Source organism: Pseudomonas psychrophila HA-4 (genome assembly GCF_000282975.1).
GTDB lineage: Bacteria > Pseudomonadota > Gammaproteobacteria > Pseudomonadales > Pseudomonadaceae > Aquipseudomonas > Aquipseudomonas psychrophila_A.
The window spans coordinates 1-84,370 of record NZ_ALJC01000066.1 but is presented as its reverse complement, the minus strand read 5'-3'; the positions used below and the strand labels follow the sequence as shown (position 1 = coordinate 84,370).

The window sequence follows — 84,370 nt, the reverse complement described above, 5'->3', positions numbered from 1 at the left end:
GCCCACCCGCCCAGTGAAGCTTTCCGATGCTCGAACAGTACGTTAAGAAGATACTCACCTCGCGCGTTTACGACGTTGCCGTAGAAACCCCATTGCAAACTGCCAATCAGCTGTCTCAGCGTCTGGGCAACCAGATTTTGCTGAAACGCGAAGACTTGCAGCCGGTGTACTCGTTCAAGATTCGTGGTGCTTACAACAAGCTCACACAATTGACCGACGCCGAGCGCGCCTGCGGCGTAGTGACTGCATCGGCAGGCAACCATGCTCAGGGCCTGGCGCTGGCCGCCAAGGTACTGGGGGTTAAAGCGACTATTGTCATGCCAAAAACCACGCCCGAGATCAAGATTGAAGGCGTGCGTTCGCGTGGCGGCATTGTGGTGCTGCATGGTGACTCCTTCCCGGAAGCCTTGGCTTACTCGCTGCAATTGGTCGAGCAAAAAGGCTACGTTTACGTCCACCCGTACGATGACCCGCACACCATCGCCGGGCAGGGCACCGTGGCGATGGAAATTTTGCGCCAACACCCGGCACCCCTGGATGCGATCTTCGTGCCGGTGGGCGGTGGCGGACTGATTGCGGGTATTGCCGCGTACGTGAAGTACCTGCGACCAGACATTAAAATCATTGGCGTCGAGCCCGATGATTCCAACTGCCTGCAAGCAGCGATGGCTGCGGGCGAGCGCGTGGTCTTGCCGACTGTCGGCATCTTCGCCGATGGCGTGGCGGTGGCGCAGATTGGCCAGCACACGTTTGATATCTGCAAAGACTATGTCGATGAAGTGATCACCGTCAGCACCGATGAAATCTGTGCGGCCATCAAAGACATTTTCGATGACACCCGCTCGATCACCGAGCCTGCGGGCGCGCTGGGTGTGGCCGGGATCAAAAAATACGTGGAGCAGCGTGGTGCGCGCGGCCAAACACTGGTTGCCATCGACTCGGGTGCCAATGTCAACTTCGACCGTTTGCGCCATGTGGCCGAGCGTGCCGAGCTGGGCGAAGGCCGTGAAGCGATCATCGCTGTGACCATCCCGGAAGTGCCCGGCAGCTTCAAGGCGTTCTGCCAGGCTATCGGCAAGCGCCAGATTACCGAGTTCAACTACCGCTACCACACCGGCAGCGAGGCTCACATATTTGTCGGTGTGCAGACGCACCCCGAGAACGACCCGCGCAGCGGCTTACTGGCCAGCCTGACTGAGCAAGGCTTTCCGGTTGTCGACCTGACCGAAAACGAATTGGCCAAGCTGCATATCCGCCACATGGTCGGTGGGCACGCGGTAAAAGTCAGCGATGAGTTGCTGTTTCGCTTCGAGTTTCCGGAGCGGCCAGGTGCGTTGTTTAACTTCCTCAACAAACTGGGTGGTCGCTGGAACATCTCGATGTTCCATTACCGCAACCATGGCGCGGCCGATGGCCGTGTGATGGCGGGGCTGCAAGTGCCGGCTGAAGAGCGTCATCTGGTGCCCGCGGCGCTGGCTGAAATTGGCTACCCGTATTGGGATGAAAGTGATAACCCGGCGTATCAACTGTTTCTTGGCTGATTGCCGCTACGCTGATTGAACGGCTCAAGAGATAACTGAAATGGAAACGTTCAGCGCGTTAAAACTGCTGCATGGCGTGTCGACACTGTTGCTGTTTGTCAGTGCGCTCGCATTGCTGGTTGTCGTGATTCGCCGTTGGCGTGCGGGCGATACATTTTTGGCGGGCGGCCTGGTGCGGCGCCCGTGGTCGTTTGTTTGGGTGCTGATGGGCTTGTGCCTGCTGGCGTTGCCGGTGAGCGGCTGGTTTTTGGTGCACCTGGCGGGTTGGCCGCTGGGCCAGATGTGGTTGCTGGGCGGGAGCAGTGTGTACCTGCTGGGCGGCTTGAGCTGGTTGTGGCTCGTGGTGCGGCTCAATCGCCTGCGGCTGGGGCGAATGGCCAAACACCCGGGTTTTACCGTGGTATTGGCGGTTTTTTGTGCCCTTTGCTTTATCGCCATTGCGGCCATGATGGGTGCCAAACCGGTTTAAACAACCCCCGTAGGAGCAGCGGGTCGACGCTCCTACAGGGGTGATCAATCAATCGCGCAACGAAATCACTGGCCAGCCACGTGTAATGGCTTCTGCCCGCAGCTTGTCATCCGGGTCGACCGCCACTGCATGCGTCACTTGCTCGAGCAGCGGTAAATCGTTCATCGAATCGCTGTAGAAGTAGCTGTCTTCGAGGTTGTGACTGTTTTCTGCCATCCAGTGGTTCAGGCGTGTCACTTTGCCTTCACGGAAGCACGGCACGTCGATGCTGCGGCCGGTGTAGCGACCATCAACGATTTCGCATTCGGTGGCAATCAAGTGTTCCACGCCCAGACGCTGGGCAATGGGAGCGGTGACAAAGCGGTTGGTCGCGGTAATGATAACCAGCGTGTCGCCTGCGTCGCGGTGCTTTGTCAGCAGCGCCTGAGCCTTTGGCAGCATCAGCGGGTCAATGCAGTCGCGCATGAATTCGCGGTGCCATTGATCCAGTTGAACCACGTCATGGCGGCCAAAGATTTCCATGCTGAAATTAAGATAGGCGGCGTTATCCAGCTTGCCTGCCAGGTAATCTTGGTAAAACTCGTCGTTACGGGCCTTGTACGCGTCACCGTCGAGAATGCCGCGCTGGCACAGGTAGTCGCCCCACGCGTGATCGCTGTCACCGCCTAAAAGGGTGTTATCCAAGTCGAATAAAGCCAGACGCATTGAAGTTACTCGCTGAAATGTCTATTTGAAGGCCACAAGAATACGGTCTTTTCAGAAGAGTGCACATAAGGCAGGAAGGCGCGTTGCTGCTTTCACAACCTTTGTGGAACAATGCGGCGACATGCGTTTGCGAGGTTGTTGCCGTGATCGACCCCGATGGTTTCCGTCCTAATGTCGGGATTATTCTGACAAATGATGCCGGACAGGTACTGTGGGCTCGCCGTATCAATCAAGACGCGTGGCAGTTTCCACAGGGCGGAATCAACCCTGATGAGACGCCGGAAGACGCCTTGTACCGCGAGCTGAACGAAGAAGTTGGCCTGGAACGCGAAGATGTAGAAATACTCGCCTGCACGCGAGGCTGGTTGCGTTATCGTTTGCCGCAACGTCTGGTCCGTACCCACAGCCAACCGCTGTGTATCGGTCAGAAGCAAAAGTGGTTTTTGCTGCGCCTGGTCTCGAATGAGCAGCGGGTGCGGATGGATTTAACCGGTAAACCGGAATTCGATGGCTGGCGTTGGGTCAGCTATTGGTATCCGTTGGGCCAGGTGGTGACATTCAAGCGCGAGGTCTATCGTCGCGCTCTCAAAGAGCTTGCCCCGCGCGTATTGACGCGCGCCTGACACGGAGTTCGACCCCGAACCATGCTCAATACGCTGCGCAAGATCGTCCAGGAAGTTAACGCCGCCAAAGATCTCAGGGCGGCGTTGGGGATTATTGTGTTGCGCGTCAAAGAGGCCATGGGCAGTCAGGTCTGCTCGGTCTATTTGCTTGATCCAGAGACCAACCGTTTCGTGCTGATGGCCACCGAGGGCTTGAACAAGCGTTCGATCGGCAAAGTTAGCATGGCGCCCAACGAAGGCCTGGTTGGTTTGGTGGGCACCCGCGAAGAACCTCTGAACCTCGAAAACGCCGCCGATCACCCGCGCTACCGTTACTTTGCCGAAACCGGCGAAGAACGCTATGCCTCCTTTCTCGGCGCGCCGATCATCCACCACCGCCGTGTGGTTGGGGTGTTGGTCATTCAGCAAAAAGAACGCCGTCAGTTCGATGAGGGCGAAGAAGCCTTCCTCGTGACCATGAGCGCGCAATTGGCCGGGGTTATCGCCCACGCCGAGGCCACGGGCTCGATTCGCGGCCTGGGGCGTCAGGGTAAAGGCATCCAGGAAGCCAAGTTCGTGGGCGTGCCTGGTTCGCCCGGTGCCGCGGTCGGTACAGCGGTGGTCATGCTGCCCCCGGCCGACCTGGACGTGGTGCCGGATAAAACCATCACCGACATTCCGGCCGAAATTGCCTTGTTCAAAACCGCGCTCGAAGGCGTGCGTAACGACATGCGTGCGGTGTCTAAAAAGCTCGCCACTCAACTGCGGCCTGAAGAGCAGGCGCTGTTTGATGTGTACCTGATGATGCTCGATGACGCATCGCTGGGCAGTGAAGTAAAAAATATTATTAAGACCGGTCAGTGGGCTCAAGGCGCGTTGCGTCAGGTGGTGACTGATCACGTCAACCGTTTTGAACTGATGGACGACGACTACCTGCGTGAGCGGGCGTCGGACGTGCGTGACCTTGGGCGCCGTCTGTTGGCCTATTTGCAGCACGACCGCCAGCAAACCATGGTCTACCCCGACAACACCATTCTGGTCAGTGAAGAACTGACCGCGACCATGCTCGGCGAAGTGCCGGAAGGCAAATTGGTCGGTCTGGTGTCGGTATTGGGTTCGGGCAACTCCCACGTGGCGATTCTGGCCCGTGCCATGGGTATTCCGACCGTGATGGGCCTGGTCGACCTGCCGTACTCCAAGGTTGACGGCATTCAGATGATCGTCGACGGTTACCACGGCGAGGTCTATACCAACCCCAGCGACGTGCTGCGCAAGCAATATGCCGATGTCGTCGAAGAAGAGCGCCAACTGTCCCAAGGCCTCGACGCCCTGCGTGAACTGCCGTGCATCACCCCAGACGGCCACCGCATGCCGCTGTGGGTCAACACCGGTCTGCTGGCCGATGTGGCGCGCGCGCAACAGCGTGGCGCAGAAGGCGTAGGTCTGTACCGCACCGAAGTGCCGTTCATGATCAACCAGCGCTTTCCGAGCGAAAAGGAGCAACTGGCGATTTATCGCGAGCAACTCGCCGCCTTCCATCCGCAACCGGTGACCATGCGCAGCCTGGACATTGGCGGCGACAAGTCACTGTCGTACTTCCCGATCAAAGAAGACAACCCGTTCCTGGGCTGGCGCGGGATCCGTGTGACCCTCGACCACCCTGAAATCTTTCTGGTTCAGGCCCGGGCCATGCTCAAGGCCAGCGAAGGCCTGAACAACTTGCGTATCTTGCTGCCGATGATCTCTGGCACCCACGAACTCGAAGAAGCCCTGCACCTCCTGCACCGCGCTTGGGGTGAAGTGCGTGACGAAGGCACCGACGTGCCGATGCCGCCAATTGGCGTGATGATCGAAATCCCGGCGGCGGTGTACCAGACCAAAGAACTGGCGCGCCAGGTGGACTTCCTCTCGGTAGGTTCTAACGACCTGACTCAGTACTTATTGGCAGTAGACCGTAACAACCCGCGTGTGGCCGATTTGTACGACTACCTGCACCCGGCGGTGCTGCAAGCCCTGCAATCGGTGGTGCGTGATGCCCATGCCGAAGGCAAGCCGGCGAGTATTTGCGGCGAAATGGCCGGTGATCCGGCTGCGGCGATTTTGTTGATGGCGATGGGTTTTGACAGCTTGTCGATGAACGCCACCAACTTGCCGAAAGTGAAGTGGATGCTGCGTCAGGTCAGCCTGAGCCGGGCCAAGGAACTGCTGGCGGAAGTGATGACTATCGATAACCCGCAAGTCATTCGCAGCACCATCCAGTTGGCCCTGAAAAACATGGGCCTGACGCGCATGATGAACCCGGCGGCGATCAAGCCTTACTAGCTTTAGTGGGGGAGACCGCCAGCCGGATCCGTAGCAGTTGCCGCAGGCTACGTCCGGCGACGCAGTCGTCGTAAAATCGGCTATCGCGATCTTTCAGATAGATCGTGTTCTTAGCATTTACGATCGCTTCGCAATCGGACGCAGCCTCGCTGAACTCGGCAACTGCTACGGGATACACGCCACTTTCAATTCTCTAGCTTCACCTCACCCAAACGCCCACCCAGCGGCCCGAAGCTGTGTTCCACCATTACCCGTGAACCATCGGCGTTGACGATCAGCGCCGTGCTGGCGCGCGTGCCGTAACTGGGGCTGGCGATAAACACACTCGACAACAAATGTTCGGTGGCCAGCCCGACGCCGGTGTCTGGCAGCTCGCTGAACGGCGCTGTTTGCGGGTCTTTGAGCAGCGCCAGCAAGGCTTGCGGGTGCGGATCGCTCAACACCTCGGCCAACGCGGCCTTAGCCTTGAGTAGCTTGGGCCACGGCGTGTCCAACCCGGCATTCGACAGGCCGTAAATTCCGGCGCTCAGTGGCTGCGGCGCCAAGTCTCTCGAGTTGAAGTGCCACAACTGATCGCGATTACCCAGCAACAGGTTAAAGCCCGCATATTCCACGGTTCGTCGGCCAATGTCGGCGAAATACTCGCCAATGGATTGGTTTCCGTTTAAAAAATCAGACACTAATTCGCCCCGTGAACGCCGGGCCGGCGGCCGGCGGGGTTCGCGAATATTGGTCAGCGCAGCAAAACGGCCGTTGGCCCCCACGCCCAGCCAGGTGCCACCCGCTTCGAGGTCGCGACCGGCAAATACCTGGGGCGCTTCAACCCACTGGGCTAAGGGTTTGCTGGGGCGGGCATAAAACTCATCACGGTTGGCCGCAACGACCAGAGGCTGTGCGTGGCCGGGGCGCCAAGCGAAGACAATGAGGCACATGGGGCAGTCCTTAATGTTTTTTTAATCACTCTACTTATAGATTGCTCAGGCGTGTTGCGCCATGCAGTGGAGCCCAAGCCCTTGCTCCGTTACCATGCGGATCAAAAATTGGGGGGCGAGTCATGGAATTTCTGCTCTATTTGGTGTTGGGGGGCTTTGCGGGCGTACTGGCCGGGCTGTTTGGAGTCGGTGGCGGACTGATCATCGTGCCGGTGCTGGTGTTCAGTTTCACCTTGCAAGGCTTTAGCCACGAGGTGTTGACCCATTTGGCCGTCGGCACGTCATTGGCCACCATTATTTTTACTTCGATCAACTCGGTGATTGCGCACAACCGCAAAGGCGCGGTGCTGTGGCCTCTGTTTGCGTGGATGAGCGTGGGTATTCTGGTCGGGGCCGGGATTGGCGCGTTGACCGCCGAAGCGATCTCGGGTCCGCACTTGCAGAAAATCATTGGCGTGTTTGCCGTGATCATCGCCCTGCAAATGGCCCTTGATCTAAAACCCAAGGCCAGCCGAACGGTACCGGGCAAGTTGGGTCTGAGCTTGGCTGGCAGTGTAATTGGCTGGGCTTCAGCGATTTTCGGGATCGGTGGCGGCTCGCTGACGGTGCCGTTTTTGACTTGGCGCGGCGTGACCATGCAGCAAGCTGTGGCCACCTCGTCGGCCTGCGGACTGCCGATTGCGTTGGCAGGTGCTCTAAGTTTCATGATGATTGGCTGGCACAACCCGGACTTGCCCGCGCATAGTCTCGGTTTTGTTTACTTGCCGGCGCTGCTCGGGATCGCCCTGACTAGTATGTTTTTTGCCCGTTTTGGTGCGCGTTTGGCTCACAAACTGTCGCCGCGCCTGCTGAAACGGCTGTTTGCCGCACTGTTGTTCTGTGTCGGTTTGAGTTTCCTGATCTAACAAGGAGTCGCAATGCTGCCTTACCCGCAGATTGACCCGGTGGCATTGGCCATCGGACCGCTGAAAATCCATTGGTATGGCTTGATGTACCTGATCGGCATTGGTGCAGCTTGGCTGATCCTGTCGCGACGCCTCCATCGTTTCGATCCGACCTGGACCAAAGAGAAGCTCTCAGACCTAGTGTTTTGGGTGGCCATGGGCGTGATTGTCGGCGGCCGTCTAGGTTATGTGCTGTTCTACGACCTGAGCGCCTACATCGCCAACCCCTTGCTGATTTTCGAAGTGTGGAAAGGCGGCATGGCGTTCCACGGCGGACTGATCGGCGTCATGCTGGCCACTTGGTGGTTCGGCAAGCGCAACGGCAAGTCGTTTTTCCAGATCCTGGATTTCATCGCACCCGTGGTGCCGATTGGTCTGGGGGCAGGACGCATTGGTAACTTCATCAATGCCGAACTGTGGGGCAAAGCCAGCGACGTGCCGTGGGCGATGATCTTTCCGACCGACCCACAGCAATTGGCGCGCCATCCGTCGCAGCTTTACCAGTTTGCGCTGGAAGGTGTGGCACTGTTCCTCGTTCTTTGGCTGTACTCGCGTAAACCCCGTCCTACGATGGCCGTTTCCGGGATGTTCGCCCTGTTCTACGGGATCTTCCGTTTCATCGTCGAATTCGTCCGCGTACCCGATGCTCAACTGGGCTATTTGGCGTTCGGCTGGGTCACGATGGGGCAAATCCTCTGCCTTCCGATGATCGCGGGCGGTCTGTTCCTGATCTGGCTGGCTTACAAGCGAGATCCAGCGGCTCAAAAGGCTGCGCATTAAAGTCGAATCGCGGGGCCGAGTGGCCCTGCATTCAAACGCTAGGAAAACCATGAAGCAATATCTCGAACTCGTTGCCAACGTCATTAAAAATGGCACCTTGCAAGCCAACCGCACCGGCGTGAAGACCATCAGTCTGCCCGGCGCCATGTTGCGCTATGACCTCAAAGAAGGCTTCCCTGCCATCACCACTCGGCGTATGGCGTTCAAATCGGCGATTGGCGAGATGTGCGGCTTCTTGCGCCCGGTGAACAGCGCGGCAGATTTTCGTGCACTGGGTTGCAAGGTATGGGACCAGAACGCCAACGAAAACGCGCAGTGGCTGGCCAATCCGTTCCGTCAGGGCGAAGACGACCTGGGCGAAATCTACGGCGTGCAATGGCGCAAGTGGCCTGCCTATAAGCAAGTGGCCCGCAGCAACCAGGCAGCCATCGAACTGTGCCTGAGCCAAGGCTATCGTCAGATTGCTGAAGGCGAAGAAGACGGCCAAGCCTACGTGGTGCTGTACAAAGCCATCGACCAAGTGCGCCAGTGCGTGGACACGATCATCAATGATCCGGGCAGCCGCCGTATCTTGTTCCACGGCTGGAACTGCGCCCAGCTCGACGAAATGGCCCTGCCGCCGTGCCACTTGTTGTACCAGTTCCATCCGAACGTCGAGACCAAGGAAATCTCCCTGACCCTCTACATTCGTTCCAACGACTTGGGCCTGGGCACACCGTTTAACCTGACCGAAGGCGCAGCCTTGCTTAGCCTGATTGGCCGCCTAACGGGCTACACGCCGCGTTGGTTCACGTACTTCATTGGCGATGCCCACGTGTATGAAAACCACCTGGACATGCTCAACGAACAGATGACCCGCGAGCCATTTCCGATGCCAAAACTGGTGATCTCGGACCGCGTGCCGGAATTCGCCAAAACGGGCGTGTATCAGCCGGAGTGGTTGGAGCTGATCGAGCCGAGTGACTTCAGCCTCGAAGGCTACCAGCACCACGCGCCAATGACCGCGCCAATGGCGGTGTAACCTATCCCCTCGCTTACCTCCTGTGGGGGAGTGAGGGTGTTTTCAGATTCAATGCCCGTGGCTTCTGCCCACATGGCTTGGCTCGCCTTCTGGCGCCGTCACTGAGCCGCTGATTTCCAGACGCTGCAAAATCCCACAATGTTGGTTGCCCGGCCCTTCGCCACAGCGTTGGCGCAGGTCGAGTAGTTGCACCTGCAACGCCTGTAAGCCATCAATGCGTGCTTTGACGTGGTGGATGTGTTCGTCGATCAGCGCATTCACGCTTTCGCATTGGTCCTGCGGGCTGTCGCGCAGATTGAGCAAGCTGCGGATCTCTTCCAAGGTCATGTCGAGGCTGCGGCAATTGCGGATAAACGTCAGCCGCTCAACGTGCGCCTGGGTGTACAAACGGTAATTACCCTCGCTGCGCGCCGGTTCTGGCAGCAGCCCTTCGCGCTCGTAGTAACGGATGGTTTCGACCTGGCAGTCGGTCAATTTCGACAGTTCACCAATTTTCATCACGCTTATCTCCGAAAGGATGCTTGACCCTATAGTGGCTACAGGGTCTTTACTTGGCAACAGGCACCTTTCTTGGACGCAACCTGATGAGCGACTCCATTCACACTCCGCACAAACCACACGCTGGTCATGACCATGACCATGATCACGGTCATGAAGAAAAGCATGACCCTGCAGCCAGTTGCTGCTCCAGCAGCGCTGCGCCAAGCGTCATCAAGCTGAGCGCCGAGGCGACAGCGGGCGCTCGCGTCAGCAGCTTTCGTATTGAGGCCATGGACTGCCCGACCGAGCAGACCCTCATTCAGAACAAACTGGGCAAGCTGGCCGGTGTGAAGCAGTTAGAGTTCAACCTGATTAATCGGGTGCTGGGCGTCACCCACGACTTGCCGACCACTGAGCCGATTGTTGCGGCCATCAAATCTCTCGGCATGCAGGCCGATCCGCTGGAGTCGGACACCGACACTGCGCCAGCCCCGGTTGCCAAAAAGCACTGGTGGCCGCTGGCTGTGTCGGGTGTTGGCGCATTGGCCGCCGAAGTGCTGCATTTCACCGACGCGGCTCCAACGTGGGTGATTGCCTTGGTGGCGCTGGTGTCGATTTTCAGCGGCGGCCTGACCACCTACAAAAAGGGCTGGATTGCCCTGAAAAACCTCAACCTGAACATCAACGCCCTGATGAGCATCGCCGTGACCGGTGCGGTGCTGATTGGTCAATGGCCAGAAGCGGCGATGGTGATGTTCCTGTTTACCGTGGCTGAGCTGATCGAAGCCAAATCCTTGGACCGCGCGCGCAATGCCATCAGCGGCCTGATGCAAATGGCACCCGACAAAGCCACCGTGCAGCAAGCGGACGGCACTTGGCAGGAGCGTGAGGTAAAAGACGTCGAACTGGGCGCCATCGTGCGGGTAAAACCCGGCGAGCGTATTGGTCTAGATGGCGAAATCGTGGCCGGTAACTCGACCATCGACCAAGCGCCCATTACAGGCGAAAGCTTGCCGATTGAAAAAACCGTTGGCGATAAAGTCTTCGCGGGCACCATCAATCAGGCCGGTGCCCTGGAGTATCGGGTCACGGCAGCCGCCAACAACTCGACCCTGGCGCGCATCATCAATGCCGTCGAACAAGCGCAAGGTGCGCGTGCGCCAACCCAGCGGTTTGTCGACAGCTTTGCCAAAATCTACACCCCGGTGGTGTTCTTGCTTGCCTTGGCCGTGGCGGTTATCCCGCCGTTGTTGATGGGCGGCGTGTGGTTTGATTGGGTTTACCGTGCTCTGGTATTGCTGGTGGTAGCGTGCCCTTGTGCGTTGGTGATCTCGACCCCGGTGACTATCGTCAGCGGTCTGGCGGCGGCTGCGCGCAAAGGCATTCTGGTCAAAGGCGGGGTATACCTCGAAAGCGGCCACAAGCTGGACTTTTTGGCGCTGGATAAAACCGGCACCATCACCCACGGTAAGCCGGTGCTTACCGATTACCTGCCGCTTGATCCGGTGTACGCCGAGAGTGCGCACTTATTAGCGGCAAGCCTGGCTTCGCGTTCCGACCACCCGGTTTCTCTGGCCGTCGCCAATGCGGCTGTGGATAAAAACCTGTCGTTGCGTGCTGTGGATAACTTCACTGCCCTGACAGGGCGTGGCGTGCGCGGCGAAATCGAGGGCAAGGTTTACCACTTGGGCAACCACCGCCTGATTGAAGAATTGGGCCTGTGCTCACCTGCACTTGAAGAGAAACTCTTCGCGCTTGAACAACAGGGCAAAACGGTGATTCTGCTCATCGACAGCGTTGGTCCATTGGCCCTGTTCGCAGTGGCCGATACGGTCAAGGAATCGAGCCGCGAAGCGATTCGCGAGTTGCACGAGTTGGGGGTTAAAACCCTGATGCTGACTGGCGACAACCCGCACACCGCCAACGCCATTGCCGCACAAGTGGGCATCGACGAAGCGCAGGGCAACTTGCTGCCGGAAGACAAACTCAAGGCCATTGAAGCCCTTTACGCCAAGGGTCATAACGTAGGCATGGTCGGTGACGGCATCAACGACGCCCCGGCGCTGGCCCGAGCCGAGATCGGTTTTGCCATGGCGGCGGCGGGTACGGACACGGCGATTGAAACCGCTGATGTCGCCTTGATGGACGACGATCTACGCAAAATCCCAGCATTCATTCGCTTGTCGCGCAGCACCTCGAGCATTCTGAAACAGAACATCGCGTTGGCATTGGTCATCAAGGCCATCTTTCTCACGGTAACCTTCCTCGGCTTAGCCACCATGTGGATGGCCGTTTTTGCCGACATGGGCGTGAGCCTCTTGGTGGTGTTTAATGGTTTGCGTCTGTTGCGCAAATAGATCAAGAGAGGGCCGCAGTGCTGAGTGCCGAGCTGAAAGCGTTTTACCGGGTGGCCCAGTTGGGCAGTATTACTCAGGCTGCGAAAAAGCTCGGTTTGAGCCAGCCGACCGTGACCACCCAGATTCGCCAGCTTGAAAGCCATTACGGCGTGGAGTTGTTTTACCGGGGCGGGCGGCGCCTGACGCTCAGCGATGACGGCGTGCGTTTGCTGCCCATGGTCAAAACGTTGTTGCAGCATGAGGCCGACATTGAGTTCTTCTTGCGCAACTGCGGGCATGGCACCGGCACCCTGCGCATCGCTGCTACCGCGCCGTACTACATCCTCGATCTGGTCAAAGCGTTCCGTGAACGCTTGCCGCAGATGGTGGTGTCGGTAGACATTGGCAACTCGCAGCAAGTGCTCGAAGCGCTGGACGAATACCGGGTCGACCTTGCGGCCTCATCACAGTTGCTTGAAGACCCTAGGCTGATTCGCCGCGTGCTCGGCTCCGACCCGCTGGTGGTGGCGGTGCACCGCAATCATCCGTTGGCCAAGCTCGATCACGTGCCGCTGAGTGCCTTGGCCGGGCATTGCTTGCTGATGCGCGAGCAGGGCTCGACCACGCGCAAACTGACCGAAGAACTGCTCAACAGCGCCGGGGTTGGCTTTGGCCCGCTGCTGGAAATTGGCAGCCGTGAGTCGATACGCGAAGCGGTACTGCGCAACATCGGGATAAGCATCATTGCCCGCCAAGAAGTCCCCCACGACCCGCAACTTAAGGTACTGAGCCTTGAAGGCGCGCCGTTGATCTCTGAATACTTGTACTGCCTCAAAGAGCGAAAGTCAGCGCGCTTGCCTGCGGCTTTTCTGGGCCTGGCGCAGGAAATGGCAGGCTGCTGAAAAAGCCCTTACCCCAATCCTCTCTCAGAGTGAGAGGGCTAGGCTGAGGGCGTTTTTGATCGACCCCAAAATCCACCAATACCTCTATCGGAAGCTTTTGCGTTACTGCCACATCGTGTACGCATAGCGCCTCTAGGATGACCCCATCTGCTTGATGAGGTGCATCCATGAACAGCACGAACACCGCCACGTTGACCCAACCCGGCGTCCCGATGAGGGTGCGCAATGTCAGTAAACGCTTTGGCGCCTTTAAGGCGCTAGATAACGTCTCGCTGGAGGTGGCCGCAGGCGAATTGGTGTGCCTGCTCGGGCCTTCTGGCTGCGGCAAAACCACCCTGCTGCGGTGCATCGCCGGGCTGGAGCGTCAGGACGATGGCCACCTATACCTCGGTGATCGCGACGTCTCTGAGCTCGCCCCGCAAGCACGGGACTACGGAATTCTGTTTCAGTCCTACGCCTTGTTTCCCAACCTGACGGTCGAAGCCAACATCGCCTACGGCCTAGCGGGTAGGAACCGCGATGGGGCGCGTAAGCGCGTTGTGCAGATGCTCGAACTGGTAGGCCTCACCGACAGCGAGAAGAAGTTCCCCGGCCAACTGTCCGGCGGCCAGCAGCAACGTGTTGCACTGGCCCGCGCCTTGGCGCCAGCCCCGTCGCTGCTGTTGCTCGATGAACCGATGTCGGCGCTGGACGCCCGCGTGCGTGAACATTTGTGTACCCATTTGCGCCAACTGCAACGCAGCTTGGGTATCACCACCTTGATGGTGACGCACAACCAGGATGAAGCCATGCTGATGGCCGACCGCATCGCCGTGATGAACAACGGCAAGGTCGAGCAATACGCCACCCCGCAAGACATCTACGACAAACCCGCCACGCCGTTTGTCGCCGAATTTGTCGGGCAAGGTAACTGGTTGCCGTTTCAGCGCAACAGCGACAGCCACGCGCAAGTGGGCGGCCTGAGTATTCGCCTGGCTGCGGACGCTGGCCGGGCTGCATCGGGCCGACTGTTTTGCAGGCCCGAAGCGATCAGCGTGAACCCTGTGCTGCACCAGGAAAACCTGTTTGCGGCCCGCGTGCGGGAAATCACCTTCCTCGGCAATCGTTGCCGCATGCGTTTTGAACTCAACCAGTTGCCGGGCCACGCGCTTACCGCAGAGGTCGGCACCCACGAGCTGCCGCGCCTCGGCGCCCAAGACATCTTCGTCGCCTTGCCACCGAGCAGCTTGCAGGTGTTTGCCTAAGATGGCTGCGCACATGGCCTTGCCGCTGACGGGCAAACAGAGTGCTCAGGTACCACTGGGTGACCGCATTTTTGTGCTCGGCGGTAAGCTGTTTTTACTGTTGCTGTTGGGCGTAGCAGTGCTAATGCCCTTGCTGGCGATTTTCTGGCGTGGTTTCAGTGCCGAAGGCGGTCAGGGCGGCGGATGGGTCGCGGCGCGAGAGCTGGTCACCAGCGACAATTTTCATTGGCTGGTGGGCAATAGCCTCAACGTGTCACTCAGCGTGGCAGCGATTGTGGTGCCGCTGGCGTACCTGTTTGCCTACGCCCTGCAACGCACCCTGATCCCCGGCAAGCGCATTTGGCGCGGGCTGTCACTGCTGCCGCTGATGGCGCCGTCGATGTTGCCGGGTATTGCGCTGGTGTACCTGTTCGGCAATCAGGGTGTGTTGCGCGGGCTGGTCGCAGACAACATTTACGGCTTCTGGGGCATCGTGCTCGGCGAAGCGATCTACACCTTTCCTCACGCATTGATGATTCTGCTCTCGGCGCTGTCGCTGGCCGATGCGCGCTTGTTTGATGCTGCATCGAGCATGGGCGCGAGCCCTTTCAAAGCCTTTCGCAGCATCACGTGGCCCGGCACTCGCCAAGCAGTGTTCGCCGCCTTCTGTCTTGTTTTCACCCTGACCATCACTGATTTCGGCGTGCCAGTGGTGGTGGGCGGCGACTACCAAGTGCTAGCGCTGGAAGCCTACAAAGCCGTGGTCGGCCAGCAGCAGTTTGGACGTGGCGCCCTGATCGGCATGGTCTTGCTGCTGCCCGCATTATTCAGTTTTGGCGTCGATGCCTGGTTGCGCCGTCAGCATGGCGACGCCATGAGCGGCCGCGCTCAGGTGTTCAAACCGTTGTCATCCAAAGGACGCGACGGCTGCTACCTGGCCATCGTGCTGCTGATTTGCGCGGCCCTGTTGCTGGTGTTCGGGATGGCGGTGTACTCGTCGCTGGTCAAATTCTGGCCGTACAACCTGTCGCTTTCACTCAACCATTACCAGTTCAGCGACACCGCTGGCGGCGGCTGGCTGGCCTACCGCAATAGCGTGACCATGGCGCTGTGCACGGCGCTGATCGGTAGCGCGGTGATCTTCACCGGCGCCTACCTGATGGAAAAAACCAACGGTCAAAAACGCCTGAATCTGGCCCTGCGTATGCTCAGCTTTGTGCCGATGGCGGTACCGGGCTTGGTGCTGGGTTTGGGCTACGTGTTCTTTTTCAACCTGCCGGGCAACCCGCTGCACGTGTTCTACGGGACCATGACGCTGTTGGTGGTGTGCACAATTGCTCACTATTTGACCACCGCACACATGACCGCGACCACCGCGTTGCGTCAACTCGACAGCGAGTTCGAAGCGGCGGCGCTGTCACTCAAGGCGCCGCTGTACCGCCACTACTGGCGCGTCACCTTACCGATCTGTCTGCCTGCGTTGCTGGACATCGTGCGTTACCTGTTCGTGTCTGCAATGACCACGGTCTCGGCGGCGATCTTTCTCTACAGCCCCGACACTATCCTGGCTGCGGTGGCGGTGTTGAACATGGACGATGCCGGCAACGTAGGCGGCGCGGCGGCCATGTCGACCCTAATTCTGTTTACCTCGGCGGGCGTGTCCCTGCTGCTGGCCTGGGCCTCACGCGGCGTGCTGCGTCGCTCGCAGGCCTGGCGTCAAGGTGCTCCCGCTCAATAACCCGTCCACCTCAAGGAACCGCACCATGTTCAAGCCTCTTGCTCTTGTCGCTGCTGTCCTCACCGCTTTCAGTGTTAATGCGTTTGCTGCCAAAACCGAGCTGACGGTTTACACCGCCCTCGAAGCCGAGCAACTGAAGAGCTACAAGCAGGCGTTCGAAAAGGCCAACCCAGACGTGGAAATCAAATGGGTACGTGATTCCACCGGCATCATCACCGCCAAACTGCTGGCCGAAAAAGCCCGTCCGCAAGCCGATGCTGTCTGGGGCCTGGCAGCCTCCAGCCTGGCGATCCTCGACCAGCAAGGCATGCTGCAAAGCTATGCCCCTCAAGATTTGGCCAAGATCGGCCCCAACTACCGCGATGCGGCCAACCCGCCCGCGTGGGTCGGGATGGACGTATGGGCCGCGACCATTTGCTTTAACACCCTCGAAGCTGAAAAACAGGGCCTGACCAAGCCGGTGAGTTGGCAAGACCTGACCAAGCCTGAGTACAAGGGCAAGATCGTGATGCCGAACCCGGCGTCGTCCGGCACCGGCTTTTTGGACGTGAGTGCGTGGCTGCAAACGTTTGGCGAGAAGCAAGGGTGGGCGTATATGGACGCCCTGCACCAGAACATCGGTCAGTACGTGCACTCCGGCTCCAAGCCGTGCAAGTTGGCGGCGGCAGGCGAGTTCCCGATTGGCATCCCGTTTGAATACCCGGCCGTGCAACTCAAGCGCCAGGGCGCACCATTGGACATCATCCTGCCTAAAGAAGGCCTGGGCTGGGAAATCGAAGCCACGGCGGTGATCAAAGGTACGCCGCATGAAGCAGCCGCCAAAAAACTGGCTGACTTCTCGGCCAGCCCGGCGGCGATGGAGCTTTATAAAGAGAACTTCGCCGTGCTCGCGCAGCCTGGCATTGCCAAGCCGCAGACCGAACTGCCAGCGGACTACGAGCAGCGCCTGATCAAAAACGACTTCGCCTGGGCCTCGAAAAACCGCGACGCCATCTTGACCGAATGGCGCAAGCGCTATGACGGCAAGTCCGAGAAAGTGGCGCAGTAAAAGCCCCTCACCCCAACCATTTGCCGGAGGGAGAGGGGGCTTTATTGGGGGGGTTCCCGATTGTGTGTACGACTCAAATCTGCTCCCTCTCCCTCTGGGAGTGTATGGACCGGGGTGAGGGTTGCTGTCTTCAAAGGATTTAAAAATGTCACCATCCAACTCAGTGCTTATCGTCGGCGCTGGCATTCTGGGTTTGTCCCATGCCTACGCGGCCGCCAAGCGTGGGCTTAAGGTCCATGTATTCGAACGTACACACACGCCATTGGGTGCTTCGGTGCGCAACTTTGGCCAGGCGCTGGTCACCGGCCAGCCGCCGGGTGTGATGCTCGATCTAGCCCAGGCCAGCCGAGGCATCTGGGGTGATTGGGCGCAGCACGCGGGCTTTAATCTCAAGCGCAACGGCTCATACCTGTTTGCCCGCACCGAGGCTGAAGAACAGCTGCTGGAGGCCTTTTGCCAAGGCCGTGCCCGTGAACACGGCTACCGCGTCGAACTGCTGCGCGGTGCTCAAAAGGACGCGCTGTACGATGGCCAGTTCAGCCACCATCGCGCTGCGTTACATGGGCTGGACGATCAGCAGGTGTATTCGCGTGAGGCCATTGTGGCTCTGGTGCAGTACCTGCAGCGCGACCTCGGCGTCGAGTTTCACTTCTCAACCCTGGTGCGCGACGTCGAGCCGGGGCGGGTTCACACCACGGCGGGCAGCTTTAAAGGCGCGCAGGTGATTGTCTGTTCAGGGCACGACTATCAAACCCTGCTGGCCGAGCCATTGGCGACGCTCAACCCGCAAATCTGCCGCCTGCAAATGCTGCGGGTGCGGCCAACAATCGACTTGCAGCTGCAACACGCCCTGCTCACCGGCCTGAGCTGCGTGCATTACGGCGCTTTTGCCGATTTGCCGGAAGCGGAGGGGGTGCAGGCCGAGATCCTGCGCGACAGCCCGTACCTGGACGAACACGGTATTCACTTGTTGATCAGTCCGACACCCTACGGCGAGTTGATCGTCGGTGATTCACACCATTACGGCAGCGATCCATCGCCGTTTAACGCCGAACAGGTCGATAACTGGATGTTGCAGCTGTGCGAAGACACTTTGGGCTGTGAGGTGCAGGTAATGGAGCGCTGGCAGGGCGTTTATGGCGCGCGCGGGGCCAAGCCGTTTACCTGGCTGCCTGTGGCGCTTGGTCTGAGTGCCGCCTTGATGCAGACCGGCGTGGGCATGAGCGTTGGCCCGGCAATGGCCGAGCGCAACATTGCCCGTTTGCTGGGAGAGGCGTGATGACCTTGGCGCAACAGGTGGTCGAGAACATGTCTTTATGCGCGCCGTGCAGGCTTTAGCGAGCGGGTGGCCGCAGAGGAGGTGTCGATTCAGATTTGCTCAGCCAGCACCTCGATTTGCTCCTGACGCTCGCCTTGGCTCAATTTGGGATGCGGGTTGAGCGATGACCATTGCGGGTGTGCACGGGCTTTGTTCAGCGCTTCGGGTAGCTTGCCCTCGCGCCAGGTTTTGTCTTGTGGGGTGGCCACCTTGATGCTGTCCACCGCCGCATGCCCACGTGCATTCAGCGCGTGCAGCAACTGACGCTGACGCAAGGCGAGCAAGCGCAGCACGCTGTCATCCACGGTCAGTTCACGTTGGCCCTTGAACTTGCCCAATAACCGGCTGCCGTAGCTGCGTGCCGTTTGCAGCGCGCCGCCAGCAATGGCCCCTGCCAATGCGGCGGCGCCCAGCGTCAGCCCGCCGACCATCAAGTCCACCCCGGCACCCGCCGCCGCGCCTGCCGCGATGCCGCTGCCTACGCGTACGCCCAGTTGTTTAAGGGTTTCGGGGTTGAACAAGTCATCGCCCCAACGCCCGTCCATCAGCGGCAAGTCGCTGGCCGCCGCGTCATTGGGGCGAAAGCCGTACAGCTTGAGCAGCGCCTCAACGCAGCGTTGCTCGCGTTGGCGAACGGCTTCGCGCAATTGATTGACGGCCTGTTGTTCGACGGTTTTTTCGCTGGCCACACTACGGCGGCAGGCGGCGCAGTCGATCAGCAGTTCGGCGATCAAGCGCAATGCGCTGTGTTTGCGCGCTTCACGCTGGGCTTGCTGATCGGTAATCAAACGTTGCAGCGCCCCGCGTGAATGCTCCAGCAGCAAGGCCAGGCTTTCATACAGGCGGCGCTCGCCATCTTCAGGCGGGGCCACGCTGTCAAACCGTACCAACGCATGCAGGCCAAGTCGGGCCAGCGCTTCGCGCCATTCTGGCTCGCGGTGTTGCGGGCTGCTGACAAAATTCAGCACCGGCAGCAGCGGTTTACCGCAACTGGCCAGCACGCTGAGTTCGTCGCGGTACTTGGCCAGCACCGGCTCACGGGCGTCGATCACGTACAGCCCGGCGTCGGAGGCCAGCAGTTGGCGCAACACTTTGGCTTCTTGCTCGAAACGCTGGCGCGCTTCGCTGCCGTCGAGAAAACGCGCGACCCGCGCCGGGCCGTCCAGACGCTCGCCGGGGCGGTCGAGGCGCTCAAGGTAGTCGAGCAGAGCGATGGCGTCTTCCAGCCCCGGCGTGTCGTACAGCTCCAGCAATGGCTCGCCGTCCACCGACAGCCGTGCGCCTTCGACATGCCGGGTGGTGCTGGGGCGATGGGACACCTCGCCAAAGCCGACGTCGCGGGTGAGGGTGCGCAGCAATGAGGTCTTGCCCACATTGGTGTGGCCGACCACGGCCAGCGTTAGAGGCTTAGTCATGGCCTGTCTCCAGCCAGTTGATCGGCGCGTGGGTAGCGAAGGGCAGCCCCAGTTGCTCAAGGGCGTGGTGCCAGTCGCTCAGGCGGTCGGCGTCCAGCGCCTGGCCGGGTGGTGCTTGCAGCAACCAGACGCGGGTCTCGGCGGCGCTGCGCGCCAGTTCGCCGATTAAGGCGAGGCTGCCGCGATCGGGCGAGCGCCGTGGGTCGCAGGCGATGGCTAAGCGTGCGGGTGGGAAGCGGGTCATTTGTTCCAGCAGCTTCTGCCGCGACTCGCGGCTGTCGAGGATGCCTGCATCTTTGACTGAGTCGGGCAGCTTGGGTGGCCACAGATGCTGGTCGTCCAGTTCAATGGCCACGATCAGTGCGCCGTCGGTCTGTAGATCGGTGTGCCCGGCGAGCACATTGTGCAGGTGGTCGGGGGCGATGTCGTTGACCCCTAGGCGCTCGCTGCTCGGCATCAGGCGCTCACGCAGTTGGCTGTAGCCGGGCAGGTTGAGGTCGAGTTGCAACGCGTTGCGCCCGCGCTTCCAACGCCACAGGCAAAAAACCGCTAGCAGCAGACGCGGAATCACCCCGTAAACCAAGACCACACCGACTAACCACACGGCCCAGGTCTGGCGCACCAGCTCGCTGCTGTAGGCGGTATCGGTGCTGGCGCGGATCATCTCTTCGGTCGGGCCATTGAGCCCCAGCCAGCCGGGCAGGGCGCCGAGTGCGCGGGTGGCGCTGACAAACACATCGGCGCCCAGAATCGTGGTTTCCCAGATAAAGCCATAACGGCGGGTGGCCATTAGCAAGAGCATCAACGTCAGCGCGCTGAGCATCGCCAACAACCATAGGCCATTGACCAACGTGCCGAGCGCCCAGCGGTTGAGCTTTTGGCGTTGCAGTAACAGCAGTAAGGCCGGGGCTAATTGCGCGGCCTTGGCGTCGCGGGCAAATTTGTCGCTGAGCCACAGCCATAAACGCCCGAGGCTGGCGCCGTGTTCACCGGCAAACAGCAGGCCCAGCGCCCAACTGAGCAGAAGAATCAGGTTGAGCCCGAGCAGGCTGCCGAGCGCCCAAAACACATTGACCGGGTTTTGCCCGTCACCCAGTGCGGCAAAGGCCAGCCCGGCGCCGCTGATGATCGCCAGCACGGCGAGGCCCAGCAGCGCCAAGCGCGCACCTTGCAGCCAATGTTTAAGGGCGGTGACCAGCCCATCGCGTTCGGCCAACCACAGGGCACGGTTTTGCAAGCGTGTGGCTAAATCGCCACCGTCGCTGCGGGCGCGGCGGTTGGCCTCCAGGTCGTCCAGCGGGCCTGCGTGTTCTTCGCGCAGGCGCACGGTTTCGGTCAGCCAGAGGCGTTGCAGATGGGAAAGTTGAGTCACGCGACATTCCATTCAAGTGAGCCATGAGCATAACCGCTGTTACGCAAGTCGGGGTACTGCACCAAGGCGCGGGCGGCTCTGGTATCCTCGCCGGCATGAAAAAAACACTCCCCCTCAGCCTGATCGCGGCCCTCGGTGAAAACCGCGTGATCGGTGTCGATAACAGCATGCCGTGGCATTTGCCGGCGGATTTCAAATATTTCAAGGCCACCACCTTGGGCAAGCCGATCATCATGGGTCGTAAAACCTGGGATTCGCTGGGTCGCCCATTGCCGGGTCGTTTGAACCTGGTGGTCAGTCGTCAGACCGACTTGCAGCTCGAAGGTGCCGAAGTGTTCGCCTCCCTTAAGGCCGCTGTCGAGCGCGCCGAAGAATGGGCCAATGAGCAGGGCGTGAGCGAAGTGATGCTGATTGGCGGCGCGCAGTTGTACACCCAGGGGCTGGCGGATGCCGACCGGTTGTACCTGACGCGCGTGGGTTTGAGCCCGGAAGGGGATGCGTGGTTTCCTGAGTTCGATCAGACGCAGTGGACGCTGGTGTCAGAAGACAAGCATGCCGCCGCAGAGGGCAAACCGGCGTTCAGCTTTGAAGTGTGGGAAAGGACTTAAATAATGTGTAGGAGCTGGCGCAGGCTGCGATCGTTTTTAACGATCAAAAGATCGCAGCCTGCGGCAGCTCCTACAAGGATTCCTACGTTACGTATGCGCCAAATCCCCATGATCGTCTTCAGCCAATATGGCCTTGTCGGTCTGGTGCAGAATCTGGCTGGTCACGGTACCGGCGACCATCGAGCCACTGACGTTCAACGCCGTACGGCCCATGTCGATCAACGGCTCGACCGAGATCAGCAACGCCACCAATGACACCGGCAGGCCCATCGCCGGAAGCACGATCAGGGCCGCGAAGGTTGCACCGCCGCCCACGCCCGCAACGCCCACCGAACTGATGGTCACAATGGCCACCAACGAAGCGATCCACACCGGGTCCAGCGGGTTGATGCCGACCGTGGGGGCAACCATCACCGCCAGCATGGCCGGGTACAGACCGGCACAGCCGTTTTGTCCGATAGTCGCGCCAAACGATGCCGCGAAGCTGGCGATTGAGGACGGAATACCCAAGCGGCGGGTTTGCGCTTCGATGCTCAGCGGGATGCTCGCCGCGCTCGAACGGCTGGTGAAGGCGAAGGTCAGCACTGGCCACACCTTACGGAAGAAGCGCAGCGGGTTAACCCCCGACACCGACAAGATCACCCCGTGAATCACGAACATCAACGCGAGGCCGATGTAGGACACCACCACAAAGCTGCCGAGCTTGAGGATGTCTTGCAGGTTGGACATGGCGACCACTTTGGTCATCAAGGCCAGCACGCCATACGGAGTCAGTTTCATGACCAGGCGCACCAGACGCATCACCCAAGCTTGCAGGGTGTCGATGGCGTTGAGCACTTTGCCGCCTTTTTCCGGCTCGTCCTTGAACAGTTGCAGGGCGGCAACTCCCAGGAATGCCGCAAAAATCACCACGCTGATGATTGATGTCGGCTTGGCACGGGCGAGGTCGGCAAACGGGTTTTGCGGGATAAACGACAGCAGCAACTGCGGCACGTTAAGGTCCGAGACCTTGCCCACGTAATCGCTCTGGATGATTTGCAGGCGGCTCATTTCAGCCACGCCTGCGACCAAGCCGTCAGCGGTCAGGCCGAACAGGTTGGTCAGACCGATGCCGACCAGCGCCGCGATCATGGTGGTGAACAGCAGCGTGCCGATGGTCAAGAAGCTGATTTTGCCCAGCGACGATGCGTTGTGCAGGCGCGCCACGGCGCTCAGGATCGAGGCAAATACCAACGGAATCACGATCATTTGCAGCAGTTGCACGTAGCCACTGCCGACCAGATCGAACCAGCCGATTGAGGTTTTGAGGGTTGGGCTGTCCGTGCCGTATACCAGGTGTAAGCCCAAGCCGAAGAGCACGCCGATAACCAGCGCCAGCAGGACTTTTTTTGCCAGGCTCCACGCGGTGTGGCGGGTCAGCGACAAGCCGAACAGCAACGCGAGGAACACCAGCAGATTGAGGATCAGCGGGACATTCATGAAAGCTCCGAGGGGACGACTTGAACCAGTCTTTTAGCGATAAAAATTTCCAACCGGAAATGCTAACAGGTTGATATAGCTCGAAATATATCGTTCTGGAATGACCACCTTTGTTTTTGGAATAAGGCGGTGGCGCTTTCAGGATGTTAGAGGTCGTATCTACGCTAAAACTGTCATATAGGTTTGCTAGCGTCGACGCCTTTACGAGGAGCATTGCTGATGAATCTGACCGCGAAGTGGATAGCTGCAACCCTATGTTTTAGCTTGGCTGGACACGTATTGGCGACTGAGTTGGAACACTGGCCAGCGGATCAGGCCCAGCAATTGAACGCCATGATTGCGGCCAACGCGAACAAGGGTAACTTCGCGGTTTTTGACATGGACAACACCAGCTATCGCAACGACCTCGAAGAGGCGCTGTTGCCGTATATGGAAAACCTGGGTCTGATCACCCGTGACAGTCTTGATCCGTCGCTCAAGCTGATGCCGTTCAAAGACACGGCAGATCACCAGGAAAGCTTGTTCAGCTATTACTACCGTTTGTGTGAAGTCGACGACATGGTCTGTTACCCATGGGTCGCCCAGGTGTTTTCTGGTTTTACCCTGCAACAGCTCAAAGGCTATGTGGACGAGTTGATGGCGTCCGGGCAGCCCATTCCTGTGACGTATTTTGAAGGCGATGCGCTTAAGACGACTGAGATCCAGCCGCCCAAGATATTTGCGGGTCAGGTTGAGCTGTTTAACAAGCTGATGGAAAACGGCATCGACGTGTACGTGATGACCGCAGCCTCTGAAGAACTGGTGCGCATGGTCGCGGCAGATCCCAAGTACGGCTACAACGTCAAACCGCAGAACGTGATTGGTGTGAGCACGTTGCTCAAAAACCGTGACACCGGCGAGTTGACCACGGCACGCAAGCAGATCAGCGCGGGCACCTACAGCGAACAAGCCAACATGGGGCTTGAACTCACGCCTTACCTATGGACCCCGGCTACCTGGATGGCGGGCAAGCAGGCGGCGATTCTGACGTACATCGATCAATGGAAAAAACCGGTGCTGGTGGCAGGCGATACGCCATCGAGTGACGGCTACATGTTGTTCCACAGCGTTGACGTGAACAAAGGCGGGATTCACCTGTGGATTAACCGCAAAGACAAATACATGACGCAGCTGCAAGGCATGATGGCCAAAAACGCCGCAGCACAGGCCAAAGAAGGCTTAGCGGTGACGGCAGACAAAAACTGGGTGATCGTCAAACCTGACGAGATTCAGTGAGGCAGCTACAAGCTTTAAGCTACAAGCCGCAAGTAAGAGCAGTAGCAACACCGCGCACTGCTCTTCACTTGTAGCTTGCCGCTAGAAGCTTATAGCTGCTTCTAGATACTAGTTCTTTAAGGAACTAGCTTATCTAGAAGCGCCTTATCACGCACCGCGCCTTTGTCGGCGCTGGTGGCCAGCAAGGCGTAGGCCTTGAGCGCCGTGGTGACTTTACGCGGACGCACTTCAACCGGCTTCCAGCCTTTCTTGTCTTGCTCAAAACGGCGTGCGGCCAGTTCTTCGTCGCTGACCAACAGGTTGATCGAGCGGTTCGGAATGTCGATCAGCACTTTGTCGCCGTCTTGCACCAGACCAATCGCGCCACCGGCAGCAGCTTCTGGCGAAGCGTGGCCGATGGACAAGCCCGAGGTGCCGCCCGAGAAACGGCCGTCGGTTAGCAAGGCACAGGCTTTGCCCAGGCCTTTGGACTTCAGGTAAGAGGTTGGGTAGAGCATTTCTTGCATGCCCGGGCCTCCTTTCGGGCCTTCGTAACGGATGATTACGATGTCACCGGCCTGCACTTCGTCAGCCAGAATCCCGCGCACGGCGCTGTCTTGGCTTTCGAAGATTTTGGCGTTGCCTTTGAACACGTGGATTGACTCGTCGACACCGGCGGTTTTGACCACGCAGCCATTGAGCGCGATGTTGCCGTACAGCACCGCTAGGCCACCTTCTTGCGAGTAGGCGTGTTCGACACTGCGGATGCAGCCGTTTTCACGGTCGTCATCCAAGGTGTCCCAGCGGGTCGACTGGCTGAACGCGGTCTGCGTCGGGATGCCAGCTGGGCCTGCACGGAAGAACGTATGCACGGCTTCGTCGTCAGTTTGGGTAATGTCCCACTTGGCGATGCCTTCGGCCATGGTCTTGCTGTGCACAGTCGGCAGTTCGGTGTGCAGCAGGCCGCCACGGGCCAGCGAGCCGAGGATGGAGAAAATGCCGCCAGCGCGGTGCACGTCTTCCATGTGGTACTTCTGGATGTTCGGCGCCACTTTGCACAGCTGCGGCACATGGCGCGACAGGCGGTCGATGTCTTTGAGGTCGAAGTCGATCTCGGCCTCTTGGGCAGCAGCCAGCAAGTGCAGGATGGTGTTGGTGGAACCGCCCATGGCGATGTCCAGCGTCATGGCGTTTTCGAACGCCTTGAAGTTGGCGATGTTGCGCGGCAGAACTGAGTCGTCGTTTTCGACGTAGTACTGGCGGCACAGGTCGACGATGGTACGACCGGCTTGCAGGAACAGTTGCTCACGATCGCTGTGGGTCGCCAGGGTAGAACCGTTGCCCGGTAAGGCCAGGCCCAGGGCTTCAGTCAGGCAGTTCATTGAGTTGGCGGTGAACATGCCGGAACACGAACCGCACGTTGGGCAAGCGCTGCGCTCGTACTCGGCAACCTTCTCGTCAGAAGCGCTGGAGTCGGCGGCGATGACCATGGCGTCAACCAGGTCGAGACCGTGGCTGGCGAGCTTGGTTTTGCCCGCTTCCATCGGCCCGCCCGAAACGAAAATCACCGGGATGTTGAGGCGCAATGCAGCCATCAACATGCCAGGGGTGATTTTGTCGCAGTTGGAAATGCACACGATAGCGTCGGCGCAGTGGGCGTTGACCATGTACTCGACGGAGTCAGCGATGATCTCGCGGCTCGGCAGCGAATACAGCATGCCGTCGTGGCCCATGGCAATGCCGTCATCGACTGCAATGGTGTTGAATTCTTTGGCAACGCCGCCAACGCGCTCGATCTCGCGGGCCACCAGTTGCCCCATGTCCTTTAGGTGGACGTGGCCGGGTACGAACTGGGTAAAGGAGTTGGCAATAGCGATGATCGGCTTCTTGAAGTCGGCATCTTTCATCCCCGTGGCGCGCCACAAAGCGCGGGCACCGGCCATATTGCGGCCGTGGGTGGAGGTTTTCGAACGATAGTCAGGCATGGAGCAACTCCGGGCGGCTAATCAGGTAACAAACAGGGAAGTGAGCTTCTAATGACTGGCGGATCACACAGAAAATGACTACGTATCCGCGAGTTGCCGTGAACGCTGCGGGATCGCCGCGCGCTTGGGCTTGAGCTCATAAACCCGCCGGGGATGATTGGCGATGAATGCGTCGATTCTACACGGCTGGCGTCGAGAGGGAATGGCCCAGACGTTGCTCGCGCAAAACCTGCCTGTGGGTTTTGCTGCCTTCGTAGAGCGGTATTTCGACGTTTGCCCATTCAAGGGATACAGTGGGGAATCATTTTGCAGCAGGGATTCTGAATGCTCACCCTCAACCGATCCGTTTATACGTGTCTGGCCATTGGCCTGGTCCAAGGGCTTTTACTGTGGCTGGCAAGCCATGTTGCTGGGTCGAGTCTTAAGCATGCGTTGGTCGCCTTCACCTTGGTGGGTGGTATCAATTTGATATTGCTGGGCGACAGTGCGCGCCAGCGGGGCACGATTTGGCTGGTGGCGGTTTTTACCCTTTTGATGACGGCGATCAGCGCCTGGGTGTTCCATGAGAGTGGAGATCTGTGGCGCTCTGATAACTGGCTCGAAGGCAGTTGGCTGTTTTTTTCGGTGGTCATTACCTACATCGTGACGGCGTTTATTCTTAGTTGGCCGACCCGCGAAGGGCGTTTTGCGCGCTACGAAGACTTGTTTCGCCATGCTTGGGACACGGTTTTTATCGTGTTGCTGGGCTTGCTGCTGAATGCGGTGTTTTGGGCGCTACTGCTGTTGTGGGGCAGCTTGTTCAAGATGCTCGGAATGGTGGCGCTGAATACGCTGTTCTCCACCACCGGGTTTATCTGCGTCAGTTCGATGATGGTGTTCGCGCTGGGTCTGCACATGGGCCGTGAGAATGATCGGGTGATTGGCCTATTGCGCGGAATTCTGCTCACGCTGTGCCGCTTTCTGCTGCCGCTGAGTTCGATGATTGCGATTGTGTTCACGTTTGCGCTGCCTTTTAGCGGACTAGCGCCGATTTGGGATACGGGCTATTCGACGCCAATCATGCTGTGTCTGGTGGCGGTCAATCTGTTCTTTCTCAATGGCGTGTTTCAGGACGGGCACTCGAACAGTGGTTACCCGGTGTGGCTGGTACGCATGGTTGATTTGTGCCTGTTGTGCTTGCCGGTACTCGTGGTGTTGGCGGGGTATTCGAGCTGGTTGCGAATTGAACAATACGGCCTGACCCCTAGCCGTCTGTTGGCGATGCTGCTGGTGCTGGTGGTCTTTGCCCACAGCGTGGCGGCGGTTTGGGCCGTGTTTGCGTCGGGCTCCAATTGGCTGGGCAGTTTGCGTGTCAGCAATCCATGGATTGCACTGGTTTGTGTGGTGTTGCTGCTGGCGATCCATACGCCTTGGTTCAGCCCGCTACAGATCAGTGCGAAGAATCAGGTGCAGCGCTTGCTGAGTGGTAAAACAGCGGTTGATACGTTCGATGCGCAAACGTTGCGCTATCAACTGGGCTTGCCGGGCCAACTGGCGTATGAGGCTTTATTGGCGCACGTCGAGCAAGGCAAGGTGCTGGCCGAGCCTGAAAGGCAGGTGTTGTTGAAGCGACTCAAGGACGCGGACAAAGGTCAGGGCGCGCATGCGTCAGCCGACAGGTTGCTGGAGTGGATCGGGCCAGCCGTTGATGGCAGTGAGCAGTTCGAGGCGCTGGGAATGCCTGGCCATCTGTGCCGGTATCCAGGGTGTGCGATGTGGGCAGTCGATCTGGATCAGGATGGACAAAACGAAGTGTTGCAAGTGTCTAAGCTGAAATGGTCTGGCCCGTTGTACTTCTTTAAGCGCGATGCACAGGGCAAATGGCAGCGTGCGGGCATGTTTGATATCGACGACAACCCGTTGGAGCTGATTGAGCTGATTCGGGAAGGAAAAGCGAAGGTGGTGAAACCAAGTTTCCAATCGTTGGAGATCGGTGGCGTAGAGCTGAGCCCTAGGGCGGATAAACCTTCAGAGCCTTGATGGCAAACGCATGGGAGCGAGCAAGCTCGCTCCCAAGGCGACTTAGCTGTTAGGCAGCAAGCGGCAGGTGATGCTCTTGATGTAGCGCGTTTCGACGATGGCTGGGTGAACCGGGTGATCCGGGCCTTGGCCGCCGCGTTCCAGCAGCTGGATGTTGCGATCCAGGTGGCGGGCGCTGGTCAGCAGGATGTTTTGCAGGTCGTCTTCGGGCAAGTGCATCGAGCACGAAGCGCTGACCAGAATCCCGTCTTTGGTGAGCAGGCGCATGGCTTGCTCGTTCAGGCGGCGGTAAGCACCTTCGCCGTTTTTCAGGTCTTTTTTGCGTTTGATGAAGGCGGGCGGATCCGCCACGATCACGTCGAAACGCTCTTCGTTGGCTTTCAGCTCTTTGAGCGCCTCAAACACGTCGCCTTCCATGCAGGTGACGCGCTCGGCAAAGCCGTTCAGCGCGGCGTTGCGTTCTACACCGTCAAGGGCGAACGAGGAGGCGTCGACACAGGTCACTTCACTGGCGCCAAACGCAGCGGCTTGTACGCCCCAGCCGCCGATGTAGCTGAACAGGTCCAGTACCTTCTTGCCTTTGACGTATGGCGCCAGACGGGCGCGGTTCATGCGGTGGTCGTAGAACCAGCCGGTTTTCTGGCCCGCCATGACCGGCGCTTCGAACTTCACGCCGTTTTCTTCCAGGGCAACCCACTCTGGCACCAGGCCGAAGACGGTTTCAACGTAACGTTCAAGGCCTTCGGCATCGCGGGCCGCCGAGTCGTTCTTGAACAGAATGCCGCTTGGCTTGATCACTTGCACCAAGGCGGCGATCACGTCGTCCTTGTGCTGTTCCATGGTTGCCGACGCCAGCTGAACCACCAGAATGTCGCCGAAACGGTCCACGACCAAACCTGGTAGCAGGTCAGAATCTCCGAACACCAAACGGTAGTAAGGCTTGTCGAACAGGCGCTCGCGCAGAGACAACGCCATGTTCAGGCGGTGCACCAACAGCGACTTGTCCAACGGCAGCTTGATGTCACGCGACAGCAAGCGAGCGCAGATCAGGTTGTTCGGGCTCATGGCCACGATGCCCAGCGGTTTGCCGGTGGCTGTTTCGAGCACGGCTTGGTCGCCAGCCTTGAAGCCGTTAAGAGGGGTGGTAGCTACATCAATCTCGTTGCTGTAGATCCACAGGTGGCCGGCGCGCAGGCGTCGATCGGCATTGGCTTTAAGGCGCAGGCTTGGCAGGGACATGACGTCGCTCCGGGTATTGAAAAGGGCGCGATTATAGCCTTAGACGCAGCCTTCAAGCTTGGTAGATTCGCGGTATTGCGTCGGATCACGCGCCCATCCGGTCATATATTTCCGATAGAATCGCGGCCTAATCCAGAGTAAGTCGACATGCCCCCAGAGCTTTCATCCGAGCAGATCAGCCAAGCACTGCAAGGCATCAGTGTGCCGCCTCAACCGCAGATCATGGTTGATTTGCAGATGGAGCAATACATGCCTGAGCCGGACCTGGAAGTGATCGCTCGTTTGATCTCCCAAGACCCCGGTTTGTCCGGCGCACTGATGAAAATCGTCAATTCGCCGTATTACGGCCTGACTAACAAAATAGCCTCAATCCGCCGCGCGGTGACGCTGCTCGGCAGTCGCACCGTTATCAACTTGATCAACGCGCAGTCGATCAAGGGTGAAATGACGGACGACACCATCGTGACCCTCAACCGTTTTTGGGACACCGCCCAAGACGTTGCCATGACCAGCCTGACACTGTCCAAACGCACCGGCACTCTGGCCGCTGATGAAGCTTATGCGCTGGGGTTGTTTCACGATTGCGGCATTCCGCTGATGCTCAAGCGCTTCCCGCAGTACATGCATGTACTGGAACAGGGCTACGCTAATGCCGGACCGGGCAGCCGGGTGGTCGACACAGAAAATAGGCATTTCAACACCAACCATGCAGTGGTCGGCTATTACACGGCCAAATCCTGGCGCTTACCCGGTCATCTGACCGAAGCGATTGCGAACCACCACAATGCGCTGGCGATTTTCAGCGATGACTCGTCGCGCAACAGCCAGCTTAAAAACCTGCTGGCGATCCTCAAGATGGCCGAGCACATCTGCGCGTCATACAAAGTGTTGGGCAACCAGCGTGAAGACCATGAGTGGAACAGCGTCGGCCCTCTGGTGCTGGATTACGTCGGCCTGTCTGATTATGACTTTGAGAACTTGAAAGAAAGCATCCGCGAGCTGGGTGCTCACTAGTGAGAGCCTCTGATGCCTGAATTACCTGAAGTCGAAACAACCCGCCGGGGTATCGCCCCGCACCTTGAAGGGCAGCGGGTTAGCCGAGTAATTGTGCGCGACCGGCGCCTGCGCTGGCCGATCCCTGAAGACCTCGACATACGTTTATCGGGGCAGAAAATCGTGCGGGTCGAGCGCCGCGCCAAATACCTGCTGATCAACGCTGAAGTCGGGACGTTGATCAGCCATTTGGGCATGTCGGGTAATTTGCGTCTGGTTGAAGCCGGGTTGCCAGCGCTCAAGCATGAGCACGTGGACATTGAGCTGGAGTCCGGGCTGGCCTTGCGCTACACCGACCCGCGTCGTTTTGGTGCAATGCTCTGGAGCCTTGATCCGCTGAACCACGAACTGCTGCTCAAACTGGGGCCGGAGCCGCTGACCGACCTGTTCGATGGTGATCGACTGTTCCAACTGTCGCGCAAGCGTTCGATGGCAGTGAAGCCGTTCATCATGGATAACGCGGTCGTGGTCGGTGTGGGCAATATTTACGCGACCGAAGCGTTGTTCGCCGCAGGCATTGATCCGCGTCGCGAAGCCAAGAGCATTTCGCGGGCGCGCTATTTAAAGCTGGCGATTGAGATCAAGCGGATATTGGCCGCCGCTATTGAGCGCGGCGGCACCACATTGCGCGACTTTATCGGGGGGGATGGTCAGCCGGGTTACTTCCAGCAAGAGCTGTTCGTGTATGGCCGTGCGTACGAAGCGTGCAAGGTCTGTGGCACCGAACTGCGTGACGTCAAACTGGGCCAGCGCGCCAGCGTATTCTGCCCGCGCTGCCAGACGTAACCCTCACGCCTTACCCGTGATTTTCCGGTATTTTTCCATCAGTTCGTCTTCGGTTTCCGGGTGCGCTTCATCCAGCGGGATGCAGTCCACCGGGCAAACCTGCTGGCATTGCGGCTCATCGTAATGACCAATGCACTGAGTGCACAGGTTAGGGTCGATCACGTAGATCTCTTCACCCTGTGAAATAGCAGCGTTCGGACACTCGGGTTCGCAGACGTCGCAGTTAATGCAATCGTCGGTGATGATCAGGGACATGGGTACTCCGGCCGGGGCGATTTGCCCGGGCAACTGAAATCGAATGCGGCAATTGTGCCGCATTGACGCCCGCAGTGCACGCGGGCGCCGCTTCAGCGGTTACTTCTTGCGAAACCGCTCGGTCAAGGCATCGGCCACAACCGGGTGCACGAACTTGCTGATATCGCCGCCTAAAGCTGCTATTTCACGCACCAATGTCGACGAAATAAACGAATAACGCTCTGACGGCGTCAGAAACAGGCTTTCGACATCGGGAGCCAGTTGGCGATTCATGTTCGCCAGCTGAAACTCGTATTCGAAGTCCGACACGGCACGCAGGCCACGCAGAAAGACATTGGCGTTCTGTTCTTTGGCGAAGTGCGCAAGCAGTGTCGAGAAGCCGACTACCTCAACATTGGGCAGGTGCTTGGTGACTTCACGCGCCAGCTCAACACGCTGTTCCAAAGGGAAGAGCGGGTTTTTCTTGGTGCTGGCAGCGACCGCTATGATCACATGATCGAACAGGCGCGAAGCGCGTTCGACCAGATCGCCATGGCCCTTGGTAATAGGGTCAAATGTACCTGGGTACAACACTCGGTTCATCGCGTCGTCCTGGCGGGAATCCGTTGGGGAGTCGGATGGTATCGCAGCATTCTCGGTCGGCCAAGTCGCCATTCGCAGAAGAAAGCACTATAGACGCGGCGAATTAAGGTCTTTTTCACGGATTTTTAAGCCTTTCGCCCAGCTGCGTCGCGAGTTTCGCCGTGAGCCCATACACCGACAGTTGCGGGTTGGCACCAATGCTCGTGGGGAACAAAGAGCCATCATGGATCGATAAATTGCGTATTTGGTGATGGCGCCCAAGGCTGTCTGTGACTGCCCCTTGTGGATTTTCACCCATCGCGCAACCGCCCATCACATGGGCACTTGCCAGTCGTGTGCGATACAGCTCAAGGCTCAAGCTGTCGATCTGCTCACGGGTTTTGCTCAAGCTATTGAGGTACTGCGCGTCACTGTGCAGCGGCATGACGCTGCTGGCGCCCGCTGCAAACTGGATCTCGGCCATGCTGTGGAAGGCTCGTTTCAGCCCTTCCCAGCCATAAGGCGTGAGGCTGTAATCGAGCACCGGGCTGCCATCACCGCGCAGTTCGACGCTGCCGCCAGGGCTGTCGGGGTGAAAACCGTCGCGCATCAGGGCCAGCATCATGTGGGTATGCGGCAACTGCGCCATGTGTTTGGCGCTAGTGTCGCCATAACTGGCAAACAAGGTGGCGGCTAGAGCCGGGTGCAGGGGCGGGACTTCGAGCTTGAAGCCCATGGGGCCAGTGGTGCCGTCTTTCCACTGAAAATGATCTGAGTAAATTGACTGTGGCGCGCCATAAAACGGACTAATCGCATCGGGAAATTGCGCCGCCGAGAAATTGACCAGATGCAGAAATGTCCGTTTACCCACGCGTTTATAAGGGTCGGGCGCTTCAGAGCGCATCAGTAGGCCGGGCGTGTTGATACCGCCACCCGCCAGCACGTAATACCGGGCCTTGACCGTGATAGTGCGGCCGTTGGGCGCCACGCAGCGGCTGTCCATGCCTTGGCATTCCAGACCAGTCACCTGATCACCGGCGATCAGTAAGCGCTGGGCGCGCGCCAGATACAGCAGTTCGCCGCCGTTTTCCAGGGTGGCAGGAATGGTCGTGACCAGCATTGATTGCTTGGCATTGGTCGGGCAGCCCATGCCGCAATAGCCGAGGTTCCAGCAGCCGCGCACATTGCGCGGGATCACGTGCCAGTTGTAGCCGAGCTTTTCACAACCGTTGCGTATCACCTCGTTGTTGGCATTGGGCGGGATCAACCACGGAGCGACGCCGAGACGCTGCTCCATTTGCTCAAACCATGGCGCCATGGCCGCTTCGCTGTGGCCTTCGACCGCGTGCTCGCGGGCCCAATGTTCCAGGGTTTGCGCCGGGGTGCGAAAGCTTGAGGTCCAGTTGACCAGCGTGGTACCGCCCACGGCACGGCCTTGCAGAATGCTGATGGCGCCGTCTTTGCTCATGCGCCCGACGCCTTCCTGGTACAGACTGGTGTAGGCCTCGCCTTCGAGCAGCTTGAAATCGCTGCTGGTTTTGAGCGGGCCTTCCTCGATCAGCAAAACCTTATAGCCAGCGTTGCTGAGGATCTCAGCCGTGGTGCCGCCGCCTGCGCCGCTTCCGATGATGGCAACGTCGGCTTCGAGCGTCAGATCGCTGCCGAGTCGCGAACCGTCATAGGTTTTCCAGCCTCGCGCCAGGCCTTCGCGGAACAGATCGGGTACGGGCATAAGAGGTTTTCCACAGTTAGATTTTCGGCGGCCCGGGATACCCGCAATGGGTCCATAACTCGGGTTGTTCATAGCTGCTCATCATCACCAACTGCATCAAAGAGCCATGGCCCATGCGCAACAGGTTGATGTTGCTGTTTTGCCAGCGCTGCAAAAAGTGTTGAATGCTCTCGGGGCTGGCGTCCTCCCAACTGCCCCATACGCCAGTCAGCGGGCCGCGTGTTACGGGCATGGCCAGTACGTCGAATAGTTGCAGGGTCAGTTTGAGCAGCTCGGGCGACAGGTGGGCCAGGTTGCTGTCCAGTTGATGCAGGGTGGCGTCTGTCGCGCTGGGCAGGGCGACATGGGCAATGCTGCCCGCGAGCATGACGGGGATCAGTGCCTGCAGAAAATTCAGGTCAGCGCTGCGCAGCACTTCAAAGCCACGGGCGCTGGTGCTGGCCGAGCAGCCAGTGATGCTGGCGCCCAACCCGGCGACAGCGAGAAAAGCCGTCGCGCACAGACCGACTTTTAAAGCACCGCGACGTGACAGCAGTGCCGTTTCAACATGCGATTCAGGCATGGGCAGGCCTCGCCAATAGGGGCTAGCGGATAAACAGCTTTTGAATCAGACGCACCAGTTGTCGGCCATATGGCGGATAGATCGTCAGCGAACTGTTCCAGCGCTGTTTGATCAAAACGCCTTTGGCGTTGCTGAAGGTTAAAAAGCCTTCGTGACCGTGGTAGTGCCCCATCCCTGAATGGCCGACGCCACCAAAAGGCAGGTCGTCGATTGCCACATGCAGCAGGGTTTCGTTGATACAGACGCCCCCGGAGTGTGTGCCCTGAACCACACGCTGCTGTTCGGCCTTGTTGTAGCCGAAGTAATACAGTGCGAGCGGACGCGGCCTAGCATTGATGTAGGCCAGCGCCTGCTCCAGCGTGCTATACGCCACCACGGGCAGCAGCGGGCCGAAGATCTCGTCCTGCATGATCTGCATATCGTCGTTTACATCCAGCAATAGGGCGTGGGGCATGCGCTGACCCTGGCCGTGTGCATACAGCGGGATCAGCCGAGCGCCCTTGAGCGTTGCGTCTGCTTGCAAGTGCTCAAGGCGTGCCACTTGGCGTTCGCTGATGATCGCGGTGTAGTCCGGGTTATCGGTCAGGGTCGGATAAAACCCATGAACGGCCTGGCGGTAAGCGTCGATAAAACCGTCGATCCGGTCTTGCGGCACTAACACGTAATCCGGTGCGATACAGGTTTGCCCGGCATTCAGGGTTTTACCCCAAGCAATACGCTGGGCCGCGTCTTTGAGCGGTACATCGACCGACACGATGGCGGGAGATTTACCACCCAGTTCCAGGGTTACTGGGGTCAGGTTTTCAGCCGCCGCGCGCATCACCAGCTTGCCAACATGGGTCGAGCCCGTGAATAGCAGGTGATCGAACGCCAGGCTCGAAAACGCCACGGCCACCTCCGCATCCCCCAGAACAACCGTGACCATGTCCTCGGGAAAAATCCTCCCCAGTAAATCCTTAAGCAATCGGCCAGTGGCGGGAGTGAACTCGCTGAGTTTGAGCATGACCCGATTGCCTGCCGCCAACGCGCCAATCAAAGGCCCCATCGCTAGGTACAGCGGGTAGTTCCACGGCACGATAATAGCGACCACGCCCAGTGGCTGGTACACCACTTTGGCGCTGGCGGGCTGGAACATCATGCCCACGCTGCGCGATGAAGGCCGCATCCAGTGCTTCAAATGCTTGAGGGTGTAATCAATGCTATGCAGGCTCGGCATTAGCTCTGCAAACAAGGTTTCATCAGGGCTGCGGTGGCTGAAGTCCTGGCTGATGGCGTCGATTAAAACGTCGCGCTCATCACTCAGCATTCGGCGTAGACTTTTCAACCATTGATAGCGTTGTGCTATTGGTGGGAATGGATGCTCTGCATAGGCCCTGCGCTGTGCGTCAAAAAGGGACTGGAGGTCACTCGGCAGGAGAGAGGATGCGTGGTGGTGGGCACTGTCGGCAGACATGATTCGCTCCTGCGGGTTTCTTATTAAGTGTTCTTGTGAGAGCTTCAGTGTTTTTAGAGCTTGCGCTCTATGTTGTCAATTGGGGGCTGCCACCCGAGGGTTTTACGATCCGTGGCCAAGCCTTAAGATGTTTTTCAATCTTCAGATAAGTCCAAGCCATGGCCGCACGATTAAAAACCAGCCAGCGCATCGTTAATAACAGTCTTGAACTGTTTAACCAGTTGGGCGAACGGAGCGTGAGCACTAACCACATTGCCGCCCACATGGAGATTTCGCCGGGTAATTTGTATTACCACTTCCCGAACAAGCAGGCGATTATCTCGGTGTTGTTTGGTGAGTACGAGACGCTGGTGTTGGGCTTTTTGCACCCGCCAGAAGGGCGCTTGCCCGGCGTCAGCGACAAGCGCGATTATTTGAAGCACCTACTTAACTCCATGTGGCGCTACCGGTTTTTGTACCGCGACATTGAGCACCTGCTGCACAGTGACACGGAACTGGCGGTTCGCTATCGCCGCTTCTCTGCGCAATGTCTGCGCCAGGGCCAGGCGATCTACGCGGGGTTTGTGCAAGCGGGAATTCTGGACTTGACGCCACAGCAGATCGAATCGTTGACCCTCAATTCTTGGATCATTCTTACGTCGTGGATCGGCTTTTTGTGCACCAGTAGCGAGAACCGTGACCAGCTTTCCGAGCAGGCCATTAAACGCGGTATCTATCAACTGCTGGTGCTGGAGTCGGGCTTCGTCACCGACCAGTACCGTAACGAGGTCGATGAGCTGATTAAGGAATTTTACGTCCCGTTGGAACAAGCAATGGACGTACATTAACGGTTTCCCCACCCTCACAGGAGTTCACTATGCCCGTTGCTCAACTGATCAGCCCTCAAGCCCTGAATGAGCGTCAGGCTCAGCCAGGGCTGGTCATTTTGGATTGTCGTTTTGCTTTGGAAGACCCGGACTATGGCCGCAGCAGCTATGCCGAAGGGCATATTGCCGGGGCGCAGTTCGCTGATCTTGAGCAGGATCTGAGCGGGCCGGTGATCAAAGGCGTGACGGGCCGCCATCCGCTGCCTGATGCGCAGACGTTGCTTGAGCGTTTGCGTGCGTGGGGCATCAGCGATGACAGTGATGTGGTGCTCTATGACGATGGTCCGGGTGCTTTTGCGGCCCGTGCGTGGTGGTTGCTGGCTTGGCTGGGCAAACGCGATGGCGTATTTCTTCTCGATGGCGGGCTAAAGGCCTGGCATTCGGCGGGCTTGCCGCTGAGCCTGGACGCATCGGTTACTCCGCTCGCAACCTTCAATGGCAAACCTGACAACAGCCTGTTGCTGAGCGCCGAGCAACTGCAAAAACGCCTTGGCGAGCAGGGTCTGACTTTGATCGACGCTCGCGCCAAACCGCGTTTTCGTGGCGAAGTCGAACCCATCGACCCCGTGGCCGGGCATATTCCGGGCGCGCAGTGTGCCGCGTTTGCCGAAAACCTCGACAGTTCGGGGTACTTCTTGCCCGCTGAACAACTGAAACAGCGCTTTGCCGAACAATTGGCAGGCCGTGCGCCCGAAGAACTGGTGGCGTATTGCGGCTCTGGCGTGACAGCGTGCCACAACCTGTTTGCTCTGGGGCTGGCGGGTTACCCGCTTGGCAAGCTGTATGCAGGCTCGTGGAGTGAGTGGATCAATGACCCTGAGCGTGGTGTAGCGACGGGCGATTGAGGTCGTAACCAACTGCAACGGACGGTATGCACGCTACAACAGTTGCGCGCTGGCGATTCGATATGCCCCCGGCCCCACGCCATAGACCTTTTTAAACTGTCGGCTCAGGTGGCTTTGGTCTGCAAAGCCCAACTGCGTGGCCACCTGTAACGGTAAACATCCCTGTTGTAACAACGCTCGTGCATGGGCTATGCGCTGTTGCATCAGCCAGGTGTGCGGCGGCATGCCGGTCGCTCGTTGAAACACCCGGGCAAAATGAAACGGTGACAAGTTGACCGCCGTTGCCAGTTCTTCCAGTGAAGGCGGCTCGGCCAGTCGCGCTTGCAACAACTCCTTGGCCTGGCGGACTGCGCGGTGCTCCACCCCAGGCTTGCCCGGCATCGGCAGGCGGGCATGGCGATTGAGCAAGGCGAGCATCATTTGGCGCCAGACTGTTTGTTGGTGCAGTGCAGATTCTGGACCTTCGAGCAGTTGATGCAGTTGGCGCAAACCATTAAACAGGTCCGGGTCTTGCAGCAGCGTTTCATTGAAGGTCGGCAAGTGCGTGGAGGGCAACCCCAGCTCTTCCAGCAGCCCATGCAACTGCGCGTTGTCTGGATAAAACGCTCGGTAATGCCAGCCCGCATCATGGCCTTTGTGGCCGTTGTGAACTTCGTCCGGGTTGATCAAGACCAGCGTGCCTGTGGGCGCTAAGTGTTCGGCTCCGCGATAGCGGTAACGCTGGGCGCCGGCCATGATCATGCCAATCACAAAGCCGTCATGTACGTGGGGCACGAAACGGTGCTCGATGTAGCGCGCCGTCAGCAGTTCGACACCGTTGAGCGGTGGCGTTTGCCAAAAGCGAATCGATTCTTCCGTTTCGTGGTTCATCAACTTGGTTCGCCCCTTAGCCCGCTCAACCACTGCGGAATACGGCGCTCAAGGTAGTAATCGGGTTTTCTCGCCGATCCGCCAAAGAATCCGACATGCCCGCCTTTGGCGTGTAACTCCAGTTGAGTGCTCGCCGACAGTTCGCAGTCTTGGGGGATGCTGTGTTTGAACACAAAGGGATCGTCTTCGGACTGAATAATCAGGGTTGGCGTGTCGATAGTGCCAAGAAAGTAGCGGCTCGATGCTCGGCGGTAGTAATCCTCAACATTGAGGTAACCGTTCAGTGGTGCGGTGACCCGGTCGTCGAACTCCCAGAAGGTACGCATTTTGCTCAGTGACTTTACGGAGCCCAGTTTAGCCAGCGTGGCCAGGCTCTCGTGTTTGGCATCGTGCTGGAACCGGTGTTGCTTGAGTTTCAGGTAAGCCAGCATTTCGCGCATGAAATGTGCTTGATACACCTTTGAAAAGCCCATGCCAATGCGGTCGGCACACTGATCCAGACGAAACGGTACCGACACCGCGACTGCGCCATGTAGGCCGCTTTCGCTGCCCGACTCACCCAGATACTTGAGCAACACATTGCCCCCCAACGAATAGCCCACAGCATACAGCGGCGCCAGCGGGTGCTTGGCCCGCAACTGCGCCACCACTTCTGCGAGGTCTTCGCTGGCGCCGGAATGGTAGCTGCGGGTCAGCAGGTTGGGCTCGCCAGAGCAGCCGCGCCAGTTCAGCGCAACACTGGTCCAGCCTTGTGTCGCGAGTGCTGTTTGCAAACCCAACACATAGTGCGACCCCGACGACCCCGTAAGCCCATGCAGTACCAGCACCACCGGCGCATAGGCTAAGGGCGTGCCGTGCCAGTCCAGGTCTACAAAGTCGCCGTCTTTAAGCCATAGGCGCTCTCGCTGATGGGTAATGACGGGTTTTGTGCGCCACAGCGGTCCCCATAATGTTTGCAAATGAGGGTTGCCAAAGCCCGGTGCGGGGGCAAATGTTTCAAGGGGTGAGGCATGGGCAGCTGAAAAGGACACTGAGCTTCTCGTAAGGTGACGGCTACGCGGGTTTGCTTACGTTGCCACAACAACGGTAAGCGCCCAACTGTTGTGTTGGTGTGTGGGCTATGAGGTTACTCCTTGGGCCGTCTGAGTACGATGAGCAGGCCTATCTGTGTGCTTAGTCTTGTGCCCAATGATCTCAAGCGCTGCGTGGCCAAATATAAGCGACGCTCAGGTTTTTCGGGGTGAAACATTCAATAGCTGCTTGCTGGATGTCGTCGGCGGACAGGTTGCGTATTGCCTGAGCCCCGCTGTCGATCAACGACAATGGCTTCTCGATAATCTGGAACTGAGCAATGAGCGTGCCCTGGCCCTCAAGCGTGTCGTATACCTGCATCGCAGCGATGGCTTGGTCGCAGCCATATTCAAGGGTTGCGGCATCAAGTGGGGCCGCTTTCAGCGTATCTAGCAGGTGGGTGATAGCGCTTTGCAGCCGGACCAGAGCGTCATTGTCATGCTCATTGACTGTGGCCGAAATCAGCAGCATATCGTTGCCGACCTGAAAGGTAGGTGGGCGTGTGTAAACGCTGTCCAGTGCGTTTCTCGCCTTTTCAGGCAAGCGGCCGGGTAGCCAGGCATCGGGTCCTAAGGTCAGCAAGGCGCAGATAACTTGCAGGCATCGGGTGTGTTTCAGGTCGCTGGTCTTGGCTAGGTCCGGCGTATTTAAGGCCATTTGCAGCCTAGGTTGCTCAGTGTCGAGCCATTCAGTGATGCTGCGTTCCTCAGTGTCGGGAAGTGCAAGTACGGGCGGCGCCACCGGGGTCTCGATTGACCGAGGAATCTCGGCAAAAGAGCGCTGAGCCAACGGCAGGACCTCTTCAAGTGAAATATCGCCCACGACCACTAGGATCGAATTGTTGGGCGCGTAGCCTTTTTGGTGCCAACTCAGCACGTCATTGAGGCTCGGTGGTGGGGCCACTTTGTCGGCTGTCGAGGGAGCCACCTGCCCGCGGATAAGGTGTTGAAACGCCTCGGTCGTCCACACATCGGACGTGAAGTAGGTGCTGGCCGCCTGGATCTCAGCGTCCCGCTTTAGCCCGGCGTTGAGGCGTTCTTGTGAGAGTACGGGCGGGGCCATTCTGCGGGCCAGCAACTCAAAAACGCTGTCCGTCGAAACGGATGGAGCGGTCAGGTTGTAGGCGCTGAAATCGTGATCAAGCCAGCCATTGGCGATAGCGCCGATGTGTTTTTCGCGAGCAGAATCTTTGAACGATGCGCCACCCGCCAAATAGCTCAAGCCTTTTTGGTCAGGCCCTTCATGGCGTGTGCCGATTTTGTGGAACAGTGCGGTGCAGACGCTCGGTGTGCGGCGGTCTTCACGAACGATGACTCTCAAGCCGTTTTCGAGGGTGAGTTCTTGGGTGAGAAGTGAGGCAGATAGGGTCATTTCCAACATTCCTTTGTTCTAACAAGGCGCTGCCGATGCACAGGGGCATGATTGGAGCGCGAGTGATGTATGAACAAAGAGGATGACGCACCGCTGGAAAGGGGGTGCGGTATATAGCTATGGCGGCGACAAAAGTGCAGCGCCCGGCATAAGCCGGGCGCCGGAGGGTCATTCGGTGGCTTGAGGCTTCGCAGCTTCACGCAGCCACAAGGCGTAATTCACGCCGCCGGCTTTTTGCTCGCGGTGCAGGCGCCAGTTGGTGGGCAGGCCAAGTTCGGAAGGTCGTTGCTCGCTTTCGGTGTAAACCCACGCGTCTTCGCTCAGCCAGCCGCGTTGCTCCAGCAGGTCGCACGCAGGCTTGAGCAGGTCTTTGTGGAAAGGCGGGTCAAGGAACACCACGTCAAAAGTGTCGCTCGGGGTCGCGTCCAGGAAGCGCAGCGCATCGGTTTGTTGCACGTCACCGACGGTGCAGCGCAGCAGGCCCATGTTTTCGCGGATATTGGAGATGGCTTCACGGTTGCTGTCCAAGGCCAGGCCTTTGGCCGCGCCGCGTGACAAGGCTTCAAGAAACAGCGCGCCGCTGCCGGCGAACACGTCCAGTACCTTGGCGCCGACGATGTCCGGGGCCAACCAGTTGAACAGGGTTTCACGGACACGGTCTGGCGTGGGGCGCAGGCCTTCTACATGGGGGAAGTCGAGCTTGCGGCTGCGCCATTCCCCGCCAATGATGCGTAATTGACCGGCACCTGAGTGCGATGTGTTTTTTGGCTTTGCCATTAATGCTCCGGAACCCCAAGAGGTTGCTCTGAAGGTTTATCGGTAGGAGGTGGCAGTGGTTTTTGCGGCACGGTTGGGCCTGCGGTCACTACGACCATTTTGTCGGCGCTCAAGTGCTTGTTCATGGCGTCTTTAACCTGTTCGATCGTCAGGTTTTGGGACTCCTGCCTCAGGCTTTCGAGATATTCCAAAGGCAGATCATAGAAGCCTATCGCGCCCAGTTGGCCGACGATGGCCGCGTTACTGGCGGTTGACAGCGGGAAGCTGCCGGCGAATTCACGCTTGGCATCGTCGAGTTCTTTTTGCGTCGGACCGTTTTTCAGGTAGTCAGCCAAAATGTCTTGCACCAGTTTGAGCGTGCCTTCGCTCAACTCAGCACGGGTTTGCAGGTTGATCATGAACGGGCCACGGGCCTGCATGGGACTAAAGCCTGAGTAAACGCCGTAGGTGAGGCCACGTTTTTCACGCACCTCGGTCATCAAGCGAGTACCAAAGCCACCGCCGCCCAAGACTTTGTTGCCCAGCAGTAACGCGGTGTAGTCCGGGTCGTCGCGGCCAACACCCAGTTGGGCTAGCAGCAGTTGAGTCTGTTTGGACGGGAACTCAATGTGGGTTTCGCCCGCTTTAGGTTCCACCGGTTGTGCAATTTTGGCCACCGCAGGGCCTTTAGGCAGTGCGGCCGACACTTGAGCCGCCATGGCTTCGGCCTCGGCGCGAGACAGATCGCCGACAATCGCAATCACCGCGTTGCCAGCGGTATATGCCTTGTTGTGGAAAGCCCTGATCTGGTCGAGGGTGATCGAACCGATGCTTTGCGCTGAGCCGTCAGAGGGATGGCCGTAAGGATGGCTGCCGTACAGACGGCTGAACAGTTCATTGCTGGCCAGCTTGGCAGGGTTTTGTTTTTGAACTTCAAAGCCTGCGAGAAACTGGTTTTTGATACGGGCCAGCGAGTCGGCTGGGAAGGTAGGCTTGCCCACTACTTCGGCAAACAGGTTGAGCGCCGGGGTGCGCTTATCGACATCGCTGAGGCTGCGCAGTGATGCAATGGCCATGTCACGATAAGCGCCATTGCCAAATGCCGCGCCTAAGCCTTCAAAACCTTGTGCAATGGCGCCAACGTCTTTGCCCGCCACGCCTTCGTTGAGCATGGCGTTGGTCAGTACCGCCACGCCTGGGGTGTTCTCGTCTTGGCTGCTGCCCGCGGCGAAAGTCAGGCTCAGGTCGAACATAGGCAGTTCGCGGGCCTCGACGAACAGTACCTTGGAGCCTTCGGCGGTTTGCCAGGTTTGTACATTCAGTTTGCGATTAGTCGGTGCCTTGCCGTCGAGCTCAGTCAGAGACTCAAGCTTGCGCTCGGATTTGGCTTGATCGAGTGTCTGACCCGCCACCGATTCGGCAGGGCTGGCGAAATAGTAGCCGAGAGCACCAACCAGAACCGCAGTGGTCAGGGCGAGCAGGGCAAAGCGGGGGCCTTTACGCTCACTCATGAGTCTTCTCCTCGGGCAGTACATGCGCAACGCTGAGACGGTCGCGAGTGAAATAGGTACGAGCGGCCTGTTGAATGTCGGCCGGGGTGACCTTTTGCAGGTCAGCCAATTCGCTGTCCATCAACTTCCATGACAGGCCCACGGTTTCCAGTTGGCCAATCGAGGAAGCCTGGCTGGTGATCGAGTCACGTTCGTACACCAAGCCTGCAATCACTTGGGCGCGCACACGCTCAAGTTCTTCAGTGGAAGGCGGGGTCTTTTTCAGGTCGTCCAGCAAGCGCCACAGCCCCGCTTCGGTCTGGTCCAAGGTGACTTTTTTCTGGCTGTTGGGCATTGCCGACAGCAAGAACAGGCTGTCGCCACGGGTGAACGCGTTGTAACTCGATGAAGCGCTGGACACCAGCTCTTCGCCGCGTTCCAGTTGGGTCGGCATACGAGCGCTATAGCCGCCGTCGAGCAGTGCCGAGATCAGGCGCAGGGCGTTGGCGGTCACCGGGTCTTTGGCAGTGGCGATGCTTGGGACGTTGAAGCCCAGCATCAGGCTTGGCAGTTGGGTTTGAACGTGGATCTTGAGCAGACGCTCACCTGGCGTGGCCAGTTCAAGCGGTATCTTGGCAATCGGGATGTCACGCTTGGGCACCGGGCCAAAGTAGCGCTGGGCCAGGGTTTTGACTTCATCCGGGGTCACATCACCCACCACCACCAACGTGGCGTTGTTAGGTGCGTACCATTCTTCGTACCACGCGCGCAGCTCGGCCACGTTCATGCGTTCCAGGTCAACCATCCAGCCGATGGTGGGCGTGTGATAGCCGCTGGACGGGTAGGCCATGGCACTGAATAGCTCGTAAGCCTTGTTCATCGGCTTGTCGTCAGTGCGCAGGCGACGTTCTTCTTTAATCACCTCAATTTCGCGCTTGAACTCTTCCGGCGGTAGGCGGAGGCTGGCCATGCGGTCGGCTTCCAGCTCAAAGGCAACGCCTAGGCGGTCACGGGCCAGCACTTGGTAGTAGGCCGTGTAGTCATCGCTGGTGAAGGCGTTTTCCTCGGCGCCCAGGTCGCGAAGAATCAACGACGCTTCGCCGGGGCCGACTTTATTGCTGCCCTTGAACATCATGTGCTCAAGGGCGTGGGACAGACCGGTCTTGCCGGGCGTCTCGTAGCTGGAGCCCACTTTGTACCAAACCTGCGATACCACGACGGGCGCGCGGTGATCTTCACGCACGATGACCTTGAGGCCATTGTCCAGACGAAACTCGTGGGTGGGTTGTGCGTCGGCTGCAAAGGCCGAAAGTGGGACTAATACTGTGCTGAAGAACAGGCCAGCAGCGTGGCGGGCTAGAGCATTCATTCGTTTTTAAACCTGTTGGGCTGCCCGCTTGGCCTTAGCGTCTGCGGGTGATGAGGTGCTAGGATACTGATCCGTTTTACTGGCGGCCACGTCTATCAAGCCAATGACGATCAGACCACGTTTGATCGGGCAGTATAGGAGCCGACCTGAAAGTGTGGATGTATCTCGGTAAATTTCGCTTTTTTGCCGATTTTCCCGCTTCAGATCTGAGTTAAGACGAAGTTATAGAGGTGTTTCTTTACACTCTTAATAAATTGTGTGCGAACGAGCTGGCAAAAAAGCAGTCTTTTTCACACCGAATATTATTTGCCGGGGCGCCACAGTGGCGCTTCGCTACGATGAGATAGCCGTCCTCCATGTTTGGTTCCAACGACGACAAGAAGAACCCAGCTGCGGCTGGCGAGAAGAAAGGCCTGTTCGGATGGCTGCGCAGAAAGCCGCAGGAAACCGTCGTTGAACAGCCGGCGCCAGCGCCTGAAGCCATCCCTGAGCCGTTGATCGAAGCCACTCCGGTGGTGGTCGAGCCGACGCCTGAAGTGGTTGTGGTCGCCGATGTGCCTGCGCCGGTTGCTCAAGTGCCAGAGGCGGTCAACGCTGAGCCGTGGCCGCCACTGCCGGTTCCCGAAGAGCCGGTTGCGCTGGTCGAAGACCTGGACGAGCCGCATGTCGTGCCGCCGATTCCTGAAACCGCTGTTGAAGTCGCTGTCACTGCGCCGGTCATTGCTGCTGAGCCGGTGGTCGAAGTGGTTGAAACCTTTGTCGAGCCAGAACCTGAGCTAGCACCAGCACCAGTCGTAGCAGCACCCGCACCCGTTATTGAACCGCCAGCGGCGACTCCTGTTCCGGTACCTGCTCCTGAATCCAAGGTCGGCTTCTTTGCTCGTCTCAAACAAGGCTTGTCAAAAACCAGCGCCAGTATTGGCGAAGGCATGGCCAGCCTATTCCTGGGCAAGAAGACCATTGATGACGACCTACTGGATGAGATCGAAACCCGTTTGCTGACCGCAGACGTTGGTGTTGAAGCGACCTCGGTGATCATCAAAAATCTGACGCAGAAAGTGGCGCGCAAGCAACTGACCGACGCCGATGCGCTGTACAAGTCGTTGCAAGACGAGTTGGCCGCCATGCTCAAGCCGGTCGAGCAACCGCTGAAAATCGAAGCGAAGAACAAGCCCTTTGTGATTCTGGTGGTCGGCGTGAATGGTGCGGGTAAAACCACCACCATCGGCAAACTGGCCAAGAAACTGCAACTGGAAGGCAAAAAAGTCATGCTCGCGGCGGGAGATACCTTCCGTGCGGCGGCGGTCGAGCAGTTACAAGTATGGGGTGAGCGCAACAACATTCCCGTCATCGCCCAGCACACCGGTGCAGACTCGGCCTCGGTGATTTTCGACGCAGTGCAAGCGGCCAAAGCCCGTGGTATCGACGTGTTGATCGCTGACACCGCGGGTCGTCTGCACACCAAAGACAACTTGATGGAAGAGCTGAAAAAAGTCCGCCGGGTGATCGGCAAGCTCGACGAAGATGCGCCGCACGAAGTGCTGCTGGTGCTCGACGCAGGCACGGGTCAAAACGCGATCAGCCAAACCAAGCAGTTCAACCAGACAGTTGCTTTGACCGGCCTAGCGCTGACCAAACTCGACGGCACGGCTAAAGGCGGCGTGATTTTCGCCCTGGCCAAGCAATTCAATATCCCGATTCGCTTTATCGGTGTGGGTGAAGGCATCGACGATTTGCGTACTTTTGAGTCCGAACCCTTTGTCCAGGCTCTGTTTGCGGAGCGGGAGCGTCCATGATTCGTTTCGAGCAGGTCGGTAAACGCTATCCAAATGGACACGTGGGCCTGCACGAGCTGAGCTTCCGGGTTCGTCGCGGCGAATTTCTGTTTGTAACTGGGCACTCCGGCGCAGGTAAAAGCACGCTGTTGCGGCTATTACTGGCGATGGAGCGCCCAACCAGCGGCAAATTGCTGCTGGCCGGCCAAGACCTGAGCCAGATCAGCAACGCGCAGATTCCATTCTTGCGTCGCCAGATCGGCGTGGTGTTCCAGAACCATCAATTGCTGTTTGATCGCACGGTGTTCAACAACGTTGCGTTGCCGTTGCAGATTCTTGGCTTGTCCAAGGCCGAAATTGCCAAACGTGTGGATTCGGCGCTGGAGCGCGTATCGCTGTCGGATAAAACCGATCTGTTCCCTGGCGACTTGTCCACAGGCCAACAACAACGTGTCGGTATTGCCCGCGCTATCGTGCATCGCCCAGCATTGCTGCTGGCCGATGAACCCACCGGCAACCTCGACCCGCGTCTGGCGGCGGAAATCATGGGCGTATTTGAAGACATCAACCGTTTGGGCACCAGCGTACTGATTGCCAGCCACGACTTGGCGCTGATCGCACGTATGCGCCATCGCATGCTGACCTTGCAGCGCGGCCGACTGATCGGTGACGGGGAGGCCGCACAATGAGTGCAACACGCAGCCCCAAGGTATCCGAGCGCGTAGCGCCGAAGGCAGCCGATCCACAGCCGCCGAAAAAGAAAAAACACGACGAAGACGATGGCCCCAGTTTTGGGATGTTGTTTCAGGCATGGATTGAGGCGCACCGCGCCAGCCTGCTCGATAGCTTGCGGCGTTTGGGCAAGCAGCCGATAGGCAGCTTTTTTACCTGCCTGGTAATGGCCGTGGCCCTGAGCTTGCCGATGGGCTTGTCATTGTTGCTGAACAACGTCGAGCGGTTGGGCGGTTCATGGCAGCGTGCGGCGCAGATTTCGTTGTACTTGCAGATGGACGCCAGCAGTGAACAGGGCGAGCAATTAAGCAATCAGATAAAAGGTATGGCTGGGGTCGCGGACGCTGAATTCATCAGCCGCGAAAAAGCTCTGGATGAGTTCCAGCAGCAGTCAGGGCTGGGCGAAGCGCTCAAAGAGCTGCCGGATAATCCGTTGCCGGGCGTGGTGCTGGTAACCCCGAATGAGGTCGATAAAGCCACTCTTGAGGCCTTGCGCGAACGACTTGCTGCATTGCCGAAAGTGCAACAGGCGCAACTTGATCTAGTCTGGGTCGAGCGCTTGGCAGCTATCCTGAAATTGGGTGACCGCTTTGTGTTCGGTCTGACTGTGCTGCTGGTCTCGGCTTTATTGCTGGTCATCGGTAATACGATTCGCCTGCACATCGAGAACCGTCGTATCGAAATTGAAGTGATTAAGCTGGTCGGTGGTACTGACAGCTATGTACGTAGGCCGTTTCTTTACATGGGCGCGCTTTACGGATTTGGAGCCGGGGTTTTGTCCTGGTGTGTTTTGGCGTACGGCCTTAACTGGCTCAACGATGCCGTTGTAGGGTTGGCCGGATTATATGGCAGCAATTTTGCGCTGGCCGGTGTGCCAGTCGCCGATGGTCTGTCGCTCTTGCTTGGCGCGGTGCTGTTAGGGTATATCGGTGCATGGATTGCAGTCGCGCGTCACTTACGTGAGCTTTCGCCCAAGTAGTTTCATTTTACCTGTTGACCTTTTCAGCTATTTTCGGGAACTTTTTTCATGGTTTTCGGTCAACTTTCGCAGTGCTGAACTGCACGAGTTATGTAAGACGGAGGTTTTTTCGTATGACCACTTCTTTGCAACCTGCGTATGCGTTGGTCCCTGGTGCGAACCTTGAGGCCTATGTAAGCACGGTGAACAGCATTCCATTGCTGACACCCGAGCAGGAGCGTGAACTGGCCGAGAGTCTCTACTATGAGCAGGATTTGGGGGCGGCTCGGCAGATGGTGCTCGCCCACCTGCGTTTTGTTGTACACATTGCCCGTAGTTATTCGGGTTATGGCTTGGCTCAGGCAGACCTGATCCAAGAAGGTAATGTTGGCCTGATGAAGGCCGTTAAACGCTTTAACCCTGAAATGGGCGTGCGTCTGGTGTCTTTTGCTGTGCACTGGATCAAAGCAGAGATCCACGAGTTTATTCTGCGTAACTGGCGGATCGTGAAAGTCGCGACCACCAAGGCTCAACGCAAATTGTTCTTCAACCTGCGCAGCCAGAAAAAACGTTTGGCTTGGCTGAACAATGAAGAAGTTCATCGTGTGGCTGAAAGCCTCGGTGTAGAGCCTCGTGAAGTCCGCGAGATGGAAAGCCGCTTGACCGGCCATGACATGGCGTTCGATCCGGCAGCAGAAGCTGACGACGACAGTGCATTTCAGTCGCCGGCAAATTATCTGGAAGACCACCGTTACGACCCGGCGCGTCAACTGGAAGACGCTGACTGGACCGACAACTCCAACACCAACCTGCACGAAGCGCTGGAAGTGTTGGACGACCGCAGCCGTGACATTCTGTATCAGCGCTGGTTGGCTGAAGAGAAAGCCACGCTGCACGACCTGGCCCAGAAGTACAACGTGTCAGCCGAGCGCATTCGTCAGCTTGAAAAAAGCGCGATGAACAAGCTCAAACTGTCGATCGCCGCCTAACCCGGCCCGACAAAAAAACGCCCCGATCTGATCGGGGCGTTTTTGTTTGTGCGGTAAATACCTTGTAGGAGCAGTCGGGTTACTCCGCCCAAGGCGCTTTTCGCGAATTATTCAGTGTGTCGAGATAGCTATCCCCACCCAATTGACGCATTTGCTGGCGAATCCATGCCGCGCGGCTTGCCACATAAGGGCTCGGACGGCTAGCACTCCAGTTACGCGGGTTAGGCAGCACAGCGGCCAACTGACTGGCTTGCTGGCGCGAAAGGTTTTTGGCATCTACGCCAAAGTGATGCTGCGCCGCCGCCTGCGCGCCAAACACCCCGTCATCCCATTCCGCACTGTTGAGGTACACCTCAAGGATTCGCTGCTTGGGCCACAACACTTCAATCAGCCCGGTAAACCAGGCTTCGAGCCCTTTTCGCAGCCAACTGCGGCCCGACCACAAAAACAGGTTCTTCGACACTTGCTGGCTCAGCGTACTGGCACCACGCAACGTGCCTCCTTGCTCGTTGTGTGCGAAGGCGGCCCTGATCGCACTGAAATCAAAGCCCCAGTGTTCGGCGAATTTTTGATCCTCGCCGGCAATCACTGCGACTTTCAATTCATTGGAGATTTCGTCCCAAGGTCGCCAGCTGCGTTGCAGGTCGATGGGCTGGCCATCGACCCACGATTCAATCTTGCGTTCGACCATCAGCGCGGTGCCCGGTGGCGGCACCCAGCGGAAAATCAGCACCAGCAACGCACTGCCGGCTGCAAACCACAGCAGGGCTTTAAGGACGCGATGTAGAAGATTACGCAGCATAGATGGCTTGGCCGAACCCGTTGAGCGGGCCATTATACAGACCCTGCGCTATTCCATGACCCTGAAGGGAGTGAACCATGTTGCGTGTTTTCCTGATGTTAGCCGCCTTCTTTGGCTTTACCGGTGTTGCGCTGGGCGCCTTCGCTGCCCATGGTCTTAAAGACCGCTTGAGCGAGCAGTATCTGGCTATTTTTCATACAGGGGTGACCTATCAATTGGTCCACGCCTTGGCCCTGTTCGGCGTGGCGCTGCTGGCGAGCCAATTGCAAAGCCGTTTGGTGATGTGGGCGGGGATGTGTTTCGCGCTGGGTATTGTGCTGTTTTCTGGCAGCCTGTACGTACTGACCCTGACCGGCATCAGTAAGCTGGGGATGATTACCCCTATCGGCGGGCTGGGATTCTTGGCCGGTTGGTTGTGCCTAGGCCTAGCCGCTTGGCGCGTAAGTTAAGACGGTAGGACGAATGGCTTGGGTCGCCCTGACTGATCGGGCTAGAATGCTGACCCCTAAAAATGATGGCAGCGTCGAGCATGCACATTCAATTGAACGGTGAATCCTTTGAACTGCCGGACGGCGAGACCGTCGCTGGTTTGTTGGCCATCCAGGAACTGACGGGCCGTCGGGTCGCCGTCGAGCTTAACCTGGACATCGTGCCGCGCAGCCAGCACGCCGACGTAGTCCTCAAAGAAGGCGATCAGGTCGAGGTGGTTCATGCCATCGGTGGCGGCTAGTCACCTGGTTGCGCTTCACACCTGTCCACAGTGCACACAATTTGAAGAGGATTCCCGATGAGCAATGTTCGCAGTGACAAGCCTTTCGTGTTGGCCGGCCGCACGTACCAGTCGCGTTTGCTGGTAGGCACCGGCAAATACCGTGACCTGGAAGAAACCCGCCTGGCCATCGAAGCCTCGGGCGCTGAAATCGTCACCGTCGCTGTGCGTCGCACCAACATCGGTCAAAATCCCGGCGAGCCGAATCTGCTCGACGTATTGCCGCCAGATCGCTACACCATTCTGCCGAACACCGCCGGGTGCTACGACGCGGTTGAAGCCGTGCGTACCTGCCGGCTGGCCCGTGAGCTGCTCGATGGCCACAAGCTGGTCAAACTCGAAGTATTGGCAGACCAGAAAACCCTGTTCCCGAACGTGATCGAAACCCTCAAGGCCGCTGAAATTCTGGTCAAAGACGGTTTCGACGTAATGGTGTACACCAGCGACGACCCGATCATCGCTCGCGAGCTAGAAGCCATGGGCTGCATCGCCGTGATGCCACTGGCGGGCCTGATCGGCACGGGTCTGGGTATCTGCAATCCGTACAACCTGCGGATCATTCTTGAAGAAGCAAAAATTCCGGTGCTGGTGGACGCGGGCGTAGGCACTGCCTCCGACGCCACCATCGCCATGGAAATGGGCTGCGAAGCGGTGCTGATGAACTCAGCCATCGCTAACGCCCAGCATCCAATCATCATGGCCGAAGCCATGAAGCACGCCATTGTGGCGGGCCGTCTGGCGTATCTGGCCGGGCGCATGCCGAAAAAACTCTATGCCAGCGCCTCCTCGCCGCTGGATGGTCTGATCAAGTAAGAGCCACTGATGACTGAATCACTCGACACCCCAACCCTGGAAGAAGGCGACGACCGCCAGCACCGCCGCATCAAGAGCTTTGTGATGCGTGCCGGGCGTATGACCGAAGGCCAGCAACGCGGTCTGGATCAAGGCACGCCGCTGTATGTCCTGCCGCTGGCTGATGCGCCGGTCGATTACGACCAGGTGTTTGGTCGTTCGGCACCGCGCACCCTAGAAATCGGCTTTGGCATGGGTCACTCCCTGCTGGAAATGGCGGCGGCTTCGCCTGAGCAAGACTTCATCGGGGTTGAGGTTCACCGTCCGGGTGTGGGCGCGCTGCTTAACGGCGTCCTGACTCAAGGCCTGACCAACCTACGGGTTTACGACTGCGACGCGATCGAAGTCCTGACCCGCTGCGTGGCTGACAACAGCCTTGACCGCCTGCTGTTGTTCTTCCCGGACCCATGGCACAAGAGCCGTCACCACAAGCGCCGCATCGTCCAAGCATCGTTTGCCGAGCTGGTGCGTTCTAAGCTGAAAGTGGGTGGCGTGCTGCACATGGCGACCGACTGGGAACCGTATGCCGAGTACATGCTGGAAGTGATGAACGTCGCGCCGGGTTACCGCAACCTGGCCGAAGACGGCCAGTGCGTCCCGCGCCCGACCGAGCGCCCGGTGACCAAGTTCGAACGCCGTGGCGAACGTCTTGGGCATGGCGTGTGGGATTTGAAGTTCGAGAAGTTGGCGTAAACGTTTTTTCAATAAACGCTAAGTCTGTGGGGGCAGTTCAGTCGTATTGCGCACTAGACACCTAGTAGCAGTTGCCGAGCTCCGCGAGGCTACGTCCGACGACGCAGTCGTCGTAAATGGGCTGCCATGATGCTTCAGTTAGATCTGGCACTAAGGATTTACGATCGCTACGCAATCGGACGCAGCCTCGCGGAGCTCGGCAGCTGCTACAGATCCTGTATCCGGCCTACCCGCGGCGGTCTGCGACTACGCCAATCAAGACCAGCACCACCAACAACACCGGCGCAAGGCTGTAGTTGTTGAATTGGCTCAGGCCGCGCTCAACCCACGGGGTGGCGTAGATCAAGGCCGCGCCGCTGCCAATTAGGCATAACAGGGCCATCAAGGGAACACGTAAGGCGCCGGCAATGCTGCCCAGACGCTGTTCGACCCACCCTTTAAAATCCGCACCAAACAGCACCAGCAGGCAGCCAATCAGGGCCAGGGATATCTCGGAGAGATGGCTGCGGCTCCAACGTGACACCGTGGCAAGCAGGTCAAGTACCAAGTCCATTCGCGTTCCTTAGATCAGAAAGTGCTGTAACAAGTCGTTGAGAAACAACTGCCCTCGGGCGGTCGCCGCCAATCGTGTCGGTTCGACCTGCAATAAGCCGCTTTGTTCTGCCGCCTGCCGTCCCTCATTCAAACTCTCAAGAGGCAAGCCGGTACGCTGCGGGTAGAGCGATGAGTCGACGCCGTCCGTAAGGCGTAAGGCGTTCATTAGAAACTCAAACGGTAGCTCTTCCGCTGTCAGGGTTTTCTCACCGGCTTGAAAGCTTTTAGCTGGATTGAGGTAGTCCTTTGGTAAACGGGTCTTCCAAGTGCGGACGATTTGGCCATCAGGATGGCTCAATTTGCCGTGAGCGCCAGCGCCAATGCCGATAAAGTCGCCAAAGCTCCAATAGTTCAGGTTGTGCCGCGCCGGGCGGCCAGGCTGGGCGTAGGCTGACACTTCGTATTGGGCGTAGCCATGTTCGGCGAGCAACGCTTGGCCAGCTTCCTGGATGTCCCACAAGGTGTCGTCTTCTGGCAAATCAGGCGGCTTGTTCCAGAACACCGTGTTGGGTTCCAGCGTTAGTTGATACCACGACAGGTGTGTCGGTTTGAGGGCAATGGCCTGGCGCAGATCGCTCAGGGCGTCGTCCAGCGACTGATCGGGTAAACCGTGCATTAAGTCTAGGTTGAAGTTGTCAAAGCCCGCCAAGCGCGCCATACCGGCGGCTCGCACAGCTTCGTCGCCGTTGTGGATACGGCCCAGCGCTTGGAGTTTTTCTTGCTGAAAGCTCTGGATCCCAATCGACAGGCGGTTAATTCCGAGCCTGCGGTAGGCCACAAACTTTTCTTGCTCAAACGTACCGGGGTTGGCTTCGAGGGTTATTTCGATGTCGCTGGCAAACGGGATGCGCGCTTCAACGCCTTTAAGCAGACGACCCAGCGCCTCGGCGCTGAACAGGCTCGGGGTGCCGCCGCCAAAGAAGATCGAGCTCAGCTCGCGGTCATAGACGGCGTGCAGGTCTTGATCAAGGTCGGCCAGCAACGCGTCGACGTACTCGTCTTCGGGCAGCACCGGGCTTGCGGTATGCGAGTTGAAGTCGCAATACGGGCATTTGCGCACGCACCACGGAATGTGGATGTACAACGACAGAGGCGGCAGTTGCGTCAGCGGCGCACGCGGCGCCTGCTGAGTAAAGCCAGCCGCACCCAGATAGAGCGGCTGTGGAGGTGTGTCGTGGGTCATTTCAGGCCCAAACGCTGACGCAGCAAGACCATGGCGCGGGCGCGGTGGCTCAACTGGTTTTTTTCGGCCGGGCTGAGTTCGGCGCTGGAGCAGTTACGCTCAGGCACCCAGAATAAGGGGTCGTAACCAAAGCCATGCTCGCCGCTGGCCGCAGGCAGGATGCGCCCGTGCCACAAGCCTTCGCAGATGATTGGCAGCGGGTCATCGGCGTGACGCACCAGCGCCAGGACGCACACAAATTGCGCGCCGCGTTCGGCTTCGGAAACGTTTTTCAGGGTGTCGAGCAGCTTGGCGTTGTTCGCTGCATCGCCCTGCCCGTCGGCGTAACGGGCCGAGTAAATGCCCGGCGCGCCGCCGAGAACGTCCACAGCCAGCCCCGAATCGTCGGCCAGTGCGGGCAAGCCCGAGATGCGCGCCGCATTGCGGGCTTTGAGAATCGCGTTTTCAACAAACGACAGACCGGTTTCTTCCGGCTCAACGCTGCTGAATTCTCCAATCGAGCGCAACTGCACCGACTCGCCGAGCATGGCCTGAAGTTCTTTGAGTTTGCCGGCGTTGTGGCTAGCCAGGACCAGTTGCGTAAGGTTAATCATTAGAGCGGAGCGACCTCTTGGGAAAATTCGATGCTTTTGCTTTCGCCGTTGACCTTGAGTTCAACATCAAACACATAGACCTGAGCGGGTTTGACCGGGAACTGGGCGAAGTAATCTATCGAACCCTGGTCATTGATCACCTGCTTGAAGGTGAGCGGTTTAGCTTTCTTCTCACCGTTTTCGCGGTAAGTGCCTTTGATGGTGCTGGCTATTTTTTGATCAGCCTTGGCGAGGTTGATGTTCAAGGCGCCCAGTTGGTCGCTGCGCTGCAAGCCGTATTTTTGCGTGATATCAGCGCTCAGAAAGTTGGTCATGAAGGCGTTGTAATTGACGACTGTGCCGCCCACCTGGGTTGCCCCTGCGGCCATGGCCTGAACGGTAAAGCACATCGAGAGCAACAGTAATCCAATCCGTCCCATGATCTTTCTCCTTAAACACACTCATTTAAACTGCGATTTGGTGATCCTGTAGGCTAGGACTGCTGACACGGTAAATGCCTATCTCGCCTAACAGGTTAGGCCATAACTTACTCGCCCACCCGTGGCGGTGTTGTTGATCCACGGCAAGCCGATTGATCACACGGGCTTCGCGCTCACTGCACAGCGCCTCGAAGTCTTCGAAGGTGCAGAAGTGAATGTTCGGCGTGTTGTACCAGGTGTACGGCAGAAACTCAGACACCGGCATCCGGCCCTTGCTGGCCAAATACCAGCGGCAGCGCCAGTGACCGAAGTTCGGGAAGGTGATGATGCACTGGCGCCCGACGCGCAGCATTTCGTCAAGAATCCGGTCGGGATAGTGCACGGCTTGCAGCGCCTGCGTCATGACCACGATGTCGAAGCTGTTGCTGGCGAAGTTGCCCAGCCCCTTGTCCAGGTCCTGCTCGATGACGTTGATGCCTTTGGCGACACACTCGGCGATATTGTCCGGGTCGTTTTCCAGGCCGTAGCCGGTGACTTGCTTGTTGTCGCGCAGCCAGCTCAGCAGTTCGCCATCACCACAACCGAGGTCGAGCACGCGGCTGCCGGCGGGGATCCAGTCTTGGATGATTTCCAGGTCGGCTCTCATGGCGTTCTCACAGTTCTATGCGGTTCATGTAGTTGCTGAAGGCTTGCAGGTAGCGCGGGATCGGGATCAGGAAGGCGTCATGGCCTTGCGGAGCGTCGATTTCCAGGTAGCAGACGTCTTTTTTGGCAGCCATCAACGCGTCCACCAGTTCACGCGAGCGCGCGGGTGAAAAGCGCCAGTCGGTGGTGAACGACATCACGCAAAAGCGCGCCTTGGCCCCAGCAAAGGTTTTGGCCAGGTCATCGTCGAAGTTGGCTGCCGGGTCGAAGTAGTCGAGCGCCTTGGTCATCAGCAGGTAGGTATTGGCGTCGAAACGCCCGGAGAACTCTTCACCCTGATAACGCAGGTAGCTTTCAACCTGGAACTCCACGCTGTGGAAGTCGTAGTTGAGGTTTTCGTTCTTCAGGCCACGGCCGAATTTCTCGCCCATGGAGTCATCGGACAGGTAGGTGATGTGCCCGACCATGCGCGCCAGCATCAGGCCGCGCTTGGGGATAACGCCTTTTTCCTGGAATGAGCCGCCGTGGAACTCCGGGTCGGTGAGAATGGCCTGGCGGGCGACTTCGTTGAATGCGATGTTTTGTGCCGACAACTTGGGCGCCGAGGCAATGGCCAGACAATGGCGCAGGCGATCCGGGTAGCTGATGCTCCATTGCAACGCTTGCATGCCGCCCAGACTGCCACCGATCACGGCAGCCCACTGGTTGATCCCAAGACGGTCAGCTAGGCGGGCCTGGCTGTGTACCCAGTCCTCGACCGTCAGCACCGGGAAATCGGCGCCAAACGGACGGCCGGTTTCGGGGTTGAGGCTGCTCGGCCCAGTTGATCCGTTGCAGCCACCGAGGTTGTTGAGGCTGACCACGAAGAACTTGGTGGTATCAATCGGCTTGCCGGGGCCAATGCAACTGTCCCACCAGCCGGGCTTGCGCTCGTCGGCACTGTGGAAACCGGCAGCATGATGGTGCCCGGATAGCGCATGGCAGATCAGCACAGCGTTGCTGGCTGTGGCATTGAGCTGACCGTAGGTTTCATAAATCAGATCATAGGCAGGCAGTGAGCGGCCACAGGCTAATGCCAGCGGTTCGCTGAAGTGCGCCATTTGCGGCACAACCAGACCAACGGAATCGGGGGGAAAGGCAGTTGGCATCGACCCTGCTCTCATTTAAATGAGGCGTAAGTCTAATGAGCGGGGGGCAGGGCAGCAAGCAATGCTCAAACCTCTATAGGAACGAGCTTGCCTCGCGATCTTTTGATGTTTTAAAAGATCGCGAGGCAATCGAGCGTCGACCGGCTGCTCCTACAGGTTTTTTCGTTAGATCAGGCCGAACAACACGACCGGCATGCCCACGTACATTGCCAAAGGCGGGATCACGTAGCTTTGGATCAGTTGGATCACCATGAAGGCCAGAATCGGCGAAATATCCAGGCCGCCCATGCTTGGCAGGAAGCGCCGGAACGGTGCCAGTGCAGGTTCAGTGATCTGGTTGACCAGCTCAGCGCCGGGGCTGCTGCTGCCCGGTGCCACCCACGACAGGATCACGCTGATGATCATGGCGAAGAAGAACACCTTCAAGAACAGCGCGGTCACGCCAATGATTGCCCAAGCCAGCAGGCCCAGTATGTTGAACGACATGTAGCTGAGGGTCAGCACCACGGCGAAGATCACCATCTGCACGATGATGGCCAATACCAGCGATGACATGTCCAGCCCGAACAGGCTCGGGATCACGCGGCGCAGGGGCTTGAGCAGCGGTTGGGTGGCTTTGACGGTGAACTGGCACAACGGGTTGTAAAAGTTGGCCCGTACCAATTGCAGGATGAAGCGCAGCAGCACGATCAGCAGGTAGAGGCTACCCAGGGTTTGAATCACGAAAATGGCAGCGCCATTAAGTCCAGACATCATGTGCTCCTTTATTGACCCAGTTGTTCGGCCATTTCGGCCGAGCGGTGCGCGGCGGCACTCAATGCTTTTTCGACGATGGCTTCAAAACCATCCGCCTGGAATGACGTGATCGCAGCTTCTGTGGTGCCCGCAGGCGAGGTGACGCGACGGCGCAACTCGGCGGCGTCGACATCGCTGGCAACGGCCATGTGGGCGGCGCCCAGTGCGGTGTGCTGCGCCAATTGCTCGGCCACTTCACGCGGCAGGCCGAGTTTGACGCCTGCGGCGGTCATGGCTTCGATCAGCAAGAAGAAATACGCTGGGCCGCTGCCAGAAACAGCGGTCACTGCGTCGATCTGCGCTTCTGTATCTACCCACAGCACAATGCCTACGGCCGACAGCAGTTCATCCGCCTGTTGACGCTGCTCGGCGGTGACATCGGCGGTGGCAAACAGGCCGCTCACGCCTTTGCCCAGCAACGCTGGGGTGTTAGGCATGCAACGCACCAACGGCTGGTTGCCTAGCCAGTTCAGCAGGCTGGCGCAGGTGATACCGGCGGCAATCGACACCAGCAGTTGATGCGGTTTGAGGTGCGGGCGCAGGTCTTGGCACACAGCCTTCATGGCCTGTGGCTTGACCGCGATCACAATCACATCAGCGTCTTGCACGGCCTGTGCGTTGTCAGCAAACACTTCAATGCCGTGCTCGGCCGTTACCTTGGCCCGAGTCTCTGCGCCGGGATCGCTGGCGCGAATCTGTGCAGCGTCCAGACCTTTGGCCAGCAGGCCGCCGATCAGGCTGGAAGCCATATTACCGGCCCCGATAAAGGCAATACGCGTTTTGCTCATAACCGATCCTTATAAAAAATGAGGCGAGTTCTCAAGCCTGGCCGTAATCGCGCGCACCAAATAACGCGGTGCCAATACGCACCCACGTGGCGCCTTGGGCAATGGCCGACTCCAGGTCGTGGCTCATGCCCATGGAAAGTGTATCGAGCCCCAGGTTAAGGCTCTGTTGCAATGTGCGTACCGCTGCAAACGCGGCGTCTTGCTCAGCGCGAACCTCCGTGGGTTCGGGAATTGCCATCAATCCGCGCAGCTTTAAGCGTGGAAGCGCATTGATTGCCGCCGCCAGTGCGGGCAGATCGTGTGGTGTGCAGCCTGATTTGCTGGCCTCACCGCTGACGTTGACCTGGATGCAAATGTTTAGCGGCGGTAAGTCGGCCGGGCGCTGTTCTGACAGGCGCTGGGCAATTTTCAGGCGGTCTACGGAATGCACCCACGCGAAATGCTCGGCTATCTCACGCGTCTTGTTCGATTGAATGGGGCCGATGAAGTGCCAACACAAGGGCAGATCAGCTAATTCAACCTGCTTGGCGCGGGCCTCTTGCAGATAATTTTCGCCAAAGTCGCGAATCCCAGCGGCGTACGCTTCGCGCAAGGCGGCTGCGGGTTTGGTCTTGCTGACCGCGAGTAAGTGGACGCTCGTTACATCACGTTGCACAGCCTCTGCCGCTGCACGGATCCGAGCCTCAACCTGAGCAATGTTGCCTGCTATCGTGGACATTCATTTAAGCCCGCCGTTGTGAAAGTCTGCGGCATTCTACTGGAATTGGGAGGGGGTATGGACATCGCCGACCTGTTGGCGTTTAGCGTCAAACACGGGGCTTCAGACATGCACCTGTCAGCAGGCGTGGAGCCTATGCTGCGGGTGGATGGAGAGATGCAGCGTTGTGCGTTGCCGGTGCTGGCGCCGGATCAAGTGCGCCAACTCATTCACAGCGTCATGAGCGACGCGCAGCGCATAGCGTTTGAAACAGACCACGAAGCTGATTTTTCGTACAGGGTGCCGGGACTGGGGCGCTTTCGGGTCAATGCTTTCGAGCAGCATCGTGGCGCTGGGGCGGTGTTTCGCAGCATTGCTGCGCAAGTCCCAAGTATCGAGTCCTTAGGCCTTGGAGAGGTGTTCAAAGGGCTCTGTAGCCTGTCACAAGGTCTGGTGCTGGTGACCGGTGCGACCGGCTCGGGCAAGACGACCACCTTGGCGGCAATGATTGACCACATCAACACCACCCGTCAGCAGCACATCTTGACCATTGAAGACCCGATTGAGTTTGTTCACACGCCGCGCCAATGCCTGATCAGCCAACGTGAAGTGTCGCGTGATACCCATAGCGTGGCGACAGCCTTGCGTGCGGCACTGCGTGAAGACCCGGACGTAATCATGCTGGGCGAAATGCGTGACCTAGACAGCATACGCTTGGCGCTGACAGCTGCAGAAACGGGGCATTTGGTGTTGGCAACGCTGCACACTGCTTCGGCGGCCAAAACCGTCGACCGGATCGTGGACGTGTTTCCTGCCGAAGAAAAAGCCATGGTGCGGGCCATGTTGTCTGAGTCACTGCAGGCGGTGATTGCTCAAACACTGGTCAAGCGCGTGGGTGGTGGTCGGATAGCCGCTCACGAAATCATGCTGGCGACGCCGGCGATTCGTAATTTGATCCGGGAAAACAAGGTCGCGCAGATGGTCACAGTCATCCAGACCGGCGGGGCGGTGGGCATGCAGACGCTGGAGATGGGCCTGATAAGGCTGAAAGATAGAGGTCTGATCTAACATCTGTAGCCGCAGCCTGCGGCAGCGGCTACAGATGTGCGTGCTTAGCGCTGAACAATCTGCAACTTGGTTTGTTCTTTAGGCAGTACACGCTTGGCAACCACATAGTGGCTCTGCCAATAAGGCTTTTTCAGGGTGTCGATGGTCACCGATTTACCGCGACGTGGCGCGTGGATGAACCGGTCATTGCCCAGATAAATGGCAACGTGGTTAACCTTGCGGCTCTTGATGTTGAAAAACAGCAAGTCGCCTGGTTTCAAATCCTTGCGTTCGATCTTTTGGCCATGGCCGCTGGCCATTTCGCTGGAACTGCGGGGCAGATTCACCGCCTTTACGTCGTTAAAGGCGTATTTGACCAATCCGCTGCAGTCGAACCCTTTACTTGGGCTACTGCCGCCCCAACGATAAGGTGTACCCAGCACGTTTACTGCACGGCTCAATACTGCGCTGCTTTGCTTGTTGGCAGCGGCCAGTGACGCGGTGGCAATTTTGCCGGGGGCCTTGCGGTGGACTTTACTAGAAGTCGGGCGCACGACGGTTTTGGTCGTGGTTTTGCTGTTAGTGGCGACATGAACAGCACTCGCAGATGACTTTGCGGTGTAGCCAGTGAAGCCGGACGGAAGGTGTTGCTCACGGTTGGTGGCGTGGGCGGCCAGTGGCATTAATAGGCAAATGGTTAGCCATGTCTTGAATATAGGACGCATTCGGCAGGGCTCAATGGGTGGTTAGCGCGAAACTTTATAACAGCTTTTTTGTCCTTTCTCAGGCCGTTTGTCGATTGGACTTGGGGGTCAAAAAGGCTAAATGCGGTGACAAAATGTCACATGGAAACTGTGCAAGTCAGGTAGTACAAGGCTTTGCGCCATTTTTTGTAAGACACTTTTACCTGTTGCGAGACAGTAAAAAAGTCACAAAAAAAGTCACAATATTTTTCTATCAGCAGCAAAGAGGGCATTTATGAGCGGCTATCGAGACGATGTACAGCGCGATACCCACAGCAAAGTGCTGGGTTATTTGCTCTGGATTTTTGGTTTTCTGGGGGCGCACCGCTTCTATTACGGCAAGCCGGTGACCGGGACGATCTGGTTTTTCACCTTTGGATTGTTGGGAATAGGTTGGCTGATCGACTTGTTTCTGATTCCGAGCATGGACCGTGAAGCGGACCTGCGTTTTACGTCAGGTGATACCGACTACAACGTGTCATGGATTCTGCTGACGTTCCTGGGCGTATTTGGCGTGCATCGCATGTACATGGGCAAGTGGATCACCGGGATCATCTACCTGTTTACAGGCGGTTTTTTCCTGATCGGTGTGCTGTATGACTTCTGGACCTTGAACGACCAGATCTCGATCAAGAACGCTGAACGCCGTTAAAGATCAAAAGCCCCTCACCCTAACCCTCTCCCGGAGGGAGAGGGGACTGATCGAGGGATATTGACGGGTATCTTCACTCTGACGGTACTGCGCTGAATCTGAAAACACCTCGGTAAAGCGCCCTTTCCCTCCGGAGGGAGAGGGGGCTGATCGGGGGATATTGACGGGTCTCTTCACTCTGACGGTACTGCGCTGAATCTGAAAACACCTCGGTAAAGCTCCCTCTCCTTCCGGGAGAGGGTTGGGGTGAGGGCGGCTCTTAGCCTTCGTAACTGATCCGCCCATCCACCAGTGTGTAACGCACGGCACTTGGCAGGCAATGGCCGAGGAACGCGCAGTTGTCGCCTTTGGAGAGCCATTTTTCACCGGCAACCGTCGAGGCCGCTGGGTCGAACAGCACCAGGTCCGCAGGCGAACCCACCGCCAAGCTACCTGCCGGCAGACGCAACGCCTGAGCCGGGCCTGCGCTGAGGCGGGCGAGCAAGGTCGGCAAGTCCAGCAGGCCGTCTTCTACCAACGTCATCGCCAAAGGCAACAACAGTTCGACGCTGCTCATGCCCGGCTCGGTCGCACCGAACGGTGCCAGTTTGGCGTCGCGCTCGTGAGGCTGGTGATGGCTGGAAATAGCCTGTACCACACCCGATTTCACGGCTGCACGCAGGCCGTCGCGGTCCGCGCGGGTGCGCAGTGGCGGTTGCACGTGGTACACGCTGGAGAAGTCCACCAGCGCTTCATCCGTCAAAATCAGTTGATACAGCGCCACATCGGCCGTCACCTTCAGGCCGCGTGCCTGTGCCTGAGCAATCAGGGCTACGCCGCGAGCACTGGTCAGTTGGCTGAAGTGTGCACGCACGCCACTTTGCTCAACCAGCAGCAGGTCACGGGCCAAGGCCACGGTTTCTGCGGTTTCCGGTATGCCCGGCAAACCACGGAAAGCCGCCATCGGGCCGTCGTGGGCGATGCCACCTTCGGCCAGGTCGCGGTCTTGCGAGTTAAAAATCACCGTGAGGTCGAACGTCGCCGCATATTCCAGCGCCCGGCACAGGGTGCGGGTGTTGGTGAAGCTGTTAAGGCCATTGCCGAACGCCACGCAACCGGCGTCGCGCAGCGCAATCAGTTCGGCCAGTTGCTCACCTTCCAAGCCTTTGCTCAGTGCGCCAATCGGGAACACTTTGCAGTTACCCGCTTCGCGGGCTCGGTCCAGGATCAACTCGGCCACCGCCGAGGTGTCGAGCACCGGCTTTGTGTGCGGCGGACAGCACAGGCTGGTCACGCCACCGGCCGCCGCAGCGCGGGTTTCGCTGGCGATGGTGCCTTTGCGGCTGTAACCCGGCTCACGCAGGGCGACGTTAAGGTCAACCAGCCCCGGCGCGGCCACCAGGCCATTGGCGTCGAGGGTTTGGTTCGGAATAAAGCCGGCAGGCGCCGCGCCGATGGCGATTATTTTGCAGGCTTCAATGTGCAGGTCTGTCACTTGGTCCAGCTGGCTCGCTGGGTCGATTACGCGGGCGCCGAGAATGCTGAGCTTCACTGGGCCTTCTCCTGTTCGAATTGGCGCTGGGCTGTTTGCCCGCTCATGGTCATGGACAGCACGGCCATGCGCACGGCGATGCCATACGTCACCTGGTTGAGGATCACCGAATGCGGGCCGTCAGCCACTGCCGACTCAATTTCTACGCCTCGGTTGATCGGGCCAGGGTGCATCACGATCGCGTCCGGCTTGGCACCGGCCAGGCGGGCGGTGGTCAGGCCAAACAGGCGGTAAAACTCGCCTTCGCTCGGCAACAGGCCACCGGACATGCGCTCGCGCTGTAGGCGCAACATGATCACCACGTCGACGTCTTTCAGGCCTTCGTTCATGTCGGTGTACACCTTCACGCCATATTGCTCGATACCGATCGGCAACAGGGTCTTGGGTGCGATAACGCGGATGTCCTTACAGCCCAAGGTTTTCAGCGCAATCATGTTCGAACGTGCGACCCGCGAGTGCAGGATGTCGCCGACGATGGCCACCGAGAGGTTTTCAACGCTGCCTTTGTGCCGACGGATCGTCAGCATGTCGAGCATGCCTTGGGTCGGGTGCGCGTGGCGGCCGTCGCCGCCGTTGATGATCGCCACCTGCGGGCACACGTGTTCGGCAATAAAGTGCGCGGCGCCGGAGTCGCCGTGGCGCACCACGAACATGTCGGCGGCCATGGCTTCAAGGTTTCGAAGGGTGTCGAGCAGAGTTTCGCCCTTGCTCGCGGACGAGGTCGACACATTCAGTGTGATGACGTCGGCAGACAGGCGTTGAGCGGCCATTTCAAAGGTGGTGCGGGTGCGTGTGGAGTTCTCGAAGAACACGTTGCACACCGTCTTTCCGCGCAGCAACGGGACTTTCTTTACCGCTCGGGCGCCGACTTCAAGGAAGGAGTCGGCGGTGTCGAGGATTTCGGTCAGCAGCTCGCGGTTCAACCCGTCGAGCGACAGGAAGTGGCGCAACTGGCCCTGATCATTGAGCTGTAGCGGGCGCTTGGCGTCTGTAGGCGTCATCGCAATGGTCTCTTAAAGGGCTGGGTCTAGAGATGAATCTTGAAGCTCGAGGATCAGCGGTGCAGGGCCGGACAATTTCACTCGCTCGGTGGGCTTGAGTGACAAGGTGGCGCCCACCACGTTTGGACGGATTGGCAACTCGGCAGCGTCCAGGTCCAACAGGCTGACCAGCGTCACGCTGGCAGGACGGCCATAGTCGAACAATTCGTTCAGCGCGGCGCGGATGGTACGGCCGCTCATCAGCACGTCGTCAATCAGCACCAGGTGTTGGCCTTCAATCTCGAACGGCAGCTCTGAGGGACGTACTTGCGGGTGCAGGCCGTTTTGGCTGAAGTCATCGCGGTAGAAGGACACGTCCAGCGTGCCCAGCGGCGAGTCGCTGCCCAGTGCGCGTAGCAGCGCCTGAGCAACCCAGATGCCGCCGGTGCGAATGCCGATGAAACGGGGTTCGGTGATGCCGCGACGGGCCAGATGGGCCTTGAGATCAATGGCCATCTGAGAGATCAGTTCAGCGGGAACAGGCAGGATCATGGTGGCTCCTTAAAAGGCCCGCGTGGCAAAGCGTGCGGCGGCGGGCGCAAACAATGGGGCGCGTCAGTGGTGCAAACGCAGCGTCAGGCTTGAGGTTGTTCCGGGTGTTCGTCGAGCCAGCCTTGCAGCACCAGTTTGGCGGCGATGGCATCAACGGGGTTGTCGCGATAACTGCCGCGCTGGCCACCCTGAGCGCGGCGTTCACCCTTGGCTTCGAAGGTCGTCAGGCGTTCATCGTGGGTAAACACGGGCAGATTGAAGCGGCCATTCAGGCGATTGGCAAATTTTTGCGCGCGGGCGCAGAACTCGCTCGGGGTGCCGTCCATGTTCAGGGGCATGCCGACCACCATAGCGTCGGGTTGCCATTCTTTGATCAGCTTTTCGATTTCTTCCCACTTGGGAATGCCGTTTTCGGCTTTTAGGTTGCACAGCTCACGGGCTTGCCCAGTGATCATCTGGCCGACAGCTACCCCGATGGAGCGGGTGCCGTAGTCGAAACCCAGCAGTAAGCGAAGGCTGGCCATCAGGAATGGCCTGCTTGACTGGTTAGCAAATTAAGGTTCACTCCGAGGTGTTTAGCGGCCGCGTCGAGGCGCAGCTCGCTGGACGTTGCAAACAGGATGTCTGTTGAATACGGGCAGGTCAGCCAGGCGTTGTCGACCAGTTCGGCCTCCAACTGGCCAGCGTCCCACCCTGCATAGCCCAAGCAAATCAGGCTGCGCTGTGGACCATGTCCGTCGGCAATGCTGGAGAGGATGTCGACCGAGGTGGTCAGTGCCAGCCCGTCCTGCAGTTCGACGGTGGCGTCAAAGTTCATGGTGGCGGGGTGCAGAACAAAACCGCGGTCCACCATCACCGGGCCGCCGCCGTAAATCGGCACATGGCTGCATAAAGGTGACGTTGGCGCATCGGGCCGCAACTGCTCAAGAATATCCGCCAGGCTCAGTTCCATCGGCCGATTGATCACCAACCCCATGGCCCCATTGGCCGTGTGCTCGACGATGTAGGTCAAGGTGTGGGCAAAGTTTGGGTCAGCCATGTGCGGCATGGCGATCAGGAATTGATGCTTGAGGTACGTTGGCGTGTGTTTTTTCATGAGCCTAAGTGTGGCGCTGACAAGGGGAACTGACAAGTTGGCGGATGAAGTTTGGCGCTCAACCTAGTGACAGCTCCCACTAATTACTCGACAACTGGTCCCCGGGGCCGAAGCGCCAGGTGCGAATGATCTCTAAACGGTCGATATCAGACAGGTCGCCGGTAAAGGGTGCAAAAGGCGCTGCCAGGCGCACGATGCGCTGCGCGGCTTGATCCAGCAACGGTTGCCCAGACGATTCAAGCACCAGCACTTCATGCAATGACCCATCGCGGTTGATGGACACCAGCAGTCGCAGCTTGCCGTAGATCTTTTCCCGGCGAGCTTGCTCAGGGTAGTTTAGGTTGCCCACACGCTCGATCTTCTTGCGCCAGTCTTCTTTATACCAAGCCCCTTTGTCGCGCATGGTTGACGCAGCATTCATGCGGTAGATCTTTGGGCGCTTGGCATACAGTTGTTGTTCGTTGGCCAGTTCGGCTTCGAGGCTGGAAATCTCGCCAGACAGTTGTGAGCTGTCGAACGTAGGCACACTGGCCTTGGGCGCCGCTTGCGTTTCGACTTTTTGCGGTTCGCGTGGGGCTTTTTTGGGCTTGGGCGCCACCGTAGTCACCGCCGCTTTGGGCGCCGCTTTAGGCTGCTCCGGCTTGGCCGCCGGAGGAGGCGTGACTTTATTGACGGCGTTGTCCTGGAAGGGGGCAATTTCGGTGGTCTTGGGCACGGCTTTTTTATCGAGCGTGCCGCTGCCCTGCTGGTTGTCTTGCGCCAGAAAGTCGGCTTTCTCAGGCGCTTTTTCGCTCTTGAAGGTCGAAAGCGTGATTTCCAGAGTTTTGCTGATTTGCTTGGGTTCACTGACGCTGAAGCCCACGCCCAAAATCACCGCAATATGGATCAGCGCCGCCACAAACAGGGTAAAACCCAGGCGATCAGCCGCACGCGCGCCTTTGTGGCTAAGTTCGGGGGGCAGGTCGCTGGGCAGGGGCATAAAAAACCAACATCGCGGGTTTTGCGGTTCGGCATGATACCGCAATGTTGGTTTTTAGCTGCAAGCCGCACGCTAGAAGCCTAAGTTAAAAGCGGTCTGCTTCAGGCTTGCGGCTTGTGGTTTGCTGCTTCGAGCTTGCGATTTATCGCATCCATCAACAGGGCGCCGATGTTGGTGCCAAAGGCGTTGTCTATTTCGCGGATGCAGGTCGGGCTGGTGACGTTGATTTCGGTCAGGTGCTCACCGATAACGTCCAAGCCTACAAACAACAGGCCTTTTTCACGCAGGGTTGGGCCGACTTGGGCTGCAATCCAACGATCTTTTTCGGTCAGCGGACGGGCTTCACCACGGCCACCCGCGGCCAGGTTGCCACGGGTTTCACCCTGTGCCGGGATACGCGCCAGGCAATACGGAACAGGCTCGCCGTCGATCATCAGGATGCGTTTGTCGCCGTCCTTGATCGCTGGCAGGTAGCCTTGGGCCATGATTTGCTGGGTGCCGTTGGCGGTCAGGGTTTCGAGGATCACTGACAGGTTTGGATCGCCCACCCGATGACGGAAAATCGACGTGCCGCCCATGCCGTCCAGCGGCTTGAGGATCACGTCGCCGTGCAGGGCTGCGAACTCTCGCAGTACGTCGGCGCGGCGGCTGACCACAGTCGGCGGTGTGCACTGGGTGAATTGGGTGGCGAACAGTTTTTCGTTGCAGTCACGCAGGCTCTGCGGCTTGTTGACGATCAGGACGCCGTCACGCTCGGCTTGTTCCAGCAAATAGGTGGAGTACACAAACTCCATGTCGAAAGGCGGGTCCTTGCGCATCAGGATTACATCCAGATCGCTCAGGGCTGTGTCGGTCTCGGCGTCCAGCTCAAACCACTTCTCGGGGTTGGCGAACACCTTGAGCGGCTTCATCCGCGCCCGTGCCTTGCCTTCGTTCAGGTAAAGGTCTTGCTGCTCCATATAGAACAGGGTCCAGCCGCGGTCCTGTGCGGCCAGCAACATGGCCAGCGAGCTGTCCTTTTTATAGGAGATGCCCGCAATGGGGTCCATGACAATCCCGACTCGAACGCTCATGGCAAATTCCTTAAATAAATGGTGGGCAAAAGGCGTAGAAAAGTGGCGCCAGAGTGGCGCTGAGCAGGGGCTTGGTCAAGCTACATAGTGTCGATTGCTGGCCAAAAACCGCGTAGGAGCTGCCGAAGGCTGCGATCTTTTGATCTGCCAACATCAAAAGATCGCAGCCTTCGGCAGCTCCTACGATGTGTTTCAGCGATCACTGAGAGGTGTGTATTGCAGGTCGCGTCTGTGCTAAAAAGACTCGCACAGTGCTCACAGCCCTTGTCCTTCAAGGATTTACGGCTCTAAGCCGCTCAGTTGTAACAAAACGGGTCGCCGTGGCGATGGTAGAGCACATATGGATAAGCATTCCAGCGCCTTAAAGGTGATGGTGATCGACGATTCAAAGACCATTCGCCGCACCGCTGAAACATTGCTGAAAAACGTGGGCTGCGAGGTTATTACGGCGATCGACGGTTTTGATGCCCTGGCCAAGATTGTCGACCATCATCCGCATATCATCTTTGTCGATATCATGATGCCGCGTCTGGATGGCTATCAGACCTGCGCGCTGATCAAGAACAACCGGGCGTTCAAAACCACGCCGGTGATCATGTTGTCGTCCAAGGATGGGTTGTTTGACAAAGCCAAGGGGCGGATTGTCGGGTCTGATCAATTTTTGACCAAGCCTTTCAGCCGAGATGAACTGCTGAGTGCAATCAAGGCCCATGTGCCTGGTTTCAACGTCGTCCCGAACGCTCAATGACGCCGGCCAGTCGGCCGATCACCTTACAAATGGGGAACACCATGGCTCGCATTCTGATCGTCGATGACTCGCCGACTGAAATGTACAAACTGACCAGCATGCTCGAAAAGCATGGTCATGAAGTGCTCAAGGCTGAAAACGGCGCAGATGGTGTGGCGCTGGCACGGCTGGAAAAGCCCGATCTGGTCATGATGGACATCGTGATGCCGGGGCTTAATGGTTTTCAGGCCACGCGCCAGTTGACCAAAGATGCCGAAACTACCCATATCCCGGTGATTATCGTGACCACCAAGGATCAGGAAACCGATAAGGTTTGGGGCACGCGCCAAGGGGCCAGGGACTACATCACCAAACCGATTGACGAAGAGATACTGATCAAGACGGTGAGCGCGGTGTTAGGCGGAAACCCGAACAAGTGATGGCCTTCTGATGCCTGACTCACTGACAGCCTTCGAGTTGCTGCTTGAGATAGACCAGCGCTGTCGTTCGCTGGCGGCGGGTGTGGTGCCTGTGCAAGCGCAGGCCGAGGCTCAGGACTGGAGCGGCATTGGCTTTCGCATGGGCGAGCACCGCTTTGTAGCGCCCCTGGGTGAAATCGCCGAAATCCTCCACGAGCCGCGCTTTACCTTGCTGCCGGGCGTGAAACCCTGGGTTAAAGGGGTGGCCAACCTGCGTGGGCAACTGTTGCCGATTATGGATTTGTGCGGCTTTTTCGCGATTGAGTTATCGCCCCTGCGCAAGCAACGGCGCGTGCTGGTGCTGGAATACAAAGACGTATTTGTTGGCTTGCAAGTGGATGAAGTGCTGGGTATGCAGCACTTTGCCCAGGCCGAGCTAGACACCGATGTACAGGCCTTACCCGGCCTTTCGTTTGCACCCTATATTCAGGGGCATTTCGCCGGTCAGCCCACGTGGTGGATTTTCAGCCCGTTCGCGCTAGCCCAAGCACCCCAGTTTTGGGCTGTGGCGGTGTGAGTAAGGCGCGCGTTTTACCTTCAGCTTTAATACGCAATGCTAGGGCCTGATCGATGAGCACAGCCAATACCGCTAAACCAATGGAAGGGTCGCGCAGTCGTTCGCAGATCATCGTGCTTTTTATAGTCCTGATCGTGTTCATCATGCTGTTGTTCGCCAACTTTGCTTACCTCAACACCCAGTCCAACTACGACAAGCAATACATCAGTCACGCTGGCGAGTTGCGCGTGTTGTCGCAACGTATCGCCAAAAACGCCACCGAAGCCGCCGCCGGTAAAGCCGCTGCGTTCAAGTTGCTCAGTGATGCGCGCAACGACTTCAGCCAACGTTGGGGGTATTTGCAAAAAGGTGACGCGTCGACTGGCCTGCCGCCTGCGCCCCTCAAAATGCACAAGGAAATGCAGGCCGTTCAGCGCGACTGGGAACAGTTGCTGCAAAGCACCAACGCGATTCTGGCCAGTGAGCAAACGGTATTGTCGTTGCATCAGGTGGCGGCCACCTTGGCCGAGACCGTGCCGCAATTGCAGGTGGAGTACGAAAAAGTCGTCGAGATTTTGTTGCTGCGTGGGGCTCCGGCCAGCCAGGTCGCCCTAGCCCAGCGTCAGTCCTTGCTTGCCGAGCGCATTTTAGGGGCAGTCAACACGGTACTGGCCGGTGACGAGAGTGCCGCCCAGGCGGCTGATGCCTTTGGCCGTGATGCCAACCGTTTTGGGCAAGTGCTCAACGGCATGCTTGAGGGCAATGAGGGGCTCAGAATTACCCGGGTAGAAGACAAAGACGCCCGCGCCCGGCTACTCGAAATCTCGGAGCTGTTCCAGTTTGTCTCGGGCTCGGTGGACGAAATCCTTGAGACCTCGCCTCAACTGTTTCAGGTGCGAGAGGCTGCCAACACCATTTTTAGCCTCTCGCAAACCATGCTCGACGAAGCGTCAACATTGGCCAACGGTTTCGAAAATCTCGCCAGCGGGCGCTCGTTGGACATCATAGGCGGCTATGTTCTGGGCCTGCTGGCGCTGATGTCGATCATCCTCATCGGGCTGGTGATGGTGCGCGAGACCAATCGTCAATTGCGCGAAACCGCTGAAAAGAATGAACGAAATCAAAACGCGATCATGCGCCTGCTTGACGAAATCGAAGACCTAGCCGACGGCGATCTGACCGTGACCGCATCGGTCACCGAGGACTTCACCGGCGCGATTGCCGACTCTATTAACTACTCCATCGACCAACTGCGCGAATTGGTGGCCACCATTAACCTGACCGCAGGCCAAGTAGCAGCAGCTGTGCAGGAAACCCAGGCCACCGCCATGCAACTGGCCGATGCATCTGAGCATCAGGCCCAGCAGATTGCTGAGGCGTCGGGGGCTGTTCAGCAAATGGCCCAGTCGATTGATCAGGTCTCGGCCAATGCTTCCGAGTCGTCTGCGGTGGCGGAGCGTTCGGTGGCGATTGCCAACAAAGGCAATGAAGTGGTGCACAACACCATCCACGGCATGGACAACATTCGGGATCAGATTCAGGACACCGCCAAACGGATCAAACGTTTGGGTGAGTCTTCTCAGGAAATCGGCGACATTGTCAGCTTGATCGATGACATTGCTGACCAAACTAATATCTTGGCGTTGAATGCGGCCATTCAGGCTTCGATGGCGGGCGATGCCGGGCGCGGCTTTGCCGTGGTGGCTGACGAGGTTCAGCGCCTAGCTGAACGCTCGTCGGCAGCGACGCGGCAAATCGAGACCCTGGTGCGGGCGATTCAGGCCGACACCAACGAAGCTGTTATCTCCATGGAACAAACCACCACCGAAGTGGTGCGCGGAGCACGTTTGGCTCACGACGCAGGGGTGGCGCTGGAAGAAATCGAAGGCGTGTCGCAGAACCTTGCTGACTTGATTCAGAGCATTTCCAACGCCGCGCAAGAGCAAACCACCTCGGCGTCACAAATTTCCCTGACCATGAACGTGATTCAGCAAATCACCAACCAAACCTCGTCCGGCTCTACCGCTACGGCTGACAGTATTGGCAACCTAGCAAAAATGGCCAGCCAACTGCGGCGCTCGGTGTCCGGTTTCACCTTGCCGGCCTCGCCCAAAACCCAAGAGCCACAGTAGTGCGGCGCAATTCAGACTGGAGTCGTTATGGTTGACCGGCACGACTATGTAGCCCTTGAGTGGGTTAAAGACGAGATTGCCGACACCTTGAAACAGGCTCGCTTGGCCCTGGAAGGCTACGCCCGGCAACCTGCCGCGCAAGCGTTGGCGCAGTGTCTGGAATGCATTCATCAGGTGCATGGCAGTTTGCTTATGGTCGAGTTCTATGGCGCTGCCTTACTGGCCGAAGAGATGGAGCAACTGGTGGTCGCCCTGCAACAGGGCCGGGTCAGCCAGCTCGACGAAGCCCTGCGCTTGTTGCAACAAGCGTTCAGCCAATTGCCGCTGTACCTTGAGCGCGCGCACAGCGCCCGCCGTGACTGGCCGCTGGTGGTGTTGCCGTTGCTCAACGATCTGCGTACAGCCCGTGGCGAAGCCCTGCTCTCTGAAACCAGCCTGTTCAGCCCCGACTTACACACACTGCCTGAGTTGGACCCTGCCGCACTGGCCCACTTGCGCCCGGCTGAGTGGCCACACCAGATACTTGCTTTGCGCCACGCCTTGCATGACGCGCTCCAAGGCTTGCTGCCCGAAGACGACATGCGCGCCAACCTGGAGCGGCTGGCTGATGTGTTTGCCCAGCTTGAGAGTCTGTGTCAGGGCGCGCCGATCAATGCCTTGTGGAAAGTCGCTTCGGCGCTGGTCGATGGCATGCTGCGGGGGCGCGTGGCCAATAGCCCGGCCTTGCGTAGCCTGTTGAGTGAATCGGACAAAGAACTCAAGCGCCTGCTCGAGCAAGGCATTGATGGGGTTAATCAGCCTGCGCCCGACGACTTGCTCACCAGCCTGCTGTTTTACATCGCCAAAGCCGAACAGCCGACCACCAAAATGCTCGCGCTGAAAAACCGCTATGAGCTGGACGAAGCCATGCCCGATGCGGCCATGGTCGATGAAGAGCGGGCGCGACTGGCTGGCCCTGACCGCGACGCCATGCGCTCGGTGGTGGCGGCTCTGTGCGAAGAGCTGGTGCGGGTCAAGGAGCGCCTCGACCTGTTTGTGCGCAGCGACCGCCTGCATGTCTCGGAGTTGAGCAGCCTGATGGCGCCTTTACGGCAGATCGCCGACACGCTGGCGGTGCTCGGGTTTGGGCAGCCGCGCAAGGTCATCATCGACCAACTGGCCGTGGTGCAGGGCATCGCCCAAGGGCAGCGAGAACCCACTGACGCGGTCTTGATGGACGTGGCGGCGGCCCTGCTGTACGTCGAAGCCACGTTGGCCGGGATGGTCGGGAATGTTGAGCCTTCGTCCCGAGAAGAGAGCCGCCTGCCCACCACCGACCTGATGCAGATCCACCAATTGGTGATCAAAGAAGCGCGCATCGGTTTGGAAGAAGCCAAGGACCTGATCGCCGATTATCTGGCTGACAACCACGATCGCCAGCACCTGCAAGCGCTGCCCGATCTGCTGACACAAATCCGTGGCGCGCTGGCCATGATCCCCCTGAACCGCGCTGCCAGCTTGTTGCAAGGCTGCCACGACTTTGTCGTCGAACACTTGTTGGTCGGCCAGTTGCCGCGCAACGAGCAGTTGGACTATCTAGCGGATGCGTTGATCAGCATCGAATACTATTTGGAGCGACTCGCTCTAGACCCGGGTGCGGCGGGAGAAAAGGTGCTGGTACGGGCTGAGAAAAGCCTGGTCGAGCTGGGTTACGCGCCCGTCGAGCGCAATGTGCCGGTGCTCAATGAGCGGCTCAGCCCCAATGAAGTCATGGCCATGCGTGACGTGCAGACCTTGGATGATCCTCAGGTGATGCAAAGCTTGGCCGATGTGCTGGCCAGCCCGCTGTCGGAGGTTAACCCGCCGGCGCAGCACATCCCGAGCAGCTTGTTACCGCCGCCTGCGGACGAAGAGCCCATAGATGAGGAGTTGCTGGACGTCTTTCTGGAAGAGGCCGATGAAGTCCTGATCGCCCTGCATGACGCGTTGCCGCAATGGATCGCCAATCCGGCCGACAGTGCCGCGTTGGCTATCCTGCGGCGCTCTTTTCACACCCTCAAAGGCAGCGGGCGCATGGTCCGTGCGCTGGTGCTGGGCGAGCTGGCGTGGGCTGTCGAAAACCTGCTTAACCGCGTGATCGAGCACAAAGTGGCTCCGACCCCGGCGATTTGTGAACTGCTGGATGAGGTGCTGGTGAAACTGGCGCAATTGATTCAGGAGTTTGCCGAAGGCCGCCAGCGTCAGCACGAAGACGTCGACCAACTGGCCGCACGTGCACATGCTCTGTCTCGTGGCGAGCCGCTGCCGCTCTTGATCGAGCAGCAAGCCCCCGGCTTCGACCCGCAATTGCTGGATATTTTTCGCCACGAAGCGCAAACCCACCTCGACAGCCTCAACCACTTTCTTGATCTGGCCAGCGAGCAGCTTCCGCTGTACGCCACTGACGATTTGCAACTCGCCATGCACACTCTCAAAGGCAGTGCACACATGGCGGGCGTGCTCAGAATGGCCGAGTTGGCAGCGCCGCTGGATTACTTGGTGCGTGAATACAAGGCCCACAACCTTGCGCTGGACACTGATGAAGTCCAATTGTTATTGGAGGCCGACAGTTTGCTGCATCGCGGTCTTAAACAGCTCGATGTCGACCCGCTGAGCGAGATTCGCGGTGCTCGGGACTTGATCAAGCGTACTGAGCAGTGCGTCTCCCGGCGCTTGCAAACCGTTTTGGATGCGCCCGTAGGTGTGTTTAAAACCTTGCGTGACCCGCAACGCACTGCCGCGTTTCTGGCGCAGAGCATGGACATTCTGTTTGACGCCGAAGACGTGCTTCGTCACTGGCGACAGAACCCGCATGAGCGTGACGGGCTCGACACCCTGCTGGACCAATTGACCACGTTGGGCGAGTCGGCGTTTTTGCTGGAGCTGCAGCCCATCGACGCACTGTGCGAAGCCTTGCTCGATGTATACGGCGCCGTTGAAGAAAGCAGTCTGGTGGTGAGCGAGCGGTTTTTCCACGAGGCAGATGAGGCCCATGAAGCACTGATCAACATGCTCGATCAGTTGGCGGCCGGACAAGAGATCACCCCGCAACCACAGCGTATTGCCGCCTTGCGTGCGCTGCTGCATGAAGGCCTGGCGCCTGATGCTACGGGCTTGATTCGTCGGGACGGCAACCAGACGCTGGACATTACGGAGTTGGGCGCCGCCACCGCACAATTGGGGGCTGAGCAGAGCGAGGCGATGGACGACGAAATCGTCGCCATTTTCCTTGAAGAAGCGGTGGATATTCTCGACAGCGCGGGTCAGGCGTTGCAGCGCTGGCTCAATGAGCCCGACAATCTGGCGCCGCTGTCTTCGTTGCAGCGTGACTTGCACACCCTCAAGGGTGGCGCGCGCATGGCCGGTATCGTGCCGATTGGCGATTTGGCCCATGAACTGGAGCACCTTTACGAAGGGTTGCTGGATCGACGCCTGAGCGAAAGCCCGACGTTGTGCCGATTGCTAGAACTTAGCCACGCGCAATTGGTGGTCCTGCTCGAGCAACTGCAACACCAGCAACCCTTGAGCGACCCCATCGAGCTGATCGAGGCCATTCGCGGTTTCAGGCTCTACAACACGCCGCCCGCCGAGCCGAACAGCGTCGAGCCTGACGTGCCGCCTGCGGGCGAGCAAAGTGTTACCGACCCGGAGCTGTTGGACATCTTCCTGGAAGAGGCCTTCGACATTCTCGAAAGCTCAGGGGCGGCGCTGCTGCGCTGGCAGGGCGAGCCGCAAAACCACCTAGAAATCGAAAACCTGCTGCGCGACCTGCACACCCTTAAAGGGGGGGCGCGCATGGTCGAAATTTCCGCCATTGGCGATTTTGCTCACGAGTTGGAAACCCTTGTTGAAGATATTTCCCTGGGTTTTCTGACGGCGGGTCCCGAGCTTTTTACCTTGTTGCAGCGCAGCCATGATCAGTTGGCGCAAATGCTCGATGCCTTGCGCAGCGGCCAGCCGGTGCCTTCGCCGCAAGTGCTGATTGAGCACATTCGCAAGGTTGAGCGCAGCACCCGGCACGTTGTTCTGCCAACCGCGCCGAGCAAGCCGGAGCCGGTGGCCGAGGCTGAGCGGACCGGGCTGGACACCCTTAAGGTGCCGGCGGAATTGCTGGAAGAATGGGTCAACCTAGCAGGTGAAAACTCGATCATTCGTGGGCGCCTTGAACAGCAGGTCAACGACGGCAAAACGGCCCTCAACGAAATGCAGACCACGCTTGAGCGCATGCACGATCAACTGCGTCGACTTGATACCGAAACCCAGAGCCGCATTCATAGTCGCCATTACACCGAAGTCGATGGTGCGGCTTACGATGAGTTCGATCCCCTGGAAATGGACCGTCATTCGCAGTTGCAACAACTGTCGCGTGCGCTCTTCGAGTCTGCCTCCGACTTGCTCGATCTTAAGGCCACGCTGGCGGCGCGCAATCAGGACGCCTACAGCCTGTTGAAAAAACAAGCGCGGGTTAACACCCAACTGCAAGAAGGCCTGATGGGCACCCGCATGGTGCCGTTCGAGAGGGTGCTTCCGCGCCTCAAACGCGTGGTGCGGCAAGTCGCCAGCGAGCTGGGCAAACAGGTCGAATTCAGCGTCATCAATGCTGAAGCCGAAATCGACCGTAACGTCTTGGAGCGCATGGTTGCCCCGCTTGAGCATATGTTGCGTAACGCCGTCGACCACGGCCTAGAGTCAGCAGCACTGCGTCACGCAAGCGGTAAACCCGAGCAGGGGCGTATCACCCTTGAGCTGTCTAATGAAGGCGGCGATGTGGTGTTCGACATCCGTGACGATGGTGCCGGAGTGCCGCTGGAAGCCGTGCGGCGCAAAGCCATCTTGCGCGGCTTATTGGACCCGCACGCGACCATCAGCGACCGCGATGTGTTGCAGTTCATCTTGCAGCCCGGGTTTTCGACGGCTGAAAAAATCACCCAGATTTCCGGGCGAGGGGTCGGCATGGACGTGGTGCATGAAGAAGTGCGCCAGTTGGGCGGCAGCATGACCATCGACTCGGTGCCGGGGCAGGGCGTGCATTTTGAAATCCGCCTGCCGTTCAGCGTTTCGCTCAACCGCGCCTTGATGGTGCAATGCGCGGATGAGCAGTACGCCATTGCACTCAATACTGTCGAAGGCATCGTGCGGGTTCTGCCTAACGAGCTGGAGGACTACTACCAGCTAGACCCGCACATGTACCACTACGGCGGCCAGGACTACGATCTGTTTTATTTGGGCGAACTCCTACAAACCGTGGGTAAACCCAAGCTGGTGGGGCAAAACCAATCATTGCCGGTGTTGCTGGTGCATTGCCAGGACCAGTACGTGGCGCTTCAGGTTGACGCGTTGGCGGGCTCGCGAGAAATCGTGGTCAAAAGCCTTGGCCCGCAATTTACCGGGGTGCAAGGCGTGTCGGGCGCCACCATTTTGGGCGATGGCCGCGTGGTATTGATTCTCGACTTGCTGGCCTACATCCGCGCGCATCAGGCGCGTCAGCCCTCACAGCTGGCGAACAAGGATGCCAACGGCCTGCTGGAATTTACCCCGGCGGTGCGCCCGCTGCTGGTGTTGGTCGTCGACGACTCGGTCACCGTGCGCAAAGTGACTAGCCGCTTGCTTGAACGTAACGGCATGAATGTCATCACCGCCAAGGACGGGGTCGACGCCATGAGCGTGCTCGATGACCACACCCCGGACCTGATGCTGCTCGACATTGAAATGCCGCGCATGGACGGCTTCGAAGTCGCCACCCGCGTGCGCAACGACCCATACCTCAAAAGCCTGCCGATTATCATGATCACCTCGCGTACCGGCCAAAAGCACCAGAACCGCGCGATGGCCATCGGCGTCAACGACTACCTGGGCAAACCGTATCAAGAGTCGGTGTTGCTGGAGCGCATCGCCTACTGGAGCAACCTGAATGCTTGACCATCGCGTGGGTAGCCTGACCTGCTTGTTGTTGCCGCTGGCAGATCGCTACTTGTTATTACCCAACGTTGCGATTGCTGAACTCATCGATTGGCAGCGCGGCGAACCCAGCACAGACTTGCCGCCTTGGCACCTGCGACAAATCATCTGGCGCGACCGCGAACTGCCGCTGATCAGCTTCGAGGTTGCCTGCGGTAGCCCATTAGTGATTGGCGAGCGGGCGCGCATCGTCATCCTCAACACCTTGAGCGACGACCCGCGTCTTAAATTCATAGGACTGGTGGTGCAAGGCATCCCGCGCTCCTACCGAATCGACAGCCAATTGAACTTCGTCGACGTCTCGCTAAGTTCGCTGGAACGTGCGGCGGTGCAAGTAGGGGATTACGTGGCCAAGATCCCAGATTTGCTGGGGTTGGAGAAGTTGGTGTTGGGGGAGGGAAGTCGAGTCTGATTACATAAATATATAAAGTCCATTATTTTGGAGGGTGTTAAAAATATAAAAGACTAAATACGCTGTTGGCTCGATTATGGATAAAGCAGGTATTTCGAGTATGGATGGCGACAGTATTAAAACTAATTATTATGCCTATGATGCGCTAAACCGACTTTCCCGTTGTCAGTCAACGCACTGTTCGGCACTTGAAATATTCTATAAAAATAATGTTCGCTGTACGGACATTGAAGGCAAGCGTAATCGCTCGATGTTTAATGGAGGTGGGCGTCTTCTGGCGCAACGAGATCATTCACCAGACTCTGCGCGTGTCACGTTACTGGCTAACACGCTATCTCATACGGTTGTGAGTGCAATGTCTGAGTCGTTGTGCCCTGTTCAGCCGTGTCTCGCCTACGGTTTTAATACACAAGACAACGCAGATTCACCGTTGCCCGCTTTTAATGGTGAACACGCCGACCCTTCCACAGGGCATTACTTACTGGGCAATGGATACCGGGCGTTTAACCCCCTATTGATGCGTTTCAACAGCCCGGACAGTTGGAGCCCCTTTGGGGCTGGCGGCATCAATAGCTATGGTTATTGTGCGGGAGACCCCATTAATTATAGTGATTCCAGCGGGCATGCCTTTTTAGCTGTTGTCTCCAGAGGGCTGAGGCGTTTCGCCCAGAGGAGGCAGTTGAATGTGATGTACAGCCAGGCCCCCGCAGCAAAACAGCAAGTTGATGGGCTTGCGGGGCGTCTGGCGGATAAATACAGAGGGGCGGTTATTGAAGCGCCTTTGAAAAGTAAGGAGCGGGCATGGGAAAAAATAATAAATACCTTTGGCGGAGACACATCAAAAATAAATGATATAGCCAGGAATACGCTGATCGTTAAGCAAAGGAATATCGGTAGCGTCGTTAAAGATCTGAAATTGCAAGGTGCGTCTATTAAAGTTATACCGCCTTTGCCGGGGGGCGGCGGTTACAGAGGGGTGCATGCAACCATTCGTACACGTTCTGGGCTATTGGCTGAAATGCAAGTGCATGCGCCAAACATGATAGTTGCCAATATGCCTGAGGAAGTCGCTCGTGGAGCGTTGAGTGCTCAAAACTTTAATCATCTTAATAGCTTCGCCACGCGCAATGGCTACTCAATCGGCAAAGGGCACTCTATTTACGAAGTCGTTCGTGATGTGAATAAGAGCATCAGAGTCCGTGATGAAGCAGCCAGTAATCTTCGTGATTATTACGGTTTTATGAACGACGGCTTTGTACGTCTCTAGTCATCGACCTCTGCCCCAGCTTCACGTTAATACTTGGCAAGCAACCCTCGACGATCGCCGCATTGCCCTTTAAGTTCGCAGGTTTGACCCTTATCTTGTAACAAGGTGACGCAGTCGCACTGTCGGTTATTGAGGATGTTGCACATGTATCACGGGGAAAAACTTAACGCCTGGACCCACCTGTTGGGCGCTGTGGCAGCTGCGGTAGGCAGTATTTGGTTGTTGGTCATCGCGTGCCTTGACGGCAGCCCGCAAAAGATTATCAGTGTGGCTATTTATGGCGTGACGCTGGTGCTGTTGTACAGCGTGTCGACCGTGTACCACAGCGTGCGCGGACGATCAAAAGTGATCATGCAAAAGTTTGATCACCTGTCGATTTACCTGCTGATCGCCGGCAGTTACACCCCGTTTTGTCTCGTGACGCTGCACGGGCCGTGGGGGTGGTCGTTGTTCGGGGTTGTATGGAGCATGGCGGTGATCGGCATGCTGCAAGAGATAAAGCCGCGTTCTGAAGCACGCATTCTGTCGATTGTGATTTACGCGGTCATGGGCTGGATTGTGCTGGTGGCGGTCAAGCCCTTGCTGGCGGCCCTTGGCACTGCCGGTTTTATCTGGCTGGCCACAGGCGGAGTGATGTACACCGTGGGGATTATCTTTTTTGCCCTCGATCATCGTCTGCGCCATGCCCACGGCATTTGGCATTTGTTTGTGATTGCCGGCAGCTTGCTGCACTTTGTGGCCATCTCGCATTACGTGATTTAGGCGACTGTAGGAGCCGTATTACGCTTTTTTCAGCGGCTTTTTGGTGTCGCTGCGGATCTGCGCATGGCTGATCAGGGCGAAGATGAAGCTGCCCCCGATGATATTGCCCGCCAAGGTCGGGCCGGCAAAGAGTAGCCAAAAGTCTTTCCACGGCAGTTCGCCCGCGAACACCAAGTACGAAACTTCAGCCGTACCCACCACGATGTGAGTGAAGTCACCCAATGCCATCAGGTAGGTGATGAGGATGATGATCCACATCTTTGCGCTCTCCATGGAGGGGATCATCCACACCATGGTTGCAATCATCCAGCCCGAGATAATGCCTTTTGAGAACATTTGGCTGACGTCGTTTTCCATCACCTTGCGTCCAATCTCAAGGAAGGCTGTGTCGGTCTGGGTGTCAAAAATCGGTAAATGCAGCATCACGTAGGCCACCATCAGGGTGCCGATCAAGTTGCCGACCAACACCACTGCCCACAGACGGAATAATCGCCCGAAGTTGTTCAGTGTCGGTTTGCTCATGATGGGCAATACGGCCGTCAGGGTGTTTTCAGTGAACAGTTGCTGGCGAGCGAGGATGACCGCCAGAAAACCCGCGCAGTAACCAAAACTGGCGATGACCTTAAAGGCTTCTCCGCTGGGCAGGCGTGAGTTGAGCAAGCCCATGGCCATGAGTGACAGGCCCATGGTCAGCCCGGCGGCGAGTGCCGACCAGAAGAGCGCGGCGATACTACGTTCCAGCTCCTGGTCGCCCTGCAAACGAATGATCTCGTGCAGTACAGCTGCCCGTGGAGGCTGGTTTTTGGCGACGTCGTGCTCTTCTTCCGCAGACAGATTGGGAGTTTTGCCGCTGTTTTGAGTGCTCATGGGCTTCATGACCGTAGGCGTGTGTAAGCGTACGACACGCACGGCCAGCAGCTGTTCACTCAAAACCTGTCGCCGCAGCTTAAGGCTGTGATGAGTGGCGCAGCGTTTATCCGGTTGAAGGTGCTAGGCCCTTATCGCAGTCTGCGGCAGCGGCTACAGGGTCAACGTTGATCAGTCTTTCTTTTCGTCGTCGAACTGGTCTTTGACGTATTTGATTTCGGTGCGTCCGTGGGGGGCGGGCAGGCCATCTTCACCTAGGTTGACGAAGACCATTTTGTCGACTGTGAGGATGCTTTTGCGGGTGATTTTATTGCGCACCTCGCAGGTCAGGGTGATTGACGTACGACCAAATTCGGTGGCGGTGATGCCCAGTTCGATGATGTCGCCCTGGCGCGAGGCGCTGACAAAGTTGATTTCGGAGATGTATTTGGTGACCACGCGCTGGTTGCCCAATTGAACAATGGCGTAAATCGCGGCTTCTTCGTCGATCCAGCGCAGCAGGCTGCCACCGAACAAGGTGCCGTTGGGATTTAGGTCTTCGGGTTTAACCCATTTGCGGGTGTGAAAATTCATATTCGCTCCTGACCGTCTTGCCTAAGATGCGGGCCATGGTGCCAGACCGCAGCGCTAAGCTCTATTAACCTTGGACTATGGTCTCGATTAAACAAATGAAAAAGCCTTGGATAAAACCTTGGGAACATCGTTGCGGATGGCTATAATCCCACTCGCTTCAAAAACGGTCATTTTTTCCCAGTACCGTTTTCCCGCCACCTGTCCGAGGGGCGCTGCAGCAGGTTCAACCTGTCAGGCTCGGATGGGGCGTTGTTTGTTCAGGGCTCCCTGACAGGCACTAAACGCACAACGGCGCCCATTCGCGATTTAAACGAATGGAGGCTCTTAATGAGCGCTGTCAACACGCCTGTAGGTTTTACCGACTATAAAGTCGCCGATATGTCCCTCGCCCAATGGGGTCGTCGCGAAACCTTCATCGCTGAATCCGAAATGCCAGCCCTGATGGGTCTGCGCCGTCGGTATGCCGCAGAACAACCGCTTAAGGGCGCGAAGATTCTGGGCTGCATCCACATGACAATCCAAACTGCCGTACTGATCGAAACCTTGGTTGCCCTGGGTGCCGAAGTGCGTTGGTCGTCGTGCAACATTTTCTCGACTCAGGACCAAGCTGCTGCCGCTATCGCTGCTGCCGGCATCCCGGTTTTTGCCTGGAAGGGCGAGACCGAAGAAGAGTACGAGTGGTGCCTTGAGCAAACCATCCTCAAAGATGGCCAGCCTTGGGACGCCAACATGATCCTCGACGACGGCGGCGACCTGACCGAGCTGCTGCACAAGAAATACCCGGCGATGCTGAAAAAGATCCACGGCGTAACCGAAGAAACCACCACTGGCGTACACCGTCTGCTGGACATGCTGGCCAAAGGCGAGCTGATGATCCCGGCGATCAACGTCAATGACTCGGTGACCAAAAGCAAAAACGACAACAAGTACGGCTGCCGTCACAGCCTGAACGATGCGATCAAGCGTGGTACTGACCACCTGCTGTCCGGCAAGCAAGCGCTGGTGATTGGCTACGGTGACGTGGGCAAGGGCTCGGCTCAATCGCTGCGTCAGGAAGGCATGATCGTTAAGGTTTCCGAAGTTGACCCAATCTGCGCCATGCAAGCATGCATGGACGGCTTTGAAGTGGTTTCGCCGTTCATCAACGGCCAGAACGACGGCACGGCTGCCAGCATCGACGCTGCGCTGCTGGGCAAGATCGACTTGATCGTGACCACCACGGGTAACGTCAACGTGTGCGATAAAAACATGCTGGCTGCGCTGAAAAAACGCGCCGTCGTGTGCAACATCGGTCACTTCGACAACGAAATCGACACGGCTTTCATGCGCAAAAACTGGGCGTGGGAAGAAGTGAAGCCACAGGTACACAAAGTTCACCGTACTGGCCTGGGCGAATTCGACCCACAGAACGACGACTACCTGATCCTGCTGGCCGAAGGCCGTCTGGTTAACCTGGGCAACGCCACAGGCCACCCAAGCCGCATCATGGACGGCTCGTTTGCCAACCAGGTACTGGCGCAGATCTTCCTGTTCGCGCAGAAATACGCTGACCTGCCGGCCGAGCTGCAAGCTGAGCGTCTGACCGTAGAAGTTCTGCCTAAGAAACTCGACGAAGAAGTGGCCCTGGAAATGGTTCGCGGCTTCGGTGGCGTGGTTACGCAACTGACTAAGCAACAGGCTGACTACATCGGCGTTACCGTCGAAGGCCCATTCAAGCCAGACGCGTACCGTTATTAACGGTAGCTGCAAGCTTTTAGCTTCAAGCGGCAAGTAAGAGCGTTTTGTTTACTTGCTGCTTGAGTCTTGGAACTTGATTCCTTTTTCGCTTTTTGCAGTCGTGAGCTGCATGCTCTCAGCACAAGAGCCTGGCGAACCGCCCTCTTGCGCTTGAAGCGTGTAGCTTGCCGCTGGAGGTCCCCTCCATGTCTCAAGACCGTCGTTTCAGCTTCGAGTTCTTTCCGACCAAGACCGATGCTGGGCATGAAAAACTGATGAGCACGGCTCGCCATCTGGCGACCTTTAACCCTGACTTTTTCTCCTGCACCTACGGTGCCGGTGGCTCGACCCGTGACCGCACGATCAACACCGTGCTGCAACTGGAGAGCGAAGTAAAAGTACCTGCGGCCCCGCACTTGTCGTGCGTAGGTGACAGCAAGGATGATTTACGAGGCCTGCTGGCCCAGTACAAGTCGGCCGGTATCAAGCGTATTGTCGCGCTGCGTGGCGACCTGCCTTCGGGTATGGGCGTGGCCAGTGGCGAATTGCGTTATGCCAATGACTTGGTGAGCTTCATTCGTGAAGAAACTGCCGATCACTTCCATATCGAAGTGGCGGCATACCCGGAAATGCACCCCCAAGCGCGCAATTTCGAAGACGACATCAGCAACTTCGTGCGCAAGGCTAACGCTGGCGCCGACAGTGCGATCACCCAATACTTCTTCAACGCTGACAGCTACTTCCGTTTTGTCGAGCGTGTGCAGGCGGCGGGCGTCACGATTCCTATCGTGCCGGGCATCATGCCGATCACCAATTACAGCAAGCTGGCGCGTTTCTCTGACGCCTGCGGCGCAGAAATCCCTCGTTGGATTCGCAAGCAACTGGAAGCCTACGGCGACGATGCGAACAGCATTCAGGCTTTTGGTGAGCAAGTCATCAGCGAAATGTGCGAGCGTTTGCTGGCTGGCGGCGCCCCTGGCCTGCACTTCTACACCCTGAACCAGTCTGAGCCGAGTCTGGCAATCTGGAACAACCTGAAGCTGCCACGCTGATCCAGACCTTGTAGGAGCGAGCGTGCTCGCGATCTTTTAAACGATCAAAAGATC

The 84,370-nt window shown here is 58.2% G+C and carries 78 protein-coding genes, 1 pseudogene and 1 riboswitch; of the genes and pseudogenes, 40 read left to right on the top strand and 39 right to left on the bottom strand.

Annotated features, from left to right (window positions below; translation table 11 throughout):
- Window positions 1-26: 26 nt before the first annotated feature.
- Both ilvA and B347_RS0108220 read left to right on the top strand, forming a co-directional pair.
- A complete protein-coding gene (gene ilvA, locus B347_RS0108225) occupies window positions 27-1,541 on the top strand; it encodes a threonine ammonia-lyase, biosynthetic (protein WP_019409224.1) in 1,515 nt (504 codons plus the stop codon).
- Window positions 1,542-1,581: 40 nt separating this feature from the next.
- Window positions 1,582-2,010: a DUF2269 family protein gene (locus tag B347_RS0108220; RefSeq protein WP_019409223.1), complete on the top strand. Its 429-nt coding sequence runs from the start codon at window positions 1,582-1,584 to the stop codon at window positions 2,008-2,010.
- A 48-nt stretch (window positions 2,011-2,058) separates the two neighbouring features.
- Here B347_RS0108220 and B347_RS0108215 read toward each other — a convergent pair whose 3' ends face one another.
- Window positions 2,059-2,715, bottom strand: coding sequence for an HAD family hydrolase (locus tag B347_RS0108215; protein WP_019409222.1), 657 nt, complete (start codon window positions 2,713-2,715; stop codon window positions 2,059-2,061).
- 143 nt (window positions 2,716-2,858) lie between these two features.
- Here B347_RS0108215 and B347_RS0108210 point away from each other — a divergent pair, with 143 nt between their 5' ends.
- The gene (locus tag B347_RS0108210) at window positions 2,859-3,338 is read left to right on the top strand and encodes an RNA pyrophosphohydrolase (protein WP_026014064.1); all 480 of its coding nucleotides are present in this window, start codon (window positions 2,859-2,861) and stop codon (window positions 3,336-3,338) included.
- Between the two features lie 21 nt (window positions 3,339-3,359).
- Entirely contained in the window at window positions 3,360-5,639 is a 2,280-nt protein-coding gene (gene ptsP, locus B347_RS0108205; RefSeq protein ID WP_019409220.1) for a phosphoenolpyruvate--protein phosphotransferase, read from the top strand.
- 185 nt (window positions 5,640-5,824) lie between these two features.
- Here ptsP and B347_RS0108195 read toward each other — a convergent pair whose 3' ends face one another.
- Window positions 5,825-6,571, bottom strand: coding sequence for an NRDE family protein (locus B347_RS0108195; RefSeq protein WP_019409219.1), 747 nt, complete (start codon window positions 6,569-6,571; stop codon window positions 5,825-5,827).
- A 122-nt stretch (window positions 6,572-6,693) separates the two neighbouring features.
- Between B347_RS0108195 and B347_RS0108190 the strand changes: the two genes are divergently transcribed.
- The 3 genes from B347_RS0108190 to B347_RS0108180 are packed head-to-tail and all read left to right on the top strand — an operon-like array spanning window position 6,694 to window position 9,316.
- Window positions 6,694-7,476 (top strand): sulfite exporter TauE/SafE family protein, encoded by a 783-nt coding sequence (locus B347_RS0108190; RefSeq protein ID WP_019409218.1) that lies wholly within the window; start codon window positions 6,694-6,696, stop codon window positions 7,474-7,476.
- A gap of 12 nt (window positions 7,477-7,488) precedes the next feature.
- On the top strand, window positions 7,489-8,295 hold the full coding sequence (lgt, locus tag B347_RS0108185) for a prolipoprotein diacylglyceryl transferase (RefSeq protein ID WP_019409217.1): 807 nt from the start codon (window positions 7,489-7,491) through the stop codon (window positions 8,293-8,295).
- Window positions 8,296-8,344: 49 nt separating this feature from the next.
- Entirely contained in the window at window positions 8,345-9,316 is a 972-nt protein-coding gene (locus B347_RS0108180) for a thymidylate synthase (RefSeq protein ID WP_019409216.1), read from the top strand.
- A gap of 48 nt (window positions 9,317-9,364) precedes the next feature.
- On the opposite strand, the gene cadR is transcribed toward B347_RS0108180, so the two are convergent.
- Window positions 9,365-9,814, bottom strand: coding sequence for a Cd(II)/Pb(II)-responsive transcriptional regulator (gene cadR, locus B347_RS0108175; RefSeq protein WP_019409215.1), 450 nt, complete (start codon window positions 9,812-9,814; stop codon window positions 9,365-9,367).
- 86 nt (window positions 9,815-9,900) lie between these two features.
- On the opposite strand from cadR, the gene B347_RS0108170 reads away from it, so the two are divergent.
- The 6 genes from B347_RS0108170 to B347_RS0108145 all read left to right on the top strand — a co-directional run bounded on the left by B347_RS0108170 (window position 9,901) and on the right by B347_RS0108145 (window position 18,322).
- Entirely contained in the window at window positions 9,901-12,153 is a 2,253-nt protein-coding gene (locus B347_RS0108170) for a heavy metal translocating P-type ATPase (protein WP_019409214.1), read from the top strand.
- 17 nt (window positions 12,154-12,170) lie between these two features.
- Window positions 12,171-13,034, top strand: a complete 864-nt coding sequence (locus tag B347_RS0108165) for a LysR family transcriptional regulator (protein ID WP_019409213.1) — start codon at window positions 12,171-12,173, stop codon at window positions 13,032-13,034.
- Between the two features lie 167 nt (window positions 13,035-13,201).
- Window positions 13,202-14,278 (top strand): putative 2-aminoethylphosphonate ABC transporter ATP-binding protein, encoded by a 1,077-nt coding sequence (locus B347_RS0108160; protein ID WP_019409212.1) that lies wholly within the window; start codon window positions 13,202-13,204, stop codon window positions 14,276-14,278.
- Between the two features lies 1 nt (window position 14,279).
- Window positions 14,280-15,995 (top strand): putative 2-aminoethylphosphonate ABC transporter permease subunit, encoded by a 1,716-nt coding sequence (locus B347_RS0108155; RefSeq protein ID WP_019409211.1) that lies wholly within the window; start codon window positions 14,280-14,282, stop codon window positions 15,993-15,995.
- Between the two features lie 25 nt (window positions 15,996-16,020).
- Window positions 16,021-17,043, top strand: a complete 1,023-nt coding sequence (locus B347_RS0108150; protein WP_019409210.1) for a putative 2-aminoethylphosphonate ABC transporter substrate-binding protein — start codon at window positions 16,021-16,023, stop codon at window positions 17,041-17,043.
- Between the two features lie 145 nt (window positions 17,044-17,188).
- Window positions 17,189-18,322, top strand: a complete 1,134-nt coding sequence (locus tag B347_RS0108145; RefSeq protein WP_019409209.1) for a TIGR03364 family FAD-dependent oxidoreductase — start codon at window positions 17,189-17,191, stop codon at window positions 18,320-18,322.
- Between the two features lie 89 nt (window positions 18,323-18,411).
- Here the strand turns inward: B347_RS0108145 and B347_RS0108140 are convergent, their stop codons facing one another.
- Both B347_RS0108140 and B347_RS0108135 read right to left on the bottom strand, forming a co-directional pair.
- Window positions 18,412-19,776 (bottom strand): GTPase/DUF3482 domain-containing protein, encoded by a 1,365-nt coding sequence (locus B347_RS0108140; protein WP_019409208.1) that lies wholly within the window; start codon window positions 19,774-19,776, stop codon window positions 18,412-18,414.
- On the bottom strand, window positions 19,769-21,148 hold the full coding sequence (locus tag B347_RS0108135) for a DUF2868 domain-containing protein (protein ID WP_019409207.1): 1,380 nt from the start codon (window positions 21,146-21,148) through the stop codon (window positions 19,769-19,771). The genes B347_RS0108140 and B347_RS0108135 overlap by 8 nt, the downstream gene beginning before the upstream one ends.
- Before the next feature lie 95 nt (window positions 21,149-21,243).
- On the opposite strand from B347_RS0108135, the gene B347_RS0108130 reads away from it, so the two are divergent.
- Entirely contained in the window at window positions 21,244-21,756 is a 513-nt protein-coding gene (locus tag B347_RS0108130; RefSeq protein ID WP_026014062.1) for a dihydrofolate reductase, read from the top strand.
- Window positions 21,757-21,843: 87 nt separating this feature from the next.
- Here B347_RS0108130 and B347_RS0108125 read toward each other — a convergent pair whose 3' ends face one another.
- A complete protein-coding gene (locus B347_RS0108125; protein ID WP_019409205.1) occupies window positions 21,844-23,235 on the bottom strand; it encodes an L-cystine transporter in 1,392 nt (463 codons plus the stop codon).
- Between the two features lie 219 nt (window positions 23,236-23,454).
- On the opposite strand from B347_RS0108125, the gene B347_RS0108120 reads away from it, so the two are divergent.
- On the top strand, window positions 23,455-24,510 hold the full coding sequence (locus B347_RS0108120) for a phosphorylcholine phosphatase (RefSeq protein ID WP_019409204.1): 1,056 nt from the start codon (window positions 23,455-23,457) through the stop codon (window positions 24,508-24,510).
- Between the two features lie 116 nt (window positions 24,511-24,626).
- On the opposite strand, the gene ilvD is transcribed toward B347_RS0108120, so the two are convergent.
- Window positions 24,627-26,474, bottom strand: coding sequence for a dihydroxy-acid dehydratase (ilvD, locus tag B347_RS0108115; RefSeq protein WP_019409203.1), 1,848 nt, complete (start codon window positions 26,472-26,474; stop codon window positions 24,627-24,629).
- A gap of 324 nt (window positions 26,475-26,798) precedes the next feature.
- Here ilvD and B347_RS0108110 point away from each other — a divergent pair, with 324 nt between their 5' ends.
- Window positions 26,799-28,493, top strand: coding sequence for a DUF4153 domain-containing protein (locus tag B347_RS0108110; protein WP_019409202.1), 1,695 nt, complete (start codon window positions 26,799-26,801; stop codon window positions 28,491-28,493).
- Window positions 28,494-28,535: 42 nt separating this feature from the next.
- On the opposite strand, the gene B347_RS0108105 is transcribed toward B347_RS0108110, so the two are convergent.
- Window positions 28,536-29,732, bottom strand: coding sequence for a class I SAM-dependent rRNA methyltransferase (locus B347_RS0108105; RefSeq protein WP_019409201.1), 1,197 nt, complete (start codon window positions 29,730-29,732; stop codon window positions 28,536-28,538).
- Between the two features lie 201 nt (window positions 29,733-29,933).
- On the opposite strand from B347_RS0108105, the gene B347_RS0108100 reads away from it, so the two are divergent.
- Both B347_RS0108100 and mutM read left to right on the top strand, forming a co-directional pair.
- Entirely contained in the window at window positions 29,934-30,746 is an 813-nt protein-coding gene (locus B347_RS0108100; protein WP_192812363.1) for an HDOD domain-containing protein, read from the top strand.
- Between the two features lie 12 nt (window positions 30,747-30,758).
- Entirely contained in the window at window positions 30,759-31,571 is an 813-nt protein-coding gene (gene mutM, locus B347_RS0108095; RefSeq protein WP_019409199.1) for a bifunctional DNA-formamidopyrimidine glycosylase/DNA-(apurinic or apyrimidinic site) lyase, read from the top strand.
- 3 nt (window positions 31,572-31,574) lie between these two features.
- Here the strand turns inward: mutM and B347_RS0108090 are convergent, their stop codons facing one another.
- From B347_RS0108090 to B347_RS0108070, 5 genes are all read right to left on the bottom strand, one after another.
- Window positions 31,575-31,826 carry a YfhL family 4Fe-4S dicluster ferredoxin gene (locus tag B347_RS0108090; RefSeq protein WP_019409198.1) on the bottom strand — a complete coding sequence of 84 codons (252 nt, stop codon included), beginning with the start codon at window positions 31,824-31,826 and terminating at the stop codon, window positions 31,575-31,577.
- Window positions 31,827-31,925: 99 nt separating this feature from the next.
- Window positions 31,926-32,408 (bottom strand): pantetheine-phosphate adenylyltransferase, encoded by a 483-nt coding sequence (coaD, locus tag B347_RS0108085; RefSeq protein ID WP_019409197.1) that lies wholly within the window; start codon window positions 32,406-32,408, stop codon window positions 31,926-31,928.
- Between the two features lie 115 nt (window positions 32,409-32,523).
- A complete protein-coding gene (locus tag B347_RS0108080; RefSeq protein ID WP_019409196.1) occupies window positions 32,524-34,119 on the bottom strand; it encodes a GMC family oxidoreductase in 1,596 nt (531 codons plus the stop codon).
- 16 nt (window positions 34,120-34,135) lie between these two features.
- Entirely contained in the window at window positions 34,136-34,681 is a 546-nt protein-coding gene (locus tag B347_RS0108075) for a hypothetical protein (protein WP_019409195.1), read from the bottom strand.
- 22 nt (window positions 34,682-34,703) lie between these two features.
- The gene (locus B347_RS0108070) at window positions 34,704-36,134 is read right to left on the bottom strand and encodes a coniferyl aldehyde dehydrogenase (RefSeq protein WP_026014061.1); all 1,431 of its coding nucleotides are present in this window, start codon (window positions 36,132-36,134) and stop codon (window positions 34,704-34,706) included.
- Between the two features lie 158 nt (window positions 36,135-36,292).
- Here B347_RS0108070 and B347_RS0108065 point away from each other — a divergent pair, with 158 nt between their 5' ends.
- Window positions 36,293-36,961 (top strand): TetR/AcrR family transcriptional regulator, encoded by a 669-nt coding sequence (locus B347_RS0108065; RefSeq protein WP_019409193.1) that lies wholly within the window; start codon window positions 36,293-36,295, stop codon window positions 36,959-36,961.
- A 29-nt stretch (window positions 36,962-36,990) separates the two neighbouring features.
- On the top strand, window positions 36,991-37,845 hold the full coding sequence (locus B347_RS0108060) for a sulfurtransferase (RefSeq protein WP_019409192.1): 855 nt from the start codon (window positions 36,991-36,993) through the stop codon (window positions 37,843-37,845).
- A gap of 33 nt (window positions 37,846-37,878) precedes the next feature.
- Here B347_RS0108060 and B347_RS0108055 read toward each other — a convergent pair whose 3' ends face one another.
- From B347_RS0108055 to B347_RS0108030, 6 genes are all read right to left on the bottom strand, one after another.
- On the bottom strand, window positions 37,879-38,715 hold the full coding sequence (locus tag B347_RS0108055) for an AraC family transcriptional regulator (RefSeq protein WP_019409191.1): 837 nt from the start codon (window positions 38,713-38,715) through the stop codon (window positions 37,879-37,881).
- Complete coding sequence (locus tag B347_RS0108050) at window positions 38,715-39,746, bottom strand: hydrolase (protein ID WP_019409190.1); 1,032 nt, start codon at window positions 39,744-39,746, stop codon at window positions 38,715-38,717. The genes B347_RS0108055 and B347_RS0108050 overlap by 1 nt, the downstream gene beginning before the upstream one ends.
- Window positions 39,747-39,909: 163 nt before the next feature.
- Window positions 39,910-41,157 carry a M16 family metallopeptidase gene (locus B347_RS0108045; protein ID WP_019409189.1) on the bottom strand — a complete coding sequence of 416 codons (1,248 nt, stop codon included), beginning with the start codon at window positions 41,155-41,157 and terminating at the stop codon, window positions 39,910-39,912.
- 168 nt (window positions 41,158-41,325) lie between these two features.
- Window positions 41,326-41,934, bottom strand: a complete 609-nt coding sequence (gene rsmD / locus B347_RS0108040) for a 16S rRNA (guanine(966)-N(2))-methyltransferase RsmD (protein WP_019409188.1) — start codon at window positions 41,932-41,934, stop codon at window positions 41,326-41,328.
- On the bottom strand, window positions 41,934-43,424 hold the full coding sequence (locus B347_RS0108035) for a M16 family metallopeptidase (protein ID WP_019409187.1): 1,491 nt from the start codon (window positions 43,422-43,424) through the stop codon (window positions 41,934-41,936). Before B347_RS0108035 ends, rsmD begins: the two co-directional genes overlap by 1 nt.
- Window positions 43,417-44,772 carry a M16 family metallopeptidase gene (locus B347_RS0108030; protein WP_019409186.1) on the bottom strand — a complete coding sequence of 452 codons (1,356 nt, stop codon included), beginning with the start codon at window positions 44,770-44,772 and terminating at the stop codon, window positions 43,417-43,419. Before B347_RS0108030 ends, B347_RS0108035 begins: the two co-directional genes overlap by 8 nt.
- 356 nt (window positions 44,773-45,128) lie before the next feature.
- Here B347_RS0108030 and ftsY point away from each other — a divergent pair, with 356 nt between their 5' ends.
- From ftsY to rpoH, 4 genes are all read left to right on the top strand, one after another.
- The gene (ftsY, locus tag B347_RS0108025; RefSeq protein ID WP_019409185.1) at window positions 45,129-46,568 is read left to right on the top strand and encodes a signal recognition particle-docking protein FtsY; all 1,440 of its coding nucleotides are present in this window, start codon (window positions 45,129-45,131) and stop codon (window positions 46,566-46,568) included.
- Window positions 46,565-47,236: a cell division ATP-binding protein FtsE gene (gene ftsE / locus B347_RS0108020; protein ID WP_019409184.1), complete on the top strand. Its 672-nt coding sequence runs from the start codon at window positions 46,565-46,567 to the stop codon at window positions 47,234-47,236. Before ftsY ends, ftsE begins: the two co-directional genes overlap by 4 nt.
- Window positions 47,233-48,258: a permease-like cell division protein FtsX gene (ftsX, locus tag B347_RS0108015; protein WP_019409183.1), complete on the top strand. Its 1,026-nt coding sequence runs from the start codon at window positions 47,233-47,235 to the stop codon at window positions 48,256-48,258. Before ftsE ends, ftsX begins: the two co-directional genes overlap by 4 nt.
- A 113-nt stretch (window positions 48,259-48,371) precedes the next feature.
- Window positions 48,372-49,226 (top strand): RNA polymerase sigma factor RpoH, encoded by an 855-nt coding sequence (gene rpoH, locus B347_RS0108010; protein ID WP_019409182.1) that lies wholly within the window; start codon window positions 48,372-48,374, stop codon window positions 49,224-49,226.
- A 79-nt stretch (window positions 49,227-49,305) separates the two neighbouring features.
- On the opposite strand, the gene mtgA is transcribed toward rpoH, so the two are convergent.
- Window positions 49,306-50,061 (bottom strand): monofunctional biosynthetic peptidoglycan transglycosylase, encoded by a 756-nt coding sequence (gene mtgA, locus B347_RS0108005; protein ID WP_019409181.1) that lies wholly within the window; start codon window positions 50,059-50,061, stop codon window positions 49,306-49,308.
- A 44-nt stretch (window positions 50,062-50,105) separates the two neighbouring features.
- Between mtgA and B347_RS0108000 the strand changes: the two genes are divergently transcribed.
- The 4 genes from B347_RS0108000 (at window position 50,106) to trmB (ending at window position 52,342) form a co-directional block, all read left to right on the top strand.
- Entirely contained in the window at window positions 50,106-50,477 is a 372-nt protein-coding gene (locus tag B347_RS0108000; RefSeq protein WP_019409180.1) for a DUF423 domain-containing protein, read from the top strand.
- Between the two features lie 80 nt (window positions 50,478-50,557).
- On the top strand, window positions 50,558-50,758 hold the full coding sequence (thiS, locus tag B347_RS0107995) for a sulfur carrier protein ThiS (RefSeq protein WP_019409179.1): 201 nt from the start codon (window positions 50,558-50,560) through the stop codon (window positions 50,756-50,758).
- Between the two features lie 57 nt (window positions 50,759-50,815).
- Complete coding sequence (locus B347_RS0107990; RefSeq protein ID WP_019409178.1) at window positions 50,816-51,610, top strand: thiazole synthase; 795 nt, start codon at window positions 50,816-50,818, stop codon at window positions 51,608-51,610.
- 9 nt (window positions 51,611-51,619) lie between these two features.
- On the top strand, window positions 51,620-52,342 hold the full coding sequence (trmB, locus tag B347_RS0107985) for a tRNA (guanosine(46)-N7)-methyltransferase TrmB (RefSeq protein WP_019409177.1): 723 nt from the start codon (window positions 51,620-51,622) through the stop codon (window positions 52,340-52,342).
- 226 nt (window positions 52,343-52,568) lie between these two features.
- Here trmB and B347_RS0107980 read toward each other — a convergent pair whose 3' ends face one another.
- The 9 genes from B347_RS0107980 to B347_RS0107940 form a co-directional block, all read right to left on the bottom strand.
- Window positions 52,569-52,895: a DUF3392 domain-containing protein gene (locus B347_RS0107980; protein WP_019409176.1), complete on the bottom strand. Its 327-nt coding sequence runs from the start codon at window positions 52,893-52,895 to the stop codon at window positions 52,569-52,571.
- 9 nt (window positions 52,896-52,904) lie between these two features.
- Window positions 52,905-54,119, bottom strand: coding sequence for a radical SAM family heme chaperone HemW (gene hemW / locus B347_RS0107975; RefSeq protein ID WP_019409175.1), 1,215 nt, complete (start codon window positions 54,117-54,119; stop codon window positions 52,905-52,907).
- A complete protein-coding gene (rdgB, locus tag B347_RS0107970) occupies window positions 54,116-54,712 on the bottom strand; it encodes an RdgB/HAM1 family non-canonical purine NTP pyrophosphatase (protein ID WP_019409174.1) in 597 nt (198 codons plus the stop codon). The genes hemW and rdgB overlap by 4 nt, the downstream gene beginning before the upstream one ends.
- The gene (locus B347_RS0107965) at window positions 54,712-55,131 is read right to left on the bottom strand and encodes a DUF4426 domain-containing protein (RefSeq protein WP_019409173.1); all 420 of its coding nucleotides are present in this window, start codon (window positions 55,129-55,131) and stop codon (window positions 54,712-54,714) included. The genes rdgB and B347_RS0107965 overlap by 1 nt, the downstream gene beginning before the upstream one ends.
- Window positions 55,132-55,156: 25 nt before the next feature.
- Window positions 55,157-55,777: a methionine biosynthesis protein MetW gene (gene metW / locus B347_RS0107960; RefSeq protein WP_019409172.1), complete on the bottom strand. Its 621-nt coding sequence runs from the start codon at window positions 55,775-55,777 to the stop codon at window positions 55,157-55,159.
- A 7-nt stretch (window positions 55,778-55,784) separates the two neighbouring features.
- Entirely contained in the window at window positions 55,785-56,924 is a 1,140-nt protein-coding gene (gene metX, locus B347_RS0107955; protein WP_019409171.1) for a homoserine O-succinyltransferase MetX, read from the bottom strand.
- Window positions 56,925-57,089: 165 nt separating this feature from the next.
- Window positions 57,090-57,677 (bottom strand): YggT family protein, encoded by a 588-nt coding sequence (locus B347_RS0107950; protein ID WP_019409170.1) that lies wholly within the window; start codon window positions 57,675-57,677, stop codon window positions 57,090-57,092.
- An 11-nt stretch (window positions 57,678-57,688) separates the two neighbouring features.
- On the bottom strand, window positions 57,689-58,507 hold the full coding sequence (gene proC, locus B347_RS0107945) for a pyrroline-5-carboxylate reductase (protein WP_019409169.1): 819 nt from the start codon (window positions 58,505-58,507) through the stop codon (window positions 57,689-57,691).
- Window positions 58,508-58,538: 31 nt separating this feature from the next.
- Complete coding sequence (locus tag B347_RS0107940) at window positions 58,539-59,225, bottom strand: YggS family pyridoxal phosphate-dependent enzyme (protein WP_019409168.1); 687 nt, start codon at window positions 59,223-59,225, stop codon at window positions 58,539-58,541.
- A 57-nt stretch (window positions 59,226-59,282) separates the two neighbouring features.
- Between B347_RS0107940 and B347_RS0107935 the strand changes: the two genes are divergently transcribed.
- Window positions 59,283-60,272, top strand: coding sequence for a type IV pilus twitching motility protein PilT (locus B347_RS0107935; RefSeq protein ID WP_019409167.1), 990 nt, complete (start codon window positions 59,283-59,285; stop codon window positions 60,270-60,272).
- Window positions 60,273-60,316: 44 nt separating this feature from the next.
- Here B347_RS0107935 and B347_RS0107930 read toward each other — a convergent pair whose 3' ends face one another.
- Window positions 60,317-60,976, bottom strand: a complete 660-nt coding sequence (locus tag B347_RS0107930) for a C40 family peptidase (RefSeq protein ID WP_026014058.1) — start codon at window positions 60,974-60,976, stop codon at window positions 60,317-60,319.
- Window positions 60,977-61,229: 253 nt separating this feature from the next.
- Here B347_RS0107930 and B347_RS0107925 point away from each other — a divergent pair, with 253 nt between their 5' ends.
- Window positions 61,230-61,646, top strand: a complete 417-nt coding sequence (locus B347_RS0107925; RefSeq protein WP_019409165.1) for an NINE protein — start codon at window positions 61,230-61,232, stop codon at window positions 61,644-61,646.
- 259 nt (window positions 61,647-61,905) lie between these two features.
- On the opposite strand, the gene B347_RS0107920 is transcribed toward B347_RS0107925, so the two are convergent.
- The 7 genes from B347_RS0107920 to gshB all read right to left on the bottom strand — a co-directional run bounded on the left by B347_RS0107920 (window position 61,906) and on the right by gshB (window position 67,857).
- Complete coding sequence (locus B347_RS0107920) at window positions 61,906-63,177, bottom strand: dihydroorotase (RefSeq protein WP_019409164.1); 1,272 nt, start codon at window positions 63,175-63,177, stop codon at window positions 61,906-61,908.
- Window positions 63,174-64,178, bottom strand: coding sequence for an aspartate carbamoyltransferase catalytic subunit (locus tag B347_RS0107915; RefSeq protein WP_019409163.1), 1,005 nt, complete (start codon window positions 64,176-64,178; stop codon window positions 63,174-63,176). The genes B347_RS0107920 and B347_RS0107915 overlap by 4 nt, the downstream gene beginning before the upstream one ends.
- A gap of 12 nt (window positions 64,179-64,190) precedes the next feature.
- Window positions 64,191-64,709, bottom strand: a complete 519-nt coding sequence (pyrR, locus tag B347_RS0107910) for a bifunctional pyr operon transcriptional regulator/uracil phosphoribosyltransferase PyrR (protein WP_019409162.1) — start codon at window positions 64,707-64,709, stop codon at window positions 64,191-64,193.
- An 83-nt stretch (window positions 64,710-64,792) separates the two neighbouring features.
- Entirely contained in the window at window positions 64,793-65,233 is a 441-nt protein-coding gene (gene ruvX / locus B347_RS0107905; protein ID WP_019409161.1) for a Holliday junction resolvase RuvX, read from the bottom strand.
- Complete coding sequence (locus tag B347_RS0107900; RefSeq protein WP_019409160.1) at window positions 65,233-65,805, bottom strand: YqgE/AlgH family protein; 573 nt, start codon at window positions 65,803-65,805, stop codon at window positions 65,233-65,235. The genes ruvX and B347_RS0107900 overlap by 1 nt, the downstream gene beginning before the upstream one ends.
- Window positions 65,806-65,884: 79 nt before the next feature.
- Entirely contained in the window at window positions 65,885-66,784 is a 900-nt protein-coding gene (locus B347_RS0107895; protein WP_019409159.1) for an energy transducer TonB, read from the bottom strand.
- A 101-nt stretch (window positions 66,785-66,885) separates the two neighbouring features.
- On the bottom strand, window positions 66,886-67,857 hold the full coding sequence (gene gshB / locus B347_RS0107890) for a glutathione synthase (protein WP_019409158.1): 972 nt from the start codon (window positions 67,855-67,857) through the stop codon (window positions 66,886-66,888).
- A 340-nt stretch (window positions 67,858-68,197) separates the two neighbouring features.
- Between gshB and pilG the strand changes: the two genes are divergently transcribed.
- The 8 genes and pseudogenes from pilG to trhA all read left to right on the top strand — a co-directional run bounded on the left by pilG (window position 68,198) and on the right by trhA (window position 80,108).
- Window positions 68,198-68,605: a twitching motility response regulator PilG gene (pilG, locus tag B347_RS0107880; RefSeq protein ID WP_019409156.1), complete on the top strand. Its 408-nt coding sequence runs from the start codon at window positions 68,198-68,200 to the stop codon at window positions 68,603-68,605.
- Between the two features lie 41 nt (window positions 68,606-68,646).
- Window positions 68,647-69,024, top strand: a complete 378-nt coding sequence (gene pilH, locus B347_RS0107875) for a twitching motility response regulator PilH (protein ID WP_026014057.1) — start codon at window positions 68,647-68,649, stop codon at window positions 69,022-69,024.
- 10 nt (window positions 69,025-69,034) lie between these two features.
- The gene (locus tag B347_RS0107870; protein WP_019409154.1) at window positions 69,035-69,580 is read left to right on the top strand and encodes a chemotaxis protein CheW; all 546 of its coding nucleotides are present in this window, start codon (window positions 69,035-69,037) and stop codon (window positions 69,578-69,580) included.
- Between the two features lie 53 nt (window positions 69,581-69,633).
- The gene (locus B347_RS0107865) at window positions 69,634-71,691 is read left to right on the top strand and encodes a methyl-accepting chemotaxis protein (protein ID WP_026014056.1); all 2,058 of its coding nucleotides are present in this window, start codon (window positions 69,634-69,636) and stop codon (window positions 71,689-71,691) included.
- A 27-nt stretch (window positions 71,692-71,718) separates the two neighbouring features.
- Window positions 71,719-77,628 carry an Hpt domain-containing protein gene (locus B347_RS0107860; protein ID WP_019409152.1) on the top strand — a complete coding sequence of 1,970 codons (5,910 nt, stop codon included), beginning with the start codon at window positions 71,719-71,721 and terminating at the stop codon, window positions 77,626-77,628.
- Window positions 77,621-78,079 (top strand): chemotaxis protein CheW, encoded by a 459-nt coding sequence (locus tag B347_RS0107855; RefSeq protein WP_019409151.1) that lies wholly within the window; start codon window positions 77,621-77,623, stop codon window positions 78,077-78,079. The genes B347_RS0107860 and B347_RS0107855 overlap by 8 nt, the downstream gene beginning before the upstream one ends.
- 76 nt (window positions 78,080-78,155) lie before the next feature.
- Window positions 78,156-78,707, top strand: a pseudogene (locus B347_RS27150) (RHS repeat-associated core domain-containing protein); the annotation flags it as partial.
- A gap of 783 nt (window positions 78,708-79,490) precedes the next feature.
- Window positions 79,491-80,108, top strand: coding sequence for a PAQR family membrane homeostasis protein TrhA (trhA, locus tag B347_RS0107845; RefSeq protein ID WP_019409149.1), 618 nt, complete (start codon window positions 79,491-79,493; stop codon window positions 80,106-80,108).
- Between the two features lie 18 nt (window positions 80,109-80,126).
- Here the strand turns inward: trhA and B347_RS0107840 are convergent, their stop codons facing one another.
- Both B347_RS0107840 and B347_RS0107835 read right to left on the bottom strand, forming a co-directional pair.
- Window positions 80,127-80,975, bottom strand: coding sequence for a formate/nitrite transporter family protein (locus B347_RS0107840; protein ID WP_019409148.1), 849 nt, complete (start codon window positions 80,973-80,975; stop codon window positions 80,127-80,129).
- A 171-nt stretch (window positions 80,976-81,146) separates the two neighbouring features.
- Window positions 81,147-81,548 (bottom strand): acyl-CoA thioesterase, encoded by a 402-nt coding sequence (locus tag B347_RS0107835; RefSeq protein WP_019409147.1) that lies wholly within the window; start codon window positions 81,546-81,548, stop codon window positions 81,147-81,149.
- A 198-nt stretch (window positions 81,549-81,746) separates the two neighbouring features.
- A riboswitch (S-adenosyl-L-homocysteine riboswitch) is annotated at window positions 81,747-81,852 on the top strand.
- Between the two features lie 23 nt (window positions 81,853-81,875).
- Here B347_RS0107835 and ahcY point away from each other — a divergent pair.
- Together ahcY and metF are read left to right on the top strand one after the other, a co-directional pair.
- Window positions 81,876-83,285, top strand: coding sequence for an adenosylhomocysteinase (gene ahcY / locus B347_RS0107830; RefSeq protein ID WP_019409146.1), 1,410 nt, complete (start codon window positions 81,876-81,878; stop codon window positions 83,283-83,285).
- Window positions 83,286-83,470: 185 nt separating this feature from the next.
- A complete protein-coding gene (gene metF, locus B347_RS0107825) occupies window positions 83,471-84,316 on the top strand; it encodes a methylenetetrahydrofolate reductase [NAD(P)H] (protein WP_019409145.1) in 846 nt (281 codons plus the stop codon).
- The last annotated feature ends 54 nt before the right edge of the window (window positions 84,317-84,370 follow it).

Bases quoted from the DNA above. Each gene is read 5' to 3' on its own strand.
- ilvA (WP_019409224.1), top strand. From the start codon at position 27: ATGCTCGAACAGTACGTTAAGAAGATACTCACCTCGCGCGTTTACGAC.
- B347_RS0108220 (WP_019409223.1), top strand. From the start codon at position 1,582: ATGGAAACGTTCAGCGCGTTAAAACTGCTGCATGGCGTGTCGACACTG.
- B347_RS0108215 (WP_019409222.1), bottom strand. From the start codon at position 2,715: ATGCGTCTGGCTTTATTCGACTTGGATAACACCCTTTTAGGCGGTGAC.
- ptsP (WP_019409220.1), top strand. From the start codon at position 3,360: ATGCTCAATACGCTGCGCAAGATCGTCCAGGAAGTTAACGCCGCCAAA.
- B347_RS0108195 (WP_019409219.1), bottom strand. From the start codon at position 6,571: ATGTGCCTCATTGTCTTCGCTTGGCGCCCCGGCCACGCACAGCCTCTG.
- B347_RS0108190 (WP_019409218.1), top strand. From the start codon at position 6,694: ATGGAATTTCTGCTCTATTTGGTGTTGGGGGGCTTTGCGGGCGTACTG.
- lgt (WP_019409217.1), top strand. From the start codon at position 7,489: ATGCTGCCTTACCCGCAGATTGACCCGGTGGCATTGGCCATCGGACCG.
- B347_RS0108180 (WP_019409216.1), top strand. From the start codon at position 8,345: ATGAAGCAATATCTCGAACTCGTTGCCAACGTCATTAAAAATGGCACC.
- cadR (WP_019409215.1), bottom strand. From the start codon at position 9,814: ATGAAAATTGGTGAACTGTCGAAATTGACCGACTGCCAGGTCGAAACC.
- B347_RS0108170 (WP_019409214.1), top strand. From the start codon at position 9,901: ATGAGCGACTCCATTCACACTCCGCACAAACCACACGCTGGTCATGAC.
- B347_RS0108160 (WP_019409212.1), top strand. From the start codon at position 13,202: ATGAACAGCACGAACACCGCCACGTTGACCCAACCCGGCGTCCCGATG.
- B347_RS0108155 (WP_019409211.1), top strand. From the start codon at position 14,280: ATGGCTGCGCACATGGCCTTGCCGCTGACGGGCAAACAGAGTGCTCAG.
- B347_RS0108150 (WP_019409210.1), top strand. From the start codon at position 16,021: ATGTTCAAGCCTCTTGCTCTTGTCGCTGCTGTCCTCACCGCTTTCAGT.
- B347_RS0108145 (WP_019409209.1), top strand. From the start codon at position 17,189: ATGTCACCATCCAACTCAGTGCTTATCGTCGGCGCTGGCATTCTGGGT.
- B347_RS0108140 (WP_019409208.1), bottom strand. From the start codon at position 19,776: ATGACTAAGCCTCTAACGCTGGCCGTGGTCGGCCACACCAATGTGGGC.
- B347_RS0108130 (WP_026014062.1), top strand. From the start codon at position 21,244: ATGAAAAAAACACTCCCCCTCAGCCTGATCGCGGCCCTCGGTGAAAAC.
- B347_RS0108125 (WP_019409205.1), bottom strand. From the start codon at position 23,235: ATGAATGTCCCGCTGATCCTCAATCTGCTGGTGTTCCTCGCGTTGCTG.
- B347_RS0108120 (WP_019409204.1), top strand. From the start codon at position 23,455: ATGAATCTGACCGCGAAGTGGATAGCTGCAACCCTATGTTTTAGCTTG.
- ilvD (WP_019409203.1), bottom strand. From the start codon at position 26,474: ATGCCTGACTATCGTTCGAAAACCTCCACCCACGGCCGCAATATGGCC.
- B347_RS0108110 (WP_019409202.1), top strand. From the start codon at position 26,799: ATGCTCACCCTCAACCGATCCGTTTATACGTGTCTGGCCATTGGCCTG.
- B347_RS0108105 (WP_019409201.1), bottom strand. From the start codon at position 29,732: ATGTCCCTGCCAAGCCTGCGCCTTAAAGCCAATGCCGATCGACGCCTG.
- mutM (WP_019409199.1), top strand. From the start codon at position 30,759: ATGCCTGAATTACCTGAAGTCGAAACAACCCGCCGGGGTATCGCCCCG.
- B347_RS0108090 (WP_019409198.1), bottom strand. From the start codon at position 31,826: ATGTCCCTGATCATCACCGACGATTGCATTAACTGCGACGTCTGCGAA.
- coaD (WP_019409197.1), bottom strand. From the start codon at position 32,408: ATGAACCGAGTGTTGTACCCAGGTACATTTGACCCTATTACCAAGGGC.
- B347_RS0108080 (WP_019409196.1), bottom strand. From the start codon at position 34,119: ATGCCCGTACCCGATCTGTTCCGCGAAGGCCTGGCGCGAGGCTGGAAA.
- B347_RS0108075 (WP_019409195.1), bottom strand. From the start codon at position 34,681: ATGCCTGAATCGCATGTTGAAACGGCACTGCTGTCACGTCGCGGTGCT.
- B347_RS0108070 (WP_026014061.1), bottom strand. From the start codon at position 36,134: ATGTCTGCCGACAGTGCCCACCACCACGCATCCTCTCTCCTGCCGAGT.
- B347_RS0108065 (WP_019409193.1), top strand. From the start codon at position 36,293: ATGGCCGCACGATTAAAAACCAGCCAGCGCATCGTTAATAACAGTCTT.
- B347_RS0108060 (WP_019409192.1), top strand. From the start codon at position 36,991: ATGCCCGTTGCTCAACTGATCAGCCCTCAAGCCCTGAATGAGCGTCAG.
- B347_RS0108055 (WP_019409191.1), bottom strand. From the start codon at position 38,715: ATGAACCACGAAACGGAAGAATCGATTCGCTTTTGGCAAACGCCACCG.
- B347_RS0108045 (WP_019409189.1), bottom strand. From the start codon at position 41,157: ATGACCCTATCTGCCTCACTTCTCACCCAAGAACTCACCCTCGAAAAC.
- rsmD (WP_019409188.1), bottom strand. From the start codon at position 41,934: ATGGCAAAGCCAAAAAACACATCGCACTCAGGTGCCGGTCAATTACGC.
- B347_RS0108035 (WP_019409187.1), bottom strand. From the start codon at position 43,424: ATGAGTGAGCGTAAAGGCCCCCGCTTTGCCCTGCTCGCCCTGACCACT.
- B347_RS0108030 (WP_019409186.1), bottom strand. From the start codon at position 44,772: ATGAATGCTCTAGCCCGCCACGCTGCTGGCCTGTTCTTCAGCACAGTA.
- ftsY (WP_019409185.1), top strand. From the start codon at position 45,129: ATGTTTGGTTCCAACGACGACAAGAAGAACCCAGCTGCGGCTGGCGAG.
- ftsE (WP_019409184.1), top strand. From the start codon at position 46,565: ATGATTCGTTTCGAGCAGGTCGGTAAACGCTATCCAAATGGACACGTG.
- ftsX (WP_019409183.1), top strand. From the start codon at position 47,233: ATGAGTGCAACACGCAGCCCCAAGGTATCCGAGCGCGTAGCGCCGAAG.
- rpoH (WP_019409182.1), top strand. From the start codon at position 48,372: ATGACCACTTCTTTGCAACCTGCGTATGCGTTGGTCCCTGGTGCGAAC.
- mtgA (WP_019409181.1), bottom strand. From the start codon at position 50,061: ATGGCCCGCTCAACGGGTTCGGCCAAGCCATCTATGCTGCGTAATCTT.
- B347_RS0108000 (WP_019409180.1), top strand. From the start codon at position 50,106: ATGTTGCGTGTTTTCCTGATGTTAGCCGCCTTCTTTGGCTTTACCGGT.
- thiS (WP_019409179.1), top strand. From the start codon at position 50,558: ATGCACATTCAATTGAACGGTGAATCCTTTGAACTGCCGGACGGCGAG.
- B347_RS0107990 (WP_019409178.1), top strand. From the start codon at position 50,816: ATGAGCAATGTTCGCAGTGACAAGCCTTTCGTGTTGGCCGGCCGCACG.
- trmB (WP_019409177.1), top strand. From the start codon at position 51,620: ATGACTGAATCACTCGACACCCCAACCCTGGAAGAAGGCGACGACCGC.
- B347_RS0107980 (WP_019409176.1), bottom strand. From the start codon at position 52,895: ATGGACTTGGTACTTGACCTGCTTGCCACGGTGTCACGTTGGAGCCGC.
- hemW (WP_019409175.1), bottom strand. From the start codon at position 54,119: ATGACCCACGACACACCTCCACAGCCGCTCTATCTGGGTGCGGCTGGC.
- rdgB (WP_019409174.1), bottom strand. From the start codon at position 54,712: ATGATTAACCTTACGCAACTGGTCCTGGCTAGCCACAACGCCGGCAAA.
- B347_RS0107965 (WP_019409173.1), bottom strand. From the start codon at position 55,131: ATGGGACGGATTGGATTACTGTTGCTCTCGATGTGCTTTACCGTTCAG.
- metW (WP_019409172.1), bottom strand. From the start codon at position 55,777: ATGAGAGCCGACCTGGAAATCATCCAAGACTGGATCCCCGCCGGCAGC.
- metX (WP_019409171.1), bottom strand. From the start codon at position 56,924: ATGCCAACTGCCTTTCCCCCCGATTCCGTTGGTCTGGTTGTGCCGCAA.
- B347_RS0107950 (WP_019409170.1), bottom strand. From the start codon at position 57,677: ATGTCTGGACTTAATGGCGCTGCCATTTTCGTGATTCAAACCCTGGGT.
- proC (WP_019409169.1), bottom strand. From the start codon at position 58,507: ATGAGCAAAACGCGTATTGCCTTTATCGGGGCCGGTAATATGGCTTCC.
- B347_RS0107940 (WP_019409168.1), bottom strand. From the start codon at position 59,225: ATGTCCACGATAGCAGGCAACATTGCTCAGGTTGAGGCTCGGATCCGT.
- B347_RS0107935 (WP_019409167.1), top strand. From the start codon at position 59,283: ATGGACATCGCCGACCTGTTGGCGTTTAGCGTCAAACACGGGGCTTCA.
- B347_RS0107930 (WP_026014058.1), bottom strand. From the start codon at position 60,976: ATGCGTCCTATATTCAAGACATGGCTAACCATTTGCCTATTAATGCCA.
- B347_RS0107925 (WP_019409165.1), top strand. From the start codon at position 61,230: ATGAGCGGCTATCGAGACGATGTACAGCGCGATACCCACAGCAAAGTG.
- B347_RS0107915 (WP_019409163.1), bottom strand. From the start codon at position 64,178: ATGACGCCTACAGACGCCAAGCGCCCGCTACAGCTCAATGATCAGGGC.
- pyrR (WP_019409162.1), bottom strand. From the start codon at position 64,709: ATGATCCTGCCTGTTCCCGCTGAACTGATCTCTCAGATGGCCATTGAT.
- ruvX (WP_019409161.1), bottom strand. From the start codon at position 65,233: ATGGCCAGCCTTCGCTTACTGCTGGGTTTCGACTACGGCACCCGCTCC.
- B347_RS0107900 (WP_019409160.1), bottom strand. From the start codon at position 65,805: ATGAAAAAACACACGCCAACGTACCTCAAGCATCAATTCCTGATCGCC.
- B347_RS0107895 (WP_019409159.1), bottom strand. From the start codon at position 66,784: ATGCCCCTGCCCAGCGACCTGCCCCCCGAACTTAGCCACAAAGGCGCG.
- gshB (WP_019409158.1), bottom strand. From the start codon at position 67,857: ATGAGCGTTCGAGTCGGGATTGTCATGGACCCCATTGCGGGCATCTCC.
- pilG (WP_019409156.1), top strand. From the start codon at position 68,198: ATGGATAAGCATTCCAGCGCCTTAAAGGTGATGGTGATCGACGATTCA.
- pilH (WP_026014057.1), top strand. From the start codon at position 68,647: ATGGCTCGCATTCTGATCGTCGATGACTCGCCGACTGAAATGTACAAA.
- B347_RS0107870 (WP_019409154.1), top strand. From the start codon at position 69,035: ATGCCTGACTCACTGACAGCCTTCGAGTTGCTGCTTGAGATAGACCAG.
- B347_RS0107865 (WP_026014056.1), top strand. From the start codon at position 69,634: ATGAGCACAGCCAATACCGCTAAACCAATGGAAGGGTCGCGCAGTCGT.
- B347_RS0107860 (WP_019409152.1), top strand. From the start codon at position 71,719: ATGGTTGACCGGCACGACTATGTAGCCCTTGAGTGGGTTAAAGACGAG.
- B347_RS0107855 (WP_019409151.1), top strand. From the start codon at position 77,621: ATGCTTGACCATCGCGTGGGTAGCCTGACCTGCTTGTTGTTGCCGCTG.
- trhA (WP_019409149.1), top strand. From the start codon at position 79,491: ATGTATCACGGGGAAAAACTTAACGCCTGGACCCACCTGTTGGGCGCT.
- B347_RS0107840 (WP_019409148.1), bottom strand. From the start codon at position 80,975: ATGAGCACTCAAAACAGCGGCAAAACTCCCAATCTGTCTGCGGAAGAA.
- B347_RS0107835 (WP_019409147.1), bottom strand. From the start codon at position 81,548: ATGAATTTTCACACCCGCAAATGGGTTAAACCCGAAGACCTAAATCCC.
- ahcY (WP_019409146.1), top strand. From the start codon at position 81,876: ATGAGCGCTGTCAACACGCCTGTAGGTTTTACCGACTATAAAGTCGCC.
- metF (WP_019409145.1), top strand. From the start codon at position 83,471: ATGTCTCAAGACCGTCGTTTCAGCTTCGAGTTCTTTCCGACCAAGACC.